The sequence below is a fragment of the Pseudomonas massiliensis genome (assembly GCF_000826105.1).
GTDB lineage: Bacteria > Pseudomonadota > Gammaproteobacteria > Pseudomonadales > Pseudomonadaceae > Aquipseudomonas > Aquipseudomonas massiliensis.
This window is the reverse complement of record NZ_CCYK01000007.1, coordinates 110108-224276: the sequence shown is the minus strand read 5'-3', so window position 1 is coordinate 224276 and position 114169 is coordinate 110108. Positions and strand designations below refer to the sequence as shown.

104 protein-coding genes and 3 tRNA genes (2 of these 107 cut by a window edge) are annotated in these 114169 nt (G+C 63.2%); 43 read left to right on the top strand and 64 right to left on the bottom strand.

Features of this window, described 5'->3' with window-relative positions; translation table 11 throughout:
- Positions 1-827: the 3' end of a putative Ig domain-containing protein gene (locus tag BN1188_RS11875; RefSeq protein WP_040261690.1), read on the top strand. The gene continues 4795 nt to the left of window position 1, outside the view; the window shows 827 of its 5622 coding nt (coding positions 4796-5622); the start codon falls outside the window, past its left edge; the stop codon is at positions 825-827.
- 142 nt (positions 828-969) lie between these two features.
- Here BN1188_RS11875 and BN1188_RS11870 read toward each other — a convergent pair whose 3' ends face one another.
- Complete coding sequence (locus BN1188_RS11870; RefSeq protein WP_052469256.1) at positions 970-2694, bottom strand: AMP-binding protein; 1725 nt, start codon at positions 2692-2694, stop codon at positions 970-972.
- A 166-nt stretch (positions 2695-2860) separates the two neighbouring features.
- Between BN1188_RS11870 and BN1188_RS11865 the strand changes: the two genes are divergently transcribed.
- On the top strand, positions 2861-3619 hold the full coding sequence (locus BN1188_RS11865) for a sulfite exporter TauE/SafE family protein (protein WP_040261689.1): 759 nt from the start codon (positions 2861-2863) through the stop codon (positions 3617-3619).
- 104 nt (positions 3620-3723) lie between these two features.
- On the opposite strand, the gene BN1188_RS11860 is transcribed toward BN1188_RS11865, so the two are convergent.
- The 6 genes from BN1188_RS11860 to rluD form a co-directional block, all read right to left on the bottom strand.
- Positions 3724-3799: transfer RNA gene (locus BN1188_RS11860), tRNA-Lys, on the bottom strand.
- Positions 3800-3804: 5 nt separating this feature from the next.
- Positions 3805-3881, bottom strand: a tRNA-Pro gene (locus BN1188_RS11855).
- 4 nt (positions 3882-3885) lie between these two features.
- A tRNA-Asn gene (locus tag BN1188_RS11850) sits at positions 3886-3961 on the bottom strand.
- 272 nt (positions 3962-4233) lie between these two features.
- The gene (clpB, locus tag BN1188_RS11845) at positions 4234-6798 is read right to left on the bottom strand and encodes an ATP-dependent chaperone ClpB (protein ID WP_040261688.1); all 2565 of its coding nucleotides are present in this window, start codon (positions 6796-6798) and stop codon (positions 4234-4236) included.
- Positions 6799-6904: 106 nt separating this feature from the next.
- Entirely contained in the window at positions 6905-7654 is a 750-nt protein-coding gene (gene pgeF, locus BN1188_RS11840; RefSeq protein WP_040261687.1) for a peptidoglycan editing factor PgeF, read from the bottom strand.
- A complete protein-coding gene (gene rluD / locus BN1188_RS11835; protein WP_040261686.1) occupies positions 7651-8613 on the bottom strand; it encodes a 23S rRNA pseudouridine(1911/1915/1917) synthase RluD in 963 nt (320 codons plus the stop codon). Before rluD ends, pgeF begins: the two co-directional genes overlap by 4 nt.
- Before the next feature lie 158 nt (positions 8614-8771).
- Here rluD and BN1188_RS11830 point away from each other — a divergent pair, with 158 nt between their 5' ends.
- From BN1188_RS11830 to BN1188_RS11815, 4 genes are all read left to right on the top strand, one after another.
- The gene (locus tag BN1188_RS11830) at positions 8772-9797 is read left to right on the top strand and encodes an outer membrane protein assembly factor BamD (RefSeq protein ID WP_040261685.1); all 1026 of its coding nucleotides are present in this window, start codon (positions 8772-8774) and stop codon (positions 9795-9797) included.
- A gap of 152 nt (positions 9798-9949) precedes the next feature.
- A complete protein-coding gene (locus tag BN1188_RS11825; protein ID WP_040261684.1) occupies positions 9950-10180 on the top strand; it encodes a PP0621 family protein in 231 nt (76 codons plus the stop codon).
- Entirely contained in the window at positions 10170-11774 is a 1605-nt protein-coding gene (locus BN1188_RS11820) for a two-component system sensor histidine kinase NtrB (RefSeq protein WP_040261683.1), read from the top strand. The genes BN1188_RS11825 and BN1188_RS11820 overlap by 11 nt, the downstream gene beginning before the upstream one ends.
- Positions 11775-11777: 3 nt before the next feature.
- Positions 11778-13115: a sigma-54-dependent transcriptional regulator gene (locus tag BN1188_RS11815; RefSeq protein ID WP_040261682.1), complete on the top strand. Its 1338-nt coding sequence runs from the start codon at positions 11778-11780 to the stop codon at positions 13113-13115.
- 97 nt (positions 13116-13212) lie between these two features.
- On the opposite strand, the gene thiO is transcribed toward BN1188_RS11815, so the two are convergent.
- From thiO to BN1188_RS11780, 7 genes are read right to left on the bottom strand one after another with little or no spacing between them, the layout of a single operon-like run.
- Entirely contained in the window at positions 13213-14301 is a 1089-nt protein-coding gene (gene thiO / locus BN1188_RS11810) for a glycine oxidase ThiO (protein ID WP_040261681.1), read from the bottom strand.
- Positions 14302-14324: 23 nt separating this feature from the next.
- Positions 14325-14741: a type IV pilin protein gene (locus tag BN1188_RS11805; RefSeq protein ID WP_040263874.1), complete on the bottom strand. Its 417-nt coding sequence runs from the start codon at positions 14739-14741 to the stop codon at positions 14325-14327.
- 8 nt (positions 14742-14749) lie between these two features.
- Positions 14750-18046, bottom strand: a complete 3297-nt coding sequence (locus tag BN1188_RS11800) for a pilus assembly protein (RefSeq protein ID WP_040261680.1) — start codon at positions 18044-18046, stop codon at positions 14750-14752.
- Positions 18033-18506 (bottom strand): pilus assembly PilX family protein, encoded by a 474-nt coding sequence (locus tag BN1188_RS11795; RefSeq protein ID WP_040261679.1) that lies wholly within the window; start codon positions 18504-18506, stop codon positions 18033-18035. Before BN1188_RS11795 ends, BN1188_RS11800 begins: the two co-directional genes overlap by 14 nt.
- Before the next feature lie 11 nt (positions 18507-18517).
- Positions 18518-19240: a PilW family protein gene (locus BN1188_RS11790; RefSeq protein WP_040261678.1), complete on the bottom strand. Its 723-nt coding sequence runs from the start codon at positions 19238-19240 to the stop codon at positions 18518-18520.
- Positions 19237-19713: a type IV pilus modification protein PilV gene (gene pilV, locus BN1188_RS11785; RefSeq protein ID WP_040261677.1), complete on the bottom strand. Its 477-nt coding sequence runs from the start codon at positions 19711-19713 to the stop codon at positions 19237-19239. Before pilV ends, BN1188_RS11790 begins: the two co-directional genes overlap by 4 nt.
- Positions 19713-20195: a GspH/FimT family pseudopilin gene (locus BN1188_RS11780; protein ID WP_040261676.1), complete on the bottom strand. Its 483-nt coding sequence runs from the start codon at positions 20193-20195 to the stop codon at positions 19713-19715. The genes pilV and BN1188_RS11780 overlap by 1 nt, the downstream gene beginning before the upstream one ends.
- 136 nt (positions 20196-20331) lie before the next feature.
- Here BN1188_RS11780 and BN1188_RS11775 point away from each other — a divergent pair, with 136 nt between their 5' ends.
- Positions 20332-20862, top strand: coding sequence for a GspH/FimT family pseudopilin (locus BN1188_RS11775; RefSeq protein ID WP_040261675.1), 531 nt, complete (start codon positions 20332-20334; stop codon positions 20860-20862).
- Here BN1188_RS11775 and ispH read toward each other — a convergent pair.
- The 6 genes from ispH to murJ form a co-directional block, all read right to left on the bottom strand.
- On the bottom strand, positions 20859-21806 hold the full coding sequence (ispH, locus tag BN1188_RS11770) for a 4-hydroxy-3-methylbut-2-enyl diphosphate reductase (RefSeq protein WP_040261674.1): 948 nt from the start codon (positions 21804-21806) through the stop codon (positions 20859-20861). The genes BN1188_RS11775 and ispH overlap by 4 nt on opposite strands.
- 35 nt (positions 21807-21841) lie before the next feature.
- Positions 21842-22279, bottom strand: coding sequence for an FKBP-type peptidyl-prolyl cis-trans isomerase (locus BN1188_RS11765; protein ID WP_040261673.1), 438 nt, complete (start codon positions 22277-22279; stop codon positions 21842-21844).
- Positions 22272-22784, bottom strand: coding sequence for a signal peptidase II (gene lspA / locus BN1188_RS11760; RefSeq protein ID WP_040261672.1), 513 nt, complete (start codon positions 22782-22784; stop codon positions 22272-22274). Before lspA ends, BN1188_RS11765 begins: the two co-directional genes overlap by 8 nt.
- Positions 22777-25608 carry an isoleucine--tRNA ligase gene (gene ileS, locus BN1188_RS11755; RefSeq protein WP_040261671.1) on the bottom strand — a complete coding sequence of 944 codons (2832 nt, stop codon included), beginning with the start codon at positions 25606-25608 and terminating at the stop codon, positions 22777-22779. The genes lspA and ileS overlap by 8 nt, the downstream gene beginning before the upstream one ends.
- Positions 25609-25629: 21 nt before the next feature.
- Positions 25630-26556, bottom strand: coding sequence for a bifunctional riboflavin kinase/FAD synthetase (gene ribF, locus BN1188_RS11750; RefSeq protein ID WP_040261670.1), 927 nt, complete (start codon positions 26554-26556; stop codon positions 25630-25632).
- A 121-nt stretch (positions 26557-26677) separates the two neighbouring features.
- Positions 26678-28216 carry a murein biosynthesis integral membrane protein MurJ gene (gene murJ, locus BN1188_RS11745; RefSeq protein WP_040261669.1) on the bottom strand — a complete coding sequence of 513 codons (1539 nt, stop codon included), beginning with the start codon at positions 28214-28216 and terminating at the stop codon, positions 26678-26680.
- Positions 28217-28414: 198 nt separating this feature from the next.
- On the opposite strand from murJ, the gene rpsT reads away from it, so the two are divergent.
- Positions 28415-28687 carry a 30S ribosomal protein S20 gene (rpsT, locus tag BN1188_RS11740; RefSeq protein ID WP_040261668.1) on the top strand — a complete coding sequence of 91 codons (273 nt, stop codon included), beginning with the start codon at positions 28415-28417 and terminating at the stop codon, positions 28685-28687.
- Between the two features lie 158 nt (positions 28688-28845).
- On the opposite strand, the gene BN1188_RS11735 is transcribed toward rpsT, so the two are convergent.
- The 5 genes from BN1188_RS11735 to rplU all read right to left on the bottom strand — a co-directional run bounded on the left by BN1188_RS11735 (position 28846) and on the right by rplU (position 32575).
- On the bottom strand, positions 28846-29301 hold the full coding sequence (locus BN1188_RS11735; protein ID WP_040261667.1) for a CreA family protein: 456 nt from the start codon (positions 29299-29301) through the stop codon (positions 28846-28848).
- 8 nt (positions 29302-29309) lie between these two features.
- On the bottom strand, positions 29310-30428 hold the full coding sequence (proB, locus tag BN1188_RS11730; RefSeq protein ID WP_040261666.1) for a glutamate 5-kinase: 1119 nt from the start codon (positions 30426-30428) through the stop codon (positions 29310-29312).
- Positions 30429-30558: 130 nt separating this feature from the next.
- Positions 30559-31779, bottom strand: a complete 1221-nt coding sequence (gene cgtA, locus BN1188_RS11725) for an Obg family GTPase CgtA (protein WP_040261665.1) — start codon at positions 31777-31779, stop codon at positions 30559-30561.
- Positions 31780-31969: 190 nt separating this feature from the next.
- Complete coding sequence (rpmA, locus tag BN1188_RS11720; protein ID WP_040261664.1) at positions 31970-32227, bottom strand: 50S ribosomal protein L27; 258 nt, start codon at positions 32225-32227, stop codon at positions 31970-31972.
- Positions 32228-32263: 36 nt separating this feature from the next.
- On the bottom strand, positions 32264-32575 hold the full coding sequence (gene rplU, locus BN1188_RS11715) for a 50S ribosomal protein L21 (RefSeq protein WP_040261663.1): 312 nt from the start codon (positions 32573-32575) through the stop codon (positions 32264-32266).
- Positions 32576-32859: 284 nt separating this feature from the next.
- Here rplU and BN1188_RS11710 point away from each other — a divergent pair, with 284 nt between their 5' ends.
- From BN1188_RS11710 to BN1188_RS11700, 3 genes are all read left to right on the top strand, one after another.
- Entirely contained in the window at positions 32860-33828 is a 969-nt protein-coding gene (locus tag BN1188_RS11710) for a polyprenyl synthetase family protein (RefSeq protein ID WP_040261662.1), read from the top strand.
- 83 nt (positions 33829-33911) lie between these two features.
- Positions 33912-34250 (top strand): zinc ribbon domain-containing protein YjdM, encoded by a 339-nt coding sequence (locus BN1188_RS11705; RefSeq protein ID WP_040261661.1) that lies wholly within the window; start codon positions 33912-33914, stop codon positions 34248-34250.
- Positions 34251-34325: 75 nt separating this feature from the next.
- Positions 34326-34568: a PA4570 family protein gene (locus tag BN1188_RS11700; RefSeq protein WP_040261660.1), complete on the top strand. Its 243-nt coding sequence runs from the start codon at positions 34326-34328 to the stop codon at positions 34566-34568.
- Between the two features lie 39 nt (positions 34569-34607).
- Here the strand turns inward: BN1188_RS11700 and BN1188_RS11695 are convergent, their stop codons facing one another.
- The 4 genes from BN1188_RS11695 to BN1188_RS11680 all read right to left on the bottom strand — a co-directional run bounded on the left by BN1188_RS11695 (position 34608) and on the right by BN1188_RS11680 (position 38736).
- Complete coding sequence (locus tag BN1188_RS11695; protein ID WP_040261659.1) at positions 34608-35225, bottom strand: BamJ family beta-barrel-assembly machinery protein; 618 nt, start codon at positions 35223-35225, stop codon at positions 34608-34610.
- A 62-nt stretch (positions 35226-35287) separates the two neighbouring features.
- A complete protein-coding gene (locus BN1188_RS11690) occupies positions 35288-35776 on the bottom strand; it encodes a TIGR00645 family protein (protein WP_040261658.1) in 489 nt (162 codons plus the stop codon).
- A 79-nt stretch (positions 35777-35855) separates the two neighbouring features.
- On the bottom strand, positions 35856-36197 hold the full coding sequence (locus BN1188_RS11685) for a PA4575 family protein (protein ID WP_040261657.1): 342 nt from the start codon (positions 36195-36197) through the stop codon (positions 35856-35858).
- Between the two features lie 97 nt (positions 36198-36294).
- On the bottom strand, positions 36295-38736 hold the full coding sequence (locus BN1188_RS11680; protein ID WP_040261656.1) for a Lon protease family protein: 2442 nt from the start codon (positions 38734-38736) through the stop codon (positions 36295-36297).
- A 247-nt stretch (positions 38737-38983) separates the two neighbouring features.
- Here BN1188_RS11680 and BN1188_RS11675 point away from each other — a divergent pair, with 247 nt between their 5' ends.
- The 4 genes from BN1188_RS11675 (at position 38984) to BN1188_RS11660 (ending at position 42420) form a co-directional block, all read left to right on the top strand.
- Positions 38984-39472, top strand: a complete 489-nt coding sequence (locus BN1188_RS11675; protein ID WP_040261655.1) for a DUF3015 domain-containing protein — start codon at positions 38984-38986, stop codon at positions 39470-39472.
- A 64-nt stretch (positions 39473-39536) separates the two neighbouring features.
- Positions 39537-41387, top strand: a complete 1851-nt coding sequence (locus BN1188_RS11670) for an Lnb N-terminal periplasmic domain-containing protein (RefSeq protein ID WP_040261654.1) — start codon at positions 39537-39539, stop codon at positions 41385-41387.
- Between the two features lie 97 nt (positions 41388-41484).
- A complete protein-coding gene (locus BN1188_RS11665) occupies positions 41485-41841 on the top strand; it encodes a lipoprotein (RefSeq protein WP_040261653.1) in 357 nt (118 codons plus the stop codon).
- Positions 41842-41919: 78 nt separating this feature from the next.
- A complete protein-coding gene (locus BN1188_RS11660) occupies positions 41920-42420 on the top strand; it encodes a GreA/GreB family elongation factor (RefSeq protein WP_040261652.1) in 501 nt (166 codons plus the stop codon).
- Between the two features lie 132 nt (positions 42421-42552).
- Here BN1188_RS11660 and ettA read toward each other — a convergent pair whose 3' ends face one another.
- A complete protein-coding gene (ettA, locus tag BN1188_RS11655) occupies positions 42553-44217 on the bottom strand; it encodes an energy-dependent translational throttle protein EttA (RefSeq protein WP_040261651.1) in 1665 nt (554 codons plus the stop codon).
- Between the two features lie 241 nt (positions 44218-44458).
- On the opposite strand from ettA, the gene BN1188_RS11650 reads away from it, so the two are divergent.
- Both BN1188_RS11650 and glyA read left to right on the top strand, forming a co-directional pair.
- Positions 44459-48280 carry a bifunctional diguanylate cyclase/phosphodiesterase gene (locus tag BN1188_RS11650; RefSeq protein ID WP_040261650.1) on the top strand — a complete coding sequence of 1274 codons (3822 nt, stop codon included), beginning with the start codon at positions 44459-44461 and terminating at the stop codon, positions 48278-48280.
- 152 nt (positions 48281-48432) lie between these two features.
- A complete protein-coding gene (gene glyA / locus BN1188_RS11645) occupies positions 48433-49683 on the top strand; it encodes a serine hydroxymethyltransferase (protein WP_040261649.1) in 1251 nt (416 codons plus the stop codon).
- Positions 49684-49809: 126 nt separating this feature from the next.
- Here the strand turns inward: glyA and yjiA are convergent, their stop codons facing one another.
- From yjiA to BN1188_RS11630, 3 genes are read right to left on the bottom strand one after another with little or no spacing between them, the layout of a single operon-like run.
- Positions 49810-50772 (bottom strand): GTPase, encoded by a 963-nt coding sequence (gene yjiA / locus BN1188_RS11640; protein ID WP_040261648.1) that lies wholly within the window; start codon positions 50770-50772, stop codon positions 49810-49812.
- 57 nt (positions 50773-50829) lie between these two features.
- The gene (locus BN1188_RS11635; RefSeq protein ID WP_040261647.1) at positions 50830-51030 is read right to left on the bottom strand and encodes a YbdD/YjiX family protein; all 201 of its coding nucleotides are present in this window, start codon (positions 51028-51030) and stop codon (positions 50830-50832) included.
- A gap of 10 nt (positions 51031-51040) precedes the next feature.
- Positions 51041-53107 (bottom strand): carbon starvation CstA family protein, encoded by a 2067-nt coding sequence (locus tag BN1188_RS11630; protein ID WP_040261646.1) that lies wholly within the window; start codon positions 53105-53107, stop codon positions 51041-51043.
- 234 nt (positions 53108-53341) lie between these two features.
- On the opposite strand from BN1188_RS11630, the gene BN1188_RS11625 reads away from it, so the two are divergent.
- Positions 53342-53728, top strand: coding sequence for a PilZ domain-containing protein (locus BN1188_RS11625; protein ID WP_040261645.1), 387 nt, complete (start codon positions 53342-53344; stop codon positions 53726-53728).
- Here BN1188_RS11625 and BN1188_RS11620 read toward each other — a convergent pair.
- Entirely contained in the window at positions 53725-54402 is a 678-nt protein-coding gene (locus BN1188_RS11620; protein WP_040261644.1) for an HAD-IA family hydrolase, read from the bottom strand. The two genes, BN1188_RS11625 and BN1188_RS11620, sit on opposite strands and share 4 nt — an antisense overlap.
- A gap of 66 nt (positions 54403-54468) precedes the next feature.
- Complete coding sequence (gene radA, locus BN1188_RS11615) at positions 54469-55836, bottom strand: DNA repair protein RadA (protein ID WP_040261643.1); 1368 nt, start codon at positions 55834-55836, stop codon at positions 54469-54471.
- 189 nt (positions 55837-56025) lie between these two features.
- Between radA and mscL the strand changes: the two genes are divergently transcribed.
- On the top strand, positions 56026-56475 hold the full coding sequence (gene mscL / locus BN1188_RS11610; protein ID WP_040261642.1) for a large-conductance mechanosensitive channel protein MscL: 450 nt from the start codon (positions 56026-56028) through the stop codon (positions 56473-56475).
- A gap of 13 nt (positions 56476-56488) precedes the next feature.
- Here the strand turns inward: mscL and BN1188_RS11605 are convergent, their stop codons facing one another.
- Positions 56489-57259, bottom strand: coding sequence for a ferredoxin--NADP reductase (locus BN1188_RS11605; RefSeq protein ID WP_040261641.1), 771 nt, complete (start codon positions 57257-57259; stop codon positions 56489-56491).
- Between the two features lie 112 nt (positions 57260-57371).
- Between BN1188_RS11605 and BN1188_RS11600 the strand changes: the two genes are divergently transcribed.
- The gene (locus BN1188_RS11600; RefSeq protein WP_040261640.1) at positions 57372-58496 is read left to right on the top strand and encodes a methyltransferase; all 1125 of its coding nucleotides are present in this window, start codon (positions 57372-57374) and stop codon (positions 58494-58496) included.
- A gap of 21 nt (positions 58497-58517) precedes the next feature.
- On the opposite strand, the gene BN1188_RS11595 is transcribed toward BN1188_RS11600, so the two are convergent.
- From BN1188_RS11595 to BN1188_RS11570, 6 genes are all read right to left on the bottom strand, one after another.
- A complete protein-coding gene (locus tag BN1188_RS11595; protein WP_040261639.1) occupies positions 58518-60017 on the bottom strand; it encodes a glucosyltransferase domain-containing protein in 1500 nt (499 codons plus the stop codon).
- Entirely contained in the window at positions 60007-60975 is a 969-nt protein-coding gene (locus BN1188_RS11590; RefSeq protein ID WP_052469255.1) for a glycosyltransferase family 2 protein, read from the bottom strand. The genes BN1188_RS11595 and BN1188_RS11590 overlap by 11 nt, the downstream gene beginning before the upstream one ends.
- The gene (locus tag BN1188_RS11585; protein WP_040261638.1) at positions 60969-61352 is read right to left on the bottom strand and encodes a GtrA family protein; all 384 of its coding nucleotides are present in this window, start codon (positions 61350-61352) and stop codon (positions 60969-60971) included. Before BN1188_RS11585 ends, BN1188_RS11590 begins: the two co-directional genes overlap by 7 nt.
- A gap of 155 nt (positions 61353-61507) precedes the next feature.
- The gene (locus tag BN1188_RS11580; protein WP_040261637.1) at positions 61508-61654 is read right to left on the bottom strand and encodes a DUF2474 domain-containing protein; all 147 of its coding nucleotides are present in this window, start codon (positions 61652-61654) and stop codon (positions 61508-61510) included.
- 13 nt (positions 61655-61667) lie between these two features.
- Positions 61668-62675, bottom strand: a complete 1008-nt coding sequence (gene cydB / locus BN1188_RS11575) for a cytochrome d ubiquinol oxidase subunit II (RefSeq protein WP_040261636.1) — start codon at positions 62673-62675, stop codon at positions 61668-61670.
- Positions 62676-62678: 3 nt separating this feature from the next.
- Complete coding sequence (locus BN1188_RS11570) at positions 62679-64112, bottom strand: cytochrome ubiquinol oxidase subunit I (protein WP_040261635.1); 1434 nt, start codon at positions 64110-64112, stop codon at positions 62679-62681.
- A 219-nt stretch (positions 64113-64331) separates the two neighbouring features.
- Here BN1188_RS11570 and BN1188_RS11565 point away from each other — a divergent pair, with 219 nt between their 5' ends.
- Positions 64332-65555 carry an MFS transporter gene (locus BN1188_RS11565; protein WP_040263871.1) on the top strand — a complete coding sequence of 408 codons (1224 nt, stop codon included), beginning with the start codon at positions 64332-64334 and terminating at the stop codon, positions 65553-65555.
- Between the two features lie 168 nt (positions 65556-65723).
- Here BN1188_RS11565 and BN1188_RS11560 read toward each other — a convergent pair whose 3' ends face one another.
- The 3 genes from BN1188_RS11560 to BN1188_RS11550 are packed head-to-tail and all read right to left on the bottom strand — an operon-like array spanning position 65724 to position 69423.
- Positions 65724-67922, bottom strand: coding sequence for a xanthine dehydrogenase family protein molybdopterin-binding subunit (locus tag BN1188_RS11560; RefSeq protein WP_040261634.1), 2199 nt, complete (start codon positions 67920-67922; stop codon positions 65724-65726).
- A complete protein-coding gene (locus BN1188_RS11555; protein ID WP_040261633.1) occupies positions 67919-68908 on the bottom strand; it encodes an FAD binding domain-containing protein in 990 nt (329 codons plus the stop codon). The genes BN1188_RS11560 and BN1188_RS11555 overlap by 4 nt, the downstream gene beginning before the upstream one ends.
- Complete coding sequence (locus BN1188_RS11550; RefSeq protein WP_052469254.1) at positions 68905-69423, bottom strand: (2Fe-2S)-binding protein; 519 nt, start codon at positions 69421-69423, stop codon at positions 68905-68907. Before BN1188_RS11550 ends, BN1188_RS11555 begins: the two co-directional genes overlap by 4 nt.
- Before the next feature lie 423 nt (positions 69424-69846).
- On the opposite strand from BN1188_RS11550, the gene BN1188_RS11545 reads away from it, so the two are divergent.
- The 4 genes from BN1188_RS11545 (at position 69847) to BN1188_RS11530 (ending at position 74820) form a co-directional block, all read left to right on the top strand.
- Positions 69847-71142, top strand: coding sequence for an NCS2 family permease (locus BN1188_RS11545; protein WP_040261632.1), 1296 nt, complete (start codon positions 69847-69849; stop codon positions 71140-71142).
- Positions 71139-72221: a tRNA (uridine(54)-C5)-methyltransferase TrmA gene (trmA, locus tag BN1188_RS11540; protein WP_040261631.1), complete on the top strand. Its 1083-nt coding sequence runs from the start codon at positions 71139-71141 to the stop codon at positions 72219-72221. The genes BN1188_RS11545 and trmA overlap by 4 nt, the downstream gene beginning before the upstream one ends.
- Positions 72222-72408: 187 nt before the next feature.
- A complete protein-coding gene (locus tag BN1188_RS11535) occupies positions 72409-73821 on the top strand; it encodes an MFS transporter (RefSeq protein ID WP_040261630.1) in 1413 nt (470 codons plus the stop codon).
- 123 nt (positions 73822-73944) lie between these two features.
- Positions 73945-74820, top strand: a complete 876-nt coding sequence (locus BN1188_RS11530; RefSeq protein ID WP_040261629.1) for a shikimate dehydrogenase — start codon at positions 73945-73947, stop codon at positions 74818-74820.
- A 56-nt stretch (positions 74821-74876) separates the two neighbouring features.
- Here BN1188_RS11530 and BN1188_RS11525 read toward each other — a convergent pair whose 3' ends face one another.
- From BN1188_RS11525 to BN1188_RS11505, 5 genes are all read right to left on the bottom strand, one after another.
- The gene (locus BN1188_RS11525; protein ID WP_040261628.1) at positions 74877-75539 is read right to left on the bottom strand and encodes a TetR/AcrR family transcriptional regulator; all 663 of its coding nucleotides are present in this window, start codon (positions 75537-75539) and stop codon (positions 74877-74879) included.
- Between the two features lie 92 nt (positions 75540-75631).
- On the bottom strand, positions 75632-77557 hold the full coding sequence (quiC, locus tag BN1188_RS11520) for a 3-dehydroshikimate dehydratase QuiC (RefSeq protein WP_040261627.1): 1926 nt from the start codon (positions 77555-77557) through the stop codon (positions 75632-75634).
- A 170-nt stretch (positions 77558-77727) separates the two neighbouring features.
- The gene (locus BN1188_RS11515) at positions 77728-78696 is read right to left on the bottom strand and encodes a DMT family transporter (RefSeq protein WP_084596206.1); all 969 of its coding nucleotides are present in this window, start codon (positions 78694-78696) and stop codon (positions 77728-77730) included.
- Positions 78693-79511 carry a sugar phosphate isomerase/epimerase family protein gene (locus tag BN1188_RS11510; RefSeq protein WP_040263865.1) on the bottom strand — a complete coding sequence of 273 codons (819 nt, stop codon included), beginning with the start codon at positions 79509-79511 and terminating at the stop codon, positions 78693-78695. Before BN1188_RS11510 ends, BN1188_RS11515 begins: the two co-directional genes overlap by 4 nt.
- A gap of 66 nt (positions 79512-79577) precedes the next feature.
- Positions 79578-80354, bottom strand: coding sequence for an IclR family transcriptional regulator (locus tag BN1188_RS11505; protein WP_040261626.1), 777 nt, complete (start codon positions 80352-80354; stop codon positions 79578-79580).
- Between the two features lie 151 nt (positions 80355-80505).
- Here BN1188_RS11505 and BN1188_RS11500 point away from each other — a divergent pair, with 151 nt between their 5' ends.
- Together BN1188_RS11500 and BN1188_RS11495 are read left to right on the top strand one after the other, a co-directional pair.
- Positions 80506-82221, top strand: a complete 1716-nt coding sequence (locus tag BN1188_RS11500) for an FAD-dependent oxidoreductase (RefSeq protein WP_040261624.1) — start codon at positions 80506-80508, stop codon at positions 82219-82221.
- 17 nt (positions 82222-82238) lie between these two features.
- Positions 82239-83063, top strand: a complete 825-nt coding sequence (locus tag BN1188_RS11495; RefSeq protein ID WP_040261623.1) for an aldo/keto reductase — start codon at positions 82239-82241, stop codon at positions 83061-83063.
- A 39-nt stretch (positions 83064-83102) separates the two neighbouring features.
- Here BN1188_RS11495 and pcaG read toward each other — a convergent pair whose 3' ends face one another.
- Positions 83103-83708, bottom strand: coding sequence for a protocatechuate 3,4-dioxygenase subunit alpha (gene pcaG, locus BN1188_RS11490; RefSeq protein WP_040261622.1), 606 nt, complete (start codon positions 83706-83708; stop codon positions 83103-83105).
- 14 nt (positions 83709-83722) lie between these two features.
- Positions 83723-84442: a protocatechuate 3,4-dioxygenase subunit beta gene (gene pcaH / locus BN1188_RS11485; protein ID WP_040261621.1), complete on the bottom strand. Its 720-nt coding sequence runs from the start codon at positions 84440-84442 to the stop codon at positions 83723-83725.
- A 148-nt stretch (positions 84443-84590) separates the two neighbouring features.
- Here pcaH and ypfJ point away from each other — a divergent pair, with 148 nt between their 5' ends.
- Positions 84591-85475 carry a KPN_02809 family neutral zinc metallopeptidase gene (gene ypfJ, locus BN1188_RS11480; RefSeq protein WP_040261620.1) on the top strand — a complete coding sequence of 295 codons (885 nt, stop codon included), beginning with the start codon at positions 84591-84593 and terminating at the stop codon, positions 85473-85475.
- A gap of 68 nt (positions 85476-85543) precedes the next feature.
- Here the strand turns inward: ypfJ and BN1188_RS11475 are convergent, their stop codons facing one another.
- Entirely contained in the window at positions 85544-86152 is a 609-nt protein-coding gene (locus BN1188_RS11475) for an HAD family hydrolase (RefSeq protein WP_040263864.1), read from the bottom strand.
- On the bottom strand, positions 86149-87018 hold the full coding sequence (tesB, locus tag BN1188_RS11470; RefSeq protein ID WP_040261619.1) for an acyl-CoA thioesterase II: 870 nt from the start codon (positions 87016-87018) through the stop codon (positions 86149-86151). Before tesB ends, BN1188_RS11475 begins: the two co-directional genes overlap by 4 nt.
- Positions 87019-87148: 130 nt before the next feature.
- On the opposite strand from tesB, the gene BN1188_RS11465 reads away from it, so the two are divergent.
- Positions 87149-88066 (top strand): histone deacetylase family protein, encoded by a 918-nt coding sequence (locus tag BN1188_RS11465; RefSeq protein WP_040263863.1) that lies wholly within the window; start codon positions 87149-87151, stop codon positions 88064-88066.
- Positions 88067-88251: 185 nt separating this feature from the next.
- Positions 88252-89490, top strand: coding sequence for a TIGR03862 family flavoprotein (locus tag BN1188_RS11460; protein WP_040261618.1), 1239 nt, complete (start codon positions 88252-88254; stop codon positions 89488-89490).
- A 12-nt stretch (positions 89491-89502) separates the two neighbouring features.
- Here BN1188_RS11460 and BN1188_RS11455 read toward each other — a convergent pair whose 3' ends face one another.
- The 4 genes from BN1188_RS11455 to BN1188_RS11440 all read right to left on the bottom strand — a co-directional run bounded on the left by BN1188_RS11455 (position 89503) and on the right by BN1188_RS11440 (position 93066).
- Positions 89503-90834: an RNA helicase RhlE1 gene (locus BN1188_RS11455; RefSeq protein ID WP_040263859.1), complete on the bottom strand. Its 1332-nt coding sequence runs from the start codon at positions 90832-90834 to the stop codon at positions 89503-89505.
- A 47-nt stretch (positions 90835-90881) separates the two neighbouring features.
- Positions 90882-91760 carry a drug/metabolite exporter YedA gene (yedA, locus tag BN1188_RS11450; RefSeq protein WP_040261617.1) on the bottom strand — a complete coding sequence of 293 codons (879 nt, stop codon included), beginning with the start codon at positions 91758-91760 and terminating at the stop codon, positions 90882-90884.
- Between the two features lie 75 nt (positions 91761-91835).
- Positions 91836-92354 carry a LabA-like NYN domain-containing protein gene (locus tag BN1188_RS11445; protein WP_052469253.1) on the bottom strand — a complete coding sequence of 173 codons (519 nt, stop codon included), beginning with the start codon at positions 92352-92354 and terminating at the stop codon, positions 91836-91838.
- Entirely contained in the window at positions 92335-93066 is a 732-nt protein-coding gene (locus tag BN1188_RS11440; RefSeq protein WP_040261615.1) for a DUF2076 domain-containing protein, read from the bottom strand. Before BN1188_RS11440 ends, BN1188_RS11445 begins: the two co-directional genes overlap by 20 nt.
- A 186-nt stretch (positions 93067-93252) precedes the next feature.
- Between BN1188_RS11440 and BN1188_RS11435 the strand changes: the two genes are divergently transcribed.
- Positions 93253-93915 (top strand): membrane protein, encoded by a 663-nt coding sequence (locus BN1188_RS11435; protein ID WP_040261614.1) that lies wholly within the window; start codon positions 93253-93255, stop codon positions 93913-93915.
- A gap of 54 nt (positions 93916-93969) precedes the next feature.
- Positions 93970-95052 carry an endonuclease/exonuclease/phosphatase family protein gene (locus tag BN1188_RS11430; protein WP_040261613.1) on the top strand — a complete coding sequence of 361 codons (1083 nt, stop codon included), beginning with the start codon at positions 93970-93972 and terminating at the stop codon, positions 95050-95052.
- A 79-nt stretch (positions 95053-95131) separates the two neighbouring features.
- Here BN1188_RS11430 and hrpB read toward each other — a convergent pair whose 3' ends face one another.
- Together hrpB and BN1188_RS11420 are read right to left on the bottom strand one after the other, a co-directional pair.
- Complete coding sequence (hrpB, locus tag BN1188_RS11425; protein ID WP_040261612.1) at positions 95132-97636, bottom strand: ATP-dependent helicase HrpB; 2505 nt, start codon at positions 97634-97636, stop codon at positions 95132-95134.
- A 21-nt stretch (positions 97637-97657) separates the two neighbouring features.
- A complete protein-coding gene (locus BN1188_RS11420) occupies positions 97658-98587 on the bottom strand; it encodes a cation diffusion facilitator family transporter (RefSeq protein ID WP_040261611.1) in 930 nt (309 codons plus the stop codon).
- Positions 98588-98830: 243 nt separating this feature from the next.
- On the opposite strand from BN1188_RS11420, the gene BN1188_RS11415 reads away from it, so the two are divergent.
- Entirely contained in the window at positions 98831-99250 is a 420-nt protein-coding gene (locus BN1188_RS11415; RefSeq protein WP_040261610.1) for a hypothetical protein, read from the top strand.
- 2 nt (positions 99251-99252) lie between these two features.
- Positions 99253-100143, top strand: a complete 891-nt coding sequence (locus BN1188_RS11410; RefSeq protein WP_040261609.1) for a cation diffusion facilitator family transporter — start codon at positions 99253-99255, stop codon at positions 100141-100143.
- Here the strand turns inward: BN1188_RS11410 and BN1188_RS11405 are convergent.
- Positions 100140-101105: a DUF6515 family protein gene (locus BN1188_RS11405; RefSeq protein WP_040261608.1), complete on the bottom strand. Its 966-nt coding sequence runs from the start codon at positions 101103-101105 to the stop codon at positions 100140-100142. The two genes, BN1188_RS11410 and BN1188_RS11405, sit on opposite strands and share 4 nt — an antisense overlap.
- 453 nt (positions 101106-101558) lie before the next feature.
- Here BN1188_RS11405 and BN1188_RS11400 point away from each other — a divergent pair, with 453 nt between their 5' ends.
- Genes BN1188_RS11400 through BN1188_RS11390 form a run of 3 tightly spaced genes read left to right on the top strand, consistent with a single transcriptional unit; the run spans position 101559 to position 104291 of the window.
- Entirely contained in the window at positions 101559-102038 is a 480-nt protein-coding gene (locus BN1188_RS11400) for an Lrp/AsnC family transcriptional regulator (protein WP_040261607.1), read from the top strand.
- A gap of 54 nt (positions 102039-102092) precedes the next feature.
- Positions 102093-103598, top strand: coding sequence for an AMP nucleosidase (amn, locus tag BN1188_RS11395; protein ID WP_052469252.1), 1506 nt, complete (start codon positions 102093-102095; stop codon positions 103596-103598).
- 54 nt (positions 103599-103652) lie between these two features.
- A complete protein-coding gene (locus BN1188_RS11390) occupies positions 103653-104291 on the top strand; it encodes a pseudouridine synthase (RefSeq protein WP_052469251.1) in 639 nt (212 codons plus the stop codon).
- A 1-nt stretch (position 104292) separates the two neighbouring features.
- Here BN1188_RS11390 and BN1188_RS11385 read toward each other — a convergent pair whose 3' ends face one another.
- Together BN1188_RS11385 and BN1188_RS11380 are read right to left on the bottom strand one after the other, a co-directional pair.
- On the bottom strand, positions 104293-105939 hold the full coding sequence (locus tag BN1188_RS11385) for an acyl-CoA dehydrogenase family protein (RefSeq protein ID WP_040261605.1): 1647 nt from the start codon (positions 105937-105939) through the stop codon (positions 104293-104295).
- Between the two features lie 193 nt (positions 105940-106132).
- Positions 106133-108535, bottom strand: a complete 2403-nt coding sequence (locus BN1188_RS11380) for a hybrid sensor histidine kinase/response regulator (RefSeq protein ID WP_052469439.1) — start codon at positions 108533-108535, stop codon at positions 106133-106135.
- 238 nt (positions 108536-108773) lie between these two features.
- Here BN1188_RS11380 and BN1188_RS11375 point away from each other — a divergent pair, with 238 nt between their 5' ends.
- The 4 genes from BN1188_RS11375 (at position 108774) to BN1188_RS11360 (ending at position 112244) form a co-directional block, all read left to right on the top strand.
- On the top strand, positions 108774-109571 hold the full coding sequence (locus BN1188_RS11375) for a bifunctional hydroxymethylpyrimidine kinase/phosphomethylpyrimidine kinase (RefSeq protein WP_040261604.1): 798 nt from the start codon (positions 108774-108776) through the stop codon (positions 109569-109571).
- A gap of 40 nt (positions 109572-109611) precedes the next feature.
- Positions 109612-110235: a thiamine phosphate synthase gene (gene thiE, locus BN1188_RS11370; RefSeq protein WP_040261603.1), complete on the top strand. Its 624-nt coding sequence runs from the start codon at positions 109612-109614 to the stop codon at positions 110233-110235.
- A gap of 20 nt (positions 110236-110255) precedes the next feature.
- Complete coding sequence (hemL, locus tag BN1188_RS11365; RefSeq protein ID WP_040261602.1) at positions 110256-111536, top strand: glutamate-1-semialdehyde 2,1-aminomutase; 1281 nt, start codon at positions 110256-110258, stop codon at positions 111534-111536.
- 159 nt (positions 111537-111695) lie between these two features.
- A complete protein-coding gene (locus BN1188_RS11360) occupies positions 111696-112244 on the top strand; it encodes a tetratricopeptide repeat protein (RefSeq protein ID WP_040261601.1) in 549 nt (182 codons plus the stop codon).
- Positions 112245-112267: 23 nt separating this feature from the next.
- Here BN1188_RS11360 and BN1188_RS11355 read toward each other — a convergent pair whose 3' ends face one another.
- Positions 112268-112594: a DUF1820 family protein gene (locus BN1188_RS11355; protein WP_040263853.1), complete on the bottom strand. Its 327-nt coding sequence runs from the start codon at positions 112592-112594 to the stop codon at positions 112268-112270.
- Positions 112595-112813: 219 nt separating this feature from the next.
- Here BN1188_RS11355 and BN1188_RS11350 point away from each other — a divergent pair, with 219 nt between their 5' ends.
- Together BN1188_RS11350 and ybeY are read left to right on the top strand one after the other, a co-directional pair.
- Positions 112814-113806: a PhoH family protein gene (locus BN1188_RS11350; RefSeq protein ID WP_040261600.1), complete on the top strand. Its 993-nt coding sequence runs from the start codon at positions 112814-112816 to the stop codon at positions 113804-113806.
- Positions 113799-114169, top strand: the 5' portion of a protein-coding gene (ybeY, locus tag BN1188_RS11345) for an rRNA maturation RNase YbeY (RefSeq protein ID WP_040261599.1). 103 nt of this gene lie beyond the right edge of the window; the window shows 371 of its 474 coding nt (coding positions 1-371); the start codon lies at positions 113799-113801; its stop codon lies beyond the right edge, outside the window. The genes BN1188_RS11350 and ybeY overlap by 8 nt, the downstream gene beginning before the upstream one ends.

Here is a 114169-nt window from a genome sequence, read left to right as displayed (position 1 = left end):
TGACCGGCGGCAACGGTTCGGACACCTATTACGTCGACAACATCGACGATACCGTGGTCGAAAAGGACAGCGACAGCACCATCGGCGGTACGGACACCATCTACAGCAGCCTGGCCAGCTACACCCTGGCCAGCAATGTGGAAAACATGGTGATCAATACCGACGGCGCCGCCAACGCCATCGGCAATGGCCTGGACAACATCCTCTATGCCGGTAGCGGCGATAACCTGCTCGATGGCCGCGCCGGGGTGGATACGGCGTCCTATGTCTATTCGCTCGCCGGAGTGACCCTTGCGCTGAACACCAGCGCCCAGCAGGACACCCTCGGTTCGGGCCTGGACACGCTCAAGTACATCGAGAATGTCACAGGCAGCCAGTTCGCCGACAACCTGACTGGCAGCAGCGCGGCCAACGTGATCAATGGTGGCGCGGGCAATGACGTGCTGGTTGGCGGCGGTGGCGACGACACCCTGATCGGCGGCGTCGGCACCGATTCCCTCACCGGCGGGACAGGGGCGGATACCTACCAGTTCGCGGCCTTGTCGGACCTGGGCCTGGGCGACCTGCGCGACCTGATCCTGGGCTTCAAGACCTCCGAAGGAGACAAGATCGACCTGACCGGGCTGGATGCCGATATCTCTACTCCAGACGCCAAGGAACAGTTCACCTTCATCGGTACCCAGGCCTTTGACAGCACCAACGCTGCTGGCCAGCTGCGCTTCGAGAACGGCATCCTGTACGGCAGCGTTAACGCCGATGCCAGCGCCGAGTTCGAAATCCAGCTGGTCGGGGTGAAGGAGCTGCATCAGAGCGACTTCACGGCGTAAGGAAAACGGGAACAGCGAGCCTGGCGGATCGACCTCCTATTGCGGGGCTTCGCCAGCTCCGCTGCCTCCCACCGCAGATCCCCATTGCAGTGGGCTGCCTGGCATCGAAGCTTTTAGCGCATAGGGCCAGCTTCGTTGGCTTCTACAAGCCTTGAACGAAATCTTCCTCATGGAACGCCAAGGGGCTGCGGCCCTGGGCATCCAGGGTCAGCTCGCGCTGGCGCAGTTCCACCCGCCTGATTTTCCCGGATATGGTCTTGGGCAGCTCGCTCACGAACTCGATCCGGCGCACCCGCTTGTAAGGCGCCAACTGACCTCGCAAGAAGGTGAACAGGGCCCGGGCCAGGGCGGCATCGCCATCATAACCGGGCGCCAGGATCAAGAACGCCTTGGGCACATTCAACCGCAGCGGGTCCGGGCTGGGCACCACGGCTACCTCCACCACCGCCGGATGTTCGATCAAGGCACTCTCCAGCTCGAATGGGCTGATGCGGTAGTCGGACGATTTGAATACGTCATCGGCGCGGCCCACGAAGGTCACATAGCCGTCTGCGTCATGCTGCGCGGTATCGCCCGTGCGATAGTAGCCATCCCGCATGGCTTGAGCCGTTTTCTGAGGGTCATCGGCATAGCCCAGCATCAGGCCCAGGGGCGCGGGCTGCAGCGGCAGGGCCACCTCTCCTTCCTGGGCCGGCCGGCCCTCGCCATCGAGCAGTGCCAAGCGATACCCGGGCAATGGCCGGCCCATTGATCCAGGCTTGAGCAATTGACCAGGAGTGTTGCCGATGATCGCCGTGGTTTCGGACTGGCCAAAGCCATCGCGCAGCCAAAGCCCCCAGGCCGCGTACACCTGTTCGAGAATTTCCGGGTTCAGGGGTTCGCCCGCCCCGACCAGCTCGCGCAAGCTCAGGCGCGGGCGCACCTTGGCCAGGTCTTCCTGGATCAGCATTCGCCATACCGTCGGCGGCGCGCAAAGGCTGGTCACCGGGTAGGCCTGCAACACGTCCAGCAAGCCCTTGGCGCTGAATCGCTCCACGTTGTGGATAAAGACGCAGGCGCCGGCATTCCAGGGCGCGAAGAACGAGCTCCAGGCGTGCTTGGCCCAGCCGGGTGAGGAGATATTCAGGTGCATGTCGCCTGGCAGCAGCCCGATCCAGTACAGGGTAGACAAGTGGCCTACCGGGTAGCTTTGGTGGCTGTGCAGCACCATTTTCGGCTTGGAGGTAGTGCCGGAGGTGAAGTACAGCAGCAGCGGGTCGCAGGCCTGGGTCTGGCCCGACGGAGCGAACTCGGTGCTCAGCACATAAGCCTGGGCCAATGGCTCCCAACCCGGCGCGCTGCCGCCGGCAACTATGCGTGTGCAGCCTAGGCCCAGTTCGGCGAACTTGTGCAGGTTGGCCGGGTTCGCCACGATATGCCGTATACGCCCGCGCTCAAGCCGATCAGCCAGGTCTTCGCAGGTCAGCAAGGCGGTGGCCGGAACCACCACGGCGCCCAGCTTGGCGGCCGCCAGCATCAACTCCCACAAGGCAACCTCGTTGCCCAGCATCAGCAAGAGGCGTTCGCCGCGCTTTACGCCCAAGGCACGTAGGTAATTGGCCACCTGGTTGGAGCGCGCCCGCATCTGCTCGAAGGAATAACACTCCTGCTCGCCTTTTTCGCGGGCGATCAGCAGCGCCGGGGCGGTGTTGCCCCTGGCCATGTCATCGAAATAGTCCAGCGCCCAATTGAAACGATCCAACCGGGGCCATTGGAACTCCCGAATGGCGGCGGCATAGTCGGTGCGGTGCCGCAGCAGGAGGTCACGCGCTTGGAGAAAGGCAGCGGCCGAAGCCTGCCGTGGCGATAGCCGAGTGGGAGCGTCCATGAACGAACCTGTTCTTGTTGTTGTGGTTACGCTGAGTATAGGCAGATGGCCCTGAAAGGAGCTTTGCGCAAAAAGGCCGGTTGGATATGTAAAAAACCGGCCGGGCGACTTAAGGTGTCAGGCTTCAGGCGGCCACGAGGCCGCTCTTTTTGCATGGAGCACTGACATGTTCGACTTCACGGGGCTGAGCCTCTCGGCTTACCTGATCATTTTCGCGACCTTGGCGGTAGGCTATGTCATCTTCGGCATTGTCGGCTTCGGCACGGCATTGGTAGTCAGCCCAGTGCTGGCGTTCTATGTACCTGTTTCAAAGATCGTTCCCCTGCTGGCCCTGCTGGACTTTTGCGCGGCGGCGGTCAACGTAGGCCGGGACGGACGCAAGGCGAACTGGCAGGAGCTTCGCCGACTGTTGCCATTGATGGTAGCCGGCAGTCTGATTGGCGCGGCCATTCTCCTGAACACACGCCCTGATGTGTTGTTGCTGGGCCTGGGCGTCTTCGTGGTCGGCTATGCCCTCTACTCGTTGAGCGGAGTGCGTCCCCAGCACCAATTCAGCCCCGCCGCGGCGCTGCCTTTCGGTGCCGTTGGTGGAGTGTTCAGCGCGCTGTTCGGCAGCGGTGGGTTCGTGTACATCATTTACCTGACCGGGCGCATCGCCGACAAAACATCCATCCGGCTGACGCAAACCACGCTCATCGGTTTCAGCACCTTCACCCGAGTCGTGCTCTTCGCACTGGCCGGGGTGTACCTGGACACCAGCCTGCTATGGCTCGCCCTGCTGCTCGCCCCCGGCATGCTGGCCGGTACCGCCATTGGCAGACGTATCACTCTGAAGATGTCCCGGGAACAGTTCATTCGGGTCATCAACCTGGTGGTGCTGGCGTCCGGAATAATGTTGCTGGTTCGATATTTCGCAGCGGCGTAGGCGCATGCGGCTGGCGGGGTGGCCGATGTGCAGGCCATTCGGCAGCTGAGCTGCCTCCAACAACTCGAAAAAAAAAGGCACCCTATTGGGTGCCTTTTTCTATATGGTGGGTCGTGTAGGATTCGAACCTACGACCAATTGGTTAAAAGCCAACTGCTCTACCAACTGAGCTAACGACCCAAAAATGGTCGGGGTGAGGGGATTCGAACTCCTGACATCCTGCTCCCAAAGCAGGCGCGCTACCGGACTGCGCTACACCCCGAAGTTGGCTCCGCGACCTGGACTCGAACCAGGGACCCAATGATTAACAGTCATTTGCTCTACCGACTGAGCTATCGCGGAACTACATACAACGGTATTGCCTTTACATCATTACTACCGAAGGGCTTGGCCTTCATCCCAGCTAGCGTCTCGCTTATTACGTTCGCTTGTCTGAGGCGCGCCATTCTACACCTTCGTTTCGCCTTGTCAACCCCTGTTTTAGCAGTAAGGTGCTGATTTCCAACTCCTTTCTACCGCCGGTAGAAACCGGCTCACCCATGGGCGACTCAAGCGGGGCGCATGATATATAACATTGCCGGTGGGTGCAAGCCTTTGTACCCACCGGCGTGCGATCAGGCGAAAACGATCTCCTCGCCGCTGACCTTGGCCTGGATCGAGCTGCCCGGCAGGAAGGCCCCGCTGAGAATCAGCTGCGCCAGCGGGTTCTCGATCCAGCGCTGAATGGCGCGTTTGAGCGGCCGCGCGCCATACACAGGGTCGTAGCCCACGGCGATCAGCTTGTCCAGGGCCTCGGCGCTCAGCTCCAGGGTCAGCTCCCGCTCCGCCAGGCGGCTACGCAGCCGGCCCAGCTGGATCTGCGTGATGCCGGCGATCTGTTCACGCCCGAGAGGCTCGAAGATCACCACTTCGTCCACACGGTTGATGAATTCCGGACGGAAGTGCGAACCGAGCGCGTCCATGACCGCAGCCCGCTGGGCTTCGCGATCCCCTACCAGCTCCTGGATACGCGCCGAGCCCAGGTTGGACGTCATCACCACCACGGTGTTGCGGAAGTCCACGGTACGGCCATGGCTGTCGGTCAGGCGGCCGTCTTCCAGTACCTGCAGCAGGATGTTGAACACATCCGGATGCGCCTTTTCCACTTCGTCGAGCAGCACGACGGAATACGGCTTGCGACGTACCGCTTCGGTCAGGTAGCCGCCCTCCTCGTAACCGACGTATCCGGGCGGCGCCCCGATCAGGCGGGCCACGGAGTGTTTCTCCATGAATTCGGACATGTCGATTCGCACCATGGCTTCTTCGGTATCGAAGAGAAACTCCGCCAAGGCCTTGCACAGCTCGGTCTTGCCCACGCCGGTGGGGCCCAGGAACATGAACGAGCCACTGGGGCGATTCGGGTCCGCCAGGCCAGCCCGCGAGCGACGCACCGCGTTGGCCACGGCCACCACGGCTTCGTCCTGGCCGATCACGCGCTGGTGCAGGAGGCTTTCCATCTTCAGCAGCTTCTCGCGTTCGCCCTCGAGCATCTTGGCCACGGGGATGCCGGTCCACTTGGACACCACCTCGGCGATCTCTTCCTCGGTGACCTTGCTGCGCAGCAGCTGGTTTTCCGGCTTGCCGTGCTGGTCGACCATCTGCAGGCTGCGCTCCAGGTCCGGAATCACTCCGTACTGCAGCTCGGCCATGCGGCTGAGATCGCCACGGCGACGCGCGGCTTCCAGTTCCTGGCGAGACTGTTCGATTTTCTGCTGGATCTGCGCGGAGCCTTGAACCTCGGCCTTCTCCGACACCCACACTTCTTCGAGGTCCGCGTATTCACGCTCCAGCCGAGCGATGTCTTCGGTGAGCTTTTCCAGGCGCTTGCGCGCAGCCTCGTCTTCTTCTTTCTTCAGCGCCTGGGATTCCACCTTGAGCTGGATCAGGCGACGCTCCAGACGGTCGAGCTGCTCCGGCTTGGAGTCGATCTCCATGCGGATGCGGCTGGCCGCTTCGTCGATCAGGTCGATGGCCTTGTCGGGCAACTGACGGTCTGTGATGTAGCGATGGCTCAGCTTGGCCGCGGCGATGATCGCGCCATCGGTGATGGCCACCTTGTGGTGAACCTCATAACGCTCCTTGAGGCCGCGCAGGATGGCGATGGTGTCTTCCTCGCTGGGCTCGTCGACCAATACCTTCTGGAAACGCCGCTCCAGCGCCGCGTCCTTTTCAATGTACTGGCGGTACTCGTTCAGCGTAGTGGCGCCGACGCAGTGCAGCTCGCCCCGAGCCAGGGCCGGCTTGAGCATGTTGCCCGCATCCATGGAGCCCTCGCCCTTGCCGGCGCCCACCATGGTATGCAGCTCATCGATGAACAGGATCACCTGCCCTTCCTGCTTGCTCAGTTCATTGAGCACAGCCTTGAGCCGCTCCTCGAACTCTCCGCGGAACTTCGCGCCGGCGATCAGCGAGCCCATGTCCAGGGACAACAGCCGCTTGCCCTTGAGCCCATCGGGCACTTCGCCGTTGATGATGCGCTGGGCCAGCCCCTCGGCGATGGCGGTCTTACCCACGCCAGGCTCGCCGATCAGCACCGGGTTGTTCTTGGTGCGCCGCTGCAGGACCTGCACCGTGCGCCGGATTTCGTCGTCACGGCCGATCACCGGGTCCAGCTTGCCTTCTTCGGCGCGACGGGTCAGGTCGACAGTGTATTTTTCCAGGGCCTTGCGCGATTCCTCAGCGTTTGGGTCATTGACCGCCTCGCCACCACGCAGGTTGTTGATGGCATTCTCCAGCGCCTTCTTGCTGACGCCCTGGGCCAATAGCAGCTTGCCGACCTTGGTGTTTTCATCCATCGCGGCCAGCAGCACCAGCTCGCTGGAGATGAACTGGTCACCCTTCTGCTGGGCCAAGCGATCGGCCTGATTCAAGAGGCGCGCCATGTCTGGCGACATGTTCACGTCACCCGTGGGGTTCTGGATCTTCGGGAGCCGGTCCAGCTCCTTGGTCAGTTCTTTGCGCAGGCTGGCCACATCGAAGCCCACCTGCATCAGCAGCGGCTTGATGGAGCCGCCCTGCTGGTCGATCAGTGCCTGCAACAGGTGAGCCGGCTCGATGGCAGGATGGTCCAGCCCCACGGCCAGGGACTGGGAGTCCGACAGCGCCAACTGCAGCTTGCTGGTCAAACGGTCTATACGCATGGATATACCTTCCTTTGAGAGGCAGGCCGGAGCGATAACCGGCTCCGTATAGATGACGAGACAACCTGCCCGAGATACCGCTTAGATAGGGGCGATTGTTCAAGATTCAAGCAGAAGGGGTTGGCTCCAGCCAAACCAGGGAGGCGAAGCGGCCAGTGCAGGAGGCACGCCGATAGGAGAACCAGCGCTCGTCACCGACGGTGCACAGGCCGCCGCCATAGACGGCCTGTACGCCAACGGCCGCCAGACGCAGGCGTGCCAGGGCATAGATGTCGGCCATCAACTTGCCGGGCCTGGTGCCAGGCCTGAAGGCCGAGTGCGCGGCGGGATGGCGAACAGTGAAGGCATCGCGCACTTCTTCGCCCACTTCGAAGGCGGCCGGCCCGATGGCGGGGCCCAGCCAGACCAGGATCTCTTGCGCGGGAACCCCCAAGCTGGCGGCCGTGGCTTCGAGCACGCCATTGGCCAATCCGCGCCAGCCGGCATGCGCGGCGGCAACCCGGGTGCCGGCCCGATCAGTGAAGAGCGCGGGAAGACAATCGGCGGTCATCACCGTGCACGCCACGCCTGGCGTAGCCGACCAACTGGCATCGGCCTCAGGCTGCTTGCCCGGGTGCGCCTCCACCACGTTCACCCCATGCACCTGGCGCAGCCAGGCTGGGCGAACGCCACACAGTTCACTCAAGCGACGACGGTTCTCCGTAACCGCGGCGAGGTCATCTCCAACATGGTCGCCCAGGTTGAGCTGGGCATAGGCCCCCTGGCTGACCCCACCGGCCCGCGTGGTGACGCAGGCACGGACCTGGGCAGGCGCCGGCCAGTCCGGCAGAAGCAGGCTGCCGGCCAGGTTGGTCATCCGACGAAGGCCTCGCGGTCCTGCTTGAGCAGGGAAGTCAGCCAGACGAAATCATCGGGCAGCGGGGACTCCCAGCCCATGCGTTCACCGGTCACCGGGTGATCCAGCTCGAGGAAGCGGGCATGCAGGGCCTGGCGCGGGAACGTCTTGAGAGCCTCCACCAGGCTGGGGCTGGCGGCCGGCGGAATACGGAAGCGGCCGCCATAGACAGGATCCCCTACCAGGGGGAACCCCACGTGGGCCATGTGCACGCGAATCTGGTGGGTGCGACCCGTTTCCAGCTTCACCCGTACATGGGTATGAGAGCGATAGCGGTCCAGCACGCGGTAATGGCTCACCGCCGGCTTGCCGTTGTCCATCACGCCCATGCGCTGGCGCTGGGTACCGTGACGGCCGATGGGCGCGTTGATCTTGCCGCCCGCGGTCACGACGCCCACCACCACGCATTCATAGATGCGGCTGACGCTGCGCTTCTGCAACTGGGCAACCAGGTGGGTCTGCGCCTGCAGCGTCTTGGCCACCACCATCAGGCCGGTGGTGTCCTTGTCCAGCCGGTGGACGATCCCCGCCCGTGGCACGTTGACGATATCCGGCACGTGGTGCAGCAGCGCATTGAGCAGCGTGCCGTCGGCATGCCCGGCCGCGGGGTGGACCACCAGCCCGGCGGGCTTGTTGATCACCAGGATCTGGTCGTCCTCATGAACGATGTCCAGCTCGATGGCCTGGGCAACCCATTCGCCCTGGGCTTCCTGCTCGGCCTCCAGGGCCAGGACGGCGCCGCCATGGACTACGTCTCGCGGCCGCAGCAAGGCCCCGTCGACGGTCAGGCGGCCTTCCTTGATCCAGGCGGAGAGCCGCGAGCGGGAAAACTCCGCGAACAGTTGGGCGGCGACCTGGTCGAGGCGCTGGCCTCCCAGGTCGGGGGTGACTTCGGCGGTCAGCCGGATGATCTCAGGCATGCTTGGCTACACAGGAAACAGCGCGACCGCACAGCCTTTGGTTTCGGCTGCGCGCTTGTGGTTAAATACGGCGTCTTTCGTCCCGGAGGTTCACGGGACGCTCATCATAACAGGACGGCCGCGCCCAAGACAGCGGCCGTTAAGGGACGCAAGCCGCCATGCAAGTGAAACACCTGCTGCTGATCGCCATCGTCGGCCTTACCGCCGCCTGTTCTTCGAACAAGGAAGTGGTCGACGAGAACCTGAGCGAAGTCGAGCTGTACCAGCAGGCGCAGACCGACCTGGACAACCACAGCTATACCAGCGCAACGGCCAAGCTCAAGGCGCTGGAATCCCGTTATCCGTTCGGCCGCTACGCGGACCAGGCCCAGCTGGAACTGATCTACGCCAACTACAAGAATGCCGAGCCGGAGGCCGCCAAGTCCGCCGCCGAGCGCTTCATTCGCCTGCACCCGCAGCATCCGAACGTGGACTACGCCTACTACCTCAAGGGCCTGACCTCCTTCGACCAGGACCGCGGCATCGTCGCCCGCTTCCTGCCCCTGGACATGACCAAGCGCGACCCGGGCGCGGCGCGCGACTCGTACAACGAATTCGCCCAGCTCACCAGCCGCTATCCCAACAGCCGCTATGCCCCGGATGCCAAGCAGCGCATGATCTACCTGCGCAACCTGCTGGCCGCCTATGAAATCCATGTAGCCCACTACTACATCACTCGCCAGGCCTACGTGGCCGCGGCCAACCGTGGCCGCTACGTGGTGGAGAACTTCCAGGAAACCCCGGCCGTCGGCGACGGGCTGGCGGTCATGGTGGAGTCCTATCAGCACCTGCGCCTGGACGACCTGGCCGAATCCAGCCTGCAGACCCTCAAGTACAACTACCCGGACCACCCCAGCCTGAAAGACGGCCAGTTCGTGCCGCTCAAGGAAGAAGCCGACAACCGCTCCTGGCTGTCCAAGGCGACCCTGGGCCTGATCGACGGCAACGATACGCCGCCACCGCCCAGCGAGAGCCGCGCCAACCAGGAACTGACCAAGCAGTACCAGGACGCCAAGGACAACATCCCGCGTGAGCTGCTGCCGGCCGACGAAGGTGGCAGTGCCGACGAGCCAACCGCCGCGGCCGATGCGCCCAAGCCGCACCGCTCCTGGTTCAGTCGCCTGACCTTCGGTCTCTTCGACTAATCGCTGCGAGCCGGGCGATACCCGGCTCGGCTCAAGAGGGTAGGCGCCAGCGCTGCTGGCGCCTACCAGACCCGCCTCCTTCCGCCACGCTGGCCCTGCCTACCTCCCCTTGGCTACACTGCGTCCCTTCCTTTCGCAGAAGCCTCGTCATCATGATTCGCCTGCTCTTCTGGATCGCCATCATCTTTCTTGCCGTCTGGCTGTGGCGCACCTTCAAGTCGTCGAAAGCGCGTCCGTCGCAAACGGCCCGGGTAGACCTGCCGATGGTGCGCTGCGCCCATTGCGGCGTGCACCTGCCCAGCGACCGCGCCTTGGCGGACGGCAGCTTGCGCTATTGCAGCCGCGCTCACCTGGAGCAAGGGCCCGCCCCGCGTGACCGCTGAAACCAGCCGCGCCGGGCAGGCCCAGGCGCGGCGGATGCTGCGCCTGTACCATCTGTATCGCCTGGTGATCGGCATCAGCCTGGTGCTGCTGATTTCCAGCGACATGGACAACCGGTTGTTGGAGCTGGCGGATGGGCAACTGTTTCGCCTGGGTAGCTGGCTGTACCTGATCTTCAACCTGCTGGTGACCCTGAGCTTCGGTAGCGCGCAGCGGCCCGCCAAGCTCTTCAGCCTTTCGGCGGCAGACGTATTTCTGCTGTCTGGTCTGTTCTATGCCGGCGGGGGCACCGCCAGCGGCATCGGCAACCTGATGATCGCCTCCGTGGCCATGAGCAACCTGCTGTTGCGCGGCCGCCTGGGGTTATTGATCGCGGCCCTGGCGTCCATCGGCATCATCTACCTGACCTTCTACCTGAGCTTTACCCGCGCCGCAGCCGCCAACGACTACGTACAGGCCGGCTCGCTGGGCGTACTCTGCTTCGCCGTGGCGCTGATCGTGCAGGGCTTGAGCCACCTGTTGCGCACCAGTGAAATCCTGGCCGAACAAAGGGCCAGCGATGTCAACAACCTGGAAGAGCTCAATGCGCTCATCCTCCAGCGGATGCGTACCGGTATTCTCGTGCTCGACGCCCAGCATCGGGTACAGCTGGCCAACCAGGGCGCCCTTGCTCTTTTCGGCCAGGTCGCCCTGGCCGGGCAACTGATCAGCGTGCACGCCCCCGACCTGATCGAGCGCTTGCTGCAGTGGCGGGTGAACCCGACCTTGCGCGTGAAGAGCATCAAGCTCAAGGCCGATGGCCCACCGGTACAGGTCAGCTTCATCGCCTTGAGCCGTGGCGCCGGCCAGCAGACGCTGGTCTTTCTGGAAGACCTTTCGCAGATCGCCCAGCAGGCCCAGCAGCTCAAGCTGGCGGCGCTGGGGCGCCTCACCGCGGGCATCGCCCACGAGGTGCGCAACCCCCTGGGCGCGATCAGCCACGCCGGGCAGTTGCTGCAGGAGTCCGAAGACCTCAACGACCCGGACAGGCGTCTGGTGCAGATCATTCTGGATCAATCCAAGCGCATGAATCTGGTGATCGAGAACGTCCTGCAACTTTCCCGACGCCGCCCGGCAGAGCCGGAAATGCTCGACCTCAGCCAATGGCTGCGGGCCTTCGCCGAAGAATTCATGGCCACAGCCCCGGCCGAGCAGCGCCTGCACGTGGAAATCGCCGACGGGCACGCCGAACGGCCTATCGAGACCCGCATGGACCCTCATCACCTGACCCAGGTAGTGACCAACCTGGTACAGAACGGCTTGCGCTATAGTGGCCTGAACCATACCCAAGCCCAGGTATGGCTTAAACTCAAGCTAGACCCCCTCACCGCCCTGCCGGTGCTGGATGTGGTCGACGATGGCCCGGGTATCGCGCCGGAGAAGCTCCAGCATATCTTCGAGCCCTTCTTCACCACGGAAACCAAGGGGACGGGGCTGGGGCTGTATATTTCACGAGAGCTGTGCGAAGGCAACCGGGCCCACCTGGATTATCGGCCAGGCGTAAACGGGGGCAGTTGCATGCGCATCACCTTCGCCCACGCTCGTAGACAGGCCTGACCCATGACGCCACGGCAGAAGATTCTTATCGTCGATGACGAGCCGGACATCCGCGAACTCCTGGAAATCACCCTGGGCCGCATGAAACTGGATACCCACGGCGCCCGTAACCTCAAAGAGGCGCGGGAATGGCTGGCCCGGGAAGCCTTCGACCTGTGCCTCACAGACATGCGCCTGCCCGACGGTACGGGCCTGGATCTTGTGCAGCATATCCAGCAACGTCACTCGCAAGTGCCGGTGGCCATGATCACCGCCTACGGCAATGTGGAAACCGCCATCAACGCCCTGAAGGCAGGTGCTTTCGACTTCCTGACCAAGCCGGTGGACCTGCCGCGCCTGCGCGAGCTGGTAGGGACGGCCCTGCGCCTGGGCGGAGGCTCCTCGCAAGGCGCCCCGGACGATCGCCTGATTGGTGAGTCCGCGCCCATGCAGGCGCTGCGCAAGCAGATCGCCCGCCTGGCCCGTAGCCAGGCGCCGGTGTATATCAGCGGCGAGTCCGGCACCGGCAAGGAGCTGGTGGCTCGGCAGATCCATGAGCAAGGCCCGCGCGCCGACCGGCCTTTCCTGCCGGTGAACTGCGGGGCCATCCCCACCGAATTGATGGAAAGCGAGTTCTTCGGCCATCGCAAAGGCAGCTTCAGCGGCGCGGTGGAAGACAAGCCTGGGCTGTTCCAGGCGGCCGAAGGGGGCACCCTGTTCCTCGACGAGGTAGCCGACCTGCCGCTGGCCATGCAGGTGAAGCTACTGCGGGCCATCCAGGAAAAGGCCATCCGGGCGGTAGGCAGCCATGCCGAGGTGTCGGTGGATGTACGTGTGCTGTGCGCGACCCACAAGGACCTTGCCCAGGAAGTACAGGCCGGCCGCTTCCGCCAAGACCTCTACTACCGCCTCAATGTCATCGAGTTGCGTGTGCCCCCTTTGCGCGAGCGCCGGGATGACATAGAGGCCATCGCCCAGGCGGTGCTCAAGCGACTGGCCGCCGCCAGCGGCCTGCCCCCTGCCAGGCTCGCCCCATGCGCCCAGGCCACCCTGCGTCAGTACCATTTCCCCGGCAACGTTCGCGAACTGGAAAACATGCTGGAGCGTGCCTACACCTTGTGTGAAAACGACCTGATCGAGGCCGCCGACCTGCGCTTGCAGGAGGTCGCTCCAAATCGCGATGTCGGCGAGCACAGCCTGGCTGAAGTGGATAATCTGGAAGACTACCTGGAGAACATCGAGCGCACCCTGATCCTCCAGGCACTGGAGGAAACCCGCTGGAATCGCACCGCCGCCGCCCAGCGCCTGAACATGAGCTTCCGCTCCATGCGCTATCGGTTGAAGAAGCTGGGGCTGGAATAACCGCCGTAGCAGCCGACCTTGGCCGCGACAGGCCATAACCCGACCTGAAGTCTGTCGCGCAAGCCAGCGCGGCCCGGTATCTACGCCATACCGGGCACTAGGGCGCATAGGGCGCGGGATCGACGATGGGTGAATGGCCCAGCATAAGGTCCGCCAGCAACTGGCAGGACGCCGGCGCCAGTACCAGGCCGTTGCGGTAGTGCCCGCAGTTGAGCCACAAGCCTGGATACGCAGCCACCGAGCCGATGAACGGAATGCCCTCGGGCGAGCCGGGGCGCAGGCCGGCCCAGTGCCCTACGGTTTCGGCGTCTGCCAGCGCGGGCAGCAAGTCCACCGCCGAAGCCCGCAGGCTGGCCAGGGCCTGCTCAGTCGGGGTTTTATCGAAGCCCCTGTGCTCCAGGGTGCTACCCACCAGGACATGGCCATCCCGTCGGGGAATGGCATAGCGGGTGCGTGCCAGGACCATGGCCGGAAGGAAATCCTCAGCGCACTTGAACAGGATCATCTGCCCTTTCACCGGAGCGACGGGCAGGTCGATACCCAAGGTGGCGAGCAGCTCGCCGCTCCAGGCCCCAGCGGTCAATACGACCTGATCGGCCGATAGCTCTCCCGCCTCGGTGATCACGCCGGCGATACGCCCCTGCTTATGGACGAACCCGCGGACAGCGCAATGTTCGCGCAGGGTCACGTTGGGCAGGCGCTCGAGGGCCGCGCGCAGGGCGCGGACCAGGCGCGGGTTGCGCACATTGGCCACGCCAGCCATGTGAATCGCACTGGTAAAACCCGGCCCCAAGGGCGGTACCCTGCGGTACACCTCAGCCACCGCTACCTGGCTCAACGGCCGCCCCTGCTGCTGTGCCCAGGCCAAGGCTTGCGCTTCATCGTCCAGGTCCAGCCAGTAGAGCCCCGTTACGTGGACCTCAGGGTCCAACCCCGTGCGCCCGAACAGCTCATCGGCCAACTGTGGATAAAAATCCTGTGACCAGTGGGCCAGGGCAGTGACCGCCGGGTTATAGCGCCAGGGGTACAGAGGCGAAACGATGCCGCCGCCTGCCCAGGAGGCTTCCTTTCCCACCAGCTGGCGGTCCAGGACAGTGACTTTGGCTCCGGATTTAGCAAGGTTGAAGGCGGTGAGCAGGCCGATGACCCCGGCGCCTACGATAACGACGTGCTGTTCTGTGCTCATAGATAGTGCGGTGCCTGAAGCCCTTATCGCCCCCAGCAATAGGCCACGGTCACCCCTGCGGCCAGTACAGGGTTATTACGCCGGCCAGCCTGATCGATGGTGAAGGTGCCGCACACGTCATTGGCCATGAGTGTGTTGTTCGCGGGTGTGGCAGTGATAGTGAAGGCCTGAGGCTCGCGGTTGATTGCCACGTTGTACCAGGCGTTGCCCGCGGGAACCTGATAGTCGGTTACACCCTCCTTGACCGTGTACTGCCCTGCCCGGGAATAGTATCGCTCCATGCCTTGTGCGGCTTCCACCAGCAACTGGGCGATCTCGGCCCGATGACTCTTGCGCACGTAGTTCATGTAGCTGGGGTAGGCGATGGCGGCCAACAGCCCGACCACCGCTACCACGATCATCAGTTCGATCAGAGTAAAGCCCTTGCTTGCCTGTTTCATAGCCATCCCTATTGTATTTGCCGCCACATGATGCGCCGTGCCCCGCCGCTGCCGCCCAGTTCCTTGATGGTGGTGACCTTCGCATCGGAGGTGTTCACCACTTTCGTATCCGCTGTAGACGATGAGCTACCGGTATCGCTTACCACTGCGTTGAGGGTCGGAATACCACTCAGGAAGTTCATTCCGGCCGAAATCGCGTCATCGCTGTTCACTACTCCATCGCCGTTGGTATCGATCACGGCGTAGTTGAGCATCTTGCCGGAGCTGGCTTCCAGTTCGATCAAGCGGCCGAAGCCCTGGCTCGCGCAAGGGTCTGTAGTGTCGACACCGGCCGTGGTGAAAACGATCCGCCCGCGGGTATAGGTAGGCTGGTAGATCACCCGCTCGCCGATCATGGTGTTGTTGTAGGCCAGGGGCAGGTACCAACCCTTCTTGGTGGTGTAGTCCACAGAGTTCTGCGAAACGGTCAGGTAGGTGCCTCCGGTACCACTGAAAGTACCGGTGATCGACTGCGCCTGGAGATTGGCTACCGTGAAGTTCCCGGTGCCCCCGCTGGCGTCCCATATCGCATAGAAGCCCTGCGTGGCGGCAGTGGTCTTGTCGGTGGTTTCGAGGAATTTGCCCGTGCCGAAATATACCGTGTAGCCACTGGTGGTATTGGCCACCACCAGCGGCTGGGCAGTGATCGGTTGATTGCTGCCACCCGGCGCGGTGAACAGGGGCTTGCCGGAGAAGGCCAGGCCCCAGCTGGACGTGGAGGTACTGCTCAGGTCGAACTTCCACATCCGGCCCTTGAGGTCCCCGCCGTAGGCAGCCTGCACCACATTGGAGGCATTGACGGTCAGTTCCACCGAGGAAAGGCCATTGTCCGTCTCGGTACTGTCGACCACGATTTTCTTTATCAGCGCCCCGGTGATGGCGTTGACCACATACAAGGCGGCTACACCGCTATTGCTGCCGTACCCATTGGCGATGAAGGCCGCCCAGGTGCCATCAGGCAGGCGAGCCACTTCCGGCTTGGCGTAGGCGTAGCCCAGATCATTGAAGCTGTTGCTGGTGCTGGCCGTGTCTGGCGCGCGTATCTCCCAGAGGGCGTTGAAGGAATCGCCCGCGCTGGCATCGAACAACTGGAAGGCGTAGAACGCCTTGGCGGCGCCGCCTGTCCCCCCATAGGCGATGGTTTTCCAGGCGCTGTTGGCGCCTCCGACCTGAGCGTCATACACAGCCAAGGGCCCGTCGTTGAGGAATCGATGGGATGTACCATCCACGTAAGTTGGATCTTCCACCATATAGAGGTTAGGCAGGGTTGTAGACGGCAAATATCCATATCGCCGTTTGCCGCTACTGGCTTCTAGCACATTGGTAAGGCCATCGTTGGCGTTGACCAGAATACTAGTGGTCATGCCTTTGGCTTTGGTAGTCAGATAGGCACTATAGGTGGTATCGCCAGTAAGGTCCGAGGCGGTTTGGGTGGTGGCCGAGGCCAGAACTACCGGTGAGTCGATCACATCGCCCAACAGCTTGGTCCGAGCCTTAAGCCCGGTTTTATTAGTGCCTTTGGTCCACTCGATCAGGTCAACTCCCGTAAGGGTTGCGCCTGTGCTATTGCGAGTGCTGAGGCTGGACAGACTACTAGTGAGTGTCGCCTGCTGCGCAGGTGAGAAGTTGGCGAAAGCCAGGGCGATACGCGAGTTGGTTGTGGTATTCCAGGATTGGAAGGTGCCACTGGTAGTACCAGCTGCCATTCTGTCATCGGTAGTCCAAGTCGGGGTGCCATTGGTATCGAGGGAACCATCACTACCAAAGGCGAATGCACGAATGGTACCGCTCCAGTCCGTGGGATCATAAAGACTCTGGTAATAATAATTAGAATTATAGGTGGTAGACGATATAGTAGTCCCTCCCCCACCTGAGCCCGCTTTTGAGCTGATCTCGTTAAGCGCCTGAGTAAGTACCGCAGTCAGCGTGGCGCTGTCCGTTGCCTGATAGTACTTCCCATGACCGTAACTCGCCGCGTCGGACAACATCTGATTTGCTGCAGTAAAGCCTACCGTATAGGTATAGAGATTCTGCTTGGGAAAATCGGTCGCATCCCAACTCTTTCCAGCCTCATCCTTAGTACTGCTGCCATCCGGACTGCCTTTAGCCGTGCCCTTGCTTATGTTTCGAAGGTCAATATCGTAAGCGAACTTTGCAATATCGTCCAAATATAACGTATCGCCTTCATCATCACCATTCGGATCATTACCATCATTACTGACGTTATCCCAGTTTGGCCAACCATTTGAGCTACCCGCAACGTCAGGATCTGCGTTAAGATCTGTTGAGCTAAAGGGTGGTTTAGGGAAGGTTCGGTCGTACGCTGGAAGTCCGTCAGTAATTACAACACCAAAGTTTCGCTGACAGCGGTATTGAATAGGACTAGTGTAGGAAGGACGAGCAGCTGCCGTATGATAGCCACTGTAGCCATACATTCCTCGAAAATATCGCGTGATCTCGTAGTATGTTTCCGCCAGAGGTGTGCTTGTGGTTCCGTAAAGCGCCTTGATCGCGCTTATCAGATTGTTATAATTGCTATTAGCATCAGCTGCCTTCGTATCGTCTGTAGCCTGAAGGTCGGATATGCCGTATCTTACTGTACCGCCCGGCCCCCGGTCAGTAGATGATATAGAGGAATTGGAAGAATTAAAAACCGTCAAACCGATCCGCAGGCCTCTATTGGCCGTTATCAGGGCCGCAGACACATTTTTTGCAACATTCATTCGATAGTCAGAAGGAATGCTACCATCGGTAAAGTTTTTTGTTATTTTCCCACTACTGTTACCCAGCATCGCCATCAAGTAAGCAATATATCGCACTCCAATTCGCGTGCCCTCATTACCTACCGGGTCAGGAAATTTCAAACAGTAGTCAGCAGCTGTGTTCGAGGACTTATAGCGAGAGGTTTTGGAAAAACCATAATAACCATTGGGGCAGTCCCCTTCTTTCAGCGTATTGAACAAAGCTCCGTCGTCGGTCATGACAGGAGTAGTCGTAGTCGTACAGCTATCATCTGTGCTGCAATAATAAATCTGTGCCCGGACCACTGATTGGTCAAAGTTCGCCAGCCTGATGAGGTTATTCATACTGCCGGAGTTGTCCACCATCAGCATCACATTAGGCGTGACCGCCGCCGAGCTCAGCAGCGGTGCCGTGGTCGGGGTGAAGGCCGCGTAGGCCGGGGCGCTGGCATAGAATCCAAGGAAAACCCCGCCCAGCAATGCCCGCCAGTTCCACTTTCCTGGGCGCGACTCAATATTTCGCATAGATGCTCTCCAGCACGGTACGGGCATTGCCAACGATGCCGACCCCGGTGATTCGGTACAGCGTGGCCGACTGTCCACTGATCCACACAGCCCCGGTGGTGGCACCGATACGCTGGATGGCGTACAGGCTGCCCTCCCCCGCGCTTACCCAGGTGACATAGGTGGCATTCCCCGCGGCCGTCACGCTGGACCCATCCGGCGGCGCGCAGGCGGCGGGGCTGGCACACAGGGCCATATTGAAGGTGGCCGCGGAAACCGCGCCCTCGCCTACCCGGAGCGCCGCCTCGGCCAGCTGGAACGACTGGTTGCGGAACTGCACGCTGTTGCTCATCTTTTCCTGCAGGGTTGCGTTCTGCATGGAGTTGAGGCCCAGCAGCGTCAGCAGCATGAGGAAAATCAGGGCCACGATCAGCGCCATGCCACCTTGCTGGCTTCGGGGCGAGTTGAAACGGGGGGCCATCGCTCGCGTCCTCATTGCAAACGGTTACGCAGGGCCGCGACCACCGAGTAAGTCTGGTCCCGGGTGCGGCCGTTGGGGTCGGTCATCTTCAAGCTCAGGCGAACGGTACGGATGAACGGCATCTGCGCCGTGGCGGGGGTGGCTACATAGCTAGTGACCGATGCGCTGGTTGCGTCCGCGGCAAGACCGAACATCACGGTGAATTCGCTGACATTGCTGATCAGAGGCTGCTGGGCGCCGACCGCGCCGGTATAGATGGTGTTGTTCTTGAACGAGTAATACACCTGCCGCAACGGGAAAGCCAACTGCCCGCTGGCAGGGGTGGCCGCGCCATTGTAGGCAGTAGCCGTGGTCAAACAGTCCGACAGTACCGTCCAGGTGGGCACCGTGCCCGCGCTGCCCACGTCGGCGGTGACCAGCATCAGGCGGTTACCGTTGCTGTTATCCAGCGTCCAGGAAATGGGCGTGGCTTGCGCCGCCGTGAACACCTCGGGGTTGTTGGGCGGCGGGGTGATGGTCGCCAGGCAACCGAACATTCCCGCCATGCGGATTTCCTGGGTCATCCGGGTGAGCAGGTAGCGGGCATCTTCCTGCATGGTGGACGATGCGTTCTGGGTCAGGTAGGTGTTCTTGGCCGAAAGGAATGCCTGGGTCACCCCCAGCACAATGACCAGGCCAAGGGCCATGGACACCATGAGTTCGATCAGGCTGAGGCCCTGCTGCTGACGTTTCATTGGGCGGCCGCCCCGGCAGTGGCGGGCGCCGCCACTCGGCTGGTAAGGGTGAAGGTTTGCGTGCTGGCGCCCGTGCCCGCCGAGTTGTCGCTGCTGTACATGGAACCCGCGCGGCTGTCATCCCAAGTAATGGACACGGTGTATACGGAATTGACCAAAGTGATCGAGGCCGCAGTGCCGCCCATGGCGGTAACGTTCTGGCCGAAATCGAACAGGTCCTGGATCTTCGGGTCGGTCGCGCTACCCGAGGCGGGCGCCGAGCCAAGGTTGGCCAAGGTGTAATTGACCCCATTGTTGGCCCGGATGCGCTCCATCATGTCGTAGGCGACGAAGCTGGCCTGAGTACGCAGCCTGGCGCTGTCGGTGTACTTCAGCGAATTCACCTGCAAGGCGGCCGCGCCGAGCAATGCCAAGGTCATGATGAGCAGCGCCACCAGTACCTCGATCAGGGAAACCCCAGCCTGGCCCTTCATCAGCAGTTACCACCCAGGACCACGCGGCCATTCACGCATACCAACAATGTGCGGTTCTGATTGCCATTGGTGTAGACGAAGCTGACTGGATACGCGGACGCTAGGGAGCCCAGGCTGTTGAACTCAACATACTCTGGGGTACTGGCATTGGCGGTCACGCCCAGGACCGCGCTACCAGACAAGGCGGGAAGCATCCGCAGCGGCGAAAGGGCCAGATCGCCATTTGGCTTCAGTGGCATGACCTGCATCTGCCCGGCCCATAGTTGCCCCGGCACCGGCATCACCCTTACCCGCACGCCCTGGTCGATGGCTTCCAGCCGCGCATACCCCAGCGCCCGGGCGATCTCGGCCATGTCCGCGTCGGCGCGGTTGCGGGCGATCAACGTGGTGAACGAGGGCACCAGCACGGTCACGGCGATGACCATGACCGCCACGGTGACCAGCAGCTCGATCAGCGTAAATCCCTTGATACCTTGACGCATTGCAGTCTCCACCTCGACGCGCCGAACATGCTCCAGCCCCGGCGTCGGACTTCTGGGGCAAAGCATATACCGTTATGAGTGCAGAACCAGCGCATCGGACGCGCTGACCCGGGAAAAAATATCAAGGAAGATGACAATGCCTAGCGCCTTCAAGGCCTGCCGCGGCCTGAGCCTGTTCGACCTTTTGATTACCCTCGCCGTGCTAGCGATATTAGCCCAGTGGCTGGCCCCCGGTTTTTCCGGGTTGATCGCCGAGCAGCGGCGCCTGGCGTTCGCCCATGAACTGGCCAGTGATTTGCGCAGCGCCAGGCTGGAGGCTGTCCAGCGCAACCGCAGCGTGATAGTCCACCCGCTGGACGGAGACTGGGCCAAGGGTTGGCGAATGGTGGTGGACGAAAGCGGCAAGGGAGTGACAGACCCGAGCAACCCCGTGGTGGTGCAGCGGCTGGGCGATGCTTCGGTGCGAGTAGCGGCTACCCAGAACCTGCGCGAGCAACTGGCGTTCGATTACCTGGGTGTGCCGCGCCTGCCCAACCGGGGTGCCCTGGCGGGCACCTTTCATCTGTGCGAAGCTGACAACGAGGCTCACCGGCGCGTAGTGGTAGCCCGCACCGGGCGGGTTCGCATCACCCGGGAAGGCCCGCCCACGCCACTGTGCCCTGCCTAGCCGAGGGTCTTGACCCGCAGCTCCTTGGGCATGGAGAAGGTAATGTTTTCCTCGCGGCCGGCCAGTTCGTCCGCTCCGGTAGCGCCCCAGGCCTGGAGTTGCTCGATCACTCCTCGCACCAGCACTTCGGGGGCCGAGGCTCCGGCGGTGATGCCCACCCTGCCCACAGCATCGAACCAGCCTTGCTGCAGGTCTTCGGCGCCGTCGATCAGGTAGGCCGGGGTGCCCATGCGCTCGGCCAGTTCGCGCAGGCGGTTGGAGTTGGAGCTGTTCGGGCTGCCCACTACCAGCACCACATCGCACTCGTCGGCCAATTGCTTGACCGCGTCCTGGCGGTTCTGAGTGGCGTAGCAGATGTCATCCTTGCGCGGCCCGCCGATCTTGGGGAAGCGCGCGCGCAGGGCGTCGATCACGCGGCTGGTGTCATCCATCGACAGCGTGGTCTGGGTCACGAAGGCGAGGTTGTCCGGGTCCTGCACCTGCAGCCTGGCCACGTCGGCCTCGTCTTCGACCAGATAGATGGCGCCGCCGTTGCTGGCGTCGTACTGGCCCATGGTGCCTTCCACTTCGGGGTGGCCTGCATGCCCGATCAGGATAGTCTCCCGCCCGTCACGGCTGTAGCGCGCCACCTCGATGTGGACCTTGGTCACCAGCGGGCATGTGGCGTCGAATACCTTCAGGCCGCGGCCGGCCGCTTCCTGGCGCACGGCCTGGGAGACGCCATGGGCGCTGAAGATGACGATGACGTTATCCGGTACCTGATCGAGTTCTTCGACGAAGATCGCCCCGCGACTGCGCAGGTCTTCCACCACGAACTTGTTGTGGACCACTTCATGGCGGACGTAGATCGGCGGCCCGAACACTTCCAGCGCGCGGTTGACGATCTCGATGGCCCGGTCCACGCCGGCGCAGAAGCCACGGGGGTTGGCGAGTTTGATGTGCATGCAAGGCTCCCCGGCGCTGCGCCGGTGTACTGGGCTCAAAGCGCCCGAACGTCGATGATCTGGACTTCGAACCGCAGGGTCTTGCCAGCCAGGGGATGGTTGAAGTCCACCGTCACGTGCTGGTCGTCGAAGGCTTTGACGATACCGGGCAGTTCGGTATTGGCTGCGTCGTTGAAAATCACCAGCAGCCCCTCGGCCAGCTCCATGCCCTCGAACTGATTGCGCGGCATGACCTGCACGTTCTGCGGGTTGGGCTGGCCGAAGGCGTTTTCCGGCAGCACGGTCAGGTCGCGTCTGTCACCGGCCTTGAGGCCGAACAGGGCGTTCTCGAAGCCGGGCAGCAGGTTGCCATCGCCGACCTTGAAGGTGGCCGGCGCCTTGTCGAAAGTGCTGTCCACGGTGTTGCCGTCTTCCAGGTGCAGCGCGAAGTGAAGGGTCACTTCGGTGTGCTGCCCGATGCGTACGTCAGTCATGGACGGCTTCTCCGCTTTTCTTGCTCTTGAACATGTCCAGGGCCAGCATCACCGCGCCCACGGTAATGGCGCTGTCGGCCAGGTTGAACGCCGGGAAGTACCAGCGGCGTTCCCAGTGCACCAGCACGAAGTCGATGACATGGCCCAGTACGATACGGTCGTACAGGTTGCCCAGGGCACCGCCGAGCACCAGGGCCAGCGCGATGGCCAGCCAGGTGTCGGCGCGCCCCAGGCGCTTGAGCCAGACGATCAGCACGGCGCTGACCACCACGGCAATGAGCGCGAACAGCCAGCGCTGCCAGCCGGAGCTGTCGGCCAGGAAGCTGAACGCCGCCCCGGTGTTGTAGGCCAGGGTCCAGCTGAAGTAGTCCGGAATGACCACGATCTGCTGGTACAGCTCAAGGGTGTGCTCGAAGTACCACTTGCTGGCCTGGTCCAGCGCCACCACCAGCACGCTGAGCCACAGCCACCCCAGGCGCCCGAAGCGCCCTGCCGCGTTAGGCATAGTGACGCTCCTCGCCACTACCACTGAGGTTGGTCACGCAACGGCCGCAGATGTCAGGGTGTGCCGGATTGGCGCCCACGTCTTCCACGAAGTGCCAGCAACGGGCGCACTTGCCGTGGGCGGACTTGACTACCTTGAGCTTCAGGCCCGCCACCTCGGTGGTGACCGCGTCGGCCGGCGCGGCGGCCAAGGGGGCCAGGGTGGCCTTGGAAGTGATGAGCACGAACCGCAGCTCGTTGCCCAGCTTGCCCAGGTCGCCCTGGACGCTGTCGTCGGCGTAGAGAGTGACTTCGGCCTGCAGGTTGCCGCCGATGGCCTTGGCGGCGCGCTGGTTTTCCAGCTCCTTGTTGACCGAAGCCTTCACGGCCATCACGCTTTCCCAGAACTCACGATCGAGCTCGAAGCCTTCCGGCAGCTCGCTCAGGCCGGCGTAGGCGCCATTGAGCATGACCGACTCGTTGCGCTCGCCCGGCAGGTATTCCCAGATCTCGTCGGCGGTGAACGCCAGGATCGGGGCGATCCAGCGCACCAGGGCCTCGGCGATGTGAAACAGGGCCGTCTGGCAGGAGCGGCGAGCGATGCTGTCCGCCGGGGTGGTGTACTGACGGTCCTTGATGATGTCCAGGTAGAAGCCGCCCAGCTCCTGCACGCAGAAGTTGTGCACCTTGGAGTACACGTTCCAGAAACGATAGGCCTGGTAGTGCTCTTCCAGCTCGCGCTGCAGCAACAGGGTACGGTCTACCGCCCAACGGTCCAGGGCCAGCATGCTTTCCGGCGGCAACAGGTGCTGGGCCGGGTCGAAGCCGCTGAGGTTGGAGAGCAGGAAGCGCGCGGTATTACGGATACGCCGGTAGGCGTCGGCGCTGCGCTGGAGAATCTGCTCGGACACCGCCATTTCGCCGGAGTAGTCCGTGGACGCCACCCACAGGCGCATGATGTCCGCGCCCAGGGTATCGCTGACCTTCTGCGGCGCCACCGTGTTGCCCAGGGATTTGGACATCTTGCGGCCGTTCTCGTCCACGGTGAAGCCATGGGTGAGCAGCTCTCGATAGGGCGCGTGGTCGTCGATGGCGCAGCCGGTGAGCAGCGAAGAGTGGAACCAGCCGCGGTGCTGGTCGCTGCCTTCCAGGTACAGGTCAGCGCGTGGCCCCTGCTCGTGGCCCATGGGGTGGGAACCACGCAGCACATGCCAATGGGTGGTGCCGGAATCGAACCACACGTCCAGGGTGTCGCTGATCTTCTCGTAGTCGGCCGCCTCGGCGCCCAGCAGTTCGCTGGCGTCCAGCTTGAACCAGGCCTCGATGCCTTCCTGCTCCACTCTCTGGGCCACGGCTTCCATCAGCTCGACGGTACGCGGGTGCAGCTCGCCGGTTTGCTTGTGCAGGAAGAACGGGATCGGCACGCCCCAGTTGCGCTGGCGGGAGATGCACCAGTCCGGACGGTTGGCGATCATCGAGTGCAGCCGCGCCTGGCCCCAGTCCGGCACGAAGCGGGTTTGCTCGATGGCCTTGAGCGCGCGCACCCGCAGGGTGTCGCCGCTGACCGGTTGCTTGTCCATGCCTACGAACCACTGCGCGGTGGCGCGGTAGATCAAAGGGGTTTTGTGGCGCCAGCAGTGCATGTAGCTGTGGCTGATGGTTTCGCTGCGCATCAGCGCACCCACCTCGGCCAGCTTGTCGATGATGGCCGCGCCGGCCTTCCAGATGAACTGGCCACCGAAGAACGGCAGGCTGTCCACGTAGACGCCGTTGCTCTGCACGGGCGTGAGGATGTCATCGTTGTGCATGCCGTAGCGCTTGCAGGTGACGAAGTCGTCCTCGCCATAGGCCGGCGCCGAGTGAACCACGCCGGTGCCCGCGCCCAGCTCGACGTACTCGGCCAGGTAGACCGGCGACAACCGCTCGTAGAAGGGGTGGTGGAAGTGGATCTTCTCCAAGGCCGCGCCCGCTGCGCGGGCCACGATATGCCCCTCGCGACCGTAGCGCTGCAGGCAGCTCTCCACCAGCTCCTCGGCCAGCACCAGCAGGCGATCGCCCACGTCCACCAGGGCGTAGGTGAACTCGGGATGCACGTTCAAGGCCTGGTTGGCCGGGATAGTCCAGGGGGTGGTGGTCCAGATCACGATGGCGGCGGGCTTTTCCAGGCCCGGCAGGCCGAAGGCGTCGGCCAGCGCGGCCTGGTCGGCCACCGGGAAGGCCACATCGATGGTGGAGGATTTCTTGTCCGCGTACTCCACTTCCGCCTCGGCCAAGGCCGAGCCGCAGTCGAAGCACCAGTTCACCGGCTTGAGGCCCTTGAACACGAAGCCATTGCGGACCATTTCAGCCAGGGCACGGATCTCCCCGGCCTCGTTGACGAAACTCATGGTCTTGTAGGGATTGGACCAGTCACCGAGCACGCCCAGGCGGATGAACCCGGCTTTCTGCTCTTCGATCTGCTCGGCGGCATAGGCACGGCACAGTTCGCGAGTCTTGTCCGCGGGCAGGCCCTTGCCGTGGGTGACCTCGACCTTGTGCTCGATGGGCAGGCCATGGCAATCCCAGCCCGGCACGTAGGGGGCGTCATAGCCGGCCAGGGTGCGGGAACGGATGATCATGTCCTTGAGAATCTTGTTGACGGCATGACCGATGTGAATGCTGCCGTTGGCGTAGGGCGGGCCGTCGTGAAGCACGAACTTGGGCCGATCCTTGCCAATCTCACGCAGCTTCTGGTACAGGCCAATGCTGTCCCAGCGCTGCAGTATCTGCGGCTCGCGCTGGGGCAGGCCGGCCTTCATGGGGAAGGCGGTGTCCGGAAGGTTTAGCGTGGCTTTGTAATCGGTCATTTCAGGCTCTTCATTAGGCGGTTAGCCCTGCCAATGGGCACGGGCGGCGGCGACGTCCGCGTCGATCGCCGACTTCAGCGCCTCCAGCGAGGCGAAACGCTGCTCATCACGCAGCTTGTGGTGGAACTCCACCGTCAAATGCCGGCCATACAGATCGCCAGCGAAGTCCAGCAGGTGTACTTCCAGGTGGGGACGGCCATCTCCCGCTACTGTCGGACGCACCCCGATGTTGGCTACTCCCGGCCAGGCGCGTCCATCCCGCTCAACGCTGACCAGGTAAACCCCGGTAAAAGGCACCCGGCGACGCTTCAGCTGCACGTTCGCCGTGGGCCAGCCCAGTTGCCGGGCCAGTTTCTGCCCGTGCAGCACACGGCCCTCGATGCGATATGGCCGCCCCAGCAAGCGCTCGGCCTGGGGAAAGTCCGCCGCGGCCAGGGCGAGGCGTATCTGGGTGCTACTGACCCGTACGCCCGCTTCTTCCACGGTTCGGGCCGCTTCCAGGGTGAAGCCATGGCGCTGGCCAGCCTCGGTAAGGAAGGCGAAGTCGCCCAGGCGGTCACAGCCGAAGCGAAAATCGTCCCCTACTTCGAGGTGTCGCACGCCAAGACCCTGGACCAGAATGGTATCGACGAACTCGGCGGCGCTGAGGCCGCGCAGGCGCTGATTGAACGCAAGACAGAGCACCCGGTCGATGCCTTCGGCGGCCAGCAGCTCGAGCTTGTCGCGCAATCGGGTCAGGCGGGCCGGTGCCGTCTCGGGGCTGAAATACTCTCGCGGCTGCGGCTCGAAGATCACCACGCAGCTGGGCACGCCCAGTTCCAGTGCTCGCTCGCGCAAGCGCTTGAGAATGGCCTGGTGGCCACGGTGCACGCCGTCGAAATTGCCGATGGTGGCGACACAGCCCCGGTGACGGGGGCGCAGGTTGTGTAAACCTCGAACCAGCTGCATAGCGCGCTTCTTGATCATAAAGTCAGCGATTATAACCACACCCGGCCCCCGGTGACAGGCAGCAGCACGGGCCGCGCCGCCTGGGGCGATGAAACAGATATGCCGCCGAACACGGGCGATTTCAATGCAAGCCTCGACGAGCGAACTGATGCAGACGCAGCCCCATGGCCAGCAGGGCCAGGAAATAGGTGCCCGCGCCTGCGACGACCAGCACGCCAAGACGGGCGAAGCGGGCCAGCATGGTGCCCTCGGCCCAGGCCGGCATGTAGTGCATCAGCCCCAGCAGCACCGCGACCATGGCCAGCACCGCTACCACCAGGCGGATCAGAAACCCTGGCCAACCGGCCTGCGGCTGGAACAGCCCCTGGCGTCGCAGCTGCCAATACAAAAGCCCAGCGTTCAGGCAGGCGCCACCACTGATGGCCAGGGCAAGGCCGGCATGCTGGAGCGGGCCGATCAACAGCAGGTTCAGCGCCTGGGTCGCGAACAGGGTCCAAATGGCGATCTTCACGGGGGTGCGCAGGTTCTGCTGCGCATAGAAGCCTGGCGCCAGCACCTTGATCAAAATGATGCCCAGCAATCCCACCGCATAGGCCACCAGTGCGCGCTGGGTCATGGCCGCGTCGAAGGCGTCGAAACGGCCGTACTGGAACAAGGCCACGGTCAGCGGCTCGGCCAGTACAGCCAGCGCCACCGCGCATGGCAGCACCAGCAGGAAGCACAGGCGCAGCCCCCAATCGAGGATGCGGGAATATTCCTGACGATCCTTGTTGGCATAGGTACGCGCCAGGGTAGGCAGCAAGATGGTGCCCAGGGCCACGCCGAGTACGCCGGAAGGCAACTCCATCAAGCGGTCGGCGTAATACATCCAGGACACGGAGCCGGCCGCCAGGAAGGAGGCGAAAATCGTGTTGATGATCAGGGAAATCTGGCTGACAGATACACCCAGGATGGCTGGCCCCATCTGCTTGAGCACCCGCAGCGCCCCACTGTGCCGCAGACTCAGCCTGGGCAGTACCAGCATGCCGATTTTCTTCAGGTGCGGCAGTTGGTACAGCAGTTGCGCCAGCCCGCCCGCCAGCACGGACCAGGCCAGGGCCATCACCGGCGGGTCGAAATAAGGCGTCAGGAAGAGCGCGAAGCCGATCATCGCCACGTTGAGCAACGTGGGGGTGAACGCCGGCACCGAGAACCGATTCCAGGTATTGAGGATCGCCCCCGCCAGGGAAGACAGCGAGATCAGCAATATATAAGGAAAGGTCACGCGCAACAGTTGGCTGGTGAGCTCGAACTTCTCTGGCGTGTCGGCGAAGCCGGGGGCCGTGACCCAGATGACCCAGGGCGCGGCCAGCATCCCCAAGGCAGTGACCAGCGCCAGGGCCAGGGTCAGCAGGCCGGCTACGTAGGCGGTGAAGGTCCGCGCGGCCTCGTCCCCCTGCTGCTGGCGGTATTCAGCCAGGATCGGCACGAAGGCTTGGGAGAACGCGCCTTCGGCGAAGATACGGCGCAACAGGTTGGGCAATTTGAAGGCGATGAAGAAGGCGTCGGTCGCCATGCCCGCGCCGAAGATGCGCGCCACCAGGGTATCGCGAACGAACCCCAGTACCCGGGAAACCATTGTGATAGAGCTGACCGCCGCCAGGGACTTGAGCAGGTTCATGTGGATGTTTGCGCCACCGGGCCAAAAAGCCGAAAGTGTACAGCCCGCACGGTGGAAAGGAAGGTTTTCCGCACACTGCCGTTCGTCCTGACATCACTGCCGATTACAGGGGTTTTCCCTTGACATCGCGCCTGCGCATCGGCATGATTCGCGGCCTTATTTGTTTGCTATTCCCCAAGTCTTTCGAGGAGCTCGACGGTGGCCAACTCACCTTCCGCCAAAAAACGTGCAAAACAGGCTGAGAAGCGTCGCAGCCACAACGCCAGCCTGCGTTCCATGGTTCGTACCTACATCAAGAACGTAGTCAAGGCGATCGACACCAAGGACGCCGAGAAAGCGCAAGCTGCCTACACCCTGGCTGTGCCTGTGATCGACCGTATGGCCGACAAGGGCATCATCCACAAGAACAAGGCCGCTCGCCACAAGAGCCGTCTGAATGGCCACATCAAGGCCCTGAAGACCGCCGCCTAAGCGACGCGCTTCATGAAAACCGGCCCTGGTGGCCGGTTTTTTATTGCCTGTCATAGATGCAGGATCTGGCGTAGGAAACGGGCGGAGCCGCAGGCGCAGCTCGCGAAGAGCGCTCCTTGCCATACCAGGCCGGCCCGCTCACAAGCTAACCCCCCTCCCTACCGCCAGGGCAGAATAGGTATGGCCGTGACAGCATTCTGCGGACTACCCTCGATAACCCGGTCACTGTAGACCAGGTACACCAGGGTATTACGCTTCTCATCGAAGAAACGCACTACCTGCATCGTCTTGAATACCAGGGAGGTGCGTTCCTTGAACACCTCCTCGCCATCCTTCAGCGGCTGGGCGAAGCGAATCGGCCCTACCTGGCGGCAGGCGATGGACGCTTCGGCGCGATCCTCGGCCAGGCCCAACCCGCCCTTCACCCCACCCGACTTGGCACGAGAGAGGTAGCAGGTCACACCCTCGACCTTGGGGTCGTCAAAGGCCTCCACCACGATACGGTCATTCGGCCCCAGGAACTTGAACACAGTGGACACTTCACCTACCTGCTCCGCCTTCGCGAGCAAGGGCGCGAAGGCCAAGGCAATAAGCGCGAAACGCATGGCTTTCATGACAGGCCTCATACCAGGATCAGATTGTCGCGGTGAATCAGCTCAGGCTCGGCCATATACCCCAATAGGCCATGAATGGCGTCCGAGGGCTGGCCGATGATGCGCTGAGCTTCAGCCGCGCTGTAGTTGGTGAGGCCCCGAGCCACTTCCGAACCGTCCGGGGCAATACACACCACCATCTCTCCCCGGCGGAAGGCGCCTTGTACAGCCTTCACGCCTACGGGCAAGAGGCTTTTGCTGGCCGCGCGCAAAGCCTGCACGGCACCGTCGTCCAACTGCAGCGTGCCGCGGGTCTGCAGGTGCCCCGCCAGCCACTGCTTGCGCGCCGCCAGCATGCCCCGCTCCGGCGTCAGCAAGGTGCCGAGGCGCTCGCCCGCCTTGAGGCGATCAAGCACACGCTCGATGCGCCCGCCCACGATCAGCGTATGGGCGCCGGAACGCGCGGCCAGGCGCGCCGCGCGCAGCTTGGTCTGCATACCGCCACGGCCCAGGGCGCCACCGGTGCCGCCAGCCACCGCATCCAGCGAGGGGTCATCCGCGCGGGCCTCATGAATGAGCTGGGCGTTGGGGTTGCTGCGCGGATCGGCATCGAACATGCCGTCCCGATCGGTCAGGATCACCAGCAGGTCGGCTTCCACCAGGTTCGCTACCAGGGCGGCCAGGGTGTCGTTATCGCCGAAACGGATTTCGTCGGTCACCACGGTGTCGTTTTCGTTGATCACCGGGATCACGCCCAGCTCCACCAACGCCCGCAAGGTGCTGCGAGCATTGAGGTAGCGCTTGCGGTCCGACAGGTCGTCATGGGTAAGCAGGATTTGCGCGGTGCGGCGCTCATGCTGGGCGAAGCTCGATTCCCACGCCTGCACCAGGCCCATCTGGCCAATGGCGGCAGCGGCCTGGAGTTCGTGCATGGCGGTGGGGCGCTGGACCCAACCCAGGCGGCTCATCCCTGCGGCAACCGCGCCGGAAGACACCAGCACCAGCTCCACGCCCGCCTCATGCAGGGCGACCATCTGTTCCACCCAGACCGCCATGGCGGCGCGGTCCAAGCCCTTGCCATCCGCCGTGAGTAAGGCGCTGCCTATCTTGACGACCCAGCGCCGCGCACCCGTGACCTTGCTCCGCATTTTCCTGCCCCTGCCCTGCCCAACCGTCAGTTAAACCGTGAACGACAACGCCCCGGCCCGATCAGGCGCCAAGGCCGCAATGGCCTGGCCGCCCACCCGGAACCGGGGCGCTGTAGTGTACTGCAACCGATCAGTCGCGCACGTAAATGATTTCCGGGCCGTCTTCGTCGTCTTCGTCGTCCCAGTCATCGTCATCGCCGATGTCATGGACGCTCTTCACGCCGCTGCGACGCAGGGCACGCTGGTCATCCAGGGCCTGCAACTGGGCACGGGCCTCGTCTTCGATGCGCTGGTCGAGCTCGGCCACTTCCTCAGCGAAGGCCGGATCTTCGGCCAGGCGCTCGGCGCGCAGCTCAAGGTAGCGCATGATGTCACGGCTCAGGCGCTCGGTCCCTTCCTTGGCCAGGGCGGAAATCACGTACACCGGGCCTTCCCACTGCAGGCGGTCGACCACTTCCTTCACGGCCGCCTCGTGCTCTTCCTCCAGCAGCTGGTCGCACTTGTTCAGTACAAGCCAGCGATCCCGCTCGGCCAGGGACGGGCTGAACTTGACCAGCTCATTGACAATGACCTCGGCGGCATCGGCCGGGCTGGTGCCATCGAAGGGCGCCATGTCCACCAGGTGCAAGAGCAAGCGGGTACGCGCCAGATGCTTGAGGAAACGGATCCCCAACCCGGCCCCGTCGGAGGCGCCTTCGATCAACCCCGGAATGTCGGCGATGACGAAGCTTTTCCAGCGGTCCACACTGACCACGCCCAGGTTGGGCACCAGGGTGGTGAATGGGTAGTCCGCCACCTTGGGCTTGGCCGCCGATACCGAGCGGATGAAGGTGCTCTTGCCGGCGTTGGGCAGGCCAAGCAGGCCCACATCGGCCAGTACTTTCATTTCCAGTTTCAGGTCGCGCTGGTCCCCCGGCTTGCCTGGGGTGGTCTGGCGCGGGGCCCGGTTGGTGCTGGACTTGAAGCGGGTATTGCCAAGGCCATGCCAACCGCCCTGCGCAACCATCAGCCGCTGGCCCGGCTTGACCAGGTCACCGATCACTTCCTGGGTGCTGGCATCGATCACCGTGGTCCCGACCGGCACGCGCAGCACCAGGTCTTCGCCCTTGGCGCCGGTGCAGTCGGTGCTGCCACCATTCTCGCCACGCTGGGCCTCGAAATGACGGGTGTAACGGTAGTCCACCAGAGTGTTGAGGTTTTCGTCCGCCACCATGAACACGGAGCCGCCGTCGCCCCCGTCCCCGCCATTGGGGCCGCCGTTCTCGATAAATTTCTCGCGGCGGAAGCTCATGCAACCGTTGCCGCCATCACCCGCCTTGACGCGGATGGATACTTCATCAACAAACTTCATAAAAAGATGCCTCTCGCCCGGAAGGCGAGCCATAAAGACCAAGGACCATAAGGCTCTTGCAAAATTGAGCGCAGCGCCCCAATCAACGACCGAGCAGAACAGCGCTGGAGCTCAAGCAGCAGCTTTGCAAGAGACTCACTACAAACAAAAAAGCCCCGTCGAGAGACAGGGCTTTTCTGCGAAATCGCGATCAGGCCGCGACGACGCTTACGTAACGACGACCGAAAGCACCTTTGACTTCGAACTTAACCACGCCTTCGACTTTGGCGAAGAGGGTGTGGTCCTTGCCGATGCCAACGCCGTAGCCGGCGTGGAACTGGGTGCCGCGCTGACGCACGATGATGTTGCCGGCCTTGATGACCTGGCCGCCGAACATTTTCACGCCAAGGCGTTTACTTTCGGAATCGCGACCGTTACGGGTACTACCACCAGCTTTTTTGTGTGCCATGAGTTCAATACTCCAATGTGCGGACCAGGCGAGAAATCAGGCCTGGATACCGGTGATTTTGATCTCGGTGAACCACTGGCGGTGGCCCATGCGCTTCATGTGGTGCTTACGACGGCGGAATTTGATGATCCGCACTTTGTCGTGACGACCTTGGGCCACGACTTCGGCAACCACTTTGGCGCCTTCAACGACAGGGGCGCCGATGTTCACGTCGTCGCCATTGGCAACCAACAGAACGCGATCGAAAGTGATGGATTCGCCAGTGGCGACTTCCAGCTTCTCGACCTTCAGGTATTCACCTTCGGTGACCTTGTATTGCTTGCCACCGGTAACGATTACTGCGTACATGATGTTTCTCCGTTAATCCTGCTCACCCAGCGCTTTATAGGAAGAGTGTTGGCTGGCATGGCTGCAGTGGGTGGGGAACCCTACGGGACCCTACGGGAAACCCGACTGCAATTGCGTAAGGCAGGTGATGCCCAGGAAGTTCAGGGTGCGCGATTGTACGCAACGCCGCCAGGGCATGCAAGGGCCAGGGGACGAGCGAACGCCGCTGGGACGGGGCTTCGCCTTGACAGGCCGGGACCTGCCACCTAGCATGCCGCGCAACCTATATGGAGCGTTAGTCGCTGATGCAACCCCAAGCCTTTTATCGTGTGGTGGCGGAAGATTTCACCGCCGTCGACGAGATCATCAAGCAGCAGCTGACCTCAAGGGTGCCGCTGGTATCGAAGATCGGCGACTATATCATCTCCGCAGGCGGCAAGCGCCTGCGCCCGCTCCTGGTACTGCTGACCGGCAAGGCCCTGGGCCATGAAGGCGCCGACCTGCGCCTGCTGGCCGCCACCATCGAGTTCCTTCATACCGCTACCCTGCTCCACGACGACGTGGTGGACATGTCCGGGATGCGTCGCGGCCGCTCCACCGCCAATGCCATGTGGGGCAACGCCCCCAGCGTACTGGTAGGGGATTTCCTCTATTCGCGCTCCTTCGAAATGATGGTGCAGCTAGGCTCCATGCCGGTGATGGGCATCCTGTCCCAGGCGACCCGTGTCATCGCCGAGGGCGAGGTGCTGCAGCTGTCCAAGGTGCGCGACGCCAGCACCAGCGAGGAAACCTATATGGAGGTGATTCGCGGCAAGACGGCCATGCTGTTCGAGGCGTCCACCCATAGCGCGGCGGCCCTGGCCACCGGCAGCGAGGCGGCGCGTGAGGCCTTGCGGCAGTTCGGCGATCACCTGGGCGTGGCCTTCCAGCTGGTCGATGACCTGCTGGACTACAAGGGCGATGCCGACACCCTGGGCAAGAACGTGGGTGATGACCTGGCCGAAGGCAAGCCTACCTTGCCACTGATCTACACCATGCGCGAAGGCACCGCCGAGCAGGCAGCCCTGGTGCGCCAGGCCATCCAGAAAGGCGGCATCGAAGACCTGGAACGCATTCGAGAGGCGGTGGAGGCCTCTGGCGCCCTGGCCTATACGGCTCAATTGGCGCAGACCTTCGCCGCTCGCGCCGTCGCCTGCCTCGACGCCCTCGAGCCCAGCGAGTACCGGGATGCCCTGGTGGAACTGAGCGAGTTCGCGGTCGCTCGTACCTACTGATCACTCTGGCCCCGCGGGCGTCCCTGATCCAGCATTGGAGCTGGTCGGGCACGACCGCGCCGCTACTACCTGAAAGGTTTGCTATGTCATTGCCACCCTGCCCCCAATGCGGCTCTGCGTTCGTCTATGAAGATGGCGCGCTGCTGGTCTGCCCTGAATGCGCCCACGAGTGGGCCGCCGGTGATGCTGCCGCCGGGGACGATGACATCCGGGTCATCAAGGACTCGGTTGGCAATGTGTTACAGGATGGCGATAGCGTGACGGTCATCAAGGACCTGAAGGTCAAGGGCACCTCCCTTGTGGTCAAGGTGGGTACCAAAGTGCGCAATATCCGGCTGTGCGATGGCGACCACGACATCGATTGCAAGATCGACGGCATTGGCGCCATGAAGCTGAAGTCCGAATTCGTCCGTAAAGCCTGACGACCGGTACACACCGCCCTTTGCAAAGCTGCAAATACGAATTATTCTCAATGGACGTCATCAAGGAGAATAATCGTGACCTACCTCATCGACGCCTGGCTGGACCGCTCTCATCCGTATCTGCGTATCCTGCATCGGGAAACCGGTGAGGTGTGCGCTGTCCTTCACGAAGATGCCCTGGATGAACTCAGAGACCAGGGCGAACTCGATTTCGAATGCCTCAACTCCACCGAACCGCAGGTGCAGAAGGAACTGGTACGTAACCTGTTCCTGTTCTGCTATGCCCGGGCATTGCGCCCGGCGGGTGAACTGCATTGATGGCAGGAGCTGGCTTGCGCCGCTCCCACCGCCTGGCTATCAGAGGATATCCAGGAGCTCCACATCGAACACCAGGGTACTGTGCGGCGGGATGGAGCCTACGCCCTGAGCGCCGTATGCCAGCCCGCTAGGCACGTAAAGGCGCCATTTGCTGCCGGTGTTCATCAACTGGAGGGCTTCGGTCCAACCGGCAATCACGCCGCCGACTGGAAATTCGGCTGGCTGGCCGCGATCGTAGGAGCTGTCGAATACAGTGCCGTCGATAAGGGTGCCGTGGTAGTGGGTGCGTACGGTGCTTTCGCGAGTAGGCTTGGCGCCGTCGCCAGCGGTGAGCACTTCGAACTGCAAGCCGGACGCCAGGGTGGTCACGCCTTCGCGCTTGGCATTCTCGGCCAGATAGGCCCGGCCCTCGCCCGCGGCGGCTTCGGCCTTGACGCGCTCCTGCTCCTGCATCACTTCACGGATGGCGCGGAAGGCGCTGTTCATTTCCTCGGCACCCACACGGCTGGCTTCGCCGTTGAACGCGTCAGTGAGGCCGGCAATCAGCGCCTGCAGGCTGACACCCGGTGGCGGGTTGTCACGGATCTGGTCGCCCAACTGGCGGCCGATACCGTAGCTGACGCGGGTTTCGTCAGTGTTCAGGATAAGTTCGGACATTGCGCTGCTCCGTCGTGGGGCCGGCGTGCCGGCCCAGCCAAAAAGGGGAGCAGCCTAGCACATCAGTGCTTGGTGAGCTTGTCCAGGTAACCCATGGCGAAGGCGGAAATCACGAAGGTCATGTGGATGATCACGTACCACATCAGGTGCTCGGCCTCGATGTTCCGGGCGTCCATGAACACGCGCAGCAGGTGGATCGACGAAATCGCCACGATGGACGCGGCAACCTTCATCTTCAGGGAGGACGAGTCCATCTTGCCAAGCCAGTTGAGCTTCTCGACGCCTTCGTCGATGTCCAGCTGCGACACGAAGTTCTCGTACCCGGAAATCATCACCATGACCAGCAAGCCACCTACCAGCGCCATGTCGATCAACGACAGGAGTACCAGGATCAGCTCCGACTCCGCCATGGCGAAGACGTTGGGCAGGATATGGAAGATTTCCTCGAAGAATTTCAGCGCCAGGGCGAGCAGGCCCAGGGACAACCCGAAATAGATGGGCGCCAGCAACCAGCGGGAGGCGTACATGGTTTTTTCGATCAGACGTTCCATTGCAACTCACAGCAGCTTGAAAAACAGCTGCCGAGTATACCCTCGCCCACCCATGAAAAGCGCAACGGTACTTGTAAACTCATGCGTCTGGGTGAGCCAGGTAGTGGCCCAGGTGGCGGCCGCGCTCGGCGTTGATCTTGCGCAGCTGGCCGTGGAGATGAATATCCCAGATACGCGGATCGTCGCGTAGCACATAGCCATGGAGGGTCAGGCTGTCGACGATGGCATCGAGCACCGATTCCGCCGCGCGGGCACCGTGAAAAGGCCCTTGGGCCTTGATCGCGGTCGGTTGCTCCCCCGCCATGCCAGCGGCGAAGAGCAGGGTCCAGTGGCCCACGCCGCCGGCCACTGGCCGGATCATGCATTCGATACGGGTTTCAAGCCCGAGGCATTGACGGGTAAGGCTGAGCGCATGGGGCATGCTGGCGATCCCTCCGCTGAGTATCCTCGTATGACCGTCGATCTTGCAAAAGATCCGGCACTTCGTGGTCGAGGTGCCGAGCGGTCGCCTCACGCTTTCAGGATGTACCTTTGACCTCCGCCAGCGCCTCGACCTTGTGTTCCCGCTCGCCCTCGCGCAGGTCCTCTTCGGTCACCACTTCGGCGATCGCGCGCAGACGATCCACCACCAGGGCGTTCACGCTGCCCTCCGGAAAATTGCCATCGGCGTCAGCCTCCCCCGCCTCTTCGCCGACCAGCAGACTCAGGGCTTCATCCGCCTGGCTGACGGCGTAGACATGGAATTTCCCATCGCGCACCGCCTTGACCACCTTCTCATCGAGCATGAGCGTCGCGACATTGGCCTTGGGAATGATCGCGCCTTGCTCGCCGGTCAGCCCGCGGGCTTCGCAAAGGCGGAAAAAGCCTTCGATCTTTTCGTTCACGCCGCCCACAGCCTGCACTTCGCCGAACTGGTTGATCGACCCGGTAATGGCGTAACACTGCTTCAGTGGCTTGCGCGACAACGCTGAGATCAGGGTGCAGGCTTCGCCCAGGGAGGCGCTGTCTCCGTCCACATAGCCGTAGGACTGCTCCAGGGCGATACTGGCGGAGATGGCCAATGGAAACTCCTGGGCGTAGCGGCTGCCCAGATAGCCGGTAAGGATCATCACGCCCTTGGAGTGGATCGGCTGGCCGAGGTTGACCTCCCGCTCGATATCCACGATGCCGCTGTTGCCTGGGTAGACGGTGGCGGAAATGCGCGCCGGCACCCCGAAGGCCGAGTCGCCCACCGCCAGCACGGTCAGGCCGTTGCATTTGCCTACCGCCGCGCCACTGGTGTCGATGAGCACGATACCGGCGAGCATATCGTCGAGGATACGTGCCGAGACCCGTCCGGTCCGGGTGGCCTTGGCCTTGAGTGCGCGTTCGATATGCCCCGCATCGGTGACCGCTTCGCCTGCGACCTGGCGAATGAAGTCCGCCTCGCTTACCAGCTGGAAGAGGTCGCCGATTTTCGCTGAAAGACGTCCCTGGTGCTCGGCCAGGCGGGCGCTGTAGGTGGCCAGCCGCGCCACGGCATCGGCGCTCAGCGGCGCCATGCCTTCCTCGGAGGTACGGGTTTTCAGCAACTGGGCGAACTGCTCCAGGCTGTCCCCATCCATGGGAATGTCTTCGTCGAAGTCCACCAGCACCCGGAACATTTCCTGGAAGTCCGGATCATGGTCCTGCAGGGCGTAGTACAGCTGGCGAGAACCGATGATCACCAGCTTCACGTTCAGCGGAATCAACTGTGGGGTGAGGGTCACGGTGGCGATGCGGCCGTATTCGCCCAGCGGTGATTCCATTTTCAACCGGCGCGACTGCAGCGAGCGCTTGAGCGCATCCCAGACGAAGGGCTCGCCCAGCATTTTTTCCGCCTCCAGGATCAGGAAGCCGCCATTGGCCCGGTGCAACGCCCCTGCGCGCAGTTGCCGGTAGTTGGTATAGAGCGCGCCCTGGTCGGTGCTGTACTCGATGCGGCCGAACAGGTTGTCGTAGGTCGGGTGCGGTTCGAACACCACAGGCGCCCCACCGTTGGCATGATGGCCGATCACCAGGTTGGGCGCGTACTGCTCCTCGAGCATCTTGCGCGCCACGGCATCAGGCTTGGGGTCGTCGACCAGCTGCTCCACCACGGTGCGCAGCAGGTGCACCTGCATGGCCTGCAGGTAGGCGCACACCCCGGCATATTCCGAATAGCGTTCCGACAGCGGCCCCAGCAAGGGCTGCAGGGCGATGGTGATGGTTTCTTCGTTGAGCTGGCGTAGCTGGTTGCTGGACTCACGCTTCCACTGGGGCAGGCTGGCCAGTTCTTCGTTGAGGCGTTCCTCCAGACTGGCGATGTCGTCATGGAAACGCGCCCGCGCTTCTTCGGGCAGTTGGGCGAACTCCGCCTCGTCCAGCGCCTTGCCGTCGAGCATGGGCGTGAAGGCGATGTTGCTGCTGTCGCGATAAAGGGCAACGTCCTTCTCCAGCGCGACCCGCTCGATCACATCCAGGGCTTTGTCGTAGCGATGGTTGAACGCGCGGTCGATGGCGCTCTTCTTCTGCTGGTAGGCAGGGTGCTCGAACACGGCCGGGAAGGTCGCCAGCAAGTTGTCGATCAGGCCGCCGATGTCGCTGATGAACTCGCCCGCGGTTCCGGGCGGCATTTCCAGCGCGCGGGGATTGCGCGGGTCTTCGAAGTTGTTTACGTACACCCAGTCCGATGGGGCTTGCAGGCGCTTGGCCTCCGTTTTCAGATAACGCTTGGCGAAGGAAAAGCGCCCTGTTCCCGGCTCTCCCATCACGAACACGTTATAACCGGGCCGGGGCATCGCCACACCGAATTGCAGGGCCTCGACAGCGCGTTCCTGGCCCAGTACGCCACGGAACGGCTCCAGGTCTTCGGTGCTGGCGAAGCTGAACTGCTCGGCGGAAAACGGGCGCGCCAGCGCTTCGGGGGCCAGGCGCAGGCGAACGGCGGCGGAATCAGGCATCAGGCATCCTTAGATATACAGACCATGGGGCATTCTGGCGCCGCCTGGGCGCCCCCCGCAAGGGTGCAGCGGCCATAGCGGGCGACGCGCATGACATATGACACTTTTTTATTCAAAACACCGCCAAGTACCAACGGAACCGCGAACCCTGCCTAAACTCCAACGTGCGCACCCAGCCCAACGGCGGTGTGCGCCCGGTGCTCCGCGGGGTACCGGGCCATTTCGATCGACACGCGAGAACAATGCTATGAAACGGATTCTGCTTGGTTCCCTGTTTACCGTCGCCTCCCTGCAGGCCTTCGCCCAGGCCCCGGGTGGCCCGGATTGCGGCTGGGGCAACATGCTCTTCGAAGGCCAGCGCGGCACCCCCGCCCACTTCCTGGCATCCACCACCAACGGCACCTCCGGCAACGCCACCTTCGGCATGACCTCCGGGACCAACGGCTGCAACACCAGTGGCGCGCTGACCTATGGCGGCAAGTCCTGGCTGGCCATGAACGGCATGATGAACGAACTGTCCGAAGACATGGCCCAGGGCCAGGGCGAAGCCTTGACCACCTATGCCGTGGTACTGGGCGTGCAGCCTGAAGATCGCGCCTACTTCTCCAGCGTGACCCACCAGCACTTCAACGACATCTTCAAGACCGCCGATGTGACCGCTGAAGATGTACACGCCAATACCCTGCAAATCCTGAAGAACGATCCGCGACTGGCCAAGTACGCCACCCAGGCGTAAGGTCGCTGCGTCTCCCGCCTCTCCTGCTGTGGGGCGGGTTCTGCCACCTTGCTGGATGCAATGGATGCTCACCCGCTTTCTCTGGTTGGCCCTGCTTGCCTGTGCTTCTCTGAACGCCGCGCCCTCGCCCACTTCCGCCACCCTGCAGCGCCTGGCCCAGGATCCGCGCTGGATCGCGCTGGGTCATTATGAATACAAAGCGTTACGCGGCTGGCACAGCTACGTGGACGACAGCCGTTTTTTCCTGGCCGCCGACGGTCGCTACAATCCTGAGCGAGAACTGGCCGCTACCCTGCAAGCGCTCTATGCGCCAGCCAGCCTGGGCGACCGTCATGCCCAATGCGTGTTTCCAGCGCGCACCCGCTGGCTGCGGGACACCCTGGGACTGACGGACCTCCCAAGCGTGCGGTGCCCTGAGTTCCAACGCTGGTATGGCGATATCGCTCCGCATTCCGCCGTGCTGGTGTTCCCGGCAGCCTACCTGAACAGCCCTTCCTCGATGTTCGGCCATACATTGCTGCGCATCGACCAGGCCGATACCCGCGCAGACCAGACGGCGCTGCTCAGCTATGCCATCAATTTCGGTGCTTATGTAGAAGGCAGCGACAACAGCATGCTCTACGCCTGGAAAGGCCTGGCCGGAGGCTACCCTGGCCTGTTTTCCCTCGTGCCCTACCAGCAGAAACTGGCCGAGTACCGCAGCCTCGAGAACCGAGACCTGTGGGAGTACCAGTTGAACCTCAGTCCCGAGGAAACAGGCCGTCTGGTGGAGCATGTCTGGGAACTGCAACAGATTCGCTTCGACTACTACTTCTTCGATGAGAACTGCTCCTACCGCTTGCTGGAGCTGTTGCAGGTGGCGCGGCCCAGCCTGCGCCTGACCGAACAGTTTCCATTGGCCGCCATTCCCACGGACACGGTCAAGGCTGTGAAAGCGGCTGGCCTGGTCAGCCAAACCGACTATCGCCCGTCGCGTGAGCGCGAGCTGCAGGCGAGGGCGGAACCGTTGAGCAGCCATGAACGGCAGTTGGCCCAACGGATCGCCAAGGGAGCCAGCGCCGCAGCCCCGGACCTGCAACCGCTGCCCCAGGCAAGACAGGCGCTGGTACTGGACACCGCGTACCGGCTGCAGCGCTACGAAGCCACCGGAGAACCGCGCGATGCCGAACGCAGCCAGCGCAGCTTCGCCCTGCTGCAGGCGATCAACCGCAATCCGCCGCCACCTTTGCAGGTACAGCGCCCTGGCTTGCCCGAGGAAGGTCATCCATCGCGCACCTGGGAGCTTGGCCTGGGCACTCGCGACGACCGAGCCTTCGCCGAGTACGGCTTACGCATGGCTTACCACGACCTGAACGACAACGCTTACGGCTTTCCCCTGGGGGCGCAGATCGAGCTCGGCGGCCTGAAGCTGCGCCAGTACGAAAGGGGCGAGTGGCAACTGCAACAACTGAACCTGGCTACCATCCGCTCGCTGTCACCGCGCAGCACCCTGCTCAAGCCCTGGTCCTGGCAGGTCACTGGGGGCCTGGAGCGAGTGCCCGGCCGGCACGGAGACAGCGTGCTGGTAACCCACCTGAACGGCGGCGTGGGTGGTAGCTGGGACCTGGCGCCTGGCCTGCTCGGCTTCGCCCTGGCTACCGCGCGGGTGGAGCACAACAATGAATTCGCTGCCTTCGCCGTGCCTGCCGCCGGCATGGATACCGGGCTGCTCTGGCGCAACCGCCTAGGCAACCTGCGGCTGGAGGCCAGCGGTGACTATTTCAGCAATGGAGAGGTCCGGCGCCAGCTTAGCCTGAACCAGCAGTGGGAAGTCACCCCTACCCTAGGCCTTCGCCTCAGCGCCCAGCGTGCCTTCAGCCATGTCAGCAGCCCGGTGAACGAGGTGATGCTTGAGGTCAAGTGGTATCACTACTGACTCACAACCCACCGACCCAGAAATGACATCGCGCTGACGAAAACCGACCTAGACTCATGGTATGCGGCGCCCATGCGCCGGACCTGAGGTAACGGACATGAACAGGCAGTGGTGTATGGTCTTGGGCGCCTTGATCCTGGTGGGCTGTCAGTCCACCCACGAACAATTGCTGCAGCAGGGCTACCCGCCCGGATTCGCCGACGGGTACCAGGACGGTTGCGGTAGCGGACGTCAGGCCGCGGGCTCGATCACCGGCACCTTCACCAAGAACGTCCCCCGCTACCTTTCCGACAAGCTCTACAGCAGTGGCTGGGATGACGGCTTCCGCCAGTGCCAGGCCGAGCTGCTGAGCCAGGAACGCCAGGACCTTCACGACAAGGTCCTCAACGACCGTGATCGCGACTGGCAGCGCGATGTGGACAACGGCAAGGCGCGAGCCTATCGCAGCCACTGAAAGGCGCGAGCGCAGCCCCGGAGGAAACTCACGGCGGGCAACGATTGCCTAACGGTAAGCCGACCAGGAGGGATGAACATGAGCCGTGCCTTCGTGAACGAAGACCAAGCCGCCGCCCAGGCCAGCCAGCCCGTGGAACGGCAGGTCAGCACCTTGCCCAACTACGTGACCGAATCAGGAATGGCGCAGCTGCGCGCGCGCGCCGAGGAATTGCGCGCGCTGCACCTGGAACAGAGCGCCATGGGCGAGCGTGCCGATCGTCAGGCGGTGGCCGATCTGGAACGTGACCTGCGCTACTACAACCAGCGCCTGCAAAGCGCGAAGGTGGTACCGCCGGTGCGGGACGTACAGAACGTGCAGATTGGCAGTTGGGTCAGCTATGCGGATGAACAGGGCGTCCATCGCCAGGTATGCCTGGTGGGGGAAGATCAGGCCGATGTGGGGGTCGGCCTGATCAACTGGGCCTCCCCCCTTGGCCGCGCCCTCATGGGCGCGCGCGTAGGTGACGAAGTGACCTGGCAGCGGCCGGCCGGGGATCAGCTACTGGAGATACTGGCCATTTCCGCCACGCCCGACTGACTCGATCCGGCCTGCCGCTACGTCATGTGTGGCTGGTGGCGGGAGCTAGCGCCAGCTGGCGAAGGACCGTGGAAAAACGGCGAATTCGCCAGCTACCGCTGGCTCCCACCAGCGGACCGAGCGCTTATCGTCTTACGCCAGCTTGCGGTACTTCACCCGATGAGGCTGAGCGGCCGCATCGCCCAGGCGCTTCTTGCGGTCGGCTTCGTACTCGGTGTAGTTCCCCTCGAAGAAGGTCACCTGGGAGTCGTCTTCATACGCCAGGATATGGGTGGCCACGCGATCCAGGAACCAACGGTCGTGGGAAATCACGATGGCCGCGCCGGGGAAGTCCAGCAGAGCTTCTTCCAGCGAGCGAAGGGTTTCCACGTCCAGGTCGTTGGAGGGTTCGTCGAGCAGCAATACGTTGCCACCTTCCTTGAGGGTCAGGGCCAGGTGCAGACGGCCGCGCTCACCACCGGAAAGGTCCTTGACGAACTTCTGCTGATCGCCGCCCTTGAAGTTGAAACGCCCTACATAGGTACGCGACGGCACTTCATAGTTGCCGATGCGGATCATGTCCGAGCCGTCGGAAACCTGCTGGAACACCGTCTTGCTGCCGTCCAGGTCATCGCGACTCTGGTCGACGCAGGCCAGCTGCACGGTTTCGCCCAGCTCGATGCTGCCCGAATCCGGTTGCTCCTTGCCCATGATCATGCGGAACAGCGTGGACTTGCCCGCGCCGTTGCCGCCGATGACGCCAACGATGGCGCCCTTGGGCATGCTGAAGGACAGGTTGTCGATCAGCACCCGATCGCCGTAGCTCTTGGTCACGTTATGGAAGTCGATCACCTTGTCGCCCAGACGGGGGCCAACCGGGATGTAGATCTCGTTGGTTTCGCTGCGTTTCTGGAATTCCTGGGACTGAAGTTCCTCGAAGCGCTGCAGGCGGGCCTTGGATTTGGCCTGGCGAGCCTTGGCCCCCTTGCGCACCCATTCCAGCTCCTCCTTGAGCGCCTTCTCATGGGCGGACTGTTGCTTGGACTCCTGGGCCAGCCGCTCGGACTTGGCTTCCAGCCAGCCGGAGTAGTTGCCCTCGTAAGGAATACCATGGCCACGGTCCAGCTCGAGAATCCAGCCGGCGACGTTGTCGAGGAAGTAACGGTCGTGGGTAATGGCAACCACCGTGCCCGGGAAATCATGAAGGAAGCGCTCGAGCCAGGCGACCGAGTCGGCGTCCAGGTGGTTGGTCGGTTCGTCCAGCAGCAGCATGTCCGGGGCGGACAGCAGCAGGCGGCACAAGGCAACGCGACGCTTTTCACCACCCGAGAGGTGTTCGATGCGGGCATCCCATGGCGGCAGACGCAGCGCATCGGCGGCTACTTCCAGCTGGCGCTCCAGGTTATGGCCATCGGCGGCCTGCAGGATGGCTTCGAGCTTGGCCTGCTCGGCGGCCAGCTTGTCGAAGTCGGCGTCCGGCTCGGCATAGGCTGCATAGACTTCATCAAGGCGCGCCTGGGCGTCCTTGATGACCGACACGGCTTCCTCGACCACTTCACGCACGTTCTTGGCCGGGTCCAGTTCCGGCTCCTGGGGCAGGTAGCCGACGTTGAGCTCGGGCATGGGCCGGGCTTCGCCGTCGAACTCTTTGTCCACCCCGGCCATGATGCGCAGCAAGGTCGACTTGCCCGAGCCGTTCAGACCCAGCACGCCGATCTTGGCGCCCGGGAAGAAAGACAGCGAGATGTTCTTTAGGATCTCCCGCTTCGGTGGAACGACCTTGCTCAACCGATGCATGGTGTAGACGTATTGGGCCATGGGGTAAACCTGACTGATAACGAGGGAGCGCGCACATAGGGATGACAGCGCGCTTTGAAGCCCTCAAAACTACCGGAATGCGTGATAGAGGGCAAACTTCGACCGCGCAGGGCTGGCACTTTGCCAGAGGTCACGGCATGCTAGCCTGTCAAGGCAGCTTGCGCCTGTTATCATTGGGTTCACGTGCTCCCAAAGGTTCGGGACATAGGCCGGCGCGGGCGCCATACCGCAGGATTCCAGCTTGAGCAATCTCGATCCGTCGTCGCCCCTGCGCCAGCGTACTCCCGTGGCCAGCGGCCCCTTCTCCAGCTCACTCAAAAGCGCCTTGGCGGTGCTGGTGCTGCTGCTGTTCGGCCTGCTTGCATGGCAGGTGCTCAGTGAGTATCACCGCAGCCAGGAAGGGCTGCGCGCCAATGCCATCGAGCACAGCGCCAACCTGGCCGAACGCCTTGAACTCAACATGGCGCTGTTCGCCGAGACCAGCCTGAACCGCCTGCTCGAGGGCACCCTGGCCCAGGGCAGTGACCTCTCTGGCGCTATTGTGCTGGGTAGCGTGCGGCTGGACGGCCAAGGCCGGCCCTTGCCCGGGGAGAAGGCTCAAGCGTGGCCAGAGCAGGCCCTGAGCACCCTTTCGCAAGCCATGGCCAACGCGCGCTATCGGTTCAGCAGCAGCCCCGATGGCCGTGAGGCCTGGCTGATTGTGCGCGAGCCGCACGCCCTAGGGTATCGCGTGCTGCGTTTCGCGCCCTCGCTGTTCGACGCGCTCACGGTCAGGCTGGGCAACCATGGCTCGCCTGCCTGGCTGCTTGGCGACAGCGCCGGGCATGTCCTCCATCAGAGCGCTGCCGCTTCTCCCCCCAAGGCTGCCGGGTCGTTGCCGCGCCCGCGCTCGGCCGCCGAGCAGGAAATGAGCGTGACTGATCACTCCCTCTCGGGCAGCGACTGGCATTTGTATGGCCTGTTCGATGCCCGCCAGGCGCGGCTTCCCCTGCTGCCCGGCCTGATCGGCAAGCTGTTCCTGGGGCTGGCCTGCACCATCCTGCCCCTGCTGGTACTGCGCAATCTGCGGCGACGGCAGCGGGACGTCCAGGGGCAGCGGCGACGCTACCAGGATATTTTCGAAGGCGCCGGCGTTGGCCTTTGCGTATTCGATCTGCGGGAACTGCATCAGCTCGTGCTCAAGGCCGGAATTCGTCATCGCGACGATATCCAACCCTGGCTCGATCGAAATCCTGCCAAGCATACCGTGCTTCGCCAGGCCATGTGCCTGACCGAGGCGAACAAGGTGGCGCTGGACCTGCTTCAACTGAACGACGCCGCGGCGGTCTGGGAACGGCTGATCGGCCAGGATCTGCTGGAGCCTCACCGCGTGCCCTTCGGCCTGCTGTTGGCTCTGCTCGAGCCTGGCACGGTGGAGCTGGAATTTCCCGCACCGGGTGTCGACGGCGAGGTTCGCCAGGTATGGGCACAGATTCGCGTTCCTGAAGACGGCAGCGTGGACGAGGTGATCCTCAGCCTCAACGACGTTACTCAGCGCAAGCAGGCGCAGCTGTCACTGGTGGAGCGTGAGCGCTTCTGGTCCGACGTGGTGCGCGCCGTGCCCGACCATCTCTATGTCGCCGACGTGCTGCAGCGCACCATGCTCTACAGCAACCATCATCTGGGCAGCACCCTGGGCTATACCCTGGCCGAGGTAGAAGCCATGGGCGACCACTTCTGGGAAACCCTGATGCATCCGGTGGATGCGCAGCGGTATCACGCGCTGCGCCAGTACCAGCGCGATACTGCCTACCGAGGTCAACTACATTGCCAATTGAGGTTCCGGCACCGTGACGACAGCTGGCGTCAGTTCGACATCCGCGAACAGACGCTTACCGAAGACAGCGACGGCCGGGTTACCCGGATCATCGGCGTGGCCAAGGATGTGACCGAGCAAGTCGAAGCCAGCCAATCCCTGCGTGATAGCGAACAGCGTTATCGCATGCTTGCCGAGAGCATCAGCGACGTGATTTTCTCGACAGACAGCCGGCTGAGGCTCAACTACGTGAGCCCATCCGTGGAGTCGATGCTTGGCTACGACGTGCAGGCAGTGTTCGACAACGGCTGGCAATCGACCCTCGCCACGCCTGGCCAGGTCGCCGGCGTGGAGGCCTTGCTCGCGCGGGTCCAGGCGGCCCTTGGCCAGCCCGGACTCTTGGCGCAACTGCGCAGCGAAGTGAAAAGCCAGACCTTCATGGTCGATTGCATTCGCGCTGACGGCCGCCATGTTCCTATCGAACTGCGCCTGGTATTGATCTGGGACGAGCACGACAACTTCGAAGGCCTGTTGGGCGTGGGCCGGGATGTCAGCCAGCAACGCCGTGCCGAGAAAGACTTGCGCATGGCCGCCACCGTCTTCCAGCACTCGACCTCGGCCATCCTGATCACGGACCCGGCCGGCTACATCGTTCAGGTGAACGAGGCCTTCAGCCGAGTTACCGGCTACCAGGCCTCGCAAGTGCTGGACCAACTGCCGACCCTGCTGACCGTGACCGAGCAGCAGGAAGCCCACCTGCAATACGTGGTCAAGCAGCTCAACCTCAATGGTAGCTGGGAGGGCGAGATTCGGCTCAAGCGTCGCAACGGCGAACACTACCCGGCATGGGTGGGCGTCACCGCCGTGCTCGACGAAGAGGGCGATCTGGCCAGCTACGTGTGCTTCTTCAGCGACATCAGCGAACGCAAGGCCAGCGAGCAGCGCATCCACCGCCTGGCCTACTATGACGCGCTCACCCATCTGCCCAACCGCACCCTGTTCCAGGACCGGCTGTTCACGGCATTGCAGCAGGCCGAGCGGCAGAAGGCATGGGTAGTGCTGATGTTCCTCGACCTGGACCGCTTCAAGCCGATCAACGACTCCCTGGGGCACGCGGCGGGCGATCGCATGCTCAAGGACATGGCCATGCGCTTGCTGGCCTGCGTGGACGAAGACGACACCGTCGCGCGCATGGGTGGCGATGAGTTCACCCTGCTGCTGCAACCCAAGGCCAGCCGCGAGGCCGCCCTCACCCGAGCGATTCATGTGGCCGAGCAGATCCTTGGGAACCTGCATGCGCCCTTCGTATTGGAAAACCGTGAGTTCTTCGTTACCGCCAGCATCGGCATCGCGCTTAGTCCGCAGGATGGCAGCGAACTCAGCCAGTTGATGAAGAACGCCGACACGGCCATGTATCACGCCAAGGAGCGTGGCAAGAACAATTTCCAGTTCTACCAGGCCGACATGAATGCCAGCGCGCTGGAGCGCCTGGAGCTGGAAAGCGACCTGCGTCATGCCTTGGAGCAACAGGAGTTCATGCTCTATTACCAGCCTCAGCTCAGCGGTGACGGCAAGCGCCTGACAGGCGCCGAGGCCCTGCTGCGCTGGCGCCATCCCCGCCGCGGACTGGTACCTCCCGGGGATTTCATCCCGGTGCTGGAGGAACTGGGCCTAGTGGTAGACGTAGGCGACTGGGTATTGGCCGAGGCGTGTCGCCAGCTCAAGGCCTGGCACCAGGCCCGGGTGCGCGTGCCCAAGGTCTCGGTGAACCTCTCGGCGCGGCAATTCTCCGACGGTCAACTGGGCAAGCGGATCGCCCATATCCTCGAGGACACCGGCGTTCCTCCGGCCTGCCTGGAGCTGGAGCTGACGGAAAGCATCCTGATGCGGGACGTGAACGAAGCCATGCAGACCCTCGACAGCCTCAAGAAGCTGGGGCTGAGCATCGCGGTGGACGACTTCGGTACCGGCTATTCCTCGCTCAACTACCTCAAGCAGTTTCCTATCGACGTGCTCAAGATCGACCGCACCTTCGTCGATGGCCTGCCCGAAGGCGAACAGGACGCCCAGATCGCCCGGGCGATCATCGCCATGGCCCACAGCCTCAACCTTTCGGTGATCGCCGAAGGCGTGGAAACCCACGACCAGCTCGACTTCCTGCGCGAACATGGCTGCGACGAGGTGCAGGGCTACCTGTTCGGCCGTCCGATGCAGGCCAACCGTTTCGAAGCGCAATTCAGCAATGATGCGCTCTTCATGTTCGACTGAGTGGCAAGCCTCAAGAGCCGCTTTGGCTTGCGGCTTGCGGCTCGCAGCGCTTGAACCTCGATCACCGCCGTGATGACCGGCGCTCATATGCCAGGCTCAACGGGATGCGGTAGAATGCGCGCTTTCTCTCTGCCGATCCTCGAGGACCGCCAATGTTCAGCCGTGATTTGACCCTTGCCAAGTTCGACGCCGATCTCTTCGCCGCCATGGAGCAGGAAGCCCGGCGTCAGGAAGAGCACATCGAGCTGATCGCCTCGGAGAACTACACCAGCCCGGCGGTCATGGAAGCTCAGGGCTCGGTACTGACCAACAAGTACGCGGAAGGCTACCCAGGCAAGCGTTACTACGGCGGTTGCGAATACGTGGACGTGGTCGAGCAACTGGCCATCGACCGGGCCAAGGAACTGTTCGGCGCCGACTACGCCAACGTGCAGCCGCACGCCGGCTCCCAGGCCAACGCCGCCGTCTACCTGGCCCTGCTGCAGGCTGGCGACACCATTCTGGGGATGAGCCTGGCCCATGGCGGCCACCTGACCCATGGCGCCTCGGTGTCCTCCTCCGGCAAGCTCTACAACGCCGTTCAGTACGGCATCGATGCCAATGGCCTGATCGACTACGACGAAGTCGAGCGCCTGGCCGTCGAGCACAAGCCCAAGATGATCGTGGCAGGGTTCTCCGCCTACTCCCAGGTACTGGACTTCGCTCGCTTCCGCGCCATCGCGGACAAGGTCGGCGCCTATCTGTTCGTGGACATGGCCCACGTGGCCGGCCTGGTTGCCGCGGGTGTCTACCCGAACCCCGTTCCGTTCGCCGACGTGGTCACCACCACTACTCACAAGACCCTGCGCGGCCCGCGCGGCGGCCTGATCCTGGCGCGCAGCAACCCGGACATCGAGAAGAAGCTGAACTCGGCCGTCTTCCCAGGCGCCCAGGGCGGCCCGCTGGAGCACGTGATCGCGGCCAAGGCCGTGTGCTTCAAGGAAGCGTTGCAGCCTGAGTTCAAGGTTTACCAGCAGCAGGTGGTGAAGAACGCCCAGGCCATGGCGCAGGTGTTCATCGAGCGCGGCTTCGACGTCGTTTCCGGCGGCACCCAGAATCACCTGTTCCTGCTGTCCCTGATCAAGCAGGAAATCTCTGGCAAGGACGCGGACGCCGCCCTGGGTCGCGCCTACATCACCGTCAACAAGAACTCGGTACCGAACGATCCACGCTCGCCCTTCGTGACCTCTGGCCTGCGCTTCGGCACCCCAGCCGTCACCACCCGCGGCTTCAAGGAAGCTGAGTGCCGCGAGCTGGCGGGCTGGATCTGCGACATCCTGGCCGATTTGAACAACGAAGCGGTGATCGATGCCGTTCGCGAGAAGGTCAAGGCTGTCTGCGCCAAGCTGCCTGTATACAAATAACCTGATCTGGCCGTAGGGGTCGGCGCAGCTGAAGAATGGGTGGGAGGCAGCGCTAGCTGCCGAACGCTTCCAGGAGAAAGATTCGCCAGCTGCGCTGGCTCCTCCGGCCGCCGCTACCCTCCACCGTTAAAGCGCGGCGAAGCCTTCGCGGATGGCCTGTTCAGGCAGGTCATCGGCAATGAACACCACCACACTCTCCCGGGGTTCATCGGGTTCCCACGGCGTATCCCAATCGAAGCCATACAGCTTCAGTACCCCTTGGAACACCAGGCGGCGCGGTTCGCCGGCGATATTCAGCACACCCTTGTAACGCAGCAGTTGGCGACCATGGTTCTCCAGCAGCCTGTTCATGAAAGCGCTCAGGCGATCCAGGTCCAAGGGCCGGTCGGTGCGTAGCACCAGACTGCGAATGCGATCGCTGCCTTGGCCAATGACCTGCGGCCGCGCCTGTACCCCTGCACCCAAGTCCGCATTGAGGTTGAAGCCTCGGATATCCAGCAACTCGGAGAGATCGACTTCGCCGTGATCCACCACCCGGATCGGTGCGCGGTTGTTGATACGGCCCAGCCGCTCACTCAAGGCCTCGAAGGATTGAGGTGAGACCAGGTCGGTCTTGCTCACCAGCAGGCGGTCGGCGAAACCTACCTGAGCCTGGGCGATGGTCTGCCTGAGATGTTCGCCCGCGTTGACAGCGTCTACCAGCGTGACAATGCCGTCGAGCACATAGCGATCACGCAGTTCCTCTTCGATGAAGAAGGTCTGGGCCACCGGGGCCGGGTCGGCCAGGCCGGTGCATTCGATCACCAGGCGGTCGAAGGCGATGTCGCCAGCATCCAGGCGTTCCAGGAGCAGGAACAGGCCCTTGGTCAGGTCTGTGTGGATGCTGCAGCACACGCAGCCATTGGCCAGGGTCAGGACCTGTACCGGCTCGTTGCCCAGCAGTTGGCTGTCGATATCGGCGTCGCTGAATTCATTTTCGATCACCGCGAGTTTCAGGCCATGCTGGGCCTGGAGCATGTAGCGCAGCAGGGTGGTCTTGCCGGCCCCGAGAAAGCCGGTCAGTACGGTAACGGGAATGGGGTTAGCCAAACGGGCCTCCAGAAAGCGCAAGGGCCAGCTTGGCTGGCCCCGCAAGGTCGATAGGGTTCAACAGCAACGAGGCGAGCCCTTGCCACCGCCATAACGTGCTTCTTGTCGTTCGCGGAAGAAGGTTTCGTAGTCCATGACCGGCTGCTCGGGGTGAGTCTTGCGCATGTGCTCGACGTAATTGTCGTAGTCCGGCATGCCCACCATGAGGCGGGCCGCCTGGCCCAGGTACTTACCCAACCGGCTCAAGTCGTTGAACATGCGTCCTCCTTCAGGCCTTGGGCAGTGCCTGGAACGGTGCTTCCTTGTCGGTTCGCTCACGCTTGCCGAGGGCAGCCAGGCCAATTTTCACCGCGAACACCAGCACCGCCAATACCACGAAGAGGAAGAGCACCGTCAAGGTGGCGTTGGTGTAGGCGTTGAAGATCACGCTCTGCATCTGCTCGGTGCTCTTGGCCGGCGCCAGCACCTGCCCGGCCGTCAGGGCGTCGCTGTACTTCCTGGCAAGCGCGAGGAAGCCCACCGCCGGATTGGGGTCGAACAGCTTGATCAGGCCTGCGGTCGTGGTGCAGACGAGCAGCCAGGCGGCCGGCAACAGGGTGACCCAGATGTAGCGCTGGCGCTTCATCTTGATCAGCACCACGGTGCCAAGGATCAACGCGATGCCCGCGAGCATCTGGTTGGAAATGCCAAACAATGGCCACAGGGTATTGATGCCCCCGAGTGGGTCCACCACGCCCTGATACAGCAGGTAGCCCCAGAGGGCGACGCAGCCTCCGGTACCGATCATGTTCGCCACCCAGGACTCGGTGCGCTTGAGCGCTGGCACGAAGCTGCCCAGCAGGTCTTGCAGCATGAAACGCCCGGCACGGGTGCCGGCATCCACCGCGGTAAGGATGAACAGCGCCTCGAACAGGATCGCGAAGTGGTACCAGAACGCCATGGTGTTCTCGCCTGGCAACACGGAATGCAGAATCTGCGCGATACCCACCGCCAGGGTAGGGGCACCACCGGCGCGGGCCAGAATGGTGTTTTCGCCGATATCGCGGGCTACCGCCTGCAAGGCCTCGGGCGTGATCGCGAAGCCCCAGCCGCTGATGGTAGCGGCCACGGCATTCACATCCGCGCCGACCACCGCGGCCGGGCTGTTCATGGCGAAGTACACGCCTGGTTCGATCACCGAGGCCGCGACCATGGCCATGATCGCCACGAAGGACTCCATCAGCATGGCGCCGTAGCCGATATAGCGGGCATTGACCTCGTTATCCAGCAGCTTGGGCGTGGTACCCGAGGAGATCAGCGAGTGGAAGCCTGACACCGCGCCACAGGCGATGGTGATGAACAGGAATGGGAAGAGCGTGCCCTTCCAGACAGGGCCGGTACCGTTCACGAACTGGGTGAGCGCCGGCATTTTCAGCTCGGGCATGGTAATCAGGATACCGATGGCCAGAGCGATAATGGTGCCGATCTTCAGAAAAGTGGACAGGTAGTCCCGAGGCGCCAGGATCAGCCACACCGGCATTACCGCCGCGACGAAGCCGTAGCCGATGAGCATCCAGGTGATCTGTACGCCGCTGAAGGTGAACGCCTTGGCCCATACCGGGTCGGCCGCCACCTGGCCGCCGGCCCAGATGGACGCCAGCAGCAACACCACGCCGATCAGGGAGATTTCACCGATGCGCCCGGGGCGAATGAAGCGCATGTACAGGCCCATGAACACGGCGATGGGGATGGTCGCCATCACGGTGAACATGCCCCATGGGCTTTCAGCCAATGCCTTGACCACGATCAGCGCCAGCACGGCGAGGATGATGATCATGATCAGGAAGCAGCCGAACAGGGCGATGGTGCCAGGGATGCGGCCCATTTCCTCGCGAACCATGTCGCCGAGGGAGCGGCCGTTGCGCCGGGTGGACAGGAACAGCACCATGAAGTCCTGTACCGCGCCGGCCAGTACCACCCCCGCGATCAGCCAGAGCGTGCCGGGCAGGTAGCCCATCTGCGCGGCCAGTACCGGGCCGACCAGCGGCCCGGCACCAGCGATGGCGGCGAAGTGGTGCCCGAAGAGAATGTGCTTGTTGGTGGGCACGAAATCGAGCCCGTCATTGTTGAGCACCGCGGGTGTCGCCCGACGCGGGTCGAGTTGCATTACCTTCTCGGCGATGAACAGGCTGTAGTAACGATAGGCGATCAGATAGATGGCGACTGCCGCGACCACTATCCATAAGGCGTTGATGCTTTCACCGCGCCGCAGCGCGACCACCCCCAGGGCCCAGGCCCCGATTATCGCCAGTGCGAGCCACGGTAAGTGGCGAGCCAGGCTATTATTGTTTTTCATGTTCGATCTTCCAGCAGATGGGAACGGAGTAGACCCGGCTCAAGTCTAGCCAGACTCGGCCCTGAGCACATCCCCCACCAAGGTCGATGGCAGAAGGCCTGTTCGGGTTATGCGCTTCCGTTCGCGGTTTGGCAAGCTCGGCCCAGGAAACGGTTACACAAGCGTTGCCGGGCACACCGGGGCACGGCAGCATAGGCGCAACCCGCGCACAGGGGCTTTATCGAGGAAGTAGCCATGACCCAGGACACCACCGAAGCACAGGGCAATACGCAGGACCGTCGTCGCTTCAAGCGCATCGATTTCGACGCGCGTACCACGCTCACTCAGGGCGATAGTCGCTGGGAGGTCGCCTTGCTCGACCTCTCCCTCAAGGGCCTGCTGGTGGCCAAGCCCGACGATTGGAACGGCCTGGCCAACGAGCCCTTCAAGGTCCATGTGCAGCTAGGCCCGGACGCCCCGGTGAACATGGACGCCGAACTCAAGCACGATAATGACGGCCAGCTGGGCTTCCAGTGCACCCATATCGACCTGGACTCCATCAGCCACCTGCGTCGCCTGGTGGAGCTGAACCTGGGTGACGAAGGTGAGCTTGAGCGGGAACTGAGCGCGTTGATTCACTAAGGGAAGCGGGGCAACCCCCACGCCTGCGGCTGAAACTCCAGCAAGCTGCCAAGCCGGCCGTCGGCGTGGGTGTACTTTTCCGGGTCCATGGCTGAATCGGGCACCGCCAGGGCGTACATGCCGGCGGCCTTGGCGGCCGTCACGCCAAAGGGCGAGTCTTCAAAGACCAGGCAATCGGCGGGCGCCACCCCAAGGCGGCGCGCGGCGACCAGGAAGATGTCCGGCGCCGGCTTGGCGGCCCCTACTTCGGGGTCATCCGCGGTCACTATGGTGTCGAACAGCGAAAACCAGTCTTGGTGGCGCTGGGTCTTGAGCTTGAAATAGGTGCTGGAAGAACTGGTGCCCACGGCGATCGGGATGTCATGGGACTTGAGGTGGCGTACCAGCGCTTCGGCACCGACCATGCCCATGGCATCGGGGAAGCGAGCCGTCATCAGGGGCGCGCGGATTTCCAGAAACTCATCCACGCTGATGGGCATTTCCAGTGCCTCCACCACATAGGCTGCCAGGTCCCGGGCGCCGCGGCCGATGATGTGTTGCTTATGATTCCAGTCGAAGGTCTTGCCGTAGCGCTGGGCGATGGCCTGGGTCACTTCGGTATAGATGCCCTCGGTATCGAGCAGCAAGCCGTCCATGTCGAATATCACGGCTTTGATCGTCGGAGCGCTCAGCATGGGAATACCTGTACGGGTTAAAACCCGGTGATACGCCAGCTGGCTGAGCCGGTCAAGGCCTGGCGCTCACTCGAAGAGCGCGTCCAGGGCTTGCTCCAGACGCGTCACCGCTACCACTTCCAACCCGGCCGGTGCCTCCTTGGGCGCATTGCCCTTGGGCACGATGGCCCGCTTGAAGCCGTGCTTGGCGGCCTCCTTCAATCGTTCCTGGCCGCTGGGCACGGGCCGTACCTCGCCGGAAAGCCCTACTTCGCCGAACACCAGCAAACCATGAGGCAAGGGGCGATTACGCAGGCTGGACATGACCGCGGCCATCAGGGCCAGGTCTGAAGCGGTCTCGAGCACTTTCACACCACCTACCACGTTCAAGAACACATCCTGGTCGTGGGTAGGAATGCCACCATGACGGTGCAGCACGGCCAGCAGCATGGCCAGGCGGTTCTGGTCCAGGCCCAGCGTCACTCGCCGCGGGTTGGCCAGGTGACTGTCGTCCACCAGCGCCTGCACCTCCACCAGCATCGGCCGGGTGCCTTCCCAGGTGGCCATGACTACGCTGCCCGCGATTTCTTCCTGGGCGCGGCTGAGGAAGATGGCCGACGGGTTGGACACTTCCTTCAGGCCACGGTCGGTCATGCCGAAGACGCCTAGCTCATTGACCGCGCCGAAACGGTTCTTGACCGCGCGCAACAGTCGCAGACGGCCGTCGGATTCGCCCTCGAAATAGAGCACGGTATCGACCATGTGCTCCAGCACCCGGGGGCCGGCCAGGGAGCCTTCCTTGGTCACGTGGCCAACCAGGAACACGGCGGTGCCGCTCTGCTTGGCGAAGCGCACCAGCAGGGCCGTGCTTTCCCGTACCTGGGCCACGCCGCCCGGCGCCGACTGCAACTGTTCGGTGAAGATGGTCTGGATGGAGTCGATCACCATCACCTTGGGCTTTTCCTGGCGTGCCGTGGCAATGATGCTCTCGATGGAGGTTTCGGTCATTACCTTAAGCTTGTCCTGGGGCAAGCCCAGACGGCGCGCGCGCATCGCCACCTGCTGCTGAGATTCTTCCCCCGTGACATAGAGGGCGGGCATGCGCTCGGCCAGGTTGCAGAGCGTCTGCAGCAGGATGGTGGACTTGCCGATTCCCGGATCGCCACCGATCAGCACCACGGAGCCGTCCACCAGCCCTCCGCCCAAAACCCGGTCCAGCTCAGTGGATACGGTAGAGAAGCGTGGGATTTCCTCTACGCTGACTTCAGCCAGGGTCTTGAGGGTCGCCTGCTCGCCCGCCCAGCCCGTGCGGCCACCGCCAGTAGAGGCCGGGGCACTTTCCACCAGGGTTTCGACCAGAGTGTTCCAGGCGCCGCATTCAGCGCACTGGCCGGCCCATTTGGGAAAGGTAGCACCACACTCGGTGCAGCCGTACATGCGCTTGGCCTTGGCCATGGGCGAGCTCCGTAGCAAGTAAAGCGGCCATGATACCTGCTCGAAACGCCACAGGCGGTCACAGAGACAAAACTAATCGACTTAGCATGGGTCTTGTAGAACAGTAGGCGGAGCGGTAACCCTGCGATTTTCCTGAAGTTTAGGTAAAAAAGCTCCGCAGCCTTCCCACTTGAAAGAAAGGATCCGTCAATGAGCCTGCTTAAAGAGTTCAAGGCCTTCGCAGTCAAAGGCAACGTGGTCGATATGGCCGTTGGTATCATCATCGGCGCCGCCTTCGGCAAGATCGTGTCGTCCTTCGTCGGCGATGTGATCATGCCTCCACTAGGCCTGCTCATCGGCGGTGTAGACTTCACCAACCTGGCGCTGGTACTCAAACCGGCCCAGGGTGATACCCCCGCGGTGGTGCTGGCCTACGGCAAGTTCATCCAGACCGTGGTCGACTTTCTGATCGTAGCCTTCGCCATCTTCATGGGCGTGAAAGTGATCAACCGCCTCAAGCACGAGGAAGCGAAGAAGCCTTCCGAGCCACCAGCGCCGAGCAAGGAAGAAGTGCTGCTCGGGGAAATCCGCGATCTGCTCAAGGAGCAGAACGGCAAGCCACCCGTCGCCGCCTCGGTGACACCGCCGTCGGCGCAATGATGACCGTCGCGGTTCACCAGTAGGTTTCCACGGCCACCGCGCCGGGCCGGCGGCTCAGACTCAGGTTCATGCCTCGCGCCTTGAGCAGGGCGCGGGTCTCGTCGACCATCTCAGGGTTGCCGCAGATCATCACCCTCGAATGTTCCGGCGTCAGCTGGGCACCAGCGGCGCGCTCCAGCTCGCCGTTGCGAATCAGGTCGGTGATGCGGCCCTGCAGCGCGCCGGGCCAGGCTTCGCGGCTGACAGCGGGAATGAAGCGCAACTTGCCGGCGTGTTCGGCCAGATAGTCCCGCTGCTCCAGGCCGGCGATCAGCTCGCCATAGGCCAGGTCCTGGCCATGACGGGCGCTGTACACCAGAAAGATCCGCTGGAACCGCTCCCAGGCCTCGAACCCTTGCAGGATGGACAAGAAGGGTGCCAGGCCTGTACCGGTCGCCAACAGCCAAAGGTCTTGCCCATCGGCGAAGCGGTCCAGTGTCAGGTAGCCGAAGGCCTGCTTTTCGACCAGCAATTCATCACCCACGGTCAAGCGCGACAGCTCGCTGGTGAACTCGCCGCCCGGTACTACCACGGAGAAGAATTCCAGATGCTCGTCATAGGGCGACGAAACCATGGAATAGGCACGCCAGGCCACGCTGCCGTCAGCCTTGGTCACGCCCAGGCGCGCGAACTGCCCTGCCTGGAAGCGAAAGCCCTGGTCGCGGGTGGTACGCAGGGTAAAGAGGTTCGGGGTTAGGGTATGCACCTCCAGCAAGCGCTGGCGGGTGAATTTCTCGTCGCTCATGGAGCCTCCAGGTCACAGGCCGCCTAGTGTGGCGCAAACGGGCGCGGACAAACACCGACGCGCCGTGTGGAAAGCCCGTAGAATCGGCTTTTTTTGCCTGTCCGAGCCCGCCATGCCCCGTTTCGACAACGCCTTCGCCCAACTCGACCTGGTTCGCCAGCCGGAAATGGCCAATGAGCCGTTGTATGCCTTCGACGCGGCGGACGACTACCTGCTGGCGGACCTGGCCCAGCGCAACCTGCCCGCCTCCGCCCGCGTGCTGGTGCTCAACGATGGGTTCGGCGCGTTGGCCATCAGCTTGCTGGGCAGGTTCGAGCTGGTGACCAGTGGCGACTCGCACCTGGGCGCGCTGGCCTTGCGCAAGAACCTGACAGGCAACGGTCTGCCACATGACGCCCTGGCGCTGAGCCCTGCCAGCGAGCCCTTCCAGGGAGCGTTCGACCACGTACTGATCCGTGTGCCAAAAACCCTGGCGCTGCTGGAAGACCAGCTGATTCGCCTGCAGGCTCACCTGAAAGCAGGGGCCAGCGTGGTGGCTGGCGCCATGATCAAGCACTTGCCGCGCGCCGCGGGTGATTTGCTGGCCAAGTACATCGGCCCCGTGCAAGCCTCCCTTGGGGTGAAGAAGGCACGGCTGCTAACCGCCACCTTCGACCCCCGGCCACAGGCCCAGTCGCCCTACCCTACCCGCTACCGGCTCGACCATCCGCCCGTCGAACTGGTCAACCATGCCAATGTGTTCTGCCGCGAGGGCCTGGACATCGGCACCCGAGCCTTCCTGCCCCATTTGCCCACCGGCCTGGGCCGGGCACGGATAGCGGACCTGGGCTGCGGGAACGGGGTGCTGGGAATCCTCAGCGCCCTGGACAACCCTGCCGCTGATTACACCTTGGTCGATGAATCCTATATGGCCGTGCAATCGGCCCGGGAAAACTGGAAAGCTGCGCTGGGCGAGCGCCCAGTAGACATTCGCCCTGGCGACGGCCTGGCCGGGCAGCCGCCGGCCTCGCTGGACGTGGTGCTTTGCAATCCACCTTTCCACCAACAGCAGGTAGTCGGTGACTTCCTCGCCTGGCGCATGTTCCAGCAGGCGCGGGAAGCCTTGGTCGCAGGCGGCTCGCTCTACATCGTGGGCAATCGCCACCTGGGCTACCACGCCAAGCTGGGCAGACTGTTCAGGGGCGTGGACCAGGTGGCGGCCACGCCCAAGTTCGTGGTGTTGCGGGCGCGGAAATAGCCTTTCGCCTGTGGCGACCGGTTACTGCGTACCGCACTCGAGGGCAGGCGCGGACTTGAGCGGTTCCAGGCGAACGTACGCGTTTCCATCATGGAGATAGATACGGTAGAACGGTTTGACGACAACCGGCTCGTCGTCGAAGGAAATGCGTTCTGGACTTGCCTGCCCATCGAAGCCCCATTTTGCCAGCTGCTCAGGAAGTAGCCAGTAGTAATTACCGAAGACATAGTCCAAGGCGGGCAGCACATCCTGAAGGCACTTCGAAATGGGCGGTGCCGTATTGTAATTCTCAATGAAAACTACTTTGGCCGGTTGCAGCTCAGGCCGGCTCAGTAAATCCGTGGCTACGCTTACCCGGCTGAAAATTTCCAAGTCCTTTTTATCGCGCATGACCTGCCCATAGGCATAGGAAAACGACAAAAAGACGAAAAGCGGAATAAACAACAGCCCCGCCAAGGCCAGACGCAGGCGTACCAGAGCAATGTAGGCGAGATAGAAAAGGCCTACCAACAATGGCGAAACACCTATCAGTACCCTAGCGCCCAGATTGTTCTCGAGATCGCTTATGAACAGAAGCATGCCTGGAACCGCCAGCACGAGCCCCATCAAGCAAAGCATATGTATAAACAGGTACAGGGTTTTATCCCGCACAGAAGCGTTTGCCCGTATCCCTTGCCTGACCGACAGCACCCATCCTGTCGAAGCGAGAGCCGCCAGGCCGATGAAAATAGGCGCAGTGCTGACGCTGATGAAGCTCAGGGTACGCTCGAGGATGGCTACCAAGCGTGCGCCCAAATCGGCGACGGAGGGTAGGATGAATCCGCCACGGTCGTTCCCGATCATCGGGTAGAACACGAGCAAATAAAGCAGGCAAGCCGACAGCACGACCTTGAAATGATGGCGCACCAACTGCCACGAACAAGCCTGACCGGGCCGCGCATGGCTCCGCTGAAGCACATCCACGCAGGCCAGGCCGAGAAATACATGCAAGGTGATCTGGTTGGTACCCATGCCCGCCGCGACCAGCAATGACGGTACTATCCAATGCAGCAAGCCGACTCGATGCCGAAAACTGACAGCCAGCATCATCAGGCTTATACCTACGCTGACGGTGAAACAGTCATAGTGGTAGGAAAGCTGTTGCAGGTAGTAAGGGTTGAACCACAGCGGCAATAGAATCGCGCACTGCGCCATGGTGGGATGGCCAAACCAGTGCCGCGCGAGGCGCACCATCCCATACGCCATCGCCACTATTCCAGCGAAAAGCGTCAAGGGAAAAAGATCCGGGGCCGCCCCTGTCATGCTCAGGGCGTACATGAGAACATCGCCGACGGCCCGACCTTCTTGGGTCCAATAAGTGTGAGCAGTCAGGCCGCGCGTTGTGTCATCGATATAAGCGTAGTTATTCAGTATGAGGGGCAGGCTGTAGAGCCCCATGGCCGCCAGGAAGAACCCCCCGGCCTGCCATGACGACAACAGCTGGCCCGTTACTTTAGCCAGCAGGCTTCGGTTACGCATCATGCGCTTCTCTCTTCGTGTTTGGCTGCGCGGACTCTTCGTTACGAATGACGCTATCGACGAGGTAACGTGGCCGAGATTTGGCTTCAGCATAGATTCGGCCGATGTATTCCCCCAATACCCCAATACCGATCAGTTGCACGCCGCCAAGGAACAGCAGGGTCGCCATGAGCGAGGCATAACCTGCCACCTCGTTGCCCCAGAGCAAGGTTGAAACCACCACCCAAGCGCTGTACATCAAGGCCCCCAGGGCAACCAGGGCGCCAATGTAGGTCCAGACTCTAAGCGGCACGGTAGAAAATGAAGTGATGCCTTCCAGCGCCAGATTCCACAATTTCCAGCCATTGAATTTGCTGGTGCCCGCGACGCGCTCCGGCCGTGTGTACTCCACTACCGCCCTTTGGCCGCCCACCCATTGCATTACCCCTTTCATGAAAAGGTTACGCTCGGGCAGCGCCTTGATATGCTCGACCGTGCGGCGGGATAGCAGGCGGAAATCCCCTACGTTTTCTTCGAGTCGGTTGTCGCTGATCGCATTGTTCAATTTGTAGAACCAGCCGGCGGTCTTACGCTTGAGCAGCCCATCGGTTGATCGGTCGGCACGCTTGGCCAAAACGATATCGGCGCCCTGCTGCCAACGCTCGATCAGCTCGGGAATGAGTTCAACCGGGTCTTGCAAGTCCACGTCAAGGGGGATCACCGCATCGCCACGGCTGTGTTCCAGGCCTGCCAACAGCGCCGACTCCTTGCCAAAGTTACGGGTCAGGTTCACCAGTACCACATCCAGCTTGTTGCCCATTAGGCGCTCGACCGCCTGGGCGCTGTCGTCGGTGCTTCCATCATTGATGAACAGAATTTCAAACCGATAGGGTCGTTGGGCGGCCATGCGTTCCACGGCCTGGTAGAACAGCTCGATGGCTTGCTCTTCGTTGTAGACGGGCACTACCAGGGAAATCAGCATTTACCCATCTTCCCTTTGAATACGACTCCGCGGGCGAAGGCGAACCCCAGCAGCAGGCTGATGCCGCTGAACAGACAAAAGGTAAGCGGGGCGGGCCAGCCTAGCCCTTGCCCCAGCTGGCCGAGGGCAAAGGCAAGCAGGGCCATGAAGCCAGTGAACAAGAAATAGCGTCCAAGCGACACTGGCGCTTGGAAAGTCCAACGTGCATTGGCGAAATAACTGAAAGTGACGGCCGTCAAAAAACCGAGCAGATTGGACATGCCCTGGGGCAGGCCGAACCCTTGCAAGGAAAGCGCGAACACGCTGGCATGAAGACAGGTATTGACCATGCCAATGCACAGGTAGCGCAACAGCTCACCAGAGTAGCGGTTCGGCATGAACGACGATCCTTCGAGACATCCGGGCAAGCCCGCTTGAATGTCCAAAAGTACCGGTCGGGCGTTTCAAAAACTACCTGGCAAACTACCAGGTTTTCGAAGCGGCGTTTGGCAGGGGCTCGGCCAGGCGTCGCTGCCCGGCAGGGCCCGCCCCCTCAATGACTCCGCATGCCTGCCGCCGCCATCAGCAGGCGCAGCAGCCCGGCTACCAGGCCCAGGCTGACCACGCTGGCGACCCAGATCAGCGCCAGCCAGCCGAGGCGCTGCCACAGGGGCTTCTTGGTTTCCAACGGTTCAGCCATGGCGGCGGCCTCCTTAGTGATAGCCATCTTCGGTGGTGACCTTGCCGCGGAATACGTAGTAGCTCCAGAAGGTGTACCCTAGGATGAATGGCAGGATGAAGAGCGTGCCCACCAGCACGAACCCCTGGCTCTGGGGCGGCGAGGCGGCGTCCCAGATGCTTACGGCTGGAGGAATGATGTGGGGCCACAGACTGATGCCCAGGCCACTGTAGCCCAGGAAGATCAGCAAAAGGGTCAGCAGGAACGGCGTGTAGTGAGCCTTGCGGGCTACTGCCCGGAGCAGCCCGAGGGTCGCGACCACCACCAGGATAGGCACCGGCAGGAACCAGAACAGGTTCGGCAGGGTGAACCAGCGAGCCGCGATGTCACTGTGGGCCAAGGGTGTCCAGATGCTGACCACGGCGACGAAGCCCAGCAGCACGAAAGTCAGGGGCTTGCCCAACTGATGCATGCGCTCTTGCAGCGCCCCTTCGGTCTTCATGATCAGCCAGGCGCAGCCGAGCATGGCATAGGCGGCGATCAGGCCCAGGCCGCAGAAGAGCGAGAAGGGCGTTAGCCAGTCGAAGGGGCCACCGGCGTAGGCGCGTCCGGCTACCTTGATGCCATCGATATAGGCCCCCAGGGCAACGCCCTGGGAGAAGGTAGCCAGCAACGAGCCGCCGATGAAGGCCTTGTCCCAGATATGGCGCTTGTCCACCTTGGCCTTGAAGCGGAACTCGAAAGCCACTCCGCGGAAAATCAGTCCGATCAGCATCAGGATCAAGGGGATGTAGAGCGCGGACAGCACCACCGAGTAAGCCAGGGGGAAGGCCGCGAACAGCCCTGCCCCGCCCAGCACCAGCCAGGTTTCGTTGCCGTCCCAGACTGGCGCGACCGTGTTCATCATCACGTCGCGGTCATGCTCCTTGGGCGTGAAGGGGAAAAGAATCCCGATGCCCAGGTCGAAGCCATCCATCACCACGTACATCATGACGCCGAAGATGATGATCACAGCCCAGATAAGCGATAGATCGATGCCCATGGGTCAGGTCCTCTCGTTCGACATGGCGTGGTGGTCTTCAGGGGTTTCTTCATGAGCGGCGGACAGCGGCCGCGCCGGCGTACGCTTCTGACCCGGACCACCATGGCTGTGGGGATCGGCGATGGCCGGCCCGCGGCGCACCAGGCGCATCATGTAACCGAAGCCCACGCCGAACACCGCGAAGTAGACGAGCACGAACAAGGCCAGGGTAAAGCCCATCTGGCCTACGTCATGGTTCGACGACGCATCGGCGGTGCGCAGCAGGCCATAAACCACCCAGGGTTGGCGACCGACCTCAGTGGTGAACCACCCGGCCAGTATCGCGATCAGCCCCGAAGGCCCCATATAGAGCGCGGCACGATGGAACCAGCGGTTGTCATAGAGCGTTCCGCGCCAGCGCAGCCACAGGCTCCACAGGCCAATCGCGATCATCAGCATGCCCAGGCCGGCCATGATGCGGAACGACCAGAAGACGATGGTGGAGTTGGGCCGGTCCTCCTTGGGGAAGCTTTTGAGCGCCGGGATCTGCTTGTCCAGGCTGTGGGTCAGGATCAGGCTGCCCAGGTAGGGAACTTCCACCGCGAAGCGGGTTGTTTCCGCGTCCATGTCGGGCAAACCGAACAGGATCAAGGGCGTGGGTTCGTCATTGGTGTTTTCCCAATGTCCTTCGATGGCCGCGATCTTGGCTGGCTGATGTTCAAGCGTATTGAGGCCATGCATGTCACCCAGCATGGCCTGCACGGGCGCCACTATCAGGGCCATCCACATGGCCATGGAGAACATCTTGCGCACTGCCGGATTGTTGCGCCCACGCAACAGATGCCAGGCTGCCGAGGCGCCAACGAAGAATGCCGTGGCCACGAAGGCGGCAGTGGCCATGTGCGCGAGACGATAGGGGAACGAGGGATTGAAGATGACGGCGAACCAGTCTACCGGCACCACCCGGCCATCGACGATCTGGTACCCCTGCGGGGTGTGCATCCAGCTGTTGGACGCCAGGATCCAGAAGGTGGAAATCAGCGTACCGATGGCCACCATGACCGTGGCGAAGAAGTGGAGCCCACGGCCGACCCGGTTCCAGCCAAAAAGCATGACGCCCAGGAAGCCTGCTTCGAGGAAGAAGGCAGTCAGGACTTCGTAGGTGAGCAACGGGCCGGTAATGGCCCCGGCGAAACCAGAGAAACGGCTCCAGTTGGTGCCGAACTCATAGGCCATGACCAGGCCGGAAACCACCCCCATGCCGAAGTTCACGGCGAAGATCTTCGACCAGAAGTGGTACAGGTCGCGATAGACGCTGTCGCGGGTCTTCAGCCAGAGCCCCTCGAGCACAGCCAGGTAACTCGCCAGGCCAATGGTGATGGCCGGGAACAGGATGTGAAAGGACACGGTGAAGGCGAACTGGATGCGGGCGAGGTCTAGCGCCTCTGAACCGAACATAGTGTTTCCTCTGGCAGGCGGCACGGTATGCGGCATTGATCCAAGTCAATGACTGCGCATAGCGTAGCCCCGTTCACTTGGGTCTACCCTGTGGTTCAGTGCCGCGTGACCTATTGCCTCACCCCACGAAAACGGCAGGTTTTATGCAGACGCAGCAACTTTTTGTTACAGAGAAATGATAGGCTCCTATCCTCTTCATTCGTGAGGCAGATGCCTTTCATGGCTAGCGAAGCACCTCGGCTGTTGCGTCACCATCGTCCCTTCCTGGCGTTCTGGCTGGCTCGGGTGTGCACCGCCAGCGGTTTCCAGATGCTGACTGTCGCCATTGGCTGGCACCTGTATCAACTCACCGGTAGCGTGCTGGACCTGGGCCTGGTCGGGCTGGTGGAGTTCGCGCCACGGGTGCTGTTCATGCTCCACACCGGGCATGTGGCGGACCGCTACGACCGGCGCAAGGTCGCCGCCATCTGCCAGACCTTGCAGGCGCTGGTCGCCCTGGCGCTGGTCATTGGCAGCGGCACGGATAACGTCAGCCGCGAAATGATCTTCGTCCTGGCCTTCTGCCTGGGCGGCGCGCGAGCGTTCGAAATGCCCACCACCCAGGCGTTGCTGCCCAATATCGTCCCGGCAGCGCTGTTCCCGCGCGCCGTGGCGGCCTCGGCATCGGCCATGCAGACCGCCACCATCGTGGCACCGGCACTGGGGGGCTTTCTTTATGCCTTCGGCAGCATCTGGGTATATGGCCCCACCGTTGTGCTTTACGTTCTGGCCCTGAGCCTGATGCTTAGCCTGCCCAAGCGCGAAATACCATTGCCCACAGGGCGCGCGACCCTGCAGTCGCTGATGGCCGGCATCCACTTCATTCGCAGTCGGCCTGACATCCTTGGCGCCATCTCCCTGGACCTGTTCGCCGTGCTGCTGGGCGGCGCTACGGCCTTGCTGCCGGTGTTCGCGCGAGACATCCTGCTCACCGGGCCCTGGGGCTTAGGCTTGCTACGCTCCGCCCCCGCGGTGGGCGCGCTCTTGATGTCGTTCTGGCTGGCCCGCTTCCCGATCGAACGCAAGGTGGGCCGCACCATGTTCGCCGGGGTGGGGGTGTTTGGCGTGGCGACCATTGCCTTCGGCCTGTCGACCTCGTTCTGGTTTTCCCTGCTCACCCTCGCGGTGCTCGGCGCGGCAGACATGATCAGCATGGTGATCCGTGGCGCCTTCGTTCAACTGGAAACTCCAGACGAGATGCGCGGGCGTGTCAGCGCGGTCAATGGGCTGTTCATTGGCGCCTCCAATCAGCTTGGGGAATTCGAATCCGGCCTGACGGCTCACTGGTTCGGTACCGTACCCGCCGTGGTACTCGGCGGGGTCGGCACCTTGGTGGTGACCGGCGCCTGGATGAAGCTGTTCCCCAGCCTGACCAAGCGTGATCATATGCAAACCCCAGGGTAGGCGGTAGCGAAGCTGCCGAATTCAGGTCGGCGCAAAGGAAGGTGCACTTCAGGCCCTGTTCGCCAGCTTCGCTGGCTCCCACCGTTTGTTACAGCGAAGCTGTCGAATCCGGTTCCGATGCACAGGCCCCGTTCGCCAGCTTCGCTGGCCACCATCCGGTGAAGCCGTTCAGTTGATATCCAGCAGCTTGTCCAGGGTGATAGGGAATTCCCGCACCCGTTTGCCCGTGGCGTTGTAGATCGCATTGGCGATCGCTGCTGGCACGCCGACCAGGCCTATCTCCCCTACCCCTTTGGACCCCAGGGCGTTGACGATGCTGTCCTGTTCTTCGACGAAGATCACTTGCACGTCGCCCACGTCGGCTTGCACGGGAATGTGGTACTCGGCCAGGTTGTGATTCATGTGGCGACCGAAGGCGTGGTCGGTGAGGGTTTCCTCGTGCATGGCCATGCCGATGCCCCAGACCACCCCACCGAGTATCTGGCTACGCGCGGTCTTCGGGTTGACGATGCGACCGGCGGCCACAGCGCTGACCACACGCGTGACATGGATGGTGCCCAGGTCTTCGTCCACTTCCACTTCGGCAAAAACGGCCGAATGAGTCGCGGTGGAAAAAGGCTCACGCTTTTTATCCGGCTCGGCGTCAACCTGTGCTTCGACGGCGTCTACACCACTGGCATGGACCAGGTCCGTGTAGGTCAACTGCTTGTCGCCCCACACCAGCGCGCCCTCGGTAAAGCTGATCTTGTCCAGGGTCACGCTGGCGAAGTCTGGGTCGATACTTGCCGCTGCCGTCAGCAGTCGCTTGTGGAGGGCCTCGCAGGCCTGTTGCACGGCGGTGCCTACCGAAGAGATGGTGAACGAGCCACCCTGCAGAGGCGCCGTGGGCAATGAAGAATCTCCCAGGCAGACACGTACCTGCTCTACCGGCAGGCCCGCGGCCTGAGCAGCGATTTGCGTCAGGGCGGTGTAGGTACCGGTGCCGATATCGGTGGTCGCGGTACTGACCGTCAGGATGCCGTCCTTGCCCAGGCTGGCCTTGGCACTGGCCGGCATCTGCATGGCCTCCCACACGCCACCGGCCATGCCCATCCCGACCAGCCGGCGCCCGTTGCGCTGGCTACGAGGCATGGCCTTGCGGCGGTCCCAGCCGAAGCGAGCGCGTCCTTCGTTGTAGCAGGCGATCAATGCCTTGCTCGAATAAGGCTTGCCCTCGTTCATGTTGCTGTCAGCGAAATTCAACTCGCGGAAGATGACCGGGTCCATGCCCAGACGTTCGGCCAGCTCGTCCATGGCGCACTCAAGCCCGATCAGGCCCAGGGCAGCGCCGGGAGCGCGCATGTCCAGCGGGGTGTAGAGGTCCACCGGCACCAGGTCATAGCTGAGCTTGACGTTATCGCAGTGGTACAGCATCCCGCTCCACTCCACCACATGCTCAGTGAATTTCTCGAAGCGAGAGGTCACGCCCGTGGCGTGGTGAGCCACGCCCAGCAGCTTGCCGCCGGCGTCGCTGGCCAGGCGCAACCGCTGGATCGTCCGTGGACGATAGCCGAAGGTGAACATCTGCTGACGGGTAAGGGTCACCCTGACCGAGCGACGCAGCTTCAGGGCTGCCATGGCGGCCAAGGGCAGTTGATACTGCGGGCGCAACCCGGAGCCAAAGGCCCCGCCCACGAACGCCGCGAGTACCCTTACCTTTTCCTTTTCCAGGCCGAGCACCTGGCAAAGGTAGTTCTGGCAGTTCTGGGTACCCTGGGTTTTGTCATGCACTTCCAGGCTACCGTCCTCCTTGTAGATAACGGTACTGGCGTGCGGCTCCATGGGATTGTGGTGTTCGATGGGTGTTTCATAGGTGGCGTCGACCTGATAAGGCGCCGCCTGGTAAACCCCTTCGAAGTCACCACGGGGTTCCGGCAACTCCGCTGGCGCAGGCTCTGCCTTGTCCAGCTCGGCGCGCAGGTCCGAACACCAGGGGTGCTCCACATACTCTACACGCACCAGGGAAGCGGCATGGCGGGCCAGTTCCAGATCCCGCGCGACCACCAGGGCCACCGGCTGGCCATTATACAGCACCCGGTCGTTGAACAACGGGCGGAACGGCTTGCCATCAGCGGCATCGGCATCGCTGTAGTCTTCATCGTCTCCAGCCATGGGTGGGCGATTGCCATGGTCCATGACGAACTCCACCCCAGCGATCGCGAGCGCGGCGCTGGCGTCAATGCGCACTACCCGGCCCGAGGCGATGGTGCTGGATACCACGCTGCCATAGAGCAGGCCGTCAGTCGGATATTCTCCGGCGTAACGGGCCTGTCCGGTGACCTTGAGAAGGCCGTCGACCCGATCCAGCGGTTGACCTAGTACGCTCATGGGCGCTGCCCTCCCAGTACGGCTTCATCGAGTGCACGCACGATGGCGCGCCGAGCCAGTTTCACCTTGAACGCATTGCCAGCCAGAGGACGCGCCTCCTGGATGAGCGCATCCGCGGCGGCGGCGAAGGTTTCATGGCTTACTGCCTTGCCCACCAGGCCGGCTTCCACCGCCGGGTTGCGCCATGGCTTGTGGGCCACCCCGCCCAACGCCAGGCGCGCTTCGAGAATGCGGTCACCTTCCAGTTTCAGGGCAGCGGCCACAGAAACCAGCGCAAAGGCGTAGGACGCCCGGTCGCGGATCTTCAGGTAATGACTATGGGTGGCAAAACCTTCGGAGGGCAGTTGCACCGCGGTGATGAGCTCATCCTCGCCCAAGTGATTGTCCCGCTCCGGCTGATCGCCCGGGAGCCGATGGAAATCCTTGAACGCGATGCTGCGCGTGCCCTGGGGCCCCTGAACCTCGACAGTGGCCTCCAGCGCTGCCAAGGCCACACACATGTCCGAAGGGTGGGTTGCCACGCACTGGTCGCTGGCGCCGAATATGGCATGGATGCGGTTCAACCCTTCCCGGGCCGGGCAGCCACTGCCAGGCTCACGCTTATTGCATGGCACTGTCGAGTCGTAGAAGTAATAGCAGCGGGTACGCTGTAGCAGGTTGCCGCCGGTGGTCGCCATGTTTCGCAACTGTGGGGAGGCGCCGGCCAGGATGGCTTGGCTGAGTAGCGGGTAACGGCCCTGGACCAGCGGGTCATAGGCCAGGTCGGCATTGCTCACCAAGGCACCGATGCGAACACGGTCATCGTCCTGCACGGTGATCTCGCGCAGGGGCAGGCGCGAAATGTCGATCAACCGCTCGGGGCGAACCACATTTTCCTTCATGAGGTCCAGCAGGTTGGTGCCACCGGCGATGAACCGGCTGCCAGGCTGGTAGAGGGCCAGCGCTTCGCCTACGTCCGCCGCCCGCGCGTAGTTGAATGGCGTCATGAGGGCAACTCCCCGGGGGCCTGCATGACCTCTTCGATAGCGGCGACTATATTGCCGTAGGCGCCGCAGCGGCACAGGTTGCCGCTCATCTGCTCGCGCAGGTCGGCGGCCGAATGTGCGTGACCTTCCTTGAGCAGCGCCGCCGCCGAGCATAGCTGGCCCGGGGTGCAGTAGCCGCACTGGAAAGCATCGTGCTTGATGAACGCCGTCTGCAGCGGATGAAGGGCATCGCCTTTGGCGAGCCCCTCCACGGTCGTCACATCATGCCCATCGCACATGACTGCCAGGGTCAGGCAGGCGTTGACGCGCTTGCCATTGACCAGCACTGTGCAGGCGCCGCATTGGCCATGGTCGCAGCCCTTCTTGCTGCCAACCAGATCCAGGCGTTCGCGGAGAAGATCGAGCAGCGTCGTCCAGGGCAGGACGTCGAGCGTTTTGGGTTCACCGTTGAGCGTGAACCGGATCGAATGGCTGGCATAGCATGCCACGCCAGTGCGCTGGGAAAGAGCACTCATGGGGAAGCCTCACGGTCGGACGCGCAAGTCTGGGCGCTTGCGTCTTTGGTGTACGACTTTCCCCTTCGCGGGTTCGTTCAGCCAAACCGCTTGCCATCCGCTTCGAGCAATCGATACCCGGCGCCCTTGGGACCGCATGGAACCTGGCGAAAGCGCGACGAGCTTCCCTGCGGCGGATGCCTGGACTAGAACTGTTGAATACGAATCGGCAACGCGTTGCGTTCGAATATCCGGCAATCAGGTATGCACTTTGCACAGCCCGCTCATCGCGCTGCAAGCGCGCAGGCAGGCGGAATGACCGAGGCGCGTTCTCCCGGCGAATAAGCGCTGGTATGATGCGCCGCTTTTTTAGGCCTATGACAAAGCGGTGCTTCGTCATAGGCCATCATTAGTGGCGTCAATGAGACGCTTTGGGGAGCGGGCATGCTGGAAAGGTTGTTTCAGTTACGGGCACACAATACCAACGTGCGCACCGAGATCCTGGCAGGGGTAACTACCTTCCTGGCCATGGCCTATATTCTGTTCGTCAATCCCAGCATCCTGGGCGGCACGGGCATGGACAAGGGCGCCATCTTCGTCGCCACCTGCCTGGCCGCGGCCATCGGCTCGGCCACCATGGGGCTGATCGCCAACTACCCCATCGCCCTGGCCCCCGGCATGGGGCTGAACGCCTTTTTCACTTATACCGTGGTACTGCACATGGGCCACAGCTGGCAGGTGGCCCTAGGCGCGGTGTTCCTGTCGGCGGTGTGCTTCTTCCTGCTGTCCATCTTCAAGATCCGCGAGTGGATCGTGAACAGCATCCCGCTGCCGTTGCGCAGCGCCATTGCCGCGGGCATCGGCCTGTTCCTGGCATTGATCGCCCTGCAGAACGCCGGCATCGTGGTGGATAACCCCGCCACCCTGGTCGGCCTGGGTGACCTCAAGCAGCCTGGCGCCATCCTGGCAGCCTTGGGCTTCGTGCTGATCGTGGGCCTGGAAGCCCTCAAGGTGCGTGGCGCGGTGCTGATCGGCATCCTGGCAGTGACCGTGGTATCCATCCTGCTGGGCCTGAGCCCGTTCAACGGGCTGGTCTCCATGCCGCCTTCGCTGGCTCCCACCTTCCTGCAACTGGACATCGCCGGCGCGCTGAACATCGGCCTGGTGAGCGTGATCTTCGCCTTTCTGTTCGTGGACCTGTTCGACAACTCTGGCACCCTCATCGGCGTGGCCAAGCGCGCCGGGTTGATGGGCAAGGACGGGCGCATGCCCAAGATGGGCCGCGCGCTGATCGCCGACAGCACCGCCGCCATGGCCGGGTCGCTGCTGGGCACGTCCACCACCACCAGCTACATCGAGTCCGCCGCCGGGGTCAGCGCCGGTGGCCGTACCGGCCTGACGGCCATCGTAGTGGCGGTACTCTTCCTGCTGGCATTGTTCTTCGCGCCCCTGGCTGGCAGCGTACCGGCCTACGCCACGGCCCCAGCCTTGCTGTTCGTGGCCGTGCTCATGGCGTCGGGCCTGGCGGAAATCAACTGGGAGGACATTACCGAGGCCGCGCCGGTGGTGGTCACGGCCCTGGCCATGCCCCTGACCTACTCCATCGCCAACGGTATCGCATTCGGCTTTATCACCTGGACGGCCATCAAGCTGGTGTCCGGTCGAACCCGCGACCTGAACCCTGCGCTGATCATCCTTTCGGTGTTGTTCGTGATCAAGCTGGCCTGGTTCAACGCATGAGCGGCTTGAACCCGGCGGGGTACGCGCAGCAGCTGGACGAGAAGGTGGCCCGGCTGAAGGCCCTGCTGGCGCCCTTCGACGCGCCCGCGCCGGACGTCTTCGAGTCGCCCCGGGAGCATTACCGCATGCGTGCCGAGTTCCGCCTGTGGCGCGAAGGCGGCCAACGCCACTATGCGATGTTCAGCCCTGGCGACAAACGCACGCCTATCCTGATCGAGCAGTTTCCAGTAGCCAGTGCCCGCATCAATGAGCTGATGCCACAGCTCAAGGCGGCCTGGCAGGCGGATGAGGTACTTGACCACAAGCTGTTCCAGGTTGAATTCCTGACGACCCTGACCGGGGAGGCGCTGATTACGCTGTGCTATCACCGCCCGCTGGATACTCGGTGGGAGCAGGCTGCGCACGCCCTGGCGGCGCGACTGGGGGTCAGCCTGATCGGCCGCTCCCGTGGGCAGCGCCTGGTGATCGGCCAGGACCATGTTACCGAGCGCATGACGGTCGCCGGCCGCACCTTCAGCTACCGCCAGCCGGAAGGCGCATTTACCCAGCCCAATGCCCAGGTGTGCGGCCACATGCTCAATTGGGCCCATGAGGTACTGGGGCAGCGCGAGGATGACCTGCTGGAGCTGTACTGCGGCAATGGCAACTTCACCCTCCCCCTGGCTACCCGGGTACGCCGGGTTCTGGCAACCGAGATCAGCAAGACCAGTGTCGCCGCGGCGCTGCACAACCTGGCGGATAACGCCGTCGACAACGTCACTCTGGTGCGGCTGTCGGCCGAAGAGCTCACCCAGGCGCTCAACGGCGTTCGCGAGTTCCGTCGTCTGCAAGGTGTAGATCTGGCAGCCTATGCCTTCGGTACGGTCTTCGTGGACCCGCCTCGGGCCGGGATGGACCCGCAGACCTGCGAATTGACTCGGCGCTTCGACAACATCCTGTATATCTCCTGCAATCCGGAAACCCTGGCCGCCAACCTGGCGCAGTTGAACGATACTCACCAGGTGGTGCGTTGCGCCCTCTTCGACCAGTTCCCTTATACCCATCACATGGAAGCCGGGGTACTGCTCACGCGGCGCTGAACCCTGGCGAAGGACAACAGGGAGCCTGAGCCAGGCTGCGGTCTCTCATTCGCTGCGGGGGCTGTTCAAAGCCAGCACGTGGGTACAGCAGCCTGAACCTGGCCTGCCCCATGGTTGCCAAGCCGCCACCTCAGGTTGACAAAGCCGCAGGCCAGGACGTTTCATCGCCCTCTACTCCGGAGGGCTTGTGAGCACAACGACTACCCTTGGCGCCTCGCCTTCGCGGGCGCGCTGGCTGGCCCTGCTGGTGGCCGCCGCCTTCTTCATGGACAACCTGGACGCCACCGTCATCGTCACCGCGCTACCTGCCATGGCGAGGTCCTTCGGCGTGGGCCCGGTGGACGTGAACGTGGGTATCACCACCTATGTGCTGACGCTGGCGGTCTTCATTCCCGCCAGCGGCTGGATGGCCGAACGCTTCGGCCATCGACGGGTGTTCATGGGGGCGCTGTTGCTGTTCACCCTGGCGTCGGTACTGTGCGCCGGCAGCCAGACCCTCTGGCAGTTCGTGCTCGCCCGGGCGCTGCAGGCGGTGGGCGGTGCCATGATGGTGCCAGTGGGTCGCTTGGCGGTACTGCGCAATACCGAAAAGCAACACCTGCTTGGCGCCATCGCGTTGATTACCTGGCCAGGGCTGGTGGCGCCAGTGCTGGGCCCGCCCTTGGGCGGCTTCATCACCAGCTATGCGTCCTGGCATTGGATTTTCCTGCTCAATCTTCCCCTTGGGCTGTTGGCCTTGGTCTTTGCCTGGCGGCTGATGCCCCAGCAACCCGCGGCTACTCAACCACAGCCGTTCGACCTGATCGGCTTCGCCTATTGCGCCCTGGGCTGCGCGAGCCTGGTGCACGGCCTGGAACAGGTAGGCAAGGCGCCCGCCGCCGCGGCCAACTACCTCTGGCTGGGGGCGAGCGCCCTGCTGCTTTGGGCCCTGTATCGCCACCTGGGCAAGGCCCAGGCGCCGCTGCTGCGCCTGGAAGCCCTGCGGGTCCATACCTATGCGGTGACCGTTCGCGGCGGCTCCCTGTACCGGGCCATGGTCAGCACGGCGCCGTTCCTGCTGCCGCTGATGTTCCAGCTCGGCTTCGGCCTCGAACCCTATGTGTCGGGGTTGCTGGTACTTGCCCTGTTCGCTGGCAATATCGGCATGAAACCTATGACCTCGCCCATCCTGCGCCGCCTGGGCTTCCGTGCCACGCTGCTGGCCAGCATCGCGGTGTTGGCAGCCACCTGCTTCGCCTGCGCCGCCATGACGCCGGCTACGCCGCTCTGGCTCATGGTGCCAGTGCTGATCATCTCTGGCATGGCCCGCTCCATGGGCTTCACCGCCTATCACAGCCTGGCCTTCGCCGACATGCCCGCGCCCTTGATGACTTCGGCCAATACGCTGTTCAGCATGGTGCAGCAACTGGCGTTCGGTTTGGGAATAGCCGCAGCGGTGATTCTTCTGCGCGCCGCGGAAGGCCTGCTGGAAGTCAGCCCGGGGAGTCTTGAGGCCTTTCACCTGGCCTTTTGCGCCGTGGGGATACTGACCCTGGCGGCAGGCATGGACGCCTGGAGCCTGGCGCCGAAAGCGGGAGCCAACGTCTCTGGGCAACGTTGACCGATTGCCGCCCGGTTTTTTTGCCTGGGCACGGCAGAGGCTGCTCGAGCCATTGACCTAAGTAACCGGGTGGTACAATTTACTTCCAGCGGCCCCGGCCAAGAATAACAATGGAGTTTTATCATGAGCGCAGTTCCCGCCGCCCGCGCGGCCCAGCCCAGCGTCCTTGCCGGGCTTATCGGTTCGGGCATCCAGTTATCCCGCACGCCCGCCATGCATGAACAGGAAGGCAAGGCCCAAGGGCTTGGCTATGTGTATCGGCTGATCGACCTGGATGCGCTGAAGCTGGACAACAGTGCCCTCGAAGAACTGCTCACTGCGGCCCAACGCATGGGCTTCACCGGCTTGAACATTACCTTCCCCAGCAAGCAGGCGATCATTCCTTATCTCGACGAGCTATCCAGCGAAGCCCAGGGCATAGGCGCGGTGAACACCGTGGTGCTCAAGAATGGCAAGCGGGTGGGCCACAATACCGATTGCCTGGGCTTCGCCGAAGGCTTCCGGCGCGGCCTCGTCGATGCGCCTCGCCAGCGGGTGGTTCAGATGGGCGCCGGTGGCGCCGGCTCGGCCGTGGCCCATGCCTTGCTGCTGGAAGGGGTACGCCAGCTGACCCTGTTCGACGTGAACCCGCAGAGCGCGCGTACCCTGGTCGACAACCTCAACGCCCACTTCCCGGGCCAGCCGGCGCGGGTAGGTGACGACCTCGCCGTTGCCGTGGGTGAGGCGGACGGTATCGTCAATACCACGCCCATGGGCATGGCCAAGCTGCCCGGCACGCCCGTGCCCAAGGCACTTTTGCGGCCCGAGTTATGGGTGGCTGAAATCGTTTATTTCCCCCTCGAAACCCAGCTGCTCAAGGATGCCCGGGCTCTGGGCTGCCGCACCCTCGATGGCAGTACCATGGCGGTGTTCCAGGCCGTGAAGGCCTTCGAGCTGTTCACCGGCCTGGAAGCGGATGCCGAACGCATGACCGCGCATTTCCACAGCATGAACGGCTGACGGCCGCAGGCCCGGTCGACGCCAAGCCAGCGCGCCCGGGCTGGCTTGGGGCCAGGTCAGGCTTTGACGAAACGTACGAGCGCGTCCACGATCATTTCCCGGTGGTGCTGTTTCAGGACGGGGTCCTTGAAATCCACCTGGAAGATCTCGCCGAAGGTATGCTGGTTCGATACCCGATAAAAGCAGAACGAGCTGATCAGCATGTGCACGTCCATGGCTTGCAGGCCCTGGCGGAACACCCCGCTCGCCACGCCCTTGGCCAGAAGCGCCTCGATCTGGTCCAGCACGGTGCGGTTCATGCTGCGAATGGAGCGTGACTGCTTGATGTATTCACCCTGGTGGATGTTTTCGTTGCAGACGATGCGCACGAAATCCACGTTGCGGTCGTGGTGGTCGAAGGTGAACTCCACCAGGCGCTTGAGCCCTTCGAAGGGGTCCAGTTCGGTCAGATGCATGCTGCTTTCGGTCTGCCGGATATCGCCGTACAGCTTCTCCAGCACCTCGACGTACAGCTGCTCCTTGCTGTTGAAGTAGTAATAGATCATCCGCTTGGACGTTTGCGTCCGCTCGGCGATGGCGTCTACCCGGGCGCCAGCGAGGCCCTGCGCAACGAATTCGGTGATTGCCGCCTGGAGGATGCTTTCCCGGGTCTTTTCCGGGTTGTTCTTGCGGATACGCTTGGGCGTGCCGGTTTCCGGCGCGTCTGATGTTATTGTCATGGGCTCTGGGCCTGTGTGGGTCAGCGGTGATTATGAGCCGCCGGGGCGCTGGAAGGAAGCAGCCCCGGGCAATCCGCCCCCTGGCTCCGCGCTTACAAACGTGTCTGCCGCGCGGTTCCACTGCGCGCCTTGGCCATGGCCGCCAGGCGCACCGCCACGTTGGCGGCTCCGTAACCGGCATAACCGCCCCGGCGCTGGATCACCTCGAAGAAGAAGCGGTTCTCGAAGGGCTCGGTGTACACATGGAACAGCTCGCCACCGTTGGCATCGCGGTCGTAGAGCACGTTGAAGTACGCCAGCTCGCTGAGGAATTCGTCGTCGAAGTCGAAGCGCGCGGCCAGATCGTCGTAATAGTTGAGCGGAATTTCCAGCAACGGCAGGCCAGCCTCCTTGGCCTGGGTGACCGCGGCGAAGATATCGTCACAATCGAACGCGATGTGATGCACGCCCGAGCCTCGATAGGACGAGAGCGCATGGGAAATCGCCGTGCCTCGGTTCTCCGAGATGTTCAGTGGCAGGCGCACGGTGCTGCAGCGGCTGCGGATGGCCCGGCTTTTCACCAGGCCGTAGGGGTCGGGTAGCACTACTTCGTCGTCAGCGGTGAAGTCCAGCACGCTTTTGTAGAACAGCACCCAACTGTCCAGCGCGTCGGGCGGCAGCGCCATGGCCATGTGGTCGATGCGCTTGAGGCCGCCTGTGCCAGCAGGTGTCAGCGTGTTGAGATTGAAGTCCGTCTCGTAGATGGTGCGGCCCTGGGCATCCTGGTCTACCAGGTAGATCAGGCTGCCATCGGGCGCCCGCACTGCCGCCAGCTCCCGTTCGTTGGGGCCGACCAGGCCGCGGTAGGGCTGCGCCTTGTAGGCGACCGCGCGTTGCAGCGCCTCGGCGCCGTCGCGCACCCGTAGGGCAGTGGCGCAAAGCGAGGGGCCATGGGCTTCGAAGAAGTTGTGCGCGAAGGAATAGGGTTCTGAATTGAGGATCAGATTGATGTCGTTCTGACGCAGCAGGGTGACATTCTTGGAGCGGTGCTGGCCCGCCACGGTAAAGCCCAGCTGGCCAAGCCAGTGCTTGAGCTTGGCGCCGGCGGCTTCGTCCACCGCGAACTCAAGGAACTCGACGCCGTCGTAAGGCGCAGCCGCGGGTGTGCTGAACAACTGCTCGCTGGCGACCTTGGCGGTGGCCTGGGTATCCGTTTCGGCGGCCAGCAACTGACGTGTTTTCTCTTCAAGGTACAAGAGCGAACGCAGGCCGTCGGCGGCATTGCCGCGAGGCGGGGCAGCGCGGAAGCCATCGTTGAAGATTTCCAGGGACAATGGCCCTTGATAGCCGGTTTTCAGGATAGGCGCCAGGAAACCGGGAAGGTCGAAATCGCCCTGGCCGGGGAAGTTGCGGAAATGACGGCTCCACTCCAGCACATCCATGGCCAGCACTGGCGCGTCGGCCATTTGCACGAAGAAGATCTTGTCTGCCGGTACCTGGGCGATGGCTCGCGGGTCGCCGCGCAGCGACAGGGTATGGAAGCTGTCCAGGATCATGCCCAGGCTAGGGTGGTTCACTTCCCGAACGATGTCCCATACCTGCTGCCAGGTGTTGACATGGCGCCCCCAGGCCAGGGCTTCGTAGCCAATGCGCAAGCCACGCTCTCCTGCCCGCTCGGCCAGCAGCGCCATGTCCTCCACCAGAACCGCATGATCACCCAGGGCATCGGGGGCAACGTTGCTGCACACCAGCACCAGGTCGGTGCCCAGCTCCTGCATGAGGTCGAACTTGCGCTCGGCGCGCTCCAGATTGCGCGCCAAGCGATCGCGCCGCACGCCTTCGAAATCTCGAAACGGCTGGAACAGTGTGATCGCAATGCCCAGATCGGCGCACATCTGGCGCACTTCGCGCGGGCTTCCGTCGTAATACAGAAGGTCGTTTTCGAAGATCTCCACCCCATCGAACCCGGCGGCGGCAATGGCTTCGAGTTTTTCTGGCAAGGTGCCGCTGAGGGATACGGTGGCGATCGAACGGTGCATGCTGTCACTCCTGAAGGCTGCGCGTGGCGGCTTGACCGAACCGTTCGCACTGCGCCTGGCCAGCCTGGGCTGACCAAAAGATTTCTGGGTTTTGTCGGACCGTTTATACCCGAAAAACCCGCTGCTCTAGCGTACCAACCGGTTAGTTTTCTGTTCGATTACCGCCCACGCTAGGCCGTCTTGGCGGGCTCTATCGGCGCAACAGGGGTAACCGCCTCCGTTGATTGGGCCGATTTGGCTGAAGAGGGTTCCGCAGCCTTGGCGCGACGCTGCAGCCATGCCGCAGCCACGCCACTGGCACAGATCACGCAAATGCCGATGATCGTAAGACCGGTGGGCTGGTGATTGAAAATCAGCAGGCCATAGAGGCCGGCGAAGACGATCTGGCAGTACCCCAGGGGCGCGAGCAGCGCCGGTGGCGCATGACGAAAGGCTTGGGTGAGCAACAGGTGGGCCGTCATGCCGCAGGTGCCGAGGGCCAGCATGAAGATGCCATCGAGCCAGCTTGGCCAGTGCCAGAAGCACGGCACCACGGCGCTCATCAGCAGGGTATTGAATACGCCCGCAAAGAAGTTGCTGGTGGTGGGGCTGTCCACCTCGGCCACTTTGCGAGTCAGGATCTGGTAGAAGCAGAAACACAGGGCCGAGCCGAAAGGAAAAAGAATCGCGGGCGTAAACAGATCCCCACCCGGGTGAACGATGGTGACCACGCCGCAAAAGCCGATCAGTACGGCTGTCCACTGTCCGGCCGTGACACGTTCACCCAGTAGCGGAACCGACAGCGCGGTCACCAGCAAGGGGGCCAGGAAGTTGACCGCCGTGGCTTCGGCCAGGGGAATGTACTGCAGGCCAGAAGTGAAGAGCAGGCTCGTGCCCAGCAGGCATAGGGCGCGGAGAATCTGCAGCAGCGGCCGACGAGTGCGAAGGATGCGAAGCCCCGACCGTGGCAGAAAGATGCCCATCATCAGCAAGGTATGCACGAAATAGCGGACCCAGATCACCAGCATCACCGGATAGATGCCCGACAGGTACTTGGAGAGCACGTCATGGCTGGCGAACAGCAAGGTCGCGATCACCATCAGCAACATGCCCTTCAGCGGTTGGCTGGAGCCGGTCAGCGAGAGGGCGGACTTAGTCATGGGCAGAGGCGTTCCAGTACGCGATGAGTCGCTTCCAATGCCAGGGTGGCGCGCTCCAGCGGGCTCATTCCCTGTTCCAGCAGGCGGCGGGTAGGAATTTCCAGGCTCAATGAGATAGCCGGTGGCAACGCTCGTAGCAGGCTGGGCAAATCACAATCTCCGTCCCCGGGCATGCAGCGCTCATTGCGCGCTTCATACAGTATGCGGGCCATGTCCGCGGGGGGCGGCCCCGCGATATCGCAGAGCTGAGCGTAGCGCATGCGGCCGGGCGGCAACTGTTCCAGTTGCGACAGGGAAGAGCCGGAACGGTTGAAATGAAACGCATCCACCAGCACGCAGCCATTGGCCTGCCCGGCTTGCTCCACCACGCTGATGGCCGTGGCCAGGTCCGGCACGTCCGTCCAGGGCATGAATTCGAGATGGGGATGGATGCCGTAAGGGGCGGCCAGCTCGCACAACTGGCCAAAGCGCTCGGCGCAGCGGGAAAGGTCGGGGTCGTTACCCGCTACCAGCAGCTCGGTCGCCCCGCAGTCGCCACCGAAGGCCAGGTGTGACTCGAACGCGCGCACCTGGGTGTCAGGCTTCAACCTGAGAATTTCCAGGTCCAGGACCCGGATCCCGGTATCCCGCAGGCGCGCTAGGGTGGCGCGGCGCAAGGCAGCGTCCGCCAGGAGAGGATAGTGATGCTCTGCCGAAGTGGCTGGCTCGGTGCGCAAGCCGACATGGCTGTAGCCTGCGCGCGCGGCGACTTCGATCATCTCCACCGGAGACAGTTCGAGCACGGTGAGTGCCGCCAGGGAAAAAGGTCGCCGCATGAACATTGCCACCTGAAGGGATGCTGATATTTAGAACGGAGTTCCAGGTTCAATACAAGCCTTGGATCAACGAAACCATTCGCAGGCCATGCTGGCCTGAGCCAGTTCCACCGCGGCGGCCTGTGTCGCCGGGGCCAGGCCATGAAGCCGGGCCTCGGGCAGCCTGGCAGTCGGCCCCGCGACGCTGAGTACACCCAGGGTGGCGCCGCTGTCGGGATGACGTACCGCCACCGCCAGGGCAGACATCCCCACCGCCGAACTCTCGATCACCCAGGCATAACCCTGAGCGCGCGCCAGGCGCAGCCGTGCCAACAATTGCTCCGTGTTGCGCGGGGCATTGGGGCCGAACCCTTCCGCCGGCGCAATTCCCTGGGCTTCCACCAAGGCCATGGCTTGGTCGTCATTGAGCGTGGCCAGCCAGGCATGGCCGGAGGCGGTATAGAACAAGGGTGCCTCACGCCCCATGTCTGGGTCATAGCGCAGCCCGCTACGAGCGCCCTGGGCCTTGGCCAGCCAGGTCAGGCGCGCGCCGTCGACCACGCCCAGCCGGATGAGCTCCGCGGTTTGCTCAGCCAGGCGATCCAGGATGGGCTGCACGATATCCACACCGCTGTGGCCCAAGTAGCGAAAGCCTTGGGCCACCAGGCGCGTGGTCAGCAGGTAGCGAAGGTTTTCCGCATTCTGACGCACGTAGCCCAAGCGGGTGAGTTCGGTGAGCAAGCGGTGCGCGGCGCTCTTGGGAAGGTCCAAGGCCTCGGCCAGGCTTTGCAAGGAAAGGCCCCGCGGCTCATGGGTCAGCCTCTCGACCACGCGAAAGGCTCGTTCTATCTGACTTCCGGCCATGCTGAGCCCTTAATGATCGGCACAATGAGAGGCCAAAGGAGCGCTGTGCGATCTTCGCCCGCTTTTCAGCGGGCCGCATAGCGAAGCCTGGGTTTGGCGCCCTACAATTCTGGAACAAGGTTCCAATAATTACCATGCCTTTGGAGTTGCAATGTCCGAACCCCTTCACCCTTTTCCAAGCGTAGATTGCGATCTGCTGGTAATCGGCTCTGGTGCTGGAGGGTTAGCCACCGCCGTGACCGCCGCCTGGCATGGCCTCAGTGTAATCGTTGTCGAGAAAGCGCCGGTCTTGGGTGGTGCCAGCGCCTGGTCCGGCGGCTGGATGTGGATACCTTGCAATCCCCTGGCCCGGCGAGCCGGCATCGTGGAGCCATTGAGTGAACCGCGCCGCTATCTCGAGCATGAACTGGGCGAGCGCTTCGACCCTGTGCGCGTGGACGCCTTCCTGAAGGCAGGGCCGGAGATGGTGGCCTTCTTCGAGCAGTACACCTCGCTACAGTTCGTGGACGGTAATGCCATCGCGGACATTCATGGCGCGTCGCCAGGCGCCGGCACTGGCGGCCGCTCGGTAATCGCCGCGCCGATCAGCGCCTATGGTCTGGGCAGGCTGTTACCCAAGCTCAGGCACACGCTGCGGGAAACCGCTGTGATGGGGATGCCCATCATGGCCGGTCCGGACCTGGCTGCCTTTCTTAGCCTCACCCGCTCCTGGCGCTCGGCCTGGCACGTGACAAGACGCGTCGCCGCTCACTGCCTGGGCCTGCTTCTGAAAGGGCGTGCTACTCACTTGGTCAATGGGGTGGCCCTGATCGCGCGCCTGGCCAAGTCCGCCGAAGACCTGGGTGTGCTGCTCTGGCCACAAGCGCCTGCCCGGCGGCTGATTCAGCAGGATGGGCGCGTCACGGGCGCCGAGGTGGTTACCCCCAAAGGACGGGTACGGGTGCATGCACGGCGAGGCGTGGTCCTGGCAACGGGCGGCTTCGCCCATGACGAAGCGCGCCGTCGCGCCTTGTTTCCGCGTATCCCTACAGGCCAGGAGCACCTGGCGTTGCCACCACAAGAAGTCAGTGGCGATGGCCTTCGCCTGGGGGAAAGCGTGGGCGGCGTTGTCGCCACCGACCTGGCCAGCCCCGCGGCCTGGTGCCCGGTGTCCAAGGTGCCCTACCCCGGCGGCGCCTACGGCCACTTTCCTCATATCATCGATCGAGGAAAGCCTGGCGTATTCGCGGTGCTGGCCAACGGTGAACGCTTCGTCAACGAGGCCGATGGCTATTACGATTACACCCAGGCCATGATCGACCAGGCGCCTGGCGATAACGTGGTGTCCTGGCTGATCTGCGATCACCGCTTCCTGCGACGCTATGGCCTGGGCATCGCCCGCCCCTTCCCTTTCCCCGTCGAGCCCATGGTGCGCTGCGGTTACCTCAAGCGCGGCGCGACCATCACCGAGCTGGCCCACACGTGCGGGATCGACGCACAAGCCTTGGAACGAACCCTCATTGCCTTCAACGAACACGCCCGTACTGGCAACGACCCCCAGTTCGGTCGAGGCACCACCCCCTACAACCGCAAGCAGGGCGACCCCCGCCATGGCCCCAACCCCTGCGTGGCACCTTTGCAGCATCCCCCCTTCTATGCCGTGGAGGTTCGCCCAGGCAGCTTTGGCACCTTCGCCGGCTTGGACACCGACGCCCAGGCCCGGGTGTTGAACGCCGATGGCTCGCCGGTTCAGGGCTTGTATGCCGTAGGCACCGACATGGCCAGCATCATGGGTGGGTACTACCCGGCCGGCGGCATCAACCTGGGCCCGGCCATGACCTTCGGTTACATTGCCGGTCGTCATGCGGCCGGTGCACCGCAGGATTGATCACCAAGGAGGCTGTTATGGAAACCATCAGCAACGCACACGGCTTGAACCTGCCCAAGCTCGGCCTGGGCACCTGGCCCATGCTCGATGCCGAATGCACCCGCGCGGTGCTCAGCGCGCTGGAGCTGGGCTACCGACATATCGATACCGCCGCGGCCTATAACAACGAAGCCGCGGTTGGCGAGGCGCTCAGCACCACGGATGTGCCCCGCGAACACATCCATGTGACGACCAAAGTCTGGTGGGACAAGCTGGAACCTGCCGCCTTGCAAGCCTCCTTCGAGGACAGCCTCAAGGCATTGCGCACCGACTACGTGGACCTGTTTTTGATTCATTGGCCTGGCCGCGGTGACTGGAACCTGCAAGCCAGCCTGGACGCCTTGACTGCTTTGTATGAGAGCGGCCGTGCCAAGGCCATTGGCGTGGCGAACTTTCCCCTGGCTCTGATGCGCCAAGCGGTCGAGGAATTGAAGGCGCCCTTGGCCGCGCTGCAGGTGGAGTATCACGTAGCGCTGGATCAGCAGCCGCTGCTGGACTTTTGCCGGCAGCACCAGATCGCGCTCACTGCCTACAGCCCGTTGGCGCGCAACCGCCTTTCAGATTACCAAGCCTTGCAGCAGATCGCTCACAAGCATGGGGTATTGCCCACCCAGGTCGCGCTGAAATGGTTGCTGGATCAGGAGGGCGTCGCCGCCATTCCGAAGGCGGCCAGCATCAATAACCAGCGAAGCAACCTGGAGGCTTTCAAGGTACGACTGGATGATGAAGACCGTGCCCTCATCGCCCAGTTGCCCAAGGATCAACGTCTGGTCAGCCCCGACTTCGCACCGAAGTGGGACTGACACTCCACCGCCCCGCTGGCACAGGAGGCTGCATGGGGCTCAGAAGTCGAAGAACACCGTCTCGCCTTCTCCCTGCACGCGGATGTCGAAGCGGTAAGCGGTTTTGCCGTTCACTTCACAACGCCGTGCAATCAGGGTTTCACGCCGCTGGGGTTGCTCGATCAGGTTGAGGATCGGGCACTTGGCGTTGGCCTCGGCTTCGTCGTCGAAATAGATGCGGGTTTGCAGGTGGATGTTGATTCCCCGAGCAAACAGGCTGACGTTGATGTGGGGCGCCATGGGAATGCCCGCCGTGGTAGTGACCACGCCCGGCTTGATGGTCTGCAGGCTCCACTCCCCGGCATCGAAGGTGGTGGCGGTACGGCCAAAGCTATTGAAGGGCTTTTCCAGGTTGAACTCGGTGTCGTAACGGCCTTGATGATCCGCTTGCCAGAACTCCAGGAAGGAGTCCCGGATCAGATGGCCGTTGCCGTCATAGACGTTGCCGACCAGCAGGATGTGCTCACCCGGCGCCCCGGGCTTGGCCATTTCGTTCCAGATTTCCTGCTCGCGGGTGGGGTTACCCGCCACACCCAGGGCCAGGCCGATATGCACATAGGGGCCAGCGGTTTGCGAAGGGGTTTCCGGCAGAATTTGAACAGGCATTGACGGCGCTCCTCTCAGCAATTCTCGAAATGGGTCTGGCGTTGGCCGCGCAGCACGATATCGAAGCGGTAGGCCAGGCAATCCATGGGGTTGGCGTTGGTCATGTCCAGCCGCGCGATCAGGCTCTGAATCGCCTCAGGGTTGGCGATGGATTTCACGATCGGGCATAGAGGAATGAGCGGGTCGCCTTCGAAGTACAGCTGGGTGATCAAGCGGGTGGAAATGGACGGCCCGCTTACCGACACATGAATATGCGCCGGGCGCCAGTCGTTCGGGCCATTGCGCCACGGGTACGGGCCCGGCTTGATGGTGCGGAAGCTGTAATAGCCTTCGGCATTGGTGCGGGTACGGCCCACGCCGCCGAAGTTCGGGTCCAGCGGGGCCAGGTAGCGGTCGTTCTTGTGGCGATAACGGCCCCCGGCGTTGGCCTGCCACATCTCCACCAGGGTGTGGGGCACGGGTTTGCCGAACTGATCGAGCACGCGGCCCGCCACGATCACCCTTTCCCCGATGGGAAGGCCGCCATTATTGAAATTCAGCAGAAGATCGTTGTCGAACTTACCGAGCTTGAGGTGCGAGAAGTCTGGGCCGGTGCTTTCGCTTGCGGTTTGCGGAATGCTCACCAAGGCCTGGCGGGGCGAGCGCGGTACCGACGTCTTGTAGTCGGGGGTCAGCGCCTTGGGGTGCCAATTGCGGTCACGGATGATGAAGCGACTGGTGTCTTGTTCAGACATGTCGATCTCCTGTTATTGGATTTATAGGTCGCATGAATCAATACGCAGGCTGAGAGTGTCCGCCAACCGGAAGACGGCGGGAACTGAAAATACGCGGTGCTGACATAACCAAATGGTTATGCCAAATACAAAACGGAGAGGGCCCAGCATGCTCTGGAAAAAAGGCCGACGCAGTGACAACGTAGTGGATGCCCGTGGTGACGGGGGCGGTGGCGGTTATGGCGGTGGCGGGCTTCGCATCGGCGGCAAGGGCCTGAGCCTCGGGGCGGTGGTGCTGATCGTGGGTTTCGGTCTGCTCACCGGCCAGGACCCGATGCAAATACTGGGGCAACTGGCCGGCCAGGCCACGGGCCCTGCGCCAGTGCAACAACGCAGCACGCCCGCCACCGATGACCAGACCGAATTCGTGCGGTCCATCCTGGGTGACACCGAGGACACTTGGCAGGCCATCTTCAAGGAGGGCGGCCGCCAATACGAGGACCCTACCCTGGTGCTGTTCAATGGCCGGGTCAACTCAGCCTGCGGCCTGGCCTCCTCTGCCGTCGGCCCGTTCTATTGCCCAGGCGACCGCAAGGTGTACCTGGATACTTCCTTCTTCAATGAAATGAGCCAGCGCTTCCAGGCCGCGGGCGACTTCGCCCAGGCCTACGTCATCGCTCACGAAGTAGGCCACCATGTACAAACCCTGCTGGGCATTTCCCGCCAGGTAGACGCAGCGCGCCAGCAAGGCCAGCGAATGGAAGGCAACAATGGGTTGCTGGTTCGCCAGGAACTGCAGGCCGACTGCTTCGCAGGCGTCTGGGCCAACCATGCCCAGCAACGCCTGAACTGGCTCGAGGCCGGAGATGTGGAAGAAGCCCTCAACGCCGCCAATGCCATCGGCGACGACCGCCTGCAGGAGCAAGGTCAAGGGCGGGTAGTGCCCGACTCCTTTACCCACGGCACCTCGGCGCAGCGAGTGAAGTGGTTCAAGACCGGCTTCGAAAGCGGGCAGCTGGATCGGTGCGACACCTTCAACGCCAAGCAGTTGTAGGAGCCAGCGGAGCTGGCGAATTGGCCGAGCTAACCAAAGCCTATTCGCCAGCCCTCACTGGCTCGAGGTTATTCGATCCTCTGTGGCGGCTTGATCTTATCCAGCAACACCCCACAATCCACCGCATGCCAGTCCACCAATTCCGGCCAGGGGTTGCTGGGCAGGTTGACCAGTACCGTGCGTGTACCGGCGGCGCGGCCCGCCTCAAGGTCGAAGCGATAGTCGCCCACCATCACCATCTCGGCGGGGGCGACTTGCCAGGCCTGGGCGAGTTTATGCAGGCCTTCCGGGCTGGGCTTGAAGGCGGCTTCGTCGCGGCCGAGCACATCATCGCGGGCGAAGCAGTCACCGAGGCCAATGGCGGCCAGGGTGATATGGGCCAGCTCGCGGGCGTTGCGGGTCAGCACGCCCAGGCGCACGCCGCGCTCGGCCAGGTAGCGGACCAACGCCACGGCCCCGGGCGCGGGCCTGGCGGCCAGGGCCAGTTCACGCTCATGCTCCAGCAACCAGGCATGCTTCACCGCGGCTTGGGCCGGTGGAAGCGCGGCCAGGTGACCGAGGATGTCCTCCTCTAAAGGAATGTCCAAGGCTAGCCGGATGGCATTGAAATCATGGGCCGCCACGGTGAGGGTGCCGTCCATGTCGAAGACCCAGTGGCGAATCTCACTCAGCATCAGGCCCAGTCCTTCCGATGGCGGATCAGCCCTTCCTGGGCGGACGAAGCGACCAGTTGGCCCGCCCGGTTGTAGACACTGCCACGGGCGAAGCCGCGAGCGTTGCCCGCCCAAGGGCTATCCAGGGCGTACAGCAGCCAGTCGTCGGCGATCAGGTTGCCATGGAACCACAGGGCGTGATCCAGGCTGGCCATCTGCATGTCCCGGTGCCACACGCTCTTGCCATGAGGCAGCAGCGAAGTGGTGAGCAGGTTGAAGTCCGAAGCGTAGGCCATCACGTATTTGTGCAAGGCCGGCAGGTCCGCCAGCTGGCCATCGGCCCGGAACCACACATACTTGACCGGATCGCCGGGCGTGGGGTTATAGGGGTCGCGCTCTGTCACTGGCCGGATTTCGATGGGCTTGGGGCACAGCAGCTTTTCTCTCATGTGGAGCGGAATCAGCTCTTCCCGGTGACGCATCAACTCCAGTTCAGTGGGCAGGTTTTCCGGACCTACCACCTCGGGCATGTGGCTCTGGTGGGAAAAGCCTTCTTCGTCGTACTGGAAAGAGGCCGAGCAGGTGAAGATGGTGTTGCCCTTTTGCACGGCGGTGACCCGGCGTGTGGAAAAGCTGCCGCCGTCACGAACCCGGTCCACCATATACACCACTGGCAGGGAAGCGTCCCCGGGACGCAGGAAGTACCCGTGCAACGAATGGACGTGACGCGCCTCTTCTACGGTCTGGCTGGCCGCGGACAGCGACTGCCCCAGCACCTGGCCGCCGAACAGTTGGCGGAAGCCCAGGTCCTGGCTGCGCCCGCGGAACAGGTTTTCTTCGATGGGCTCCAAGGTCAGCAGGTTGACCAGATCATCCAGCACATGGCTCATTGCAGTGTTACCTCGCCTTACAAAATACCCAGGCAGCCATCATACCTTGATGTTCTCCGCCACCGCCCGCCTGCCGTGGGCAGCTGTGGATAAAGCTGGCACACTCCAGGCTTTAGCCATGCGGATCACCATGCACCTGCCTCTGGTTTACCACGACGACTACAGCCCACCGTTTCCAGCGGACCACCGCTTTCCCATGGAGAAGTTCCGCCTGCTCCATGACCATTTGCTCGCCACGGGAATCGCCTGCGACCAAGCGCTGCACCGGCCCGAACCTTGCGCCGCCGAGGTGCTGGCCCTGGCCCACGCGCCCGACTACATAGAGCGCTACATGGCCGGCGAGTTGTCCCGTGAAGACCAGCGGCGCCTGGGCCTGCCCTGGAGCGAGGCCGTGGCCAGGCGCACCGTGCGCGCCGTAGGGGGCTCGCTGCTCACCACGGAGCTGGCTTTGAAGCATGGCCTGGCCTGTCACCTGGCCGGCGGCACCCATCATGCCCATTACGATTACCCTTCCGGCTTTTGCATATTCAATGATCTGGCCGTGGTCAGCCGCTACTTCCTGGAGGCCGGCAGGGTACAGCGTGTGCTGATCTTTGACTGCGACGTACATCAGGGCGACGGAACGGCGCGTCTGCTCGCGGACGTGCCCGACGCCATTACCGTATCGCTGCATTGTGAAAAGAACTTTCCGGTACGCAAGGCCCAGAGCGATTGGGATATCCCGTTACCCTTGGGCATGGGCGACGCGGCTTATCTTCAGGTGGTGGAGGATGCCCTCAATTACCTCCTGCCCTTGTATCAACCTGACCTGGTGCTGTACGACGCTGGCGTAGACGTGCATCGAGACGACGCCCTCGGGTATCTGCAGCTCACCGACGCTGGCGTGGCCGCGCGCGACAAGCGAGTGCTGGAACATTGCCTGAACCGCAGCATTGCGGTGATGGGGGTAATTGGCGGCGGTTACAGTAAAGACCGCCAGGCGTTGGCTCGTCGTCATGGCATCCTTCATAGGGTAGCCAGCGAGCTATGGCAAACCCGCTGCATGTGAATAACCAAGGCCGCCAGGCAACGCGGACAGGTTACCCACATTCACTGTGGAGCCGGCTGTGGATAACCTGAGCGAAACCGTTAAAGCGCCTTTATTCACAGGGCCGCCCAGCTGCTGGTTAAATTTTGAGCAGGTACCCGTGGATATCCTCCGGTAAACTAGCGCACTTTTTCAGGCGAGGCGAAATGGCGGTGAAGGCTCCTGCGCAAGTGGCAGTTATGGGCGGAGGCCCGGCCGGACTTATGGCGGCCGAAGTGCTTAGCCAGGCTGGCATAGCCGTGGCGGTGTATGACGCCATGCCCTCGGTAGGCCGCAAATTCCTGCTCGCCGGGGTAGGCGGCATGAACATCACCCACAGCGAACCAGCGCAGGCCTTCGTGCATCGCTATGCCGAACAGGCCGACTGGGTCGGCCCCTGGCTGGAACGCTTGGGCGCCGACGCCCTGCGGCAGTGGATACACGAGCTGGGCATCGAGACGTTCATCGGCAGCTCCGGGCGGGTATTCCCCACCGATATGAAAGCCGCGCCCTTGCTCCGTGCGTGGCTCAAGCGCTTGCGTGACCAGGGCGTGGTTATCCACACCCGCCACCGCTGGCTGGGCTGGAACGAGGATGGCAGCCTGTGCCTGGATCATCAGGGCGAAGCCTTGGCCTTGCGACCTGCTGCAACCATATTGGCCCTGGGCGGTGGCAGCTGGCCACGGCTAGGCTCGGACGGCGCCTGGCTGCCGTGGCTGAACGCCCGCGGCGTTGAAACCCGCGCTTTGCAACCGGCCAACTGTGGCTTCGAAGTATCAGCCTGGAGCGCGATGATCACGGAGCGCTTCGCAGGCGCTCCGCTGAAGAACATTGCCTTGAGCCTGCCAGGGCAGCCGGCCCGGGCGGGAGAATGCGTAGTGACCGAGCGCGGCATCGAGGGCAGCCTGGTCTATGCCCTCTCGGCGCCGATCCGTGAAGCGATCAATCGCAACGGAGCCTGTGAAGTGTTCGTCGACTTGCTACCGGCCAGAACCCTCGGTCAGGTAGAGGCCGCCTTGAACAAGCCCCGCGGGAGCCGCTCCATGGCGCGCCATCTGCAAGGGCAACTGCGTCTGGACGGTGTCAAGGCAGCATTGCTGCGAGAACTGACCGATGCGGCGACCTTCCAGGACCCTGTTCGCCTTGCCCGAACGATCAAGGCCCTGCCGCTTACCCTGGTACGCCCTCGCCCGCTGGAAGAAGCGATCAGCAGCGCCGGCGGCGTTCGCCGCGCCGCGCTGGACGAGCATCTGATGCTGCGCGCCCTTCCCGGTGTGTTCTGCGCCGGCGAGATGCTCGACTGGGAGGCCCCGACCGGCGGTTACCTGCTCACGGCCTGTTTCGCCAGTGGTCGCCGCGCCGCCGAGGGCGTGCTGGCCTACCTGGCTGCCCCGTCGGCGGCTTGACTACAGCCTGTCTCACGGCTTGCGCTTGCGCGGCCCCGTATTGAATGCCGGCACCTTGCGCACGGCCTTGACCGGTGGCTCTGCCGCAGGCGCCTCACGGCTTTCGGTCCAGCGCCCAAGCGCTGCCTTGCCCCCACTGGCCTTGGGCTTTTTTGGCTTCTTCGGTTTTTTGAGGATTTGCCCGCCCGCTGTGGTTTCTGGCACCCGATGATCCGGTTCGAAATCAGGCTCTTCCACCCGCTTGAGGGTTTGCCGGGTCAAGGCTTCGATCGCGGCGAGCTGCTCCACTTCATCAGCGCATACCAGCGAAATAGCCTCGCCAGTGGCTCCCGCGCGCCCGGTTCGGCCGATCCGGTGAACGTAATCCTCGGCCACGATAGGCAGGTCCAGGTTCACCACCAGGGGAAGGTCCTGGATATCCAGGCCACGGGCAGCCACATCGGTAGCTACCAGTACCGTCAGTTCACCGGCCTTGAAATTGTCCAGCGCCCGCTGGCGGGTGGCCTGAGGCTTGTCGCCATGGATGCCGTCGGCTGCCACGCCCTGGCCTTGCAAGCGCTCCACCAGCTGGTCGACGCCATTGCGGGTCTTGGCGAAGACCAGGACGTGCTTCCAACGCCGCTGACGCAGCAGATGGGAAAACAGCTCCGCTTTGCGCTTCTTATCCACAGCCACGACCCACTGGCGAACCGTGGTGGCCGCCTGGTTGCGGGGGCTGACTTCCACGCTCAGGGGTTCGTCCAGCATCTGCCCGGCAAGCAGGCGAATGTCATCCGAGAAGGTAGCAGAGAACAGCAGGGTCTGACGCCGCTTCGGCAGGGCCGCGTAGAGGCCGCGCAGTTCTTCCGTGAAGCCCAGGTCAAGCATGCGGTCGGCCTCGTCGAGCACCAAGGTTTCGACCTGGTCGAATTTCACCGCATTGTTCCGGTGCAGGTCGAGCAAGCGCCCCGGCGTCGCCACCAGGACATCCACGCCTCGACGCAAGGCCATCATCTGTGGATTGAGGCTGACCCCACCATAGACCGCGTAGGTTCGCAGCGGCAGCCCCTCGGCATAGGCCTTGACGTTGCTGTGCACCTGCTCGGCCAGCTCGCGAGTAGGCACCAGGATGAGCGCCCGCACACGATTGCTCGCGACCTGGCTCCCCTGCAGAGTCAAACGCTGCAACAACGGCAAGGCGAAGCCGGCGGTTTTCCCGGTGCCGGTCTGGGCCGCGGCCATGAGGTCGCGGCCTGCGAGCACGGCGGGGATCGCCTTTTCCTGGATCGGGGTTGGCTTTTCATAGCCCAGGTTCGATAGCCGGTTGAGCAATGGCTCGATCAAGCCCAGTGAAGCGAAGGTCATCGGGTGCACCTGAAAAAAGGACGGCAAGGCGCTCAGTTTACCCCGGATCAGCGCCGCCGCCATTGGGGCAGGCCAATCAGCACCACCGCGCTGATGATCACCAGCATCGCCAAGCCTTCCCACAGGCCGATGCGCTCATTGGCGAAGGCCATGCCCAGCAGCACCGCCACCACCGGGTTCACATAGGCATAGCTGGTCGCGGCCGCGGGCCTGACGTGCTTGAGCAGGTACATATAGGCATTGAACGCCAGGATGGAGCCAAAGAACACCAGGTAACCCAGCGACAACCAGCCGGCCAGGCTGGGCCATTGAGTGATTCGCTCGCCACTGAGCAGCCCGGCGGCCAAGAGCGCGGCGCCGGCGATAAGCATTTCCACGGCACTGGCCATGCCACCGGCGGGCAGTGGCAAGTAGCGGCTCCATACCGAGCCGAACGCCCAGGCAGCGGCGGCGAAGAGCAACAATGCCGCGCCGCCTGGGCTGGCCTGAAGGTTGGCACCCAGGTTGAGCAAGCCGATACCCACCAGCCCCAACAGGATGCCAGCCCACTCCAGCCAGGAGTTGCGCTGCCCCCAGCACAGGCCGAATAAAAGGGTGAACAGCGGCACCGTGGCGACCGTCAAGGCGGCGACCCCCGAGGCTACGCCGGCGTGCTCGGCCAAGGTTACCCCACCGTTGCCGCAACCGAGCAACAGCAGGCCTATCCAGGCACCGCCTCGCCATTGCGGCGCCGTGGGCCGGGGCGCGCCCCGCAGACGCAGGAAGACATAGAGGATCGCCCCCGCGCTGAGGAAACGCAGGCCAGCCATGGTCAAGGGTGGCCAGGACTCGATGCCGACGCGAATGAACAGATAGGTGGAGCCCCACACCAGGTACAGGGCCAGGAAGGCGCCGACCAACAGGGCAGGCACGGGACGGGACGGCATGGCAGACGCTCGAAATCGAGATAAGGGGATCCATTGTACGAGCGAAACGGCCGCCGTCCAGCCAATACCTAATGATCAGTGCCGCAACAGCAGGGCGCCTTGTACGGGAATGTATTCTCCCGCCGCACGGATCAGCGAGGCCGCCGTCAGTCCCGGGGTGCCGAACACCGTAGTGGCAACGCCATGACGCTGGTGCACGTGTTGGAGCAGCAGGTCGAAATCACCATCGCCGGATGCCAGTACCACCTCGTCCACTTCGCCGGCGGCCTCCATCACGTCGATGGTAATGCCAACGTCCCAGTCGCCCTTGGCCGAGCCGTCACTGCGTTGGATATAGGGCTTGAGCCTGACCTCGAAGCCCAATTGCCGCAAGATGCGCTGGAATTGCTGCTGCTTGGGGTCGCCCCGGTCGATGGCATAGGCGAACGCCTTGACGATGGCGCCGCGCTGGGCGACCTGGTTCCAGAGCGCGGCGTAATTGAAATGACAGCCATGCACCTGACGAACCGTGTAGTAAAGGTTCTGTACATCGGCGAAGAGGGCGATGCGCCGGCCGGAACCGGCGCCTGACACCTCAGACGTACTCGTCGTCATCGGCGAGGAAGCCTCCGCCGTCGTCGGCGCTATAGTCAGTGTCCGCGAAACCGCCACTGTCATTGTTCCAGCCGCCGTTGTCACTCACCATCTGCTGGCTATCGTCAGCCCAACCACCGCCCTGGTCAGCCGCGGGCGCGGGCTCTTCACGAATGATCTCGACGATCTCCTGAGACGGGTTGTCATGATGGAACAGGCTGCTGAGCCCTTCGGCCAGCATCATGCCACCGGCCACGCCCGCCGCGGTCTGCAGGGCGCCGCGCATGAAGCCGCCACCGGCGGCCTGGGGTTGAGCATAGCCCGGTTGGTAAGCCGGCTGGCCTCCAACAGGGTACTGTGGTGGTGGCGCGTAACCGCGCGCAGGCTCACGCCAGCCCCCTCCACTGGGTGCCACGGGCGCGGGCGGAGCGGGATCGCGCGAGCCGCCACCGAACAATCCGGAGAGGAACCCTCCGCCATGCGCCGGTTTGCTGCCAGCCGCGCGGGCCTGCTCGAGTTCGGCCTTGAGCTGACGGTTCATGTCATCGAGCCGCTTCACCGCCGCCTCCTGCACCAGAATGGCCTGAGCCATGTAATAGGCCGCCGCTGGCTGGCTGGCCACGTGCTCACGGATACGCTGTTCAGCCTGGGCATCGCGCGGGCCGCCTTCGGCCTCGGCTTTCTTGAGTCGGGAAAAAAGTCCGTCGATCAGGCTTTGCTCTTCGCTGTTCATGGCCACCTCGTCATGTGCCCTTCAGGGGCGGCCCCTCGGGGGCCGTATGCCGTTCATTATGGGGTTGGCCCCGGAGGTTTCAACGGCCCGGGGCAATGAAACATTGTTAATCACCCACCGGGGCGTTTGCCCCACCGGGAGCATCCGGTACAGTGTCGGATCTGCCTGGCTCAAGACATTGGCGTGATGAACCCGCTGACCATCCTGCAAGATTCACTGTATTTCTTCCGCGCTCACCTGGGTGCCATCCTCAAGCTGTGCCTGCCACTGCTGGCACTGCAATCGGTGGCCGAGCAACTGGTGGATCATAGTGTCCAGAGCACAGCCCGTGGAGCGTTCGACATCCTGGTCGGGTTGCTGTTCTATCCCATCTACAGCGCGGCCCTCATTCTTTACCTGGACGCCCGCAGCAACGGCGAAGCGCCCTCGCTGCGCCTGTTGCTGAGCATGGGGCTGCGCCTGTGGCCACGCTTTGCGCTGCTGGCGGCATTCTGCTCTCTGGCCATCCTGCTGGGCATGGCGCTCTATGTATTGCCCGGCCTGTGGTTGATGGCCCGGCTGGCCTTCGCCGAATATCTGCTGGTGCTGCGGGGGCTGACGCCCTGGGCTGCCATCAAGCAGAGCTTCGAACTGACCCGCGGCCCCTTCTGGCGGGTGCTGGGGTGCGTGCTGGTAGCGCTGGTGCCGCTCTGGTTGATCGACTTCGCCAGCGCGGCCTGGGTGCCGGACGACAGCAACCTGCCCCTGTCCTTCCTCGTGGACTGTGGCAATGGCGTAGTGCAGTTGCTGACCACCGTGGTGCTGTTCCGCTTGTTCATGCTGGTTACGGACCCTACCCAGCGCTCCTGACGTGGGCCGCGGCCTCGGTTATGCTCGGGGCTTCGCAATGCCGTAGCCGAGCCGATGATCCGACGACTGCGTACAGCCTTGCTGGTCCTTTTCCTGCTAGCGCTTGCCCTGGCCGCGCTCGCCTGGCATCTCACCTGGCACCCCGAGCCCCACGCCGGCGTAGCTCCCGCCTGTCAAGGCACGCCACCTACGCTGCACCCTGGCCAGCCAGTGACGGCCATGACGTGGAACGTGCAGTTCCTGGCCGGCAAACGCTATCTGTTCTGGTATGACGCCCCGCAAGGCCGTAGCCACGACGCCTCGCCGAGCGCCGAGGACGTGGCCCATGACCTGGATGAGGTGGTGCGGGTTATCCGTGACGAACAACCGGACCTGGTGCTGCTGCAGGAGCTGGACGACGGCGCCAAGGCTACCAGTTACCAGAATCAGCTTGCCCTGCTGCAACAGCGCTTGGTGGACCTCTATCCCTGCAGTGTCGAAGCCTTCGATTGGAAAGCCGAGTTCGTTCCGCAACCCGACATCTTCGGCAGCGTCGGGCGCAAGCTGGCGATTCTCAGCCGTTACCGTATCGGCCAGGCCGAGCGTTGGCAGTTGCCCCGCGAGGGAGGCTGGCTGAACCTGTTCGGCCGCCGCCAAGTGCTCTTGGCCGCGTACCTGCCTATTGCCCCGGACCAGCATCTGGCCGTACTCAATACCCGCCTGGCGCCCTACCGCCATGACGACACGACCCAGGCCCGACAGCTCCAGGCGGTCGCCGCCAGGGTGGATCGCCTGGAGGCTCTGGGTACGCCCTGGCTGCTCGGCGGCGATTTCAACCTGCTTCCCTTGGGGCAATACCGGCGGCTACCTCTTGGGCAGCAGTCGCAGTATTCCCCGGAGGACGACCTTCACCTGCTATGGGATCGCTATCCCATGATCCCAAGCAACGCCGCGGCCGGCGGCGAAGACCGGGCGCAGTGGTTCACCCACTTTCCGTTCGATGCCAGCGGTCCGGATCGTACCCTGGACTATCTCGTTCACAGTCCTCGCCTGACCTCCTTGAACGCTCGGGTACGCCAGGAAGATACCCTGGGGATTTCGGACCACCTACCGCTTAGCGGGCGATTCCTGTTACCTGCGCAAGAAAAGAAACCCTAGGCGCTTGTATAGGCCCATTCGCTTGGACAGGTGGTTTATCGGGGGCTGGCGTAACGACGGACAAGGAAGCACCAGCCCTCTACGTCCCTCTCGGCTTGGCCCGGGCGGTCGCCTCGGCCACCAATGGGTCGTCGGGCCAGTAGTGCTTGGGGTATCTGCCCTTGAGATCTTTCTTCACTTCGCTGTACGTACTGCGCCAGAAGTTTGCCAGGTCTTGGGTCACCTGTACGGGCCGGCGGGCTGGGGACAGCAGGTGCAGCTTGACCTGCACTCGCCCATTGGCAATGCGCGGGGTGTCTGCAAGGCCGAACAGCTCCTGAAGGCGCACCGCCAGTACCGGCGGCTGTTCGCTGTAGTCCAGGCGAATGGATGACCCTGACGGCACCACCAGGTGCGTAGGCGCCAGTTCGCCCAGGCGCTGCGGCAAGGGCCAAGGCAGCAGGCCCTGAAGGATGCCGGGAAGATCCAGCTGAGAGAAATGCGCCAGCCTCGTTACCTTGCCCAGGTAAGGTCCCAGCCAGTCATCCAAGGTTGCCAGCAGTCCCTCGTCGCTGACATCAGGCCATTCGCTGCAGCCGCTGGGCAGATCAAGTTGGCGCAGCATCAGCACGCGCGCTTGCCATTGGCGCAGCTCCGGCGTCCAGGGCAACAGCGCCAGGCCCTTGCGCCTTACATAGTCCACCAGGGCGCGACAGCGCGCGCTTTCATTCAGCCCGGCCAGGGGCTCACGGCGCAGGATCAGGTCGCCCACGCGCCATTGGGCTTCCGCGCGCAGGCTGGCGTCCCTTTCATCCCACTCCAGCACCTCATGGCGGCGCACCTGTTCGGCCAATACGTTCTCGAAGAGCGCAGGGTCCAGGCCAGCCGCCAGATAGATGCGCTCTTCCCGCTGGCCCTGGCGGCTGCCAAGCTCAGCGACCACCAGCCACTCATGCTTCATCAGAGCATCAGGCTCACCGAACTGCGCGGCGCGGCCGTTGGCCAGGCGATAGTCAGCACCTCCTGGGCGTCGCTGCCGCGCCACGCGATCCGGATACGCCAATGCCAGCAACGCCCCTAGCCAATGCTCAGCGTCTGGGTCCGCCGCGGGTCTGCCCGCGTCCGGCTGGGCCTTGAGCAGCCCCTGATACTGCCTGGCCACTTGCTGAACATGCTTTACCTGCCGGCTCCCACTGCGCAGCAGCGTCATGCGGGCATGAAGGTCAGCACCGTCGTCGCGCGCGATATCACGCTCGCCCAGCAGGGCGGCCAGGTCACAGCCCAGCGACTCTAGGCCCAGCGCCTTGGCTCGCAACAGCAGGTGGGCAATCCGAGGGTGCGCCGGCAGGGTCGCCATGGCTTGGCCATGCGGGCTAAGCCGTCCCTGGGTGTCGAGGGCGCCAAGGCGCGAGAGCAGGTCGTTGGCCTGCGCCAAGGCAGCAGCAGGAGGCGGGTCCAGCCAGGTCAGTTGGTCCGCGCGGGCGCCCCAGCGATGGAGCTGCAGCGTCAGGCCGCTGAGGTCTGCCTGCAGAATCTCGGGGCTGTCGTAGGCCGGCAACTGCTCATGCTGGGTTTCGGACCACAGTCGGTAGCACACGCCTGGCTCCAGTCGCCCCGCGCGGCCGGCGCGCTGGGTTGCGCTGGCCCTGGAAATGCGCTGGGTGTCCAACCGGGTCATGCCAGTACCAGGATCGAACCGAGGCACTCGAGCCAGGCCCGTATCCACCACCACGCGCACGCCCTCGATGGTCAGGCTGGTTTCGGCGATATTGGTCGCCAACACCACCTTGCGCATCCCTGGCGGAGCCGGCTCGATGGCGGCGCGCTGGGCATCCAGGCTCAGCTCGCCGTGCAGAGGGCAAAGCCGTACCCCAGGGTAATGCGGCAAGACGCTTTCCAGCCGGCGCTCCACTTGCCTGATCTCGGCCTGGCCAGGCAGGAACACCAGTACGCTGCCGTGCTGCTCATCCAGGGCTTGGGTTACGACGCTTTCCACCCGCGCATCCAGCCACTCCCCCTGCTGCAGCGGCCGCCCCCATTGGATGGCTACCGGATGCATGCGGCCCTGGCTGCTGATCACCGGTGCCTGGTCCAGTAACGCGGCCAAGCGTTCGCCCTCCAAAGTGGCCGACATCAGCAACACCTTGAGCGGGAGCTCGTCACGCAACAATTCCCGACCGTTGAGCACCAAGGCCAGAGCCAGGTCGGCATCCAGGCTGCGCTCATGAAACTCGTCGAAGATGACCAACCCTACCCCTTCCAAGGCCGGATCGTCCTGAAGCCGTCGCGCCAGGATCCCTTCGGTCACTACTTCGATACGTGTGCGCGGACCAACCTTGCTCTCCAGGCGGATGCGATAGCCCACTGTGTCCCCGACCCGCTCGCCCAACTCGCTGGCCAAGCGCTCCGCCGCGGCGCGGGCTGCCAGGCGGCGCGGTTCGAGCATCAGGATTTTTTGCTCGCCCAGCCAGGGTTCGTGCAGCAGCGCCAGCGGGACCCGGGTGGTCTTGCCCGCACCAGGCGGGGCCTCAAGCACGGCTTCGTTACGCTGCTCGAGGGCGACCTTGAGGGCGGGAAGCGCGGCGTCGATAGGTAACGGATTCATGGGCACTCCTGGCCAGGCGCTTCAGCGCGCCCACTCCGGATCGGAGGTAAAGGCGATGGTCAGCCAGCGGTTCGGGCCTTCGTCGCCGATGGCATCGCCGATCACGTTGCGTACGGCGTCCCATTCTTCCAGGGTGCGGGCCGGCCAGCCTTGTGGGACGATGAAATAGAGCTCGATCTGCTGCGCCCGGCCTACCTTGGCGACATAGGCCTGGTAGCCCACGAAGCCGTAGTGTTCCACCACGCCGGCGGCGACGCTGTCCACCCGCTCCTTCAGCGCGGCGGGCGTGACCATCAAGACGTCCGAGAGCGCCTGCCGGATGGTGCGCAGCGGCAGGGGCAGGATAACCAGGCAGATTGCCGCCAGTACCGCCGGGTCGATGTACGGGCCGATCCAGGCATAAGCCGTATCGCGAGTCAGCGCGCCGATCAGGAAGGCGAACAACAGGGCCAGGCTGATGCTGCCCGACATCACCCAGGAGCGGGCGTCCAGGGCGATGAAGTCCGAGGCTACCCGCTTGTTGGCGCGGAACTCCACGGCCGCCAGGCTGAAACAGGCGATGGTGGTCAGCGCCGCATAGACGATGGCGAAGCCGAATTCCAGGGTGCGGCCGCCGGTCATCAGGCTGCCCACCGCGTTGATCAAGGCGTACAGGGTCACGCCGCACAGCAAGGTGCCATTGAGGCCCAGCACCATTGGTTCCAGATGCCAGAAGCCCATGTTGAATCGCGCCGCGAGGCGCTGGTTGGCGGCGCCTTCGCTGGTATGGCGGCGGATCAGGCTGGCCACGATCAGGGCCAGCCCGCTCATGCTGGCGTCGGCCAGGGAGTACACTCCGTCGAACACGATGGAGAAGGACCCGGACAGCAAGCCGAAGGCGATACCGAAACTGGCGACAAGCACAGTGACGGCGATGGATAGACGCAGGAGGCTAAGCTCGGAAGTTATCATTATGGCTACGCGTTATCTTCAAGGCAGGCGCCCGCAGGGCAGGCAAAAGGCGGATTCTACCCGGTTCGCTCGAGGCCTGCCGCCTGTCATCCCCCTGGAGGGTCTCAGACCTGAGGCAGCGCTCACTGGCCCTTGGGCCAAGCGCGGGGTATAAGGGCGAACCGCAACGGCTCGACCATGGTCGTAGTTGTCGGTTACAGCCATTTATGCAAATGGCCGAGCCCCCACCTCCAGGAGAAATTCATGCGTCTCGCATCTCGTATGATCGGCAGTGTTCTGGTTGTCTCGGTACTGACTCAGCTCACCGCCTGCGGCACCCTGTTCTGGCCCGACCGCCGCGGCCAGATCGAAGGTAAGATCGACCCCGTGGTCGCCGCCCTCGATGCCATTGGCATTCTGTTCTATGTCATTCCCGGCCTGATCGCCTTTGGCGTCGACTTCGCCACCGGCGCCATCTACCTGCCTGGCGGCACCCATGCCCAGGTCTCTCCGGAGGTGCTCAAGGGCGCGGTGAACCCGGATGGCAGCGTGGACAACAAGCGCCTGCAGGCCATTCTGGAAACCGAGCTGGGCAAGCACCTGCCGCTGGACGACCCGCGACTGATCCAGCATCACGGCAGCGTTGAGCAGCTCGCCGCCTTCGGCCTGCGTCCCGCCGCCTGAACATGAGCACCAGCGCCCGCCATCGCCGCTTGTTGCGCCTGGCCACACGGGCCTCGCTGGCGGTGGCCTCGGTGCTGATCGTAACCAAGGCCCTGGCCTGGTCCCTGAGCGGCTCGGTAAGCCTGCTGGCGGGGCTTACCGATTCGGTGCTCGATGGTGCCGCGTCCTTCCTCAACCTGCTGGCGGTGCATTATTCGCTGCGCCCGGCCGATGATGACCACCGCTACGGCCACGGCAAGGCAGAGGCTCTGGCGGGGATGGGCCAGGCGCTGTTCATCGCACTGAGCGCCGGATTGATCATCCTGCAGGCGATACGACACCTGAACAGCCCCGAGCCGCTGGGGGAAGCCGACGTGGGCATCGCAGTGATGGTGTTGTCGCTGGTACTCACCCTCGGCCTGCTGTGCCTGCAGTCGAAGGTCGTCAGGGAAACCGGGTCTACCGCGGTGCGTGCCGACTCCCTGCATTACCGCTCAGACCTGCTTCTCAACGGCAGCATCCTGGTAGCGCTGGTGCTCGCCCGCCAGGGCTACCCTCAGCTGGACGCGCTGTTCGGCCTGGGAATCGGGCTCTACATCCTGTGGAACGCGGCGCAGATCGGCAAGGAAAGCGCAGGCATCCTGATGGACCAGGAGTTGCCCACGGAAGTGGCCGAACGAATGATGGCCCTGGCCTGCTCGGTGCCAGGCGTGCTGGGCGCCCACGACCTGCGCACCCGGGTATCCGGCCAGCACTGGTTCGTGCAGCTGCACCTGGAACTACCCGGGCAGCTGACTCTCTCGGCCGCCCACAGGCTCTGCGAGCAGGTCGAGGCTGCGATTATCGAGCAGTTCCCCAAGGCTGAAGTGCTGGTACACGCGGATCCGGAAGAGGCCGCACCGCCCCGGCGCTAATTCAGGCCATATCCGCGGCTGGTCAAACAGTTGGCCATGTTCTGGCGGAACAGATATACCACCTGGTCCGAAGGCGCGTAGGTGGCCGTCGCCGGATCGAAACCGGTTTGCTGGGCGGCCCAGCGCTGGCACTCATAGCGATCCCGCTCCATCTGCGACGGGCTCTGGCCATTGGCCGGATAGAAAGCCACATCGTATCCGCTGGGCGCTAGCACTGGCTGAGGTACTGGCTGCGGCTGGGACTGCACCGGGGCGCTGGGCGCGTCTACGACCACATATTCCTGGGTGTCGTTGAGCCACTGGTAATAGGTGCCCGCGGCCAGGAAGAACATGCCGCCGCCGATCCACACTCGGGAGGCGTAGTCCGGCAGATAGCGCACCCGAATGCCACGTGGCGGTGCCACCACCACGTAACCGGAGCGGTCTGGCCGATACCAGTAGCCAGAGGAATAGAAATAGTCATTTCCCCGATAGGGCACGCGATAGTTATCCCCAGGAAAACGGTCGATACGCTGACCTGGCCGATATTGTGGGCCCGGCCCCCACCCGTTGCCACGATAGCGATCCGGCTCCCAATCACGGTCATGTCCGGCCTGCCATTGGCGGTTGCCGTTGTTGCGCGGCAGGTCCGGGTAGCTGCCACGCAATGGCGGTTCGGTCTGTCGTACCTCATCCGGCTTGGGCTGAATGGGAAGGTTCGCGCTCGGTTGCCCGGGCCGCCCAGCTCCGTTGGGGTTGCCTTGCCAACCCGGGTTGGGGCGGTTGGACTGCTGTTCCCGATTGGGAGCGTAGTTCGGCTGCGACTGACGCTGGGGGCCACCGCCGCGATAATCACCACGGTCCTGGCCGCGCGGAGCACTACCGCGCAATTGGTCCGCGTTGTTGTTGTCGGCGAACGTCGGGGTGCCCAGGCACAGGCACAGCGCGGCCGCACTGGCGAGGCACCAGGTGCGCGTTTTCATGGAAATCCTCACTGAGTGCGAGCACTCGGTTTTGACTGGAAAAACCTAAGGCGGTTCGCCGCCATGCTACCAGCGACGTGCCCTGCGCTCTCGGGCTCAAGAACAATTTCATGATGGCCCGCACCTTTTTGCGGCCATAAAAAAAGGAGGCCTCGGGGCCTCCCTTGATGAACTGCGTCCAGGCGCGTCGCTTGTGGCGTCGGCTCACTCCGGCCGGCCTGATTGAGCCAGCGTCAACCCGGTGGCCAGCTCGCTCCCTGTGGGGGCGGTGGCCGCCAGCCACCTGATTGGGCGGCTCGCAGTGGACTCATGTCCGGGCGGTGATCATGGGGTAAAGCTTATCGCGCGGCGCCCAGCAGAGGATTGCGAAGATTGCGTGTTTAAGAAGAGATTGCGCAATTTAATGCCTGATGGTGATAATCCTCGGCAATTCAAACGACGCGAGCGCCTGTCATGGGAAAACTGGACCGTTATGACCTGAGTATCCTGGCTGAACTTCAGCGCGACGCTCGCATTTCCAATCAGGAACTGGCCGAGCGCATTGGCCTTTCTCCCTCGCCCTGCTCTCGCCGGGTCAAGCAGCTGGAAGACGACGGCTACATCACTCGCCAGGTGGCCTTGCTTGACCGCAAGAAGCTGGGCCTGAACCTAACCGCCTACGTACTGATCGGCATGGACCGGCACACACCGGAGCGCTTCGAGAATTTCGAAGCGGCGGTGCGTAACCTGCCCCAGGTGCTTGAATGCAGCCTGGTCACCGGGATGGAAGCCGATTACCAGCTCAAGGTCGTGGTCCAGGACATGGACCATTACCAACAACTGCTGCTCGGTCATCTGACCCGCATCGAAGGGGTTACCAGTGTGCGTTCCAGCTTTGTACTCAATCAGGTATTGGCCAGCTCCGAGCTGCCCCTGGCGCATTTGCGTTCCTGAAGCCTGTCACCGAGGTGTCGCGCGGGGCTGGTAAAAAGCTGCTGAACAGGCAAGATGAACGCTTGCCAGAAAGAGAAGGACCCGCCTGTGAGTACCGACGCCGATTCATTCGTCACCCTGAATACCCCCGAACAGGCCGTGGAACGCCTGGCCTGGCTGCATGAGCGCGCCACTGGCGCCCTGAGCCAGGCCCTCAAGCGCTATCTGAAAGACCGCACCGAACCCAGTACCGAAGAACGGGGGCTGTTCCGCTATCCGGAGCTGCGCCTGACGTACCAGTCCCATGGCGAAGTACCAAGCACCACTCGCGCCTATGCGAAGCTGCAACTGCCGGGCACCTACTCGGTAACCGTCACCCAGCCCGCCGCCTTTCGCAAATACCTGCTCGAGCAACTGACGCCCCTGATGCGCGATTTCGACGTGCGTCTGGAGGTGGGTGTCAGCCAGCAGAACATCCCGTACCCGTACGTGGTCGAGCAAGGTGACGAGCTGGCAGGCACCGGCATTACCGCGGCCACTCTGGCACGGGTCTTCCCGAGCACGGACCTCTCCGCCGCCACGGACAACATCGCCGATGGCCTGTATGACTGGGCCAACGCCGATCCCCTGCCGCTGGCCCTGTTCGACGCCGCCCGGGTGGACTTCAGCCTGCGCCGCCTGGTGCACTACACCGGTAGCGACTGGCGCCATGTGCAGCCGTGGATCCTGCTGACCAACTACCATCGCTACGTAGACCAGTTCGTTGCCCATGGGCTGGAGCAACTGCGCAGCGACCCCCGCTTCGTACGCATGGTGATGCCGGGCAACGTCATCATCGAACAAGGCATGGACCACGACCAGGCCCAGGCTCTGGTGGCCTCGGTGGTCTGGCACCGCTACCAGATGCCTGCCTATCACCTGATCGCCGCCGATGGCGATGGCATCACTCTGGTCAATATCGGGGTCGGCCCGTCCAACGCCAAGAACATCACCGACCACCTGGCCGTGTTGCGTCCGCACTGCTGGCTGATGATCGGCCATTGCGGAGGTCTGCGCGCATCCCAGACCATCGGCGACTATGTACTGGCCCACGCCTACATGCGCCGCGACGGCATCCTCGATCGCCTGGTGCCCCCGCATATTCCGATCCCGGCCTTGGCCGAAGTGCAACTGGCACTGCAGGAGGCCGCGGCTCAGGTCACCGGAGAGCGCGGCGACGAACTCAAGAAACGCCTGCGCACCGGCACCGTGCTGACCTACGACGACCGTAATTGGGAACTGCGCTGGGCGGAAGAGCGGCCCTTGATCAACCTGTCCCGCGCTGTGGCCGTAGACATGGAGAGCGGCACCATTGCTGCCCAGGGTTATCGCTTGCGCGTGCCCTACGGCACCTTGCTGTGTGTCTCGGACAAACCGTTGCACAGTGAAATCAAGCTGCCGGGCTCGGCCAATGCGTTCTACAACCGCGCGGTCAGCCAGCACCTGACCATTGGCATCGCCGCGCTGGACCTGCTGCGCAACGAGCTGAACTCGCTGCACTCGCGCAAACTGCGCAGCTTCGACGAACCGCCGTTCCGATGATCGGCGCCGGCGGGGCTGGTATCCTACCGGCCCTGCTTGTTTCGGTTGTCGCCCATGCCCGCCCCCTACGCTCTCCTTTACACCTCTCCGCGCCCCCGAGCCGGAGGTGTCGCCAAGGCCGCCCCGACCACACCGCGGCTGATCCTGCTGAACAAACCCTACGACGTGCTTACTCAGTTCAGCGACGATCAGGGGCGCGCCACCCTCAAGGATTATCTGGACCTTCCCGGCGTGTATCCGGCCGGGCGACTGGATCGCGATAGCGAGGGCCTGCTGCTGCTCACCAATGACGGCCGCCTGCAAGCGCGTATTGCCGACCCACGGCACAAGCTGGCGAAAACCTACTGGGTACAGGTGGAGGGCGAGCCCACGCCAGAACAGCTGGCCAGCCTGCGCGAAGGGGTCATGCTCAATGACGGCCCTACCTTGCCCGCCGGGGCCCGCCTGCTCGCCGAACCCGAGCTCTGGCCCAGAAACCCGCCAGTGCGTTTTCGCAAAAGCATTCCCACTACCTGGCTGGAACTGGTGATTCGCGAAGGACGCAACCGCCAGGTGCGCCGCATGACCGCCGCGGTCGGCCTGCCCACCTTGCGCCTGGTGCGGGTACGGATAGGCCCATTCGGGCTCGATGGGCTGGAGCCCGGCAGTTGGCGGGAGGTCGACCCAGCCGCGTTGTCGCCGCAAGCGAGATAGTTCAGAGACTCGGCGCCGAACGCTTCAGCAGCGCTTCTACCGCCACCCCTCGTGGCAGCGCTCCATAGGCACCGGCTCTGTGTCCGAGACGGCTGGCGATAAAGGCGTCGCTGACGTCACTGTTACCCGCTTCGAGCAGCAACCTGGCCTGAAGCGTCAGCGCGATCTCTTCGGTAAGCTGTCGCGCCCGATAGGGCATTTCGGTCGCGTCTTTCAGTTCCCGGTGCAAGCGCCCGATGGCGGCGGCCAGGCGGTGATCGCCGTGGCCGTCGCCAAGCTCGGCGAAAAGCGCGTCGAGCACGCCAGGCTCTCTGGACAGTGCCCTCAGGACATCCAGGCACTGCACATTGCCCGAACCTTCCCACGTGGAATTGACCGGCGCCTCGCGGTACAGCCGAGGCAGGATGCTGTCTTCCACATAGCCGGCGCCGCCAAGGCATTCGGCGGCTTCGTTGATCATCGCCGGGGCTCGCTTGCAGATCCAGTACTTGCCTACCGCAGTCACCAGCCGGGCGAAACGCGCCTGAACAGGGTCTGTCAGTTGGTCCAGGGCCTGACCCATGCGTAGGCTCAGGGCCAGGGCAGCCTCGCTTTCCAGTGCCAGATCGGCCAGTACATTCTGCATCAAAGGCTGCTCGGTCAACGCTCGCCCGCCCACCTGACGATAATGGCAATGGTGGATTGCCTGGGTCAGGGCCTGACGCATCAGCGCGCTGGATCCGACCATGCAATCGAAGCGGGTCAGGGCCACCATTTCCAGGATGGTTGGCACGCCGCGACCCGGCTCGCCCACCATCCAGGCCAGCGCGCCGCGGTACTCCACTTCGCTCGAGGCATTGGAGCGGTTGCCCAGCTTGTTCTTCAAGCGCTGGATATAGAAAGCATTGCGGCTACCGTCTGGCCGATGGCGCGGCAGCAGGAAGCAACTGAGCCCTTCATTGGTGTAGGCCAGGGTCAGGAAAGCGTCACACATGGGGGCCGAGCAGAACCACTTGTGGCCCAGCAGCTCGTAGGCCTGCCCAGGCCCGGACTGGCCGATGGCAAAGGCGCGAGTGGCATTGGCGCGTACGTCCGTACCGCCCTGTTTCTCCGTCATGGCCATGCCAATGGTCGCTCCGGCCTTCTGGCTAACCTCCAGGTTGCGCGGGTCATATTGAGTGGCAAGTACCTTGGGCAGCCAGCGCTCGGCCAGGTCCGGCTGCAGGCGCAACGCGGGCACGCTGGCGAACGTCATGGTCAGCGGGCAGCCACTTCCAGCCTCGGCCTGGAAATGCAGGTAGGTCAGGGCCGCACGGGCCACATGGGCGCCGGGCCGGGGCTCACGCCAGGGCAATGAAGGCAGGCCATGCTCGGTCGCGGTGGCCATGAGCTGGTGATAGGCCGGATGGAATTCGACCGTGTCCAGTCTGTTGCCGTAGCGGTCATGGCTATGGAACACCGGCCCATGCTCGTTGGCAAGGAACCCGGCAGCCATCAGCGGGCCGCCAGCGAGCGCACCATAGGCGTCCATGCGCGCCTCGGCCCAGCCCGCGCCGAAACGACGGGCCCACTCCTGCAAAGGCCTATCCAGGCGATACAGGTTGACGCCATCCAGGCTGGGTGGCTGGTTGGTGACCTCATGGGTTTCGGCAAAGGCGTGCAAGTTCATGATAGGTTCCAGGCAGCATGGACCTATTGATTGAAGCACGTATCGCCGCCCATGGAGCTGCCTGTAGCAGCCCGCCTCGGCGGCGGCCGGGCGTGGCGAGGGCGTTGAACCCGGTCGCGCGCAAGCCAGCGTGGCCCGGCGCGGTTGCTACGGGAGATACCGGGGCCACCCCCTCTACACGCTGATCGACCTCTTACAAAGCACCATCGGCCAGGGCGACGGCTGCTGGGGCGGGCCGATGACTGAGCAGCGCTTCCTCGAGCACGGCCTGCACTCCCTCGAAACGCAACGGACGAGGCATGACCGCGGTGAGTCCGGCCTTCATGCAGCGTTGCCGTTCGCTTCCCGGCGCTGCGTCCATCAATGCCAACAAGGTTGGGGCCGCGCCCTGAACGCTTTCGCGCAGACGCTGCACCTGTTCCAGCAGTGCTTCCAGCGAGCCTGTGCTTTCGAGCATCAAGGCGGCCACAGGTGTTGCGTCCAGCATCGCCAGGGCCGCCTGCTCGTGGGGCACGCTGTGCACCTGATAGCCCAGGCGCAGCAACATTCCACGCAACACCAGGTGCTCCACGCGATCATTGTCGATCAGTATCAGCACGCATTCACTGGGGCGACGCTTGAGGGCCGAATAGCCGGGACGGGGCCGCGCAGGCTCGGAAGCGGCCTCGTCCACGCCCAGGTCAAGGGCAAGTTCGAAACAGCTGCCCTGCCCCGGCGTCGATTGATGGCTCAAGGTGCCACCGATCAAGGTCGCCAGTTGGCGACAGATGGCCAGGCCGATTCCCAGCCCACCGTGCTCGCGGGTAGTGGAGCCATCTACCTGATAGAACTGCTGGTACAGGGAATCACTGTTCAGGCTGAAGCCGATGCCTGTATCGACCACCCGAAATACCACGCGTACCTCGGTGTATTGATGTTCGATGGCCTCTACCACCAGGGTCACGCTGCCCTCGCGGGTGAACTTGATCGCGTTGTCCAGCAGGCAGCCCAGGCACAGGGCCATTTTCTTCAGGTCCCCACGCAGGCTGTCCGGCACGCCAGGTATGACCTCCATCCGCAAGGCCAGGCCTTTTTCCGCGGCCTGGCCTATGAACTGCATCTGCAGGCTTTCGAGCAGCACCCGCAAGCGGAAGGGCTCGGAACGGGGCGCCAGGCGGCCAGCCTGCAGTTCGGTGAGAATGAGGATGTCATCGACCATGCGCATCATGTCCCGCGCCGAACGGGACGCAGTCTGCTGGTAGGTCGCCAGCTCGCTGTCCAGGTCCAGGGTCTGCATCAGCTCCAGGGAGCCGATCACCCCATTCATGGGCGTGCGCAGCTCATGAGTGACGGTAGCGAGGAACTCGTCCTTCAACCGGTTGCTCTCGGACAGCCGCTGATTGAGGGCTTCGAGCTTCTGCCCCGCGTCGAACAACACCTTGGCCTGCTGATCACGCATCACGTTGATGCGGTCCGCCAGGGCCAGGGACAGCAAGGCCACCTCCAGCGCCGAGCCCAGCTGGCTGGCATACATGGTCAAGAACATGTTGGGCAGCAACCCCAGCACCATCAGGGTATTAACGATCCCGCCCAGAAGGAATGCCGACCAGGCGATCATGAAATAGCGGGCCTGGCGCTGGCCCTTGAACCAGGCGATGATCCCGGCGCTGAAAATCACTACCGTGAAGACCAAGGCCAAGGCCGTGGCCAGTCGTAACGCAAGCCCGTAGCTGGCCATCAGGGAAATCGCCATCACCACCCCACCGATGGCCATCAGCAGCTTGAGCAGGCGGTCCAGCCATTTTCCGTGCTGTGCGGTGCGCAGGAAAGCGCGGGCGAACTGGCAGCCGAAGAACGCGGCGGCGCCAATGAAGAAGGGTGTGGCGGCGTTGGCCCACCAGGGGTTGTCGGGCCAGAAGAACTGAATGCCGGCACCGTTGACAGACACCTGGTACATGCCGAACGAAGCGATATAGAGGATGTAGTAGAGATAACTGGGGTCGCGCACGCTCAGGTAGATGAACAGGTTGTAGACCAGCATCACCAACAGCACGCCGTAGATCAGCCCGAACACGTAGAAGCGCTCCGGCTGCGCCTCCAGAAAGGCCTCGGCCGACCATAGCGAAAGCGGCACCTGCACCGAACCCTCGCTTTGCACCCGCAGCAATACGGTACGCGCCTCGCCCGGTTTGAAGGGCAGGTTGAACACAAAATTGTTCTGGCGGATGGGTCGGCTAGACCAGGGCAGTTCGTCGCCCGTACGTGCCTGCAGTTGCCACTGGCCCTGTGGATCCTGCAGGTACAGGTCCACGTGGTCCATGGGCGGGTAGGCCAGCTCGAGAAGCCAGGTGCGCGCGCCATGATTATCATGGCGCGGCAGGTAACGCAGCGGGACCTTCAGCCAGAAAGCCGAGCTTGAATAGCCCGCATTCAGGACCTCTGCGTCATGGGGGCTGAATGACTGGCCAAGCGCCTGCTCCAGGGTAGCGCCGCCGGACTTGTCTTCGTAGTACATCAGGGCCCGCCCCAGGGGCAGGTTGCGGGTGCTGTCGTCGAAATCGAGCGCGGTCGCCACACAGGGCAGCCAGCACAACATCAGAAGGAAAAGGTAGCGCATACAGCCCCGGTGAAGATTGCCACGCAGCATCGGGAAGCCTCCCCATTTCCCTTTGAGTCGACGTGCTGGCAACCTGTTATCAATTTCGCCGCATCCTACCATAGCCACGAGCCTCTGCACCCTCTAGACAAAGGTAGCCGACGAGCGCTCTACGGCCGCTGTATGGCGCACGTTCGTTCGGCGATTTTCAACCCCGGGCGCCGCGCCCGGCGATGCGTTTGATGGTAAGCTCGCCCCCATGAATACCTATGCCTCCCGCCCTGTCGTTCTTTGCCTCTCCGGCCATGACCCGAGTGGCGGTGCCGGCTTGCAAGCCGACATCGAAGCCCTGCTCGCCCAAGGTTGTCACGCCGCGCCGGCGGTCACCGCGCTCACGGTACAGAATACGGTGGACGTGACCGACTTCCGTGTACTGGACCGTGCCTGGGTATTGGCCCAGGCCCAGGCAGTGATGGCGGATTCCCCCATCGCCGCGATCAAGCTGGGCATGCTCGGCTCGCTGGAAATGGTCGCCACCGTGGTCGAGCTGATTCAGCAGAACCCGGGCGTGCCGGTGGTCTGCGACCCGGTGCTGCGCGCTGGAGGCGGTGGTCGCCTGGGCAAGGATGAAGTCGGCTACGCCATTCGTGAAAAACTGCTGCCTCTGGCCACCGTGACCACCCCCAACCTGCCGGAGGCGCGCATCCTGGCCGAATTGCCAGAAGGAAGCGCTGACCAATGCGCGGCTCGGCTGCTGGAGCACTGCGACAATGTGCTGATCACCGGCGGCCATGGCGATGAGCGGGATATCCACAACCGCCTCTATGGCCGTGACGGGCGGCGCGATACCCACACTTGCCAGCGCCTGCCTGGAAGCTACCATGGCTCTGGCTGCACGCTGGCCAGCGCTCTGGCCGGCCGCCTGGCTTTGGGCGAGCGGCTGCCTGGCGCCGTGCATTCAGCGTTGGACTACACCTGGCGCACCCTGCGTGACGCCGAGCGGCTAGGGCAAGGCCAGTACGTGCCCCGGCGCCTGCCCCTGGACTTCTGCAACTGACCCTTCACCACGGGAGCGCCGCCCGGCGCATGAGGACGCCATGACCCTACGCGGGCTGTATGCCATTACCGACCAGCCGCTGCTCGCCGGACACTTCCTCGACTATGTGAAGGCGGCCCTGGATGGCGGAGTTACGCTGCTCCAGTACCGTGACAAAGGCCAGGACGATACCCGCCGCCTGCGTGAAGCGCAGGCATTGAAGCGGCTATGCGAAAGCTACGATACGCAGCTGATCATCAACGACGACGCCGAGCTGGCGGCTCGCATTGGCGTGGGTGTTCACCTGGGGCAAACCGATGGTCCGCTCACCGCGGCTCGCAGCCTATTGGGCCCCCGAGCGATCATTGGCGCCACCTGCCATGCCAGTCTTGGACTGGCTGATCAGGCAGCCAATGAAGGCGCCAGCTACGTAGCGTTCGGCCGCTTCTATAACTCCCACACCAAACCTGGTGCGCCCTCGGCCAGCCTCGAGCTGCTCAGCGAGGCGCGTCGCCAGTTGCGCCTGCCCATTTGCGCCATTGGCGGCGTAACCCTGGAGAACGCGCCTGACCTGGTAGAGCGAGGCGCGGACCTGCTCGCCGTGGTACATGCCCTGTTCGCCGCCGACAGCGCCTCGGAAGTCACCCGCCGCGCCCTAGCCTTCAATGCGCTGCTGCGCACCTGAACCCGATTGAGAGAACGCCCATGTCCCGCTCTGAAAACCTCTTCGCCGCCGCCCAGAAACATATTCCCGGGGGTGTCAACTCACCCGTGCGCGCCTTCAAAAGCGTGGGCGGCACACCGATCTTCTTCAAGCATGCCGCCGGGGCCTATGTCACCGACGAGGATGACAAGCGCTATGTGGACTACGTTGGCTCCTGGGGCCCGATGATCCTCGGCCATAGCCATCCTGCGGTACTCCAGGCTGTGCGCGAGCAGCTGGAGCATGGCTTGTCCTATGGCGCGCCCACGGAAATGGAAACCCGCATGGCCGAGCGTGTCTGTGCCTTGGTGCCTTCCATGGAAATGGTGCGCATGGTCAGCTCGGGTACCGAGGCCACCATGAGTGCGATCCGCCTGGCTCGCGGCTATACCCGGCGCGACAGCATCATCAAGTTCGAAGGTTGCTACCACGGGCACTCCGACAGCCTGCTGGTCAAGGCAGGCAGCGGCGCTCTTACCCTGGGCGTTCCGAGTTCCCCCGGGGTGCCCGCAGCCTTCGCCCGGCATACCCTTACCCTGCCGTTCAACGACCTGGAAGAGGTGGAGCGCACCCTGGCCGAGGTAGGCAATGAAGTGGCCTGCATCATCGTGGAGCCCGTAGCGGGCAACATGAACTGTGTGCCCCCCGCGCCCGGCTTCCTGGAAGGGCTGCGCGAACTGTGCAACCGGCATGGCGTGGTGCTGATCTTCGACGAAGTCATGACCGGCTTCCGAGTGGCCCTGGGCGGCGCCCAGGCGTTCTATGGCGTAACCCCGGACCTGTCCACCTTCGGCAAGATCATCGGCGGCGGCATGCCGGTGGGCTGCTTCGGTGGCAAACGGGAAATCATGTCCCATATCGCGCCGCTGGGCCCGGTGTACCAGGCAGGCACCCTTTCGGGCAACCCGCTGGCCATGGCCGCCGGGCTCACTACCCTCGAGCTGATCAGCCGGCCTGGCTTCCATGACGAGCTCACCGCCTATACCAGCAGCCTGCTCGACGGTCTGCAGCAGCGCGCCGATGCCGCGCAGATTCCCTTCGTGACTACCCAGGCCGGGGGCATGTTCGGCCTCTATTTCAGCGGCGCCGACGATATCGTTACCTTCCAGGACGTGATGGACAGTGACGCGGAACGATTCAAGCGCTTCTTCCATCTGATGCTGGACGGCGGCGTTTACCTGGCGCCAAGCGCGTACGAAGCAGGCTTCACCTCCATCGCCCATGGCGAAGCGGAACTGAAGATCACCCTGGATGCGGCCGAACGCGCCTTCGCCCAGCTGTAACCCGCGCGGCCTGTGTCATATCGATGACATGGGCCGCTCCCTGTCCATGGGAAAAATCCGAGTAAAGACTTTGTAAGGTGTCATCGGCTTATTTCATAATGTGCGCATTGTTATCCCGAGGGTGGCCAAGCCCACCCGCTCAGAGGTAAATCGATCCCCATGAACCGCACCGGCCGCGCCCTGGCCTTGGGCTGCCTGCTGCTTCTCGAACCCTTGCTGGCCGCGGCGGACGGTAACTCGTTGCTGGTGCCCGCGCCCAGCCGCTGCAGCCTGGACAGCGCGCCGGCCGACTTGCCCCAGGCCCTTGCCGCCTGCCAGCAGGCCGCTTCGGGAGGGGATGGACAGGCGCAATACGAATTGGGGCGGTTCTACTATGAAGGCAAGCAGACCGAGCGCGACCTGAACCAGGCCCTGAACTACTTCGAGCAAGCCTCGCTAAAGGGCCACGCCCACGCCCAGTATCATCTTGGGCTGATGTTCTACCGAGGCGAAGGCGTGCCGGCCAACAACGTCCAGGCATACATCGTGCTCAAGATGGCAGCGGTAAACGGCGCGGAGGATGCACTGGATTCCGCCGACGAGGTAGCGGCCAGCATGAGCAAGGAAGACCTGGACAGGGCCACGCTGGTGCTGGGCCAGATCTTCCGCAAATACCTGCTGGAACTGCAGACCGCGGACGGGCGCACGCCTTTCTCGCCCTTGCCTTGAGCGCCCCGCCTTCTCGCGCGTGGCTACTTGCCCGGGATCGGCATCGGGAACGGCATGACGTTGCCGGTGCCCGCGGCCTCGGAAATCTTCGCGGTGCCCAGGCGTTCCACCTCATCGATGCGAATGATCGAATGCACCGGCACGAAGCTTCGGATCACCCCGTCGAACTGCGTCTTGAGCTTTTCCTCGCCCGGGTCGACGATCATCTGTGTACGCTCGCCGAACACGAATTCCTCGACCTCGAGGAAACCCCAGAGCTCACTCTGGTAGATATGCTTGGCATACATCTCGAAGACCTGGCCCTGATTAAGGAAAATCACTTTGAAGATGGGTGCGTCACGCTTGGTCATCGTAGGCGGAGAATGATCGGATAGGGAAAGGGCGCCGATCATAGCACGGCCTTCTCGACGCTACTCCAGGATCTTCCCGTGACCAGGCCCTATACTTCAGCGCCCAAGGGCAGCCGCGCCACGGCCGCTTTCAGCCTGCGGCGTTGCGCTTTCACCCCGGCCGGTTCTGGGGTTATCCTTGGTCACCCAATCCAGCCGTAGAGCGGCCATAAAACGACCTTGAACGCACCCATAGAACCCCATCGTTTCACCCTGGAGCCCTTCGAAGCTCGCCGCTTCGCCAATCTGTGCGGGCAATTCGACGAGCATTTGCGCCTGATAGAACAACGCCTGGATGTGGAAATCCGCAACCGCGGCAACCAGTTCGAGCTCATCGGCGAATCTGGCCCCATGCATTCCGCCGAGCTGATCCTGCGCCGCCTGTATCGGGAAACCAAGGCCACCGAACTGTCGCCGGACCTGGTGCATCTGTTCCTGCAGGAATCGGCCGTCGAGGCCCTCAACGACCCGGCCAACAACGAAGTGGCCGTATCGCTGCGTACCCGCAAGGGCATGATCAGCCCGCGTGGCCTCAACCAGCAGCGCTACGTCAAGGCCATCCTGGCCAATGACATCAACTTCGGCATCGGCCCGGCGGGTACAGGCAAGACATACCTGGCTGTCGCCTGCGCGGTGGACGCGCTGGAGCGCGAGCAGGTGCGCCGTATCCTGCTGGTGCGCCCGGCCGTGGAAGCCGGCGAAAAGCTCGGTTTCCTTCCAGGCGACCTGGCACAGAAGATCGACCCTTATTTGCGCCCGCTCTACGATGCGCTCTACGAAATGCTTGGCTTCGAGCACGTGGCCAAGCTGATCGAGCGACAGGTGATCGAGATCGCGCCCCTGGCATACATGCGGGGTCGCACGCTGAACAACAGCTTCATCATCCTCGATGAAAGCCAGAACACCACCACCGAGCAGATGAAGATGTTCCTGACCCGCATCGGTTTCGGCTCCACGGCGGTGATCACCGGCGACATCACTCAGGTGGACCTGCCCAAGGGCACCCGTTCCGGCCTGGCTCACGTCATGGATGTGCTCAAGGACGTCCCTGGTATCAGCTTCACTCACTTCAAGCCCAAGGACGTGGTTCGCCATCCTCTGGTGCAGCGGATCGTCGAAGCCTATGAGCGTTTCGACGAAAACAAGCCGCGGGACACCAGCCACAATGGTTGAGCTCGACCTGCAACAGGCCAGTTCACAGCCCACGCCCAGCGAGGCCCGGTTTCGCCAATGGTGCGAACTGGCCTTGCGTCAACGCAGTGGCGATTCGGAACTCACGATCCGTATCGTTGACGAAGCGGAGGGACAGGACCTGAACCGGACCTATCGGCAACGGGACTACCCCACGAACGTGCTCTCTTTCCCGGCCGACGTGCCCGATGACATGCTGGATATCCCCTTGCTGGGCGACCTGGTCATCTGCGCGGCGGTGGTCGAGCGTGAAGCCCAGGAGCAAGGCAAGGCGGCCGAGGCCCATTGGGCGCACATGGTCATCCATGGCTGCCTGCACCTGCTCGGCTATGACCATCTCGAGGA

Bases quoted from the DNA above. Each gene is read 5' to 3' on its own strand.
- BN1188_RS11870 (WP_052469256.1), bottom strand. From the start codon at position 2,694: ATGGACGCTCCCACTCGGCTATCGCCACGGCAGGCTTCGGCCGCTGCC.
- BN1188_RS11865 (WP_040261689.1), top strand. From the start codon at position 2,861: ATGTTCGACTTCACGGGGCTGAGCCTCTCGGCTTACCTGATCATTTTC.
- clpB (WP_040261688.1), bottom strand. From the start codon at position 6,798: ATGCGTATAGACCGTTTGACCAGCAAGCTGCAGTTGGCGCTGTCGGAC.
- pgeF (WP_040261687.1), bottom strand. From the start codon at position 7,654: ATGACCAACCTGGCCGGCAGCCTGCTTCTGCCGGACTGGCCGGCGCCT.
- rluD (WP_040261686.1), bottom strand. From the start codon at position 8,613: ATGCCTGAGATCATCCGGCTGACCGCCGAAGTCACCCCCGACCTGGGA.
- BN1188_RS11830 (WP_040261685.1), top strand. From the start codon at position 8,772: ATGCAAGTGAAACACCTGCTGCTGATCGCCATCGTCGGCCTTACCGCC.
- BN1188_RS11825 (WP_040261684.1), top strand. From the start codon at position 9,950: ATGATTCGCCTGCTCTTCTGGATCGCCATCATCTTTCTTGCCGTCTGG.
- BN1188_RS11815 (WP_040261682.1), top strand. From the start codon at position 11,778: ATGACGCCACGGCAGAAGATTCTTATCGTCGATGACGAGCCGGACATC.
- thiO (WP_040261681.1), bottom strand. From the start codon at position 14,301: ATGAGCACAGAACAGCACGTCGTTATCGTAGGCGCCGGGGTCATCGGC.
- BN1188_RS11805 (WP_040263874.1), bottom strand. From the start codon at position 14,741: ATGAAACAGGCAAGCAAGGGCTTTACTCTGATCGAACTGATGATCGTG.
- BN1188_RS11800 (WP_040261680.1), bottom strand. From the start codon at position 18,046: ATGCGAAATATTGAGTCGCGCCCAGGAAAGTGGAACTGGCGGGCATTG.
- BN1188_RS11795 (WP_040261679.1), bottom strand. From the start codon at position 18,506: ATGGCCCCCCGTTTCAACTCGCCCCGAAGCCAGCAAGGTGGCATGGCG.
- BN1188_RS11790 (WP_040261678.1), bottom strand. From the start codon at position 19,240: ATGAAACGTCAGCAGCAGGGCCTCAGCCTGATCGAACTCATGGTGTCC.
- pilV (WP_040261677.1), bottom strand. From the start codon at position 19,713: ATGAAGGGCCAGGCTGGGGTTTCCCTGATCGAGGTACTGGTGGCGCTG.
- BN1188_RS11780 (WP_040261676.1), bottom strand. From the start codon at position 20,195: ATGCGTCAAGGTATCAAGGGATTTACGCTGATCGAGCTGCTGGTCACC.
- BN1188_RS11775 (WP_040261675.1), top strand. From the start codon at position 20,332: ATGCCTAGCGCCTTCAAGGCCTGCCGCGGCCTGAGCCTGTTCGACCTT.
- ispH (WP_040261674.1), bottom strand. From the start codon at position 21,806: ATGCACATCAAACTCGCCAACCCCCGTGGCTTCTGCGCCGGCGTGGAC.
- BN1188_RS11765 (WP_040261673.1), bottom strand. From the start codon at position 22,279: ATGACTGACGTACGCATCGGGCAGCACACCGAAGTGACCCTTCACTTC.
- lspA (WP_040261672.1), bottom strand. From the start codon at position 22,784: ATGCCTAACGCGGCAGGGCGCTTCGGGCGCCTGGGGTGGCTGTGGCTC.
- ileS (WP_040261671.1), bottom strand. From the start codon at position 25,608: ATGACCGATTACAAAGCCACGCTAAACCTTCCGGACACCGCCTTCCCC.
- ribF (WP_040261670.1), bottom strand. From the start codon at position 26,556: ATGCAGCTGGTTCGAGGTTTACACAACCTGCGCCCCCGTCACCGGGGC.
- murJ (WP_040261669.1), bottom strand. From the start codon at position 28,216: ATGAACCTGCTCAAGTCCCTGGCGGCGGTCAGCTCTATCACAATGGTT.
- BN1188_RS11735 (WP_040261667.1), bottom strand. From the start codon at position 29,301: ATGAAAGCCATGCGTTTCGCGCTTATTGCCTTGGCCTTCGCGCCCTTG.
- proB (WP_040261666.1), bottom strand. From the start codon at position 30,428: ATGCGGAGCAAGGTCACGGGTGCGCGGCGCTGGGTCGTCAAGATAGGC.
- cgtA (WP_040261665.1), bottom strand. From the start codon at position 31,779: ATGAAGTTTGTTGATGAAGTATCCATCCGCGTCAAGGCGGGTGATGGC.
- rpmA (WP_040261664.1), bottom strand. From the start codon at position 32,227: ATGGCACACAAAAAAGCTGGTGGTAGTACCCGTAACGGTCGCGATTCC.
- rplU (WP_040261663.1), bottom strand. From the start codon at position 32,575: ATGTACGCAGTAATCGTTACCGGTGGCAAGCAATACAAGGTCACCGAA.
- BN1188_RS11710 (WP_040261662.1), top strand. From the start codon at position 32,860: ATGCAACCCCAAGCCTTTTATCGTGTGGTGGCGGAAGATTTCACCGCC.
- BN1188_RS11705 (WP_040261661.1), top strand. From the start codon at position 33,912: ATGTCATTGCCACCCTGCCCCCAATGCGGCTCTGCGTTCGTCTATGAA.
- BN1188_RS11695 (WP_040261659.1), bottom strand. From the start codon at position 35,225: ATGTCCGAACTTATCCTGAACACTGACGAAACCCGCGTCAGCTACGGT.
- BN1188_RS11690 (WP_040261658.1), bottom strand. From the start codon at position 35,776: ATGGAACGTCTGATCGAAAAAACCATGTACGCCTCCCGCTGGTTGCTG.
- BN1188_RS11685 (WP_040261657.1), bottom strand. From the start codon at position 36,197: ATGCCCCATGCGCTCAGCCTTACCCGTCAATGCCTCGGGCTTGAAACC.
- BN1188_RS11680 (WP_040261656.1), bottom strand. From the start codon at position 38,736: ATGCCTGATTCCGCCGCCGTTCGCCTGCGCCTGGCCCCCGAAGCGCTG.
- BN1188_RS11675 (WP_040261655.1), top strand. From the start codon at position 38,984: ATGAAACGGATTCTGCTTGGTTCCCTGTTTACCGTCGCCTCCCTGCAG.
- BN1188_RS11670 (WP_040261654.1), top strand. From the start codon at position 39,537: ATGCTCACCCGCTTTCTCTGGTTGGCCCTGCTTGCCTGTGCTTCTCTG.
- BN1188_RS11665 (WP_040261653.1), top strand. From the start codon at position 41,485: ATGAACAGGCAGTGGTGTATGGTCTTGGGCGCCTTGATCCTGGTGGGC.
- BN1188_RS11660 (WP_040261652.1), top strand. From the start codon at position 41,920: ATGAGCCGTGCCTTCGTGAACGAAGACCAAGCCGCCGCCCAGGCCAGC.
- ettA (WP_040261651.1), bottom strand. From the start codon at position 44,217: ATGGCCCAATACGTCTACACCATGCATCGGTTGAGCAAGGTCGTTCCA.
- glyA (WP_040261649.1), top strand. From the start codon at position 48,433: ATGTTCAGCCGTGATTTGACCCTTGCCAAGTTCGACGCCGATCTCTTC.
- BN1188_RS11635 (WP_040261647.1), bottom strand. From the start codon at position 51,030: ATGTTCAACGACTTGAGCCGGTTGGGTAAGTACCTGGGCCAGGCGGCC.
- BN1188_RS11630 (WP_040261646.1), bottom strand. From the start codon at position 53,107: ATGAAAAACAATAATAGCCTGGCTCGCCACTTACCGTGGCTCGCACTG.
- BN1188_RS11625 (WP_040261645.1), top strand. From the start codon at position 53,342: ATGACCCAGGACACCACCGAAGCACAGGGCAATACGCAGGACCGTCGT.
- BN1188_RS11620 (WP_040261644.1), bottom strand. From the start codon at position 54,402: ATGCTGAGCGCTCCGACGATCAAAGCCGTGATATTCGACATGGACGGC.
- radA (WP_040261643.1), bottom strand. From the start codon at position 55,836: ATGGCCAAGGCCAAGCGCATGTACGGCTGCACCGAGTGTGGTGCTACC.
- mscL (WP_040261642.1), top strand. From the start codon at position 56,026: ATGAGCCTGCTTAAAGAGTTCAAGGCCTTCGCAGTCAAAGGCAACGTG.
- BN1188_RS11605 (WP_040261641.1), bottom strand. From the start codon at position 57,259: ATGAGCGACGAGAAATTCACCCGCCAGCGCTTGCTGGAGGTGCATACC.
- BN1188_RS11600 (WP_040261640.1), top strand. From the start codon at position 57,372: ATGCCCCGTTTCGACAACGCCTTCGCCCAACTCGACCTGGTTCGCCAG.
- BN1188_RS11595 (WP_040261639.1), bottom strand. From the start codon at position 60,017: ATGATGCGTAACCGAAGCCTGCTGGCTAAAGTAACGGGCCAGCTGTTG.
- BN1188_RS11590 (WP_052469255.1), bottom strand. From the start codon at position 60,975: ATGCTGATTTCCCTGGTAGTGCCCGTCTACAACGAAGAGCAAGCCATC.
- BN1188_RS11585 (WP_040261638.1), bottom strand. From the start codon at position 61,352: ATGCCGAACCGCTACTCTGGTGAGCTGTTGCGCTACCTGTGCATTGGC.
- BN1188_RS11580 (WP_040261637.1), bottom strand. From the start codon at position 61,654: ATGGCTGAACCGTTGGAAACCAAGAAGCCCCTGTGGCAGCGCCTCGGC.
- cydB (WP_040261636.1), bottom strand. From the start codon at position 62,675: ATGGGCATCGATCTATCGCTTATCTGGGCTGTGATCATCATCTTCGGC.
- BN1188_RS11570 (WP_040261635.1), bottom strand. From the start codon at position 64,112: ATGTTCGGTTCAGAGGCGCTAGACCTCGCCCGCATCCAGTTCGCCTTC.
- BN1188_RS11565 (WP_040263871.1), top strand. From the start codon at position 64,332: ATGGCTAGCGAAGCACCTCGGCTGTTGCGTCACCATCGTCCCTTCCTG.
- BN1188_RS11560 (WP_040261634.1), bottom strand. From the start codon at position 67,922: ATGAGCGTACTAGGTCAACCGCTGGATCGGGTCGACGGCCTTCTCAAG.
- BN1188_RS11555 (WP_040261633.1), bottom strand. From the start codon at position 68,908: ATGACGCCATTCAACTACGCGCGGGCGGCGGACGTAGGCGAAGCGCTG.
- BN1188_RS11550 (WP_052469254.1), bottom strand. From the start codon at position 69,423: ATGAGTGCTCTTTCCCAGCGCACTGGCGTGGCATGCTATGCCAGCCAT.
- BN1188_RS11545 (WP_040261632.1), top strand. From the start codon at position 69,847: ATGCTGGAAAGGTTGTTTCAGTTACGGGCACACAATACCAACGTGCGC.
- trmA (WP_040261631.1), top strand. From the start codon at position 71,139: ATGAGCGGCTTGAACCCGGCGGGGTACGCGCAGCAGCTGGACGAGAAG.
- BN1188_RS11530 (WP_040261629.1), top strand. From the start codon at position 73,945: ATGAGCGCAGTTCCCGCCGCCCGCGCGGCCCAGCCCAGCGTCCTTGCC.
- BN1188_RS11525 (WP_040261628.1), bottom strand. From the start codon at position 75,539: ATGACAATAACATCAGACGCGCCGGAAACCGGCACGCCCAAGCGTATC.
- quiC (WP_040261627.1), bottom strand. From the start codon at position 77,557: ATGCACCGTTCGATCGCCACCGTATCCCTCAGCGGCACCTTGCCAGAA.
- BN1188_RS11515 (WP_084596206.1), bottom strand. From the start codon at position 78,696: ATGACTAAGTCCGCCCTCTCGCTGACCGGCTCCAGCCAACCGCTGAAG.
- BN1188_RS11510 (WP_040263865.1), bottom strand. From the start codon at position 79,511: ATGCGGCGACCTTTTTCCCTGGCGGCACTCACCGTGCTCGAACTGTCT.
- BN1188_RS11505 (WP_040261626.1), bottom strand. From the start codon at position 80,354: ATGGCCGGAAGTCAGATAGAACGAGCCTTTCGCGTGGTCGAGAGGCTG.
- BN1188_RS11500 (WP_040261624.1), top strand. From the start codon at position 80,506: ATGTCCGAACCCCTTCACCCTTTTCCAAGCGTAGATTGCGATCTGCTG.
- BN1188_RS11495 (WP_040261623.1), top strand. From the start codon at position 82,239: ATGGAAACCATCAGCAACGCACACGGCTTGAACCTGCCCAAGCTCGGC.
- pcaG (WP_040261622.1), bottom strand. From the start codon at position 83,708: ATGCCTGTTCAAATTCTGCCGGAAACCCCTTCGCAAACCGCTGGCCCC.
- pcaH (WP_040261621.1), bottom strand. From the start codon at position 84,442: ATGTCTGAACAAGACACCAGTCGCTTCATCATCCGTGACCGCAATTGG.
- ypfJ (WP_040261620.1), top strand. From the start codon at position 84,591: ATGCTCTGGAAAAAAGGCCGACGCAGTGACAACGTAGTGGATGCCCGT.
- tesB (WP_040261619.1), bottom strand. From the start codon at position 87,018: ATGAGCCATGTGCTGGATGATCTGGTCAACCTGCTGACCTTGGAGCCC.
- BN1188_RS11465 (WP_040263863.1), top strand. From the start codon at position 87,149: ATGCACCTGCCTCTGGTTTACCACGACGACTACAGCCCACCGTTTCCA.
- BN1188_RS11460 (WP_040261618.1), top strand. From the start codon at position 88,252: ATGGCGGTGAAGGCTCCTGCGCAAGTGGCAGTTATGGGCGGAGGCCCG.
- BN1188_RS11455 (WP_040263859.1), bottom strand. From the start codon at position 90,834: ATGACCTTCGCTTCACTGGGCTTGATCGAGCCATTGCTCAACCGGCTA.
- yedA (WP_040261617.1), bottom strand. From the start codon at position 91,760: ATGCCGTCCCGTCCCGTGCCTGCCCTGTTGGTCGGCGCCTTCCTGGCC.
- BN1188_RS11445 (WP_052469253.1), bottom strand. From the start codon at position 92,354: ATGACGACGAGTACGTCTGAGGTGTCAGGCGCCGGTTCCGGCCGGCGC.
- BN1188_RS11440 (WP_040261615.1), bottom strand. From the start codon at position 93,066: ATGAACAGCGAAGAGCAAAGCCTGATCGACGGACTTTTTTCCCGACTC.
- BN1188_RS11435 (WP_040261614.1), top strand. From the start codon at position 93,253: ATGAACCCGCTGACCATCCTGCAAGATTCACTGTATTTCTTCCGCGCT.
- BN1188_RS11430 (WP_040261613.1), top strand. From the start codon at position 93,970: ATGATCCGACGACTGCGTACAGCCTTGCTGGTCCTTTTCCTGCTAGCG.
- hrpB (WP_040261612.1), bottom strand. From the start codon at position 97,636: ATGAATCCGTTACCTATCGACGCCGCGCTTCCCGCCCTCAAGGTCGCC.
- BN1188_RS11420 (WP_040261611.1), bottom strand. From the start codon at position 98,587: ATGATAACTTCCGAGCTTAGCCTCCTGCGTCTATCCATCGCCGTCACT.
- BN1188_RS11415 (WP_040261610.1), top strand. From the start codon at position 98,831: ATGCGTCTCGCATCTCGTATGATCGGCAGTGTTCTGGTTGTCTCGGTA.
- BN1188_RS11410 (WP_040261609.1), top strand. From the start codon at position 99,253: ATGAGCACCAGCGCCCGCCATCGCCGCTTGTTGCGCCTGGCCACACGG.
- BN1188_RS11405 (WP_040261608.1), bottom strand. From the start codon at position 101,105: ATGAAAACGCGCACCTGGTGCCTCGCCAGTGCGGCCGCGCTGTGCCTG.
- BN1188_RS11400 (WP_040261607.1), top strand. From the start codon at position 101,559: ATGGGAAAACTGGACCGTTATGACCTGAGTATCCTGGCTGAACTTCAG.
- amn (WP_052469252.1), top strand. From the start codon at position 102,093: ATGAACGCTTGCCAGAAAGAGAAGGACCCGCCTGTGAGTACCGACGCC.
- BN1188_RS11390 (WP_052469251.1), top strand. From the start codon at position 103,653: ATGCCCGCCCCCTACGCTCTCCTTTACACCTCTCCGCGCCCCCGAGCC.
- BN1188_RS11385 (WP_040261605.1), bottom strand. From the start codon at position 105,939: ATGAACTTGCACGCCTTTGCCGAAACCCATGAGGTCACCAACCAGCCA.
- BN1188_RS11380 (WP_052469439.1), bottom strand. From the start codon at position 108,535: ATGCGCTACCTTTTCCTTCTGATGTTGTGCTGGCTGCCCTGTGTGGCG.
- BN1188_RS11375 (WP_040261604.1), top strand. From the start codon at position 108,774: ATGAATACCTATGCCTCCCGCCCTGTCGTTCTTTGCCTCTCCGGCCAT.
- thiE (WP_040261603.1), top strand. From the start codon at position 109,612: ATGACCCTACGCGGGCTGTATGCCATTACCGACCAGCCGCTGCTCGCC.
- hemL (WP_040261602.1), top strand. From the start codon at position 110,256: ATGTCCCGCTCTGAAAACCTCTTCGCCGCCGCCCAGAAACATATTCCC.
- BN1188_RS11360 (WP_040261601.1), top strand. From the start codon at position 111,696: ATGAACCGCACCGGCCGCGCCCTGGCCTTGGGCTGCCTGCTGCTTCTC.
- BN1188_RS11355 (WP_040263853.1), bottom strand. From the start codon at position 112,594: ATGACCAAGCGTGACGCACCCATCTTCAAAGTGATTTTCCTTAATCAG.